Source organism: Halomonas sp. V046 (genome assembly GCF_052645355.1).
Genome location: NZ_JBQXYF010000002.1, coordinates 1 through 115,343 on the forward strand (window position 1 = coordinate 1; position 115,343 = coordinate 115,343).

Sequence of the window (115,343 nt, forward strand, 5' to 3'; positions counted from 1 at the left end):
TGTCGCCGGCCATGGGCAACCTGCTCAAGCGCTACGCCGGCACCCACTACCACTACGACGCCTTCGGCAACCTGACCCGGCGCATCGCGCCCAACGGCCACACCTGGCACTACCAGTACAACGCCGAGCACCGGCTGACCGAGGCCAGCCTCTACCACCAGGCCCCCGCCGCCGGCGACGATGCCGTGCCCGTGACCCAGGCCCAGTACGCCTACGATGGCCTCGGCCGGCGCATCTACAAGCGGGTCAAAGCGCCAGGCGCCGCCGACAGGCTGACCGTCTTCACCTGGGACGGCGACCTGCTGCAGAGCGAAGAGAGCTTTCTCGGAACGCTGCCACCCACGCCCTACTTTTATTCGCCGTCAGAGCACTCAGAGCTCACCCGCGAGAACCCCGGGCGAAAGCACTCGATCCCCATCGCCCAGCGACAGCACAGCCTGGCCACGACCCCCGGCATCACCCCGGAGCGCCGCGTCAGCTACCTGTTCGAGCCCGGCAGCTTTATCCCGGCGGCCAAGCTGGAGGCGCACTACAAGGCCATCGAACAGAAAACCGGCAGCGGCACCGTGCTGTACACCGACCACCAACTGGCCGAACAAACGCTCTATTACTTCCAGACCGACCACCTCGGCACGCCCTTGGAGCTCGCCGGCAGCGACGGCAACCTCGCCTGGATCGGCCAGTACCGCGCCTGGGGAAAACTCACCAAGGCCACCGACGGCAACGGCGACCCAAACACCACCGACAACCCCTTCAGATTCCAGGGCCAGTACCATGATGAAGAGACAGGCCTTCACTACAACCGCTTGCGCTACTATGATCCGGAGATAGGGCGCTTCACCACCCAGGACCCCATCGGGCTCATGGGTGGTGCGAACCTGTACATGTACGCCCCCAATCCGACAGGATGGGTGGATCCGCTGGGGTTGAGCAGTTGTAGTACAACGCCCCCTGCCGATGAAGGCTTTTTTAGTGGCATCTGGCGAAGCTCGACATCCTGGCATTTTGAAAACAGGGCGTGTAACAACTCAAATCTTCCGACATATAGAGAAGCAGTGGGTCGTAATTCCCAGTGGCAAAAATTGCCTGAGAGCCAAGCAATTTTCCACGACAACGGGATTGGAAAACCTGAAGTAAAATTTATCCACCCAGACGGCCGCGAAGTAATTTTCGATGGTGATACACACGAGATCGTCACTAACGATAAGTATATTGGGACATATAATTATGTCAATCCTGCTCCACTGCCAACGAGCATTGGAGAAATTCCAAACTTCATAGAAAAAGGAGGGGCGCACTTGATACTTGATGTTGTCCCATACGCAATTGGCGGCAATGTACGAGGACCAAACTAATGGGTGGAAAAAATGGAACGCACTCGATCATAAAAAAAATTAACAAAGCATTGTTTTTTTTAGAAGGACTAGCATCTATATTGCTTCTATCTGCATGTGGAACCACAGAGATGGTATACTACGAGCACCAACCATCCGAAGCTTTTTACAGTCACCGCGAACTGTCTGCACCAGAATTAAAAAACTTTACTGCCGACGGAATTTTATTTACTGTCGACGTCAACGCAGCAATGCTTAATAAATACTTTTTATGGCTTGGAGTTTATACATTAAAAGAAGGCGCAGACATCACTATAGAGAAGGCTTCTGTATTCAATGGAGAGAATGAGCTAGCAAGAACATTCAATCTAAACCTGCTGCTTGACGAAGACATCACGGGAGATGGTTTTTATCAAAACCAGGATGACACGCTGAAGCTTTTTGAACTGAATAATGATTACCTAGAAAAAAGTCTAGAAAACGAAATCTCGGTGACTCTTAAAGTATTTTACGTGATTGAAGGAAAAAGGGGGGTAATGGAGTTCACATTGGATCGTCGGGTTGAAAAGCAAGTCGTGTACCCAACTTAACTTCTCAGTATCAGCATCATCCCCAATATCAGGATAAGTGTCGTGTCTAAAGTGGATCACCGGTTTTGTGCACTGGTAAAACCACGAACATCGACACAACGGGATTCGCCTGGTGACACAGGCGAACGTATTCAAAACACTGTGTCGGCCTGGAAATCATAAGTCCGTAACCGTCCATCCGCCCGGGGAAATGGATGGCCATCTGAGACAGCGCCAGACTCCAATTCTGTACAGGATGTGTCCAGCGCTCCGATGCTTTGAGAATACCGGCGTAGAGCAGCTTTAGCAGGCTGTTCTCGTCAGCGAAACCGTCCTTGGTCGTGGCCAGTTTGCGGAGGTGCCGATGGACGGCCTCGATAGCATTGGTGGTGTAAACAAGCCTTGCGCACATAATCAGGATACTTAAAATAAGCCGACAGCGTCGGCCATTTTTTGCGCCAGGAGGCGATAACCAGGAGATACTTGTCTCCCCACCTGGTTTCCACCTCGTCCTGTGCCAGCTCGGCCGCATTGAGCGTGGCCACCGTGTAAACGGCTTTCAGGTCGGTCATGAAGGCCTTTTGGTTTTTCAAGGCAACGTACTTCATCAAGTTGCGGATCTGGCGAATGATGCAGTGCTGGATCTCGGTCTTCGGGTAAATGCTCTCGATAGCTTCAGGGAAGCCTTGCAGCCCGTCGACACAGGCGATCAGCACGTCCTGCACACCTCGGTTGTAAAAATCAGTGAGCACGTTCAGTCAGTGATGGGCGCCCTCCTGACCGGACACGATGGCTGGGAATCACCGACGATCCACAGACGGCCGCCGGTTACTCCTCAGACCATTCGCTTTCACCGTCAGGACGCCACCGAGCGTGAAGTTCAAGAATGGCCAGTGCCTTGGCATAGCCTTGAGCCGCGGTGAAAGTAAGCCTTGAGCGCCGATGTCGCCCTTTGCCACGCCCCCGCAGGAACTCACCAACAGAGCTAGGCTTTCACCGCCTTCAGGAACCCGCCTTCCTTCAACACCTGGGCATATCCATCGCGATAGGTCGGGTAGCGGAACCGGTAACCGCTCTCGATCAGCAGGCTGCAATCGCAACGCTTGCTGGCTCGGCGGCGCAACGGTGACTGGATGATCTCGGTGGCCTCGACCTTCAACTGCTGGGCGAGCCAGGTCATGACCTCGTTGAGCGGAGCCGGCTCGGTGTCACTTGCCAGGTACAGTGGTGCTAGCGTCTCCCCCTTCACGGCCAGGCCGATCAGGTGTCCCAGCACACCGGCGCAGTCGTCGCGGTGGATGCGGTTGGAATACATCGGCGGCGACGCCGGGGCGACGCGCCCTTCGCTGACCTGGCGAATCAGGCGATCGCGCCCGGGGCCATAAATGCCCGAAAAGCGCACCACGCTGCCGGGCAGCTCGTGGTCGATCAAGGCCTGCTCGGCCTCACGCATCAGCTGGCCCGAAAAGCCGCTGGGCTCGGTGGCGCTCTGCTCATCCACCGTCTCGCCTTCCTGCTGGGCGTAGACGCTGGTGGAGGAGACGAAGAACACATGGCGCGGCGGCTTGTCACGCTGGGCGAGCGCCTCCAGCACGGTCTTCATGCCATCGGCGTAAGCCGTCCGGTAGGCTTGTTCGTCGAAACGGTCGGCGCTGACCACGTAGACGACGATGTCGGCCGCGGGCAGTTCAGCCACCGCAGCGGCATCGGAAAGGTCCACGGCGAGTCCCTTGATCCCCGTGTCGGCCAGCTTTTCCGGGCGACGGCGTACGCCGATCACCCGGTGCCCCTGCTCGATCAATTCGCGTCCCAGCGTTATGCCAATATCACCGCAGCCAAGAATCAGTGTCGTCGTTGTCTTCACCTTTACCTCGTCCCCCTGATATAAAATCCCTATTACCGTTGTCCTGGATGCTTCCATCTTGCATGGATCACCGCACGGGGCCGACAGCGAGATTCCTTTCACTACCTCGACCGAAGGATGCCGACAGGCGCCACCATGACTCTAACAGAACTCCGCTATATCGTAACCTTGGCCCAGGAGCGCCACTTCGGGCGCGCCGCCGAGCGTTGCTTCGTCTCCCAGCCGACCCTGTCGGTGGCGGTGAAGAAACTGGAAGAAGAGCTCGAGGTCGCCCTGTTCGAACGCTCCAAGTCCACCGTACAGGTGACGCCGCTGGGCGAGAAGATCGTCGAGCAGGCCCAGCGCGTCCTGGAGCAAAGCAGCGCCATCAAGGAACTCGCTACCGCCGGGCGCGACCAGCTGGCAAGCCCGCTGCGCATCGGTGCCATCTACACCATCGGTCCTTACCTGTTCCCCCACCTGATCCCCGAGCTGACCCGTGGCGCCCCCCAGATGCCGCTGTACATCGAGGAAGGCTTCACCGGCAGCCTCCGGCGCAAACTGCGCAACGGCGAGCTCGATGCGATCATCGTTGCGCTGCCGTTCACCGAGACAGATGTCGTGACCAAGGGGCTCTACGACGAAGACTTCGAGGTGCTGCTGCCGGCCGACCATGCCTGGGCAGAGCGTGATCATATCGCCAAGGAATCCCTGCTCGAGGAACGCCTGCTGCTGCTCGGTGAAGGCCACTGCTTTCGCGACCAGATCCTGGAGGCCTGCCCGGCGATCAGCCACAAGCTCAACAGCCCCAACAACACCCTTACCGCCGAAGGCGGTTCGCTGGAGACCATCCGCCACATGGTGGCCTCGAAGCTGGGCATCACGGTGTTGCCGCGCTCGGCCATCGGCACCAATCACTACGAACGTGGCCTGCTGATCAGCCGGCCGTTCGTCGATCCGGCGCCCAAACGCACCGTCGCCATCGCCTGGCGGGCGAGCTTCCCGCGTCCCAAGGCGATCGACGCGGTGACCGAAGCGGTCGCGCGCTGTCGCGAGGCAGAGCCGACGACACCGTGAGCGAGCTGGACAACCCCGTCACGTCGCTCAAGGGGGTCGGCGAAGCCCTGGCCCTCAAGCTCGCCCGGCTCAAGGTGGAACGGGTCTCCGACCTGTTGTTCCACCTGCCGCTGCGCTATCAGGACCGTACCCGTATCACCCCCATCGCGACCTTGCGCGGTGGCCATGAAGCGGTCGTGGAAGGTGAAGTGTCCGCCGCCGACGTGGTTCGTGGGCGGCGGCGCAGCCTGCTGGTACGCCTGCGCGACGGCAGTGGCATCCTCAGCCTGCGCTTCTTTCACTTCTCGCCCGCCCAGCAGCAGCAGTTTCGCCCCGGCGCCCGGGTGCGCGCCTTCGGCGAGGCCAGGGCCGGAGCCACCGGGCTCGAGATCTATCACCCCGAGTACCGCCTGCTGGGGGGCGACGAGGCGCCGGTGGAGGATCACCTGACGCCCATCTACCCCACCACCGAGGGGTTGCATCAGGCCCGTCTCCGGGCCTTGATCGAGCAGGCCATGGCCTGCCTCGAGGCCGAGCCCACGGCGCTGCCTGACGGCATTCCTGAGCGTCTGCGTGAGCGCTTCGCGCTGCCGCCGCTGCACGACTGCCTGAAAACGCTGCACCTGCCGCCTCCCGACAGCGATGCCGACGCCCTCGCCGAGGGGCGCCATCCGGCGTGCCGTCGGTTGGCGATGGAGGAATTGCTGGCCCACCAGCTAAGCCTGCGTGAGGTACGCCTGCGCATTCAGACCGACGGCGCACCGGCGCTGTCCGGCGGCGGCAGCCTCAGAACCCGGTTCGTGACCCAGCTGCCGTTCTCGCTGACCGGCGCTCAGCGCCGTGTTCTCGATGAGATCGGCCTCGATCTGGCCCGCCCTGCGCCGATGCTGCGCCTGGTACAGGGCGATGTCGGTTCGGGCAAGACCGTGGTGGCCGCCATGGCCGCGCTCATCGCCATCGCCGGCGACTGCCAGGCCGCCATCATGGCGCCGACGGAGCTGCTGGCCGAGCAGCACTATCGCGCTTTTCGCGACTGGTTCGCCCCGCTTGGCATCGATGTCGCCTGGTTGTCGGGTCGGCTCAAGGGCAAGGCACGCCTGGACACCAAGGCCGCCATCGCCGACGGCCGCGCGCGCATGATCGTCGGCACCCACGCCATCTTCCAGGACGACGTCCAGTTCCAGCGCCTGGGCCTGGCGATCATCGACGAACAGCACCGCTTCGGCGTTCATCAACGTCTGGCGTTGCGCGAGAAGGGCGAAGCCGGCGGCCTGACGCCCCATCAACTGGTGATGACGGCGACGCCGATTCCGCGCACCCTGGCCATGAGCGCCTACGCCGATCTGGATGTCTCGGTGATCGACGAACTGCCCCCCGGGCGCACCCCGGTGACCACCGCCGTGGTGCCGGACGAACGTCGACCGGAGGTGATGACACGCATCCGCGGTGCCTGCGCCGACGGCCGCCAGGCCTATTGGGTCTGCACCCTGATCGAAGAATCCGAGGCGCTGACCTGTCAGGCCGCCGAAGTCACCCGAGATGAACTCGTCGAGGCGCTGCCGGAACTCACCATTGGCCTGGTGCATGGGCGCATGAAGGCCAACGACAAGGCCGAGATCATGGATGCCTTCAAGGCCGGCGAGCTGGACCTGCTGGTGGCTACCACGGTGATCGAGGTTGGCGTCGACGTGCCGAACGCGAGCCTGATGATCATCGAGAATCCCGAGCGCCTGGGGCTGTCGCAGCTGCATCAGCTGCGCGGGCGTGTCGGTCGCGGCAGCACCGCGAGTTTCTGCGTGCTGCTCTATCATCCCCCGCTGTCGCAGACCTCGAAGAAACGCCTGGCGGTGATGCGCGAGACCACCGATGGCTTTCGCATCGCCGAGAAGGACCTGGAGATACGGGGCCCAGGCGAGGTCCTGGGCACGCGCCAAACGGGCCTGGCACAGATGAAGATTGCCGATCTCGAGCGCGACGCCGACCTGCTGCCACGCATCACGCCATTGGCCGATGCCCTGCTCGAGCTGGACCCGGAGGCCAGTCGCCGGCTGATCCGACGCTGGCTCGGCGAGGAGGCCGGCCGCTATGGCCAGGTGTGAAGACAGCGAGTGACGATCGCGGCCAGCGACTCAGGCGCTAGCCGGCAAGCGCCCATCAACGACGGCGGTGGAGGGCCCATGGTGGCCACGGCTTGCCCGGGGCTTGCGTTGAATGCGCCGAGCAGAAGACGGCCTGCGTAAAAAAACAGTGGGCGACGGGCACGGTGGGGACAGTCATCAGACCAGGGCGATGCCTGGCCGGATCACAGATGCTTGAGCAGGCGCTGGAGCTGGTCGAGGTCCTTGGCATCGCCGACCAGACGTAATCGCCCGTCGACCATACCGTCGAGAAAGGCGCGCTGGGTCGGTTTCCTGAGGACCTTGATCGCCGCTTGTTCGTCCTGAAAGCGCAGTTCCAGGTCGAGATCCACCGGCAGGCCCGACTTCGACACGATGTCACGTCCGCTCATGCGATAGTGCCTGGCGATCCGCAGATCGTCGGTGGCTATGCCCCAATCCAGTCCTCCTAGCTCCTCGAGACGCTCACGAAAGCGCGGCTTGCGCCGACGCGCCCGCTTGAGCATCACACCGAGTAGCCAGAGCATCAATCGCAGCGTCATGGAGCCTCGTTGAATGGCCGAAAAACGTGGATGAGAGCGCGGTCCGGAGTCACCGCCGGACCGCGGCGGGGGCGGCCTGGTGGCGCCCTCTTGGCTTGGATCTGCTAGCCTCGCCTAGCGAGCGACGGCGTCCTTGAGCCCCTTGCCGGGCTTGAAGGCAACGGTCTTGCTGGCCGGAATGGTCAGCGGCTGTCCGGTCTGCGGGTTCTTACCGGTACGGGCAGCACGCTCGCGCACGGTGAAGGTGCCGAAACCGATCAACGATACGTCCTGGCCCTGGGACACACTGCCGGTGATCTCATCGAGAATCACGTTGAGTACCTGGCTGGCCTTGTCCTTGGATAGATCGGCACGCTCGGCGATTGCCGCGGCGAGTTCTGGCTTGCGCATACAGCCCTCCTGAATTTTGGCATGCGACCGGTGTTGTCTCACCGGTGTGGTTGTTATTCCACGTAGATTCGGATCCATCGCCTGCGTCTCTCGAAGCCGAAGCTTCACCCCACCGGGACGCCGTGTAACCGATTTCTCGGTACGCTGCGTGTCGGCCCGTGCAGGACCAACCACGGGAAAAGCGCAGGCAGATGACACCTCCAACAACGGGACGCTCGGGGCGCCAGACCGCGTCGTTGACGACCCTAGCCTAGCAACGGCGGCGCCGCTCGCGCCAGTTCGACTTTCCGACGAACGCAGCGTCCGGTCAACGCAAAGCCTTTGAGCTGCCCTGTGTCATCTTCGGCGAGGGCGCTCATGTCCTCGCCGTCGGCCTCGATGCGCCACCTCACCGCGCCCATCGGCGGCAGCGAGACCACCGGCAGCAGCGGCGTCTTGACCAGCACCGGCCAAGGCCCATAGCGGACCTCGCAGGGGTCTCCGGTCAGGGTCCGGGCCAAGGCCTTGGCCGAGGCCTGCAATGGCTGGACGTACATGGCGTTGATCCCATCCACCGATGCCACGTCACCGAGGGCGTAGACATGTGGCCTGCCGGTCGACAGCCAGCGATCGACGCGAATGCCGTCGGCGCCCACCGCAAGGCCCGCTGCCGCGGCAAGCTCGATGCGCGGCCTGAGCCCGGTGGCGACCAGCACCAGATCGGCTTCGACGTGGTGGCCGTCGTCCAGGCGCAAGGCCACATCGGCGCCGGCATCGCTGACGCCTTCCACCAGACGCCCGTAGCGACAATGAATCCCGGCCTGGGTAAAGGCTTCGCCCAGGGCCCGTCCCAGCGGCGCAGGCAACAGACGCGGCAGAAGACTGGTCTCGGGGCCGATCTGGGTGACGTGGTGGCCGCCGGCCTGCAGATCGTTGGCAAACTCGCAGCCGACCAGGCCGAGGCCGACGATGGCCACCCGTGCCGGACGCCCCAGGGCCGCCAGGGTGGCATGGAAGGCGCGATAATCGTCAAGATCGTTGATGGTGAAGACCCGCTCGCCCAGCGCCAGCGGCACGTCGAACGGCGGCACCGGTGCGGCACCGGTCGCGATCACCAGGTCCGAGTAGGGCAAGCATTCCTCGCCCAGGTGCAATACCGCCTGATCACAATCGATGGCGTCGACGCGCGTGTACGGGCGCACCACGACGCCCAATTGATCGGCGACTTCGAGGGCCGAGCGGGCCGCCAAGCGCTCCGGGGGCAGGCGCTTGGCGAAGCCGGTGGACAGCAACGGCTTGGCGTAGTCGTCGGCGCCATCGGCGCTGATCAGGGTGATCGCTCGCTCGCCGTCGAGGGCGCGAACCTGGCGCGCCAGGCCGAGTCCCGCCATGCCGGTGCCAATAATCGTCAGGGGGTGCATCGCGACTCCTTCACCAGGTGAGCTCTTGGGACAGACGGCCAGGCCGCCGATGCCGTTCATGTGGGCCCGCTACTCGGGCATCCGGACGCCGGGGCGTGCCGTCTCGCCTGACCGCCATGGTACACTATTGCCCTCATTTTCAGTGACCTGGAGGCGTCGTCGACCCGGCCATGACACAGGATCCCCGCTGGCAGCCCCTGGCCGCCGCCCGAGCACAGATGAGCGCGGCCTGGTGGCGCTGGGTCGCCTCCCGAGATTCGCTCACCGAGCGCCTGGTACAGGCCGCCAACGGTCGCGACTTCCAGGTCCGGCTGATCACCCAGCACCTCGGCCAGGCCCACCGCGACGAGGCCAGTGCTCTGGGCTTGAATCCGGATCGACGCGTATGGCTGCGCGAAGTGGCGCTGTGTGTCGATGATGTCCCCTGGGTGATGGCGCGCTCGGTCACCGCCGATGTTCCACGCCGCGCGACGCCGTTCGATGGCCTCGGCGAGCGGTCCCTCGGTAGCTGGCTGTTCCGCCAACCAGACCTGCAGCGCGGCCCCATCGAGGTGTGTCGTGCCCCACGGCCAATCGACCACACGACGGGGCCGTGGCAGCGGCGATCGGTCTTCCGCCATGCCGACATCGAAGTCCTGGTGCAGGAAACCTTCCTCGACCAAATGGCCGACGCGCTACGCCTGTCCGTACCGCGCTAGGCGCTCGGCGCTCGGCGACGCCGCCGGCACTTGCCGTGCACTAACACCACGTCGAACGGCGACCGCCGGTAGTCTTTCGACCGGCGCCGCGCTAGGCTTGGCAAGCTGAAGATCCCCGCCAGCGCCTTGCACGTCCATGGCACGCACGCCTGGCGCTGCCCCGGCAGCCAGCGCCTCGGACGTCGAGCGCGGGACGGCCTGCAACCGACGAGAGAGTCCGATGGAACGATCCCTGCTGCGCCCCAAGGGGCTGACCCGCCTCCCCGACTTCCTGGCGCTCACGCGCCTGGATCGCCCCATCGGCACCTGGCTGCTGATGTGGCCGACCCTGTGGGCACTGTGGATCGCCTCCGAGGGCGTGCCCGAGCGCGCCACGCTGCTGATCTTCGTCGTCGGGGTCTACCTGATGCGGGCCGCCGGCTGCGTGGTCAATGACTACGCCGATCGCCACTTCGACGGTCACGTCAAACGCACCAAGGCGCGTCCCCTCGCCACCGGACGCATCAGCGAACGAGAGGCCAAGGTGCTGTTCGTCGGCCTGATCGCCGCGGCCTTCGTGCTGGTCTGGTTCACCAACGGCTTCACCGTCTGGTTGTCGCTGATCGGCGCGCTACTGGCGGCGATCTATCCGTTCATGAAGCGCTATACCCACTTCCCACAGGTGGTGCTCGGCGCCGCCTTTTCCTGGGCCATCCCCATGGCCTTCGGTGCGGTACTCGGTGAAGTGCCCACGGTGGGCTGGCTGCTGTTTGTTGCCAACGTGCTGTGGACGGTGGCCTACGACACCGAATACGCCATGGTCGACCGTGACGACGACTTAAAGATCGGCATCAAGTCCACCGCCGTGCTGTTCGGGCGCTTCGACAAGCGCATCATCGGTCTGCTGCAACTGGCGACCCTGGCCCTGTTGGGCTGGGTCGGCGGAGTGCTCGACCTTGGCGGCTTCTACTGGCTGGGTCTTGCGGCCATGGCGGCGACCTTCGTCCATCAACAGCGCTTGATCGGGGATCGCGACCGCGATCGCTGCTTCCAGGCGTTTCTGAACAATCACTGGTCCGGTCTGGTGCTGTTCGCCGGTTTGGCATTAAGCCTCTACCCTGCCCTGTAACCCCCGTACAGCGGGGTTATCGCGGCGCGGAAGGGCTGTCTTTCCGCGACCATCCGGGCGACACTGTCATGTGATTGTCATATTGACGTGCTGTCATCGTCATCGTCCTGTCAACGACCCTGACCATGAGGCCCTGGGATGACCGCCAAGACTGTACTGATCGTCGACGATGAAGCGCCGATCCGCGAAATGATCGCCGTGGCGCTGGAAATGGCCGACTATCGCGTGCTCGAGGCCGACAACGCCCAGGCCGCCCACGCCATCATCGTCGACCACCTGCCCGACCTGGTGCTGCTCGACTGGATGATGCCCGGCACCAGCGGCATCGAGCTGGCACGCCGGCTCAAGCGTGAGGAGGCTACCGCGGAATTGCCGATCATCATGCTCACCGCCAAGGGCGAAGAGGACAACAAGATCCAAGGCCTGGAATCCGGCGCCGATGACTACATCACCAAGCCGTTTTCACCGCGTGAGCTGGTGGCCAGGCTCAAGGCCGTGCTGCGCCGGGCGACCCCGCGCGGCATCGAGGACCCGGTCGAGGTCGAGGGCCTGATGCTCGACCCCGTCAGCCATCGCGTCAGCGTCGAGGGCAAATCGCTGGAAATGGGGCCGACCGAGTATCGGCTGCTGCAATTCTTCATGACCCACCAGGAACGCGCCTACACCCGCGGCCAGCTGCTGGACCAGGTGTGGGGCGGCAATGTCTATGTCGAGGAACGCACCGTGGACGTCCATATCCGTCGCCTGCGCAAGGCCCTCGGAGAACCTCATCAGCAACTGATCCAGACGGTGCGCGGCACCGGCTATCGGTTCTCCGCCAAGGCCTGAAGTGGGACGCCTCTGGAAACGAGAGCTATGGCGCCTGGTGGCGCTGGTGGCGATCGGTGGCCTGCTCGGCTGGCCGTTTGCGCTGACAAGCTACGGCGTGATTGTCGGCCTGGCCCTGTGCCTGGCCCACCACATGCGCCAGCTCCATGCACTCTACGACTGGCTGGCCCATCGCCCCCAGCAAGAGCCGCCAGCCTCCAGCGGCCTGTGGGGCGAATTGTTCGACCGCCTGTATCGCTACCAGAAAGGCCAGCGCACTACCCAGCGGCGTCTGCGGGCCACCCTGCAGCGCATCCAGGAATCGTCCGAGGCCATGCGCGACAGCGTGGTGATGCTCGACCGTCACGGCGACCTGGAATGGTGGAACAGTGCCGCCGAGCGCATGCTCGGGCTCAAGCCCGCCCTCGATCGCGGCCAGCACATCACCAATCTGCTGCGCGACCCACGCTTCGTCAGCTACTTCGCCTCACGCGACTATCGCGATCCCCTGACGCTGACATCGCCGATCGATGAGCAGATGGTGTTGCAGTTCCAGATCACCCTGTACGGCGACGATGAACGCCTGCTGATGGCCCGCGACATCACGCGACTGCACCGTCTGGAGCAGATGCGTCGGGACTTCGTCGCCAACGTCTCCCACGAGCTCAGAACGCCCCTGACGGTGCTCACCGGCTACCTGGAGACGTACGCCGACATGGCCAGCCTGCTGCCCGAGCGACTCGGCCGCGGCATCGACCAGATGCAGACGCAGACACTGCGGATGCAGAACCTGGTCAATGACCTGCTGCTGCTCTCCCGGCTGGAAACGGACCAGGGTGGCGAGGATGACGTTCGCATCGAGCCGGCCACGCTGCTCGCCGGGGTACAGCGCGATGCCGAGGCCCTGTCGGCGGGCGACCACCAGATCGAGATCGAGATCGACGACAGCCGCGCCGTACTGGGCAACGAGAAGGAGCTTCACAGCGCGATCTCCAACCTGGCCTTCAATGCGGTGCGCTACGCCGGCCCCGGCTCGCATATTCGATTGCGCTGGCGCGCCTGCCAGGGGGGCGCCTGCCTGGAAGTCGAAGACGACGGCGAAGGCATCGACGCGCGTCATCTCCCGCGCCTGACCGAGCGCTTCTACCGTGTCGACAAGGGTCGCAGTACCGCCACCGGGGGCACCGGACTGGGACTGGCCATCGTCAAGCACGTGCTATTGCGCCACAACGCCCAGCTCGACATCAGCTCTCAACTGGGCCAGGGGGCGACGTTCCGCTGCGTGTTCCCGCACGACCGCTTGATCGCCGCCGCCGACGATTCTCGTCGGCGTCAGGCCTGAGATCGACTCCACCCGGCCCCGCGGTGTCGGCAAGCTCAGCGAATCTGCTCTTTCAAGCCGTAATAATCATCTGATTTAAATATCTCGATCTCGGCGGCGAGTGACGTGCCTTCCTGCTTGGAAAGCAGAACGCTGGCCACCGCGCTCAGCGAACACAGCACCTCCTTGCACTCGATGCGCGCCTTCATCACCGAACGGCTGACCAGCACCAGGCACAGGCTCTGCAACTGCGACAGGTTCTCGGCGAGCTGTCGGTGCAGGTTACCGGCGACCTGGGCACACAGCTCGGCATCCTGGATGTCGCTGCTGCCGTACTCACGACGAAAATCGTCCTCCCTGCCGTCGGGAATCAAGAACTCGACGAACTCGACGTAGTCCTCGTCGAACAGGATGCTCTGGATCGACTGAAGCATCTTCTTGCGTGCCGCCTCGCGCTGATCCTCATCGTCGAAAACGCCATACTCCGCTTCCTGGGCCAAGCGCCCCGCCTGTTCGATTTCCTTGAATAGCGACGAATATCCGGATGACAGTTCGTTGTAGCAGTCGCCGATATCCGTGAAATCCTTGCTCACGCTGGCCACCAGGCTCTCGCCCTCGGGGAGGGACTTGAGCACCGGAAAGAGCACGTACTTGTGGGTGTGGCAGGCCTCATAAAACAACGACAGCTCTTCCTTGAGGGCATGGAGATGGAAGTTGATGTCCTGCAGGTAGGCGTCGTCCGCCTCGATGCGCCGGGCAACGCCGTCTCGGCCATCGCGTGCGTAGGGCCGGTCGATACGCGTCTCGATCTTGGTGGCATGCTCGACCAGAGCAATGAAGCGCTTGGACAGGTCCCAGGTGGTGTCCTGCACCTTGTTGGCGGCGATGGCCCGGGCCTGATCGTTGATGCCGATCTCCCGTGCCAGGCGGCGCTGGCGGTGGTTATCGATGCTCCATGAGAAGAAGGCGCCAATGATGGCAAGGCTGGTGGCGATATCGACGCCGAACTGCAGTTGTTCCATGGAAAAGCGCTTTTGTAGGTAAATTGGACTTACTCATATACCTCAAAAGAGTGACACCCTCCAGCGTTACCCGGCGTCAGGCCCGCGGGGCCAGCAGAATGATCGCCGCCCCCGCCAGGCACAGGCCCCCGCCGAGCAGATCCCAACGATCGGGCAGGCGCTGCTCCACCGCCCACAGCCAGACCAGCGACGCGACGATGTAGACCCCGCCATAGGCCGCGAAGGCCCGCCCGGCGAATTCGCTGTCGCTGAGGCTGAGCAGCCAGGCAAACGCCGCCAGGCTGACGAGTCCTGGCAGCAGCCACCAGGCCGAGGCATCCGCTCGCCACCAGCGCCATACCGCGAAGCACCCGGCGATTTCCGCCACTGCGGCGAGTGCATAGATCGCGAACGTCATTACCACAGACATCGTCTCGGACTCCTCGCGTAGGGGCCGCCGGCACCGCACTCGACACGCGGCGTCCGCGGCTTGCCTCAGCGCCGCTGTGTCAGCGCCGGCAGATCGCGATAGTGGCGGTCCCACATCAATACCGCTCCGGCCACGGCACCAGGGATCAAGAACAGGTTGGCCAGCGGAATCCAGGTCACCAGCGTCACCAGGCCGCCGAAGGTGAAGCTTGGCCACTTGCGGGTCGCCAGGCGCTTGCGCATGTCGGTGAAGCTGACCTTGTTGTTATCCATCGGATAGTCGAGATAGGTGATGGCCATCGTCCAGGCAGTGAAAGCCGCCCACAGCAAGGGCGCGATCAGGTTCAGCACCGGGATCCAGCTGATGATGAACAGGCCGATCATGCGCGGCAGGATGTAGCCCAGCTTGACCAGTTCGCGTCCTAGCGCATCGACGCCGGTCTTCAGCCAACCGCGGTCATCGATGGGCTCGCGCCCGGTCAGTTCGACCTCGGCGCGGGCCGCGAGAAAGCCGTAGAAGGGCGCCGCGATCAAATGGGTAATCAAGGTGAAGGAAAAGAACACGATGACCAGCAGGCTGACCACGAATAGCGGCCAGATCAGCCAATCGAGCCAGTTGAGCCAGGTCGGCACCATGGCCATCCAGCTATCCACCCAACCGCCGAACTCGCCGAACACGTAGCTGAGCATGGCGGCGTAGACCAGCAAGTTGACCAGTATCGGCAGAAACACATAGCGACGCAGGCCGCGGCTGTAGACCAGGCGGGTTCCACGGCTCAGCGCCTCGAAGGCAGTCAGCATGTCGTACGTCCTTGGCAGTGGCTGAAAAAAGCGCCCCAACGACAACGGGCCGTCACATAAGACGGCCCGTTCGGGCTGTGCAGACCGCTCGACCCGTCGGGGCGGGCCTATTGACGCCGCTTACGCGGCCAAGGTCAAGAGCCCTTGCTCCGCCGGGTCAATCCGCGACCGAGGCAGATCAGGGCTTGGTCAGCATGTCCTGATCCAGGTCCTCGGGATCGGTGTGGCGAATATCGAGGCCCTTGACCAGGTAAATGACGTACTCGGCCAGGTTATTGGCGTGGTCACCGATGCGCTCCAGGGCGCGCAGAATCCACATGATCCCGAGCACCGGCGAAATGGCCCGGGCATCTTCCATCATGAAGGTCATCAGCGCGCGCATCGCGCTCTTGTATTCGCTATCGACGCGCTCGTCTTCCTGCACCACTTCCAGGGCAAGCTCGGTGTCGAAGCGAGCAAAGGAGGTCAGCGCATCGCGCACCATGCGGCGCACGTGTTCGGAGATGTTGCGCACCTCGACGAAGCCGCGAGTACCATTGTTGCTGTCGACCAGCTCGATGGCGTTGCGCGCGATCTTGCTGGCTTCATCGCCGATACGCTCAAGATCCGAGGCGGCACGAATCACCGCCAGCACCAGGCGCAGGTCGGACGCCGCCGGTTGACGACGGGCCAACACCCGGGTGCACTCGTCGTCGATCTTGATCTGCATGTCGTTGACCGCACGGTCATTGGCGACGACCCGCTCGGCGAGCTTGGAATCGCCATCGAGCAATGCGCTGACGGCGTCCTGGACTTGTTTCTCGACCAGCCCCCCCATGGCCATCAGGTGGGTCTTGAGCTCCTCGAGCTCGTGGTTGAACTGCCGCGAAATATGCTGGCTATGACTATCGCTGGTGATATCCATCTGACTCTCCTGACCGGGACAGGGTCAGCCAACCATGCGCCCGGTAATGTAGTTCTCGGTGCGCCTCAGGCGCGGATGGGTAAACAGGGTGTCGGTGGGGCCGTACTCCACCAGCTCTCCGTTGTGCAGAAAGGCGGTGTAATCCGAGACCCGCGCGGCCTGTTGCATGTTGTGAGTGACCAGCACCAGTGTCAGATGCGACTTCAGGTTGCGAATCAGCTCCTCGATCTTGAGCGTCGAAATCGGATCGAGGGCCGACGCCGGTTCATCGAGCAACAGCACCTCGGGCTCCACGGCGAGGGTTCGGGCGATGACCAGGCGCTGCTGCTGGCCACCCGACAAGGCCCATGCAGAGGCCCGCAAGCGTCCCTTGACCTCATCCCACAACGCCGCCGAGCGCAGCGCCCATTCGACCACGTCGTCGATGCGACGCTTGCTCAACCCCCCTTGCAGGCGCAAGCCGAAGGCGACGTTGTCGTAGATCGACATGGGAAACGGGTTGGGTGCCTGGAACACCATCCCCACCCGTCGCCGCAACTCCGCCACCGACACCCTCGGGTCGTGAATATCGTGGCCCTCGAGAAAGATGCTGCCACTGCGCGTCACGTTCTCGTTGAGGTCGTGCAGACGGTTGAGCGATCTGAGCAGCGTCGACTTGCCGCACCCAGACGGCCCGATAAAGGCCGTGACCCGGTGCCGCGGCACCCTCAGCGTCAGATCCTGAAGCGCCGACTTGTTGCCGTAGGACAGCGCCAACCCTTGGATATCCAGGCTCGATGCCTCCTCGGCGAAGGTCATGATCGCGCCATTGCGCTGCCCCCTTGCCGGGTCGGCGGCAGGGTCCAGCGAAACACGCGGATGACGATCGACTGACTTGGACACTTTCACCTCAGGGACGCGCGTACGCGCCATGACGCGTACGCAGATGATGACGCAGAAATATTGCAGTCAGGTTAAGCACCAGAATGACCAGCACCAAGAGCAGCGCCGTGGCATACACCAGCGGCAAGGCGGCCTGAACATCGCTGGCGTGAAAGGCCGCATCATAGATGTGATACCCCAGATGCATGAACTTGCGCTCCACGTGCAGGTACGGGAACTCACCATCCAATGGCACCTGGGGCGCGAGCTTGGCCACGCCGACGAGCATCAGCGGTGCCACCTCACCGGCGGCCCGGGCCACGGCCAGAATCACCCCGGTCAGCATCGCCGGCGTGGCCATCGGCAAGACCACCCGGGTCAGCGTCTCGAAGCGAGTGGCGCCAAGCGCCAGGGCCCCTTCACGCTGGTGCGCAGGAATTCGCGCCAGTCCTTCTTCGGTGGCGACGATCACCACCGGCAGCGTCAGCAGCGCCAGGGTCAACGAGGCCCACAGCAGGCCACCGGTGCCGAAGGTCGGCGATGGCAGCGTGTCGGCATAGAACAAGCGATCGATACTGCCGCCGATGCCATAGACGAACACGCCAAGACCAAAGACGCCGTAAACGATGGAAGGTACTCCGGCCAGGTTCCTGACCGCGATGCGCACCAGGTGCGTCAGGCGCCCCTGGTGGGCCACCTCATTGAGATAGACCGCCGCCAGAACACCGAAAGGCGTGACCAGCAGCGACATCAGCATCACCATCAGGATGGTGCCGAATATCGCCGGCCAGACTCCCCCGGCGGTGTTGGCGTCGCGTGGCCCCTCGGACAGGAAGTGCCATACCCCGGAGCCCCAGTGGCCAAGCTTGGCGTACCAGGCCATGGCATTGGGGCGCCAGGCCCTGAGCACCTCGTCCAACGGCTGTTCGATACGCCGACCCTGGGCCGATTCCAGGATCAGAGTGGTCCCCGTCATGGCGGCCTGCAACCGGCGAACTTCCGCCTGGGCCTGCGCCAGCGCCGTGTGCTGCGCGGCGTGGTTGGCGGCGGCATCGGACGACGACTCCATCTGGCGCACCAGCGGCAGGATACGCATCTGCGAAATCTCGTCACGCCGCTCACGCAGCCTGTCGATCTCGGCCAGCCTCGTGGTGAGCGTCTGCCAGGCATCGTCACCCACATGGCGCCGGCCATCACCGCGCACGGCGACCAGGCGTCCGAAGAAGCTCCCCCAGCGCCTGCGCTCGAGTGCCACGAGCTCCCCAGGAGTCGCTGTGGCGACGATGGCCGACGACGCTACCCAGGTCCAGACGCCACCGCCGAAGTCGCGGTTGGCGGTGAGAAATCGTGTCTCGTTGGCCGCCTGGTTCTCCAGTGCCCGGGTCTCCACCGCCACGCCTATCACTTCTTGACCATCGTCGAGGGTGACCTGCTCGAGACTCGCCGGCCAGAAGTGGCCGAGTCCGCGGCTGGCCAGCAGTACCAGCAAGGCACCGAGCATCAACAACGACAACGCCACCGCCGCGGCGGATAACCAGGCCCAAGGCCCTTCACCACGACGCCCTTTTCCACGGCGCCCCTTGCCACGGCCCCCTTTGCCGCAGCTAGGCGCCGGGCTTTCGGTATGGCCAGGAATGTTCATGTCTGCGCTCCCAGCCGAGCCAGCCGATTCCCTAGACGCGCGCGCACGGCCTCCGCCAGGGTATTGACCAGAAAGGTAAAGACAAACAGCGCCAGGGCCGCCACCAGCAGCAGTCGATAGTGGTCCCCGCCGGGCCCCGCTTCGGGCAATTCGATGGCGATGCTGGCCGCCAGCGAGCGTAGCCCATCGAGCGGACTCGCCGTCATCAGGGCGGTGTTACCGCTGGCCATCAGCACGATCATGGTTTCCCCCACCGCGCGCCCGGCGCCGATCATCAGCGCCGAGAAGATGCCAGGCAGGGCCACCGGCAGCATCACTCGGGTCAGGGTCTGCCAGCGGGTCGCCCCCATGGCCTGGGCGCCCTCGGCGAGCGTCGTCGGCACTCCGGACAGCGCGTCTTCTGCCAGGGCGTAGATCCCCGGCATTACCGCAAACCCCATCGCCGCCCCCACGACCAGCGCATTGCGCGCCTGCAGGTCGAGGCCATAGCGACTCTCCACGAAGCCTCGCAGATCGCCATCGAACAGCGCCTGTTGCCACAGGGGCGTCACCCACAGGGAGAACGCGGCCAAGGCGATGAGCCAGGGCATCAACCACACGCCGGCCCAGCGCAGCGACAGCCAGCGATGCCAGGCCAGCGGCAGGTAGCCGCGCAGTGCGCCGACAACGAGCACCCCGCAGGGCAACACCACCGCCAGAGACACCACCGATGCCAGGTGTCGCTCTACCCAGGGGCCCAACAGCAAACCGGCAAGAAAGCCCAGTACGACGCTCGGCATGGCTTCCATCAGCTCGAGGGTGGGGCGAACCCGTGCGCGCAGGCGCGGGGACATGAACAGACTCGAGTGAGCCGCCGCCCCCAGCGCCAGAGGGATTGCCACGGCCAGCGCCCAGAAGGCCGCCTCCAGCGTTCCCCAGGCCAGCGGCACCAGGCTGATGTGGGCTTCGCCCCCTGTCTCCAGGCGATGGGGCAGCCAACGATACTCGACCTCGCCACCGGCATACGGTTGCGGCTGCCAGAGCGCGGATAGCTCCAGCCCCGGACCGGCACTGTCCAGCCCTGCGAAAAACAGCGGTACGACCTCGACGACGAGAAAGACGCCGATGGCGACAACCGCCAACAGCACACCGATGCCCCCCGCGGTGATCAGGGCCGTGGCCAGGCGGTCGCGACGCTGGCGGTGCCGATACAGACTTGTCAGGGGAGCGGAGTGAGGCATGAAGGGCGCCGGTGACGTGGAGTTAGCGGAAAATTACGACAACTTCATGACAACTGCATGACAGTCGACCCGACGACGAGGGAACGGTCCGCGCCATTGCCCCCTTACCCGGGTCATCACGGCGACACGTTCTCGCGGTTCTCGACGGGCGACGGGACCGGGGCGATGAAACCCGCGCCGAGCGGGTCAAGGCCGACGGCCCGACGCTGGCGGTTGAGCACCGGTACCGGCAAACCGACGAAGCCTAGCTCGGCCACCACCGCCTGCCCTGTTGGTGACAATACCAGATCGAGAAAGGCCCGTTCAGCCGCGGGGAGCGCCTTGTCCGGGGAGTGGTTGACGTACAGCAACAGATCGCGGGCCATGGGATAACGACCACTGCGCAGCGTCTGGCGACTCGGGCTCACGGCCTGACCGGGATCGCCGATCGCCAGCGTACGGACATCCGACGTCAGGTGATTGAGCCCGGCATAACCGATGCCCCGCGGATCCTCGCCGACCTGGGCCACCACGGCGGCGGAGCCCGGGGAGGCATTGACCGACACGCGAAATTCGCCGTCGCACAGGGCGAGACGACGAAACAGCGCGTGGGTACCCGACACGGCGTTGCGCCCATACAGGTGAATGGGCCCCTCGGGCCACGCGAGGCCCAGCATCTGCCAGCGCGAAATCCCTGCATCGGCACCGCAGCGGCGAGTGTCGGAGAAGATGGCATCGAGCTGGGTGCGACTCAATTCGGTCAAGGGATTGCGCCGATGCACCACCACCGCCAGCGCATCCTGCCCCACCACCAGGGCCGTAGGCTGGTAGCCGTAGCGCCGGCTGAAACCGCGACGCTCGTCATCGAGCATCGGTCGCGACATCGGGCCCAGCAGGGTGGTGCCAGCGATCAGTGCCGGCGGCGCGCTGGCCGACCCACTGGCCTGCAGCTGCAGACGAATGCCCGGCCAGCGTTGCTCGAGATGCTCGCCCCAGCGCAACATCAGTTCGGCCATGGTATCCGACCCGACCGCATTGAGGTTGCCGACGACGCTGTCCGCACTCGCCGGGGCAGCGATCAGCAACAGGCTTGTCAGCAGCATGGTCCGAAGACGATCGAGCAGACCCATGGAACCTCCGAGGGCGGTTGGCGGTCAGCCAAGGTGGTGAAAGAGACGGCGAGATGTATACCATGGGGGCGTGACGAGGCCCATCGCTCCATCGCTCCATTGCCCATGACGCCCGTTACCCCGGCCCACAACAATTAACCACAGGCCAAGCGCCGCCCGACACGAGCATCGCATGAACGCACCCGACGACGTCCCGACCCCGAGCGGCCAGCTGACCCTGAAGCTCGCTGTCACCCGCCAGTACACCAACGCCCACGGCGACATTCCCGCCGGTTGGCTGGTCAGCCAGATGGACCAGGCCGCCGAATGGACCGCCAGCCGCGAGGCCAAGGGCCGCACCGCCACCGTCGCCATCGAGGCGATGGATTTTCTCTGCCCAGTCCGCCAAGGCGCGCTGATCAGCATCTACACCGACGTCCGGGAGATCGGTCATAGCTCGATCAAGATCGACGTCGAAGTGTGGATCCGCACCGCCCAATGCAACGACGATGATGATCCCCACAAGGTCACCGAGGCACGTTTCGTCATGGTTGCCCTCGACGACAACGGTCGCATCCGCGGCGTTCGCCCCTCAGGAAGCGACGGACGCCGCGAGACATGACCCGGTGAGCGGCCCGAGAACGCCTACCGCTCGACCCTGGACCGTCGGTGTCCTCGACGCCAGCGAGACTCGTCGAAGCCCCTCCGGGTGTGGCACCGAAATCGACGGGGCGGGCGGCCAGGGCTGGCCAGAAAGGCCAACCCAGTGGCACCGCCCGGCCCGCTCGCTCAGCGAGCGGGTCCGACGAGATGAGTGGCTTACGAGATGAATGGCTTAGTCGTTGACGAGGCGGTCGCGGGCCTTGAGGTAGGCGAATTCGCCGACATCGGTAAAGGGACGCACCTTGCGCTGGAAGTCGCGATAGGAGGCGTAGATCTTGGCCGAGTCGGGGTCGCTGTCGACCTGGTTTTGCAGCACCTTCAGCGACGACTCATGCAACGCCGCCATGACATCATCGGGGAAGGTCCTGAGCTGAACCCCATGCTCATTGATCAGGGCATCCAGTGCCTCGGCATTGCGCAGGGCAAACTCGCTGATCATGGCCAGGTTGGAGGCACGAGCCGCCTCGGTCACCACCGCCTTGAGATCATCCGGCAGGGCGTTCCAGGCATCCAGATTGACCGTGCCTTCCAGCACAGCACTGGGCTCATTCCAGGCCGAGGTGTAGTAGTAGTCAGCCACCTGATGCAAACCGAAGGCAAGATCGTTGTAGGGACCGACCCAATCGGCCGCATCGAGCACCCCGGTCTGCAGTGAGGTGAATATCTCGCTGCCGGGAATGGTCAAGGTCGTGACACCGATGCCGCTCATCGCCTCACCGGCCAATCCAGGAAGACGAAGCTTGAGCCCCTGCATGTCATCCAGCGACGTGACTTCCTTCTTGAACCAGCCGCCCATCTGGGTGCCGGTGTTGCCCACCGGGAACGGCTTGAGGTTCTGTTTGGCATACAGCTCGTCCCACAATGTCTGGCCATCGCCGTTGTACAGCCAGGCATTGGTCTCGGTGGTGGTCATGCCAAAGGGCACCGCGGTGAAGAACTGCGAAGCCGCGACCTTGCCGCGCCAGTAGTAGGACGCGGAATGCCCCATTTCTGCCGTCCCGGCAGAAACGGCGTCAAACACTTCCATCGCCGGCACCATCTCACCCGCACCGTGAACCCTGATCCGCATGCGACCGCCGGACATCCGTTCGATGCGTTCGGCAAACTCATTGGCGCCGGTGCCGAGTGCGGGAAAGTTCTTCGGCCAGGACGTGACCATGTTCCAGGTGATGGTTTCCTGGGCACTGGCGGTGTTGACGAAGGGGGCGGCGGCTACACCGGCGGCACCGACGCCGGCGGTCTTGAGAAAGGAACGGCGTTCCATGGGGCATGCTCCTGAGGCTTGTTATGTCGTCACCGGGGCGGCCCCGGCGCGTCTTCCATCAGGCAGTATGCGCGAAACAGAAATTAGCCTGCAAGCGGTCCCCCCGTTCCCCTGAACGCCGGCATCGTCGCCAACCTTGCCCGGCTTTCGTCATCGCCCAGGAGCGCATCGGTGGCAGCACCACGGTGCCGTTCGCCGACGCCATTAGAAGACGCGATTCGACAACGCCTGTCGCTGAACGCGAGGAACGGCCCCTGGGCCAGGCTAGTGAGCCACTGGCACCGCCCGGTTTTGGGGCCATGCCTAGGCAGCGGGTGCGTCGAGCCGGTCACCGTCAGGCGAGTCCGGGCCGGCAACGACCCCACCGCCGATGAAACGATAGACAAAAGCCCCCAGGATGGCTCCCAGAATGGGCGCTACCCAGAACAGCCACAGCTGCGATACCGCCCAGCCACCCGCGTACAGCGCCACCGCCGTACTTCGCGCCGGATTCACCGAGGTGTTGGTCACCGGGATGCTGATCAGATGAATAAGGGTCAGACACAGACCAATCGCCACGGGGGCCAGCATCGCTGGAGCACGCGTATCCGTCGCGCCCAGAATGACCACCAGGAACATCGCCGTCATGACCACTTCGGTGACGATCGCTGCGCCCATGGAGTAGCCCCCTGGCGAATGTTCGCCATAGCCGTTGGCGGCGAAGCCGGCCGAGACGTCGAATCCCGCCTGCCCCGATGCAATCACGTACAACACGCCACCTGCCAAGGCGCCACCGCAGACTTGCGCGATGATGTAGCCAGGCAGATGGCGCGCCGGAAAGCGTCCCGCCGCACACAGGCCCAAGGACACCGCGGGATTCAAGTGACAACCGGATATATGGCCGATCGCAAAGGCCATGGTCAGCACAGTGAGGCCAAAGGCCAAGGAAACACCCAGCAACCCTATGCCAACATCGGGAAATGCCGCCGCCAATACCGCACTACCGCAGCCTCCAAGCACCAGCCAGAAGGTGCCTACGAACTCAGCACAATATGTTTTCATCGGACGTTCTCGCTATTCTTCATACCCATAGGGTCCCTTCATTCGCTACAACTGGGCGTCCATCTCGAGTACGGATACATGACACTCTCGACAACCTGATATAACAGCAACCGATCTCGCCTCGAGCGCAAACCGACGAAACCGCTCCACCCCATAAATAGGGGACGATATAAGCCCATGCCGCGGAAAGAAAAGATTCGACATCCCGTCAAAGATAACAATATCGACGAATATTAAAGAATAAGAACGCGCCCCCCTGAATACAACTGTCCCTAGGGGGTACTATCCTCTATCAGCAGAGAAACGTATCGCCTACCCAACTTCATACTTCTAGTATTTATAAATATGCGAAAATGGCAGAATCAGGATCAACAAAAGAACCCAGCGCGTCCATGAAAACGCGTAGCGCCCGGGCCACGGAGGCGAGTTAGCGAAGATGGACGTCTTGTTACGCCGAGAGCCGAGCCCCCTCCTGGCTCACGATCGCTTTGGTCAGCGCGAGCCCGCCCGCGCACCGGGGCACAGACGGTATCCCTTGGCCATCAATAACCGGACGTCGATCAGTTGTCTGTCCGGGGTCCCGGGGAACGGCCGAGCACCATGGACCTGTGGCCTTCGCGTGACGTTGGCGACCAGGAGAAGGCGCGTTTGACGGCCGCAGCGCGGTGCCAAGAGCGCTCGTGCTCAGCGCTCTCGCACGGGCTTTTACAGCGGTGTCAATTTGGCAAAGCCGAGCACCAGCCACTTGTCGCCTTCACCCTCGAAGCTGACGTGGACTCGTGCGCGTTCTCCTTCACCTTCGGCATTGAGAATCACGCCCTCACCGAAGACCGGATGGCTGACCCGCTGACCGAGCGACAGCGCGGGCAGATCGCCACTGGCCGCCACCGAGGTCTGCGCCCAACGCGATGGCGTTGGCCGAGAGGTCACCGGGCGCGAGACCTGGCCGCGCAATCGCACTTCTTCAAGCAGCGACTCGGGCAGCTCACGCAGAAACCGCGAGGGCCGCTGGAAGGTCTCCTTGCCGTGCATGCGGCGGATCTCGGCGTGGGTCAGATAGAGCTTCTGCATGGCGCGGGTGACCCCTACGTAGCAAAGACGACGCTCTTCTTCGAGCCGACCGGGTTCCTCCATCGACATGCGGTGAGGAAACAGGCCTTCTTCGACACCCGCCACGAACACCACCGGAAACTCGAGCCCCTTGGCCGAATGCAGCGTCATCAGCTGGACGCTGTCCTCGAACTCGTCGGCCTCGTGATCGCCGGCGTTGAGCGCCGCCTCGGCCAGAAAGGCCTCGAGCGCCGCCATGCCCTCACCGACTTCCACGTCGTCGATGGTCTCGCCCTGGGCGAAGGCCCGCGCGGCGTTGATCAACTCCTCAAGGTTCTCGACCCGAGCCTGGCCCTTCTCGCCCTTTTCGCTCAGGTGATGGTCGATCAGCCCCGTGCGCTGGTTCACATGAGCGATGATCTCGTGCAGTTCCATGCCTGCCGTATCGTTATCGAGGCCTTCGATCAGATCGGCGAAGGCCGTCACCGCATTGCCCGCTCGGCCCTTCAGGGTGCCATCGGCCAAGGCGTCGTGCAGGGCCTGCCACAGTGACATCTCGGCATGCCGGGCGCGATCGCGCAAAATCTCGACGGTGCGCGTACCGATACCCCGGGCCGGGACATTGACCACTCGCTCGAGCGAGGCATCGTCATCACGGTTAAGCAGCAAGCGCAGGTAGGCCAAGGCATTCTTGATCTCGAGGCGCTCGTAGAACCGTTGGCCGCCGTAGATGCGATAGGGCATGCCCTGGCGGATCAGGGTTTCCTCGATGACGCGCGACTGCGCATTGGAGCGATACAGAATCGCCACATCGCGCCGATTGAAGCCCTCGTCGACCTTGTCCTTGATGGTGTCGACGATGAAGCGAGCCTCGTCCAGGTCGTTGAAGCTGGCATACACCGAAATCGGCTCGCCTCGATCCCCCGCGGTCCACAGTTCCTTGCCCATGCGATCGCTGTTCTGACGGATGAGGGCGTTGGCGGCATCGAGAATGGCACTGGTGGAACGATAATTCTGCTCCAGCCGCACCGTCCGGGTAGCGCTGAACTCGTCTTCGAAGCGACGAATGTTCTCGATCTTCGCCCCGCGCCAGCCATAGATCGACTGATCGTCATCGCCGACCACGGTCATCGGCGTCTTCTGGCCGGTCAGCAACTTCAACCAGGCATACTGCAGCGTATTGGTGTCCTGAAACTCATCGACCAAGACGTGGCCGAACCGCTCCTGGTAATGGGCCAGTAGCGCCGGATTGTCGCGCAACAGCTCCAGGCTCCTGAGCAACAATTCGCCGAAATCGACCAGGCCGCCACGCTCGCAGGTCAGCTGGTAGGCCCCATAGAGCGCCACCATCTGCTCGACATAGTCCTGACTGTCACTGTCATGGCGTTTGACGTCCACCTGGTGCGGCCTGAGCCCTTCTTCCTTGCAGCCGGCAATGAACGACTGCACCTGGCGTGGCGGAAAGTGCTCGTCATCGACACGACTTTCCTTCAGCAGGCGTTTGACCAGGCGAAGCTGGTCATCACTGTCGATGATCTGAAAGTGCTGAGGCAGCCGCGCATCTTGCCAGTGGGTACGCAGCAAGCGGTGGGCAATGGAGTGAAAGGTGCCGACCCAGACGTTGCGTAGCGAGATGCCGAGTAACGCTTCCAGGCGGGTACGCATCTCCCGCGCGGCCTTGTTGGTGAAGGTCACCGCCAGCACGGAGTAGGGCGAAAGCCCTTCGGCCTGCATCAGCCAGGCGATACGATGCACCAGCACCCGTGTCTTGCCGGAGCCGGCACCGGCCAGCACCAGCATATTGCCCTGGGGCGCGCTGACCGCCTCGCGCTGGGCAGGATTCAGCTGGTCAATGATCGCCGTGACGTCGTCCATGGGGGCACCGCTGCAGATCGAAAATGGACGCACAGTCTATCATAGCCACCCTGGATGGATGGCCAGTCAACGACGCCGGTTCAGCGGCGGCTCAGGACTCGTCCGGTTCAGGATAGCGCAGCGGGTTGAGACTCTTCTTCACCGCCTTGAGTTGCTCGGCAAGCTTCGGTCCGCGGGTCTTGGCCACGCCCACGGCAAGCACATCGACCAGCACCAGATGGGCCACTCGCGAGCTCATTGGCGTGTAGATCTCGGTGTCCTCATGAACGTCGATATACAGCGGCAAGTTCACTTCATCGGCCAGCGGGGAGCCGCTCGGACACAGGCCAATGACCGTCGCGCCGGCCTCGCGTGCCAGCTTGACGCTCGCCACCAGGGCGCGCGTGCGGCCCGTCTGGGAAATCGCCACCACCACATCACCATCGTTCAGGGTCACCGCGGACATGTTCTGCATATGCGGATCGGCATAAGCTGCGGTGGATATCTGCAGACGGAAGAACTTGTGCTGGGCGTCGAAGGCGACGGCACCCGAGGCGCCGAAACCGTAGAACTCGACGCGATTGGCCATGGCCAGGGCATTGATGGCCTTGTTCACGGCATCGTTGTCGAGACGATCACGAACCGACAGCAGGGTGCCCACGGTGGAGTCGAAGATGCTGGTCGAAAATTCGGCCACCGAGTCGCTGTCGTTCATCGAGAACTGGGCGAACTGGCTACCGGAGGCCAGCATCTGGGCCATCTTCAGCTTGAAGTCCTGAAAACCACTGCAGCCAAGCGCGCGGCAAAAGCGCACCACGGTGGGCTCGCTCACCTTGGCCTCGGTGGCCAGGTCGACGATGCGCATGTGGATAACTTCTTCCGGGTTGCGGAGCACGAAACGTGCCACCTTCTGCTCGGACCGCCGGAAGTGCTCCATGCGACGTCGCATTTCATCGAACAGCGCGCGACTCACCCAAGGCTCCTTGTACTGGCTAACGTGGTGGCGAAAAGTAATGGCCAAAAAAAGACGTGCGGCAACAACGTGAATGACGACACCACGACGAGCTAAACACGATGCGGCTCGGTGCCGTGACACCCACTTGCCCGGCGCCAGACCGGGACGGCATTCCTTGACGGCCTGCCGACACGGCGACATCGACGTCAGGCATAGGACCGAATGCTATGGCCAGTATGCCCCAAGCCGCCGCGGAATGCGCGTTCCTCGGCACAGCTCGGCCGGCATTCGGATCGACTTGCGGATCGGCGTTCGGACCGCTGCACCGCCCCTCGACCGCCGTCTTCCCCCATCCACTCTCGCCTGGTCGACTCCTCGAGCGACACCCGGCCGGTCGAACACAGCGTTGGCACAGCGTTGCAGGAACGGGACCCTGGCCGTCATCTTTTTGTCAAGTGCGGTATAGTACAAAGTGCAGTGTCGCGCAGCGTCCCAGATGGCGGCACATTCACTGCAAAGGAGATTCGATCATGCGTAATGTCGAACGGTTATCCTCCGTCAAGAGTGAACTCCTCGACATCTTCATGAGCATGGAGGTCGCCGAACACGAGCGACGCTCCCGTACCGCGGCCCAGCGCAATCTGCGTGCTCGCCGCGGCATCGAACTTCATCGGGAATTCAAGCGCCTGTCCGAGGACATCGCCGAACTTCCCGAAGACGCCAACGAAGAAGAAATGCACTAGAAGACGCGCGAAAGGCGCGCGACGTACCGCGCTACCCGGCAAGCGTCCGACCCGGTAAGCCACGATCCTTACCGACCGTTTGCCCGACCAGATTCTCGCGAGCCCCGCCGAGGCGAGGCTCGTCACTTGCTGTCCGCCCGCTGTCTTGCGCGCCCGGACAGCAAAGGCCCGGCTTTCGCCGGGCCTTTGCACTTTTCGCTTTCCCCGCCTCGACGAGGGTGTCGATGCGGACGCCGGGCCTCGATCCCGCCAGGCCCGGGCCAGCCACTACAGGCTGGAGATGAAGACCACCAGAACGCCGATGGGGGCAACGAAGCGAGTCACCACCATCCACAGCGTTTCACCGGCACCCGACAGCCCCAGGTCGGCCGCCACTTCCTTGCGATTCAAGAACCAGGCGGCGAAGACGATGGCACCCAGGCCCGTCAGCGGCAGCATGAACTTGCTGGTCAGCTTGTCGAGCAGGTCGAAGACGCCAAGGCCGAACAGCACCGGATCACTCCACACGTTGAACGACAGCAGCGCCGCGATACCCAATGCCCAGGCGCCGATGCCGGCCACGACGGCGGAGCTGGCGCGACCCAGCGGGGTGCGTTCCTCGACGAACTCCACCACCGGCTCCAGCAAAGAGATCGCCGACGTCAGCGCCGCAAAGGTCAGCAGCAGGAAGAACATCAGACCAAGAATCAGACCGCCTCCCATGTTGCCGAAGGCCAGCGGGAGGGTGACGAAGATCAGGCTCGGGCCGGAGGCCAGGTCCAGGTTGTTGGCAAACACGATGGGGAAGATCGCCAGCCCTGCGCCGAGGGCGATGACGGTATCCATGATCACCACCGTACGTGCGGTCTTGATCAGATCGACCTTCTCGCCGAGGTAGGAGCCGTAGGCCACCATGATGCCCATGCCCAGCGACAGGGTGAAGAAGGCATGGCCGAGTGCGGCCAGCACGGTTTCACCGGTGAGCTTGGTCCAGTCGGGGTTGAACAGGTAGTTCAGCGCCTCGCCGAAGTGGCCGGTGGTCATGCCGTAACCGACCAGCACCACCAGCAGCAGCGCCAATGCCGGCATCAGCACGTTGACCGCGCCTTCCAGGCCCTTGGTCACGCCGCGGGCCACGATGACGATCACCAGGGCCATGAAGATCGAGTGCCACAGCAGCAACAGGCCTGGGTTGGCCAGCATGCCGCTGAACAGAGCGCCAATGCCGTCGGCATCCTGGCCGCTGAAGTCGCCGGTCACGCTGCCGAGGGTGTAGTACAGCGACCAGCCGCCGATCACGCTGTAGAACGACAGGATCAGGAAGGCGCCAATCACACCGGCAACCCCCACCAACAACCAGGCCTGAGACTTGCCGGCCTTGCCGGCAACGGTCGCCATGGCATTGACCGGGTTGCTCTGGCCGCGACGGCCGATCATCCATTCGGTAACCAGAATGGGCAGGCCGATAAAGCCGATACACAGCAGATAGACGAGAACGAAGGCCGCGCCACCGCTCTCGCCCACCATGTAGGGAAACTTCCAGATATTGCCAAGGCCCACGGCGGAGCCAGTAGCCGCGAGAATGAACGAGAAGCGCGAGGACCACTGCGCATGGTTCGTTTTGGACATAAATCACCCGTTGGGTACGTGTCGTTATCGATCGATCGGATGCGATAACGGGTTGTGTTTGTAGTCGCCACGTCCTCGGTAGCCCGGATTGCGGGTCTACCGGTCTTGCAAGGGGTCTGACGGATGTCAGCAGGATCACTGCCGGAACACCACTCTCCCCAGCACCAATTCGCATGCCGGTCGAGCCCGGTGGGTCTTGGCGTAGCGCCACGCCGGATAGGCGAAGACGTCGCCATCTCCCATGGCTAGTGACGATTGACCCGACAAACTAGCCGATGAAGTCCGGAAACACCAGCGGACATTGGTCATAACAGTTGATTCCGTCGTTCGCCAGCAAACGGTTCCAGAGGCGGTAGGGCGACTGTCGCCGCCACTCGCTCATACAACCGTCGCGCCAGCTCTGGAGCCTGTCGGTTATCGGGAGTATGCACAAAGAGGAAAGGGGTTTTCCCCTGTTTTATCCACAGGCTGAGACGGTTTACCCAGGCGCCGAAATAATCCCGATTGACCGCGTTGTCAAGATGTCCGATAAACCGGACCAAAGGAAAATCTCCCGTGGAGATCACGTGTAATGGGCGTTTTGGCTTTTCGGCCTGGGCCTGAACCATCCCGGGATGATTCCCGGCCGGCGTCGAAAATAACGGCCTTACATCAAGCATCACACGATTAACACCATGAGTTATCAACAATCGGTTGAGATCGCGCTCGGCGGTCCTCTTGTGGAAAAATTCACTGTGCCGAACCTCTACGGCACAGGGAATTTCTGCCGGCCAGCGTTCCAGCAGCGTCGCCAGCGCAGGCAACTCGTCGCCGCCAAAGCTGCGCGGTAGCTGGATCATGATCGGCCCCAGACGATCAGACAGCGGACTCAGCGCGGCAAAGAAGCCCTCGAGCTCGGCATCGATATCGACCAGGCGTCGCTCGTGGGTCAGGTACTGCGGCAGTTTGAAGCAGAAACGAAAGCCCTCGTGAGCCTGCCTGGCCCAGGTCGCCACCGTTTTCGCCTGAGGCGCGCCGCTATAAAAGGTGGTATTTCCTTCGACCGCGGAAAACACCCGTGCGTAATCGGCGAGCCAGTCGTCGCGCCTCCCATGCGGGGGATAGAGACTGCCGCGCCAAACCGGGTTTGCCCACATGGGCAGCCCAAGATGCAGCGTCGGCGCCGACCTCGGACCACGAGTCAGGGCCGGCGATCGGGCATCTTGTGACGGCATTGTCGAATCGGTCGGCATCACGGTTCACGCATATGGCAAGCGGGCTTACGAGGATAAGAGCGATAGCCAGCAAGATGCCAGCCGAATGCATGGCCTGGCGCAAATACCACCAGCGCTAGGCCACGCCACAGGCATTTTCAGGCGCGTCCGATCCACCGTTATCGGCATCGCTCAACAGGTGATGCGGTGCGCAATCTCGCTAGCGCCATGGCGGGTAACGGCCATCCACAGCCGGGTCGATACGACGGCGGCTGTGGATAGCTCCTGGCCTCGCCTAGAAGTCGTACTTGGCCGCGAATTGCAGGCGATCCAGATCGAAGTTGTCGCCGTCGACTTCGTCGAGATCGAAACGCTGGTACTCCGCCGACAAGGTGGTATTGGCAAACGGCGACCACATCAGGTTGATGAAGGCACTGTCGTAGCTATCGGTCTCGTTGCCTTCGCCATCGCCATCGAGTTCGGTAACGGCATAGGCCACGCTGGAGCGCAGGTTGTCGGTCCAGAAGTGGCGATAGATCGCCGAGGCGCCCCAGGCTTCCACCAGGTCGAGCTGGCCATCATCGACCTTGGCGTTGGGATAGGCGCCGAGCGCCATGTAGCGTCCCAGGTTGCCGTAGTTGGCCTGCAGGCGAATGTCATCCCGGCCGAAGGTCGGAAAGCGGCCCGTCAAGCTGTAGCCTGCGCCCCAGCGGCTGTCGTCATCCTCGGTGTTATCCAGGCTGAAACGACGCACCACCGTCGACGCCGATACGTGCCCCCAGTCCTGATCGACGTTGACCCGGGCCACCATGTCCGGCGTGTCTTGATCATCGTCTCCATCCTCGGGGTTTTCCACCGCGAACTGCAGGTTGCCCCAGTCCAACGGGTAGGTGTAACGAAGCTGCGTTTGACGCACGAAGATCGAGCTCGACTGGGTGCTGAAGGCATCGATCTCACCCAGGCCATTCAAGTCCATGAAGGTCGACCAGGTCTGGCCGGCGAGCCAGTTGCCCCAGCTCATGTAGGCATGACGCAGGCGCGGCGAGTAGGAGTTCGAGACGAATTCATTGGCCTCGTCATCGGCGCCGTAGAAGTCCGCTTCGATGAAGGTCTTCATCGTATCGCCACCCAGCGGCGTACTGGTGCCAATATTGAAGCGTGACTCCCGGGCGCTGAGGCTGACGCGATTGTCGGCGTCGTCATCGGTGCGACGCAACGAGCCTGCACTCACGATTTCGTTGGCCTTGCCATCGCTGAAACCATTGTCGGACAACGCCGCCTGGGCCTTGATGTAGCCACCGATGGAAACGGTGGTTTCGCCAACCAGAAAGTCCCCGTCGTCGGTGCGCTTGACCACGCTGTCATTGACCTCGGCGACGTCCTCCTGAATCGTCGTCTGCTGGCTGATCAGGGTATCGATCTGGGCTTGCTGTCGCTCGACCACCGCCATCGCGGCTTGTTGTTGCTGCTTGAGCAGTTCGATCTGGGCCTTGAGTGCATTGAGTTCTGCCAGCGAGCCGTTGGCTTGGGCCTGGGCCACCATGGGTAGCATCGCACAAAGCCCCGCCCCCAAAAGCAGCGTTTTCGGTGTCGTGATCTTGCTCATCGCCTTCCCCTTGTTGCGCTCACTTCAGCGTCGAGTGTTGTTCTGAATGCGTGGTGGAGATCGCCATCACAAGCGCTTCGATCGTCGGTGAGATGTCATGGGAGCGATGCAACGACATTCGGCATAGCACCCCCTCGAATGCTCGCCAGTCGTTGTCGATATCGACTCCATCACCAAGCGCTTATCCATTCACTATAGGGAGACTCAGGGCGGAAGGCGTCCGACATATGTGCTTGAAAAAGCAGAAGAATAAGCTGTCCATGCCGCACATTATCTGGAAAAACCCAAGCTTTTGCAGTGGGTTGTCGGCATCGACGTAAGGCAACCACAGAGAACTCGGTCTCGCAGGATCATCGAAAATAGCGTTTTGGCATAGGAAGAAGGAGCCGAAGACGGACGCCCAGAACGTTGTCGTCGGCTGCCATATACAAGAAAGCTCATCGAGGCCAGGGCCTCACCGCCACGGGCGTGGCGGCTGAACGGCTGAACGGCATAGGCTCCACAGGACACAAACCTGGACACGCTATCGCCTGGCCACTACCAGGCGGCGCAAGTCGGGTCGCGTGCCAGCCACCGCCTCGACCGAGAAAGCACCGCTAGCAAGCACCGCTGGAAAGCACCGCTGGAAAGCACCGCTGGAAAGCACCGCTGGAAAGCACCGCTGGAAAGCACCGCTGGAAAGCACCGCTGGAAAGCACCGCTGGAAAGCACCGCTGGAAAGCACCGCTAGAAAGCACCGCTAGAAAGCACTGCTGGAAAGCACCGCTAGATGCCGGCCCACCAGCTGTAACCACGATCCTCCCAGTAACCGCCATTGCCGCGGCCGAGATGGCGAAAGTCCTCGACCAGTTCGATGCGCATGATGTACTTGGCCATCTTGTAGCCCAGTTGACGCTCGGCCCGCAGACGCAAGGGCGCACCGTTGGCCACCGGCAACGCCTCGCCATTCAGCTCGTAGGCCAGCAGGGTCTGGGGATGGTTGGCCTCGATCAGGTCCAGGCTTTCGTAGTAACGATCGGGCCCACCGTACACATTGTCGGCGCAGTGAAAGACGACGAAACGGGCGTTGTCGCTAGGTCGGACACGATCGAGCACATCGGCCAGCACGACGCCCTTCCACTGGCCGATGCAGCTCCATCCTTCGACACAGTCCTGACGCGTAATCTGTGTGCGCGAGGGCAACGCCTTGAGCTCATCGAGGGAAAACGACTGAGGCACCTCGACCTGTCCATCGACCTTCAGCGTCCAACCGAGGAAGTCGTAGTCCGCCAATATCCGATAGGCGCTACTGGTCGGATTGGTGGTGCCATTGGCACGGAAGGTCGGCGCGATCTCGCTGGGTGGGTATTCCCGCGCCAGTGACTGCCGCGAGGCAATCAGGCGATGAGCCTTCTGACTCAAGGCCGAGGTCGCATCGAAAATCGTTTCCATGGTGTCGCTTTGTGACAGGCGATCACAGCCCGCCAGCAAGGCCGTCCCCCCCACGGCCAGGGCACGGGTCAGGAAGCGGCGCCGCCCCCCGTCGTGACCGTGATCATCGTGCGATGTCGAATCACTCATGCTGGCTCTCCTTTTCCGGCGGTAGCGTGTAGCGGCCGGTAATCATCGAACGCAGGTTATTGAAGACCCCGGACACCAAGACCAGAACGATATGCACGAAGAAGAAGGCCACGAGCAAGAGCGCACAGATAAAGTGAAGCGTACGCGCCGACTGACGCCCCCCGAACACATCCAGCAGCCACGGCCAGGCGGCGTCCACGCTGGGTGCCATGGTCAGGCCGGTCAGAACCACCACGGGCAGAATGACGCATAGCACCAGCAAGTAGGTCAGTTTCTGCAGAATGTTGTAGTGGCGGGCTTCGTCGCCACGGGGAAAGCGCAGCAACAGGTGCTCTCGCAAACTGTGGCCAATGGCCTTCCATTCACGGCGCCTCGGTACTAGCCGGCGCCAGAACTGCCCGCTGACGATGAGAGTCACCAGATAGACCGTCATCAAAGGAGCGAAGATCCAGGCGTAGAGGAAATGCCAATGGCGGCCCTTGGCCAAGCTGCGTGGGCCAGGCAAGGTCGCCCAGGCGGGAAATCCTCGGGGCTTGAGGTCCCCCGTGGGACCCGAGGCACCGAGAAACCCTGTCGTATCAAAGCGATAGTCACCGACCTGGGTAATGCCACGCAGGCCGCCATCGACGCTACGCGCCGCCGTCATCGATAGCGCCGGCGCGTCGAAGCTGGAGTCCTTGCCCCAGTAGAGCGCGGGATGGGCATTGAAGATCTGCAGGCCGCTCATCAATAGTCCCACCAGGCAGATCACGGTCACCCAATGCCACACCCGCGTGAACAGCGTATGGCGTTTGATAACCGTCTCGCCGCTGTCCTGGGGCCCTTGGCGCTGTTGTTGTGGAGCTACCATGGTTGACCTCCTGCCGCCCCGTCGACTGATTCGGCTGCGAGCCCGCCCGAGCCCTTTCGCTCGAACAAGGCGCGGCACCGAACATGGGTTCACACCCGTCTCCGCAGTCGCTGGCTTGACCGATACCTTACACACCGCCCGTCAGCCACGATCCCACAGCGCCACGGACAGCCTGGCTGGGGCGTTGAAGCGGGGGCGTTCGTGGCTACGCGACTATGCCGCTCGCGAGGGCGACAGAAAGCGGATGATCATCAGCTCCACCATTTTCAGGCTTGCCTCTCGCGGCAGTAAAGGATCTCGCACGTGCATGATTTTGAAACCGTCGATAAGGCCGACGATCGCTCTCGCCGCCTCCTTGGTGTCCAGCGAGGCGTCGACCACTCCGCGATCCTGGCCGCGCCGTCACCCAACGAACGCCATGCCGATAGCAGCCGCTACCTTCCGACTCGCCTTGAGGGCGACAATGTCGTGAAGAACGCCGCAACTTGCGCCTTTCTCGACTTGCACCTTTCTCGACTTGCGCCTTTCTCGGCGAGATGGCCCACGAAAAAGGCGACACGCCGGCGCAGCTGGCCGTCGCCTGGCTACTGTCTCGCGGCGACGACATCGTCCCGCTGGTCGGGGTGAGTCGGCGTGGACGCCTGGCAGAAAATCTCGCTATCCTCGATATCAAGTTCAGTGCATCAGAGTTAGCGACATTGGAGCCTGTGTTCGCGCCCGGTGCCATCGTCGGCGACCGCTATCCCGAGGCCCTCAAAGGACTCGCCGCCGAGCGACGCAGCGCTCGGCCAACTGGCTCTGACAGACAAGGCTCCCTTGCCTGCCGACGTCCGACGTCCGACCGCGCCTCTCCGCGCCTCGCGCCTGCGGATCTTGTTGCCCTATCGACCGGAGCCTGTATGCCCCGACCGCTGCCCAATCTGACCGACGGGTCCACCGTATCGACGCTGCTGCGACTGGCCTGGCCCATCGTGCTGGCCAACCTGCTGCAGACCGCCTATCAACTGATCGATGCCTTCTGGGTCGGACGGCTTGGCGCCGAGGCCGTCGCGGCGGTGTCGCTGAGTTTTCCGCTGATTTTCCTGCTGGTCTCGGTGGGCATCGGTCTCGCCGTGGCGGGAACGGTGATGGTCGCCCAGCACCAGGGGCGCGGCGACGGCGAGGCAGTCAATCGTATTTCGGCCCAGGCACTGCTCGGCATGATCAGCCTATCGCTGGTACTGGCGACTCTGGGCTATTCGGCGAGTGGCGCAGCGGTGGCCTTTCTCGGCGCCGCTGACGAGGTACAGCCGCTGGCGGCGCTGTACCTGAAGGTCTCGTTTCTCGGCCTGCCATTCATGTTCATCTATGCCGTTTTTCAATCACTGCTGCGCGGGGTCGGCGATGCCCGTACACCACTACTGATCGTCCTCGCCACCGTGGTGCTGAACTTCTTTCTCGATCCACTACTGATCTTCGGCTTGGGCCCGGTGCCCGCCCTGGGCGTCAGTGGCGCCGCCGTGGCCACCGTCATCACCCAGGCGCTATCCGCCATCATCGGCCTGCGCATCCTGTTTTCGGGCCGCTACGGCATCCAGTTGAAGTGCCAGCAGATGCGCCCTGACCCCGCACTGCTCTGGCGTCTGTTCGCCCTCGGTGGGCCGACCGCCGTGGAACAGGGCACCCGGGCGCTGGGGATGATGCTGATGACCACGCTGGTCGCCGGTTTCGGCACCGTTACCCTGGCCGCCTACGGCATCGGTACTCGCATGCTGAGTTTCGTGATCATCCCAGCCCTCGGCCTGTCACAGGCCGCGTCGGCACTGGTCGGGCAGAACATTGGCGCCGGCAAGATCGCGCGGGCCGAACAAACGGCCTACGTCAGCGCCGCAATCGCCCTGGTGGTCCTGACCGCGGTCGGCATCGTAAGCGCCATTTTTGCCGAACCCATCATCGCGGTGTTTGTCCCGGACTCACCCGACGTCATCCGCGAAGGCGCCCTGTTCCTGCGCCTGACCGCGCTGACCTTCGGCCTGATGGGCGCGCAGATCGTCATTGCCGGCGCCTTCCGCGGCGCCGGCGATACCGTGGTGGCCATGGCCATCGCCCTGGTCTCGCTATGGGTACTGCAGTTTCCGCTGGCCTGGATACTCGCCGAACGCACCAACCTGAATGAAGTCGGCATCTGGCTCGCCTACCCGATCCAGAATACCGTCACCGCCGTGCTCGCCTGGCTTTGGTTTCGCAGCGGTCGCTGGAAGCGCCACCAATTGATCGCTCCGCCCACCGAGCCCACCGAGTCTGCGGCCCGTCTGCCGTAACAGGATCACTGGCTCGCGACCTCGCCATGCCACCGCCTCCTGTACACCACAACGGCGCCCAGTGGGCGCCTCGGCCGCGTATCAGGAACACGGGAAATCGTGGCCCACCCAAATTTTATCGTGGTCTATCAGGTAACTGACCGCATCGACATCACGTCCATAGTTCACGCCCGCCAAAACTACCCTTGACCCGCCAGGACGAGGCCCTCGCCGGAACACTGACGTGATTCTCGATTGTCGAGCACGGTGTGCCATGTCCAGTCCCAGAGGACGATACCTTGGGCCGTGGCACTCCCATGCGTTCACGATAAATCAATGAGTTATGAGAACAATAGGGACGAATCTCTATGTTCATCTCACCCGCATGAAACGACGAAGCCCCCACTTATTCCACCGTGACCGATTTGGCCAGATTGCGCGGCTGGTCGACGTCGGTGCCCTTGAGCACCGCGACATGATAGGACAGAAGCTGCAGCGGCAAGGTGTACAGTATCGGCGCCAGCGCTTCGTGGATATGCGGCAGATGCAGCACACGAATGCCCTCGGCAGGCTCGAGCCCGACGTTCTCGTCGGCGAAGACGTAGAGCTCACCGCCACGAGCGCGGACCTCTTGCAGGTTCGACTTGAGCTTGTCCAGAAGCTCGTCGTTGGGCGCCACCGAGACCACCGGCATCTCGCTGTCGACCAGCGCCAGGGGGCCGTGCTTGAGCTCGCCGGCCGGATAGGCCTCGGCGTGGATATAGGAGATTTCCTTGAGCTTCAGCGCGCCTTCCAGGGCGATAGGGAAGTGGGCACCACGGCCCAGGAACAGGGCGTGGTGCTTTTCGGCAAACGCGGTGGAGAGATCTTCGATGGCCGCGTCCAAGCCCAGCACCTCGGCGGTCTGAGCGGGCAGCCGACGCAGCGCCTCGACCAGTTCGGCCTGTTCGTCGTCGGCCATGCCCCGCACCCGGCCCAGCGCCAGGGTGAATAGCATCAGCGCGGTCAACTGGGTGGTGAAGGCCTTGGTCGAGGCGACCCCGATCTCGGGACCGGCCTGGGTCATCAGCGTCAGGTTGGACTCACGCACCAGAGAACTGCCGGGCACGTTACAGATCGCCAGGCTTCCCAGGTAGTTGTCCTGCTGCATCGCAAAGCGCAGCGCCGCCAGGGTATCGGCGGTCTCACCGGACTGGGACAGGGTGACGAACAAGGTTCCTTCGGGTGCTACCACGCGACGGTAGCGGTACTCGGACGCCACTTCGACCTGCACCGGCACGCCGGCATAGCGCTCGAGCCAGTACCGCGCGACCATGCCGGCATGGTAGCTGGTACCACAGGCGACGATGTGAATCTGGCGCACACGCCCAAACAGCTCCTCGGCCTCGGGGCCGAAGCTTTCGACCAGGACCGAACGCTCGCCAAGACGCCCTTCCAGGGCCGCGGCGATGACCGCCGGCTGCTCGTGGATTTCCTTGAGCATGTAGTGACGATAATCGCCCTTGCTGGCGGCGCCATCGCCATGCTCGTAGGTCAGCACTTCACGCTCGACCGGCTCACCCGAGGCGGTGAAAATCTCGATCTTTCCCCCGGCCGTCAAACGCACCACATCCCCTTCCATCAGGTAGATGAAGCGATCGGTCACCTGCAGCAAGGCCAGCGGATCCGAGGCCAGGAAGGCTTCGTCGATACCGACACCGACCACCAGCGGGCTGCCCTTGCGCGCACCGACCACCACATCCGGCTCATCGACGGACATGACCGCCAGCGCGTAGGCGCCATCGAGTCCAGCGACGATCTGGCGAAAGGCGGTCAGCAGATCACCCTGGGCAGCGGATTCACGCTCCAGCAGGTGGGCGATGACCTCGGTGTCGGTCTCCGACTCGAACCCGTAGCCTTGGCCGGAGAGCTCACGACGCAGCGCCTCGTGGTTCTCGATGATGCCGTTATGCACCACGGCCAGGCGCTCGCGTGACTGATGTGGGTGGGCATTGGCCTCGCTCGGCCGTCCGTGGGTCGCCCAGCGGGTGTGGGCGATGCCGCTGGTGCCGGCAAGCGGTTGGCTTTCCAGCCGCTCGCCGAGGGCGGCGACCTTGCCCAGCGCCCGCTGACGCTGAAGACGCCCCGAGGCATCGCGCACCGCCATGCCGGCGGAGTCGTAGCCGCGGTACTCGAGACGCTTCAAGCCCTCGAGCAGGATGTTCTGAACGTTACGCTGGGCCACCGCGGCGACGATGCCACACATAGGGGTCACTCCTTGGAAAGCAATCTTGTTGTCCGCCCCGGCGTTTGCGGGGCGTATCCAGGCCTGGTTCGAGGCGAACGAGGGTGGCCAACCCGAGGGTCAGGCGTCCTTGGTCGGACGCGGCCAATCGGCCTTGGTCACCTGGCGCGCCCGCGTGACCGCCAGGCTATGATCGGCCACGTCGCGACCGATGGTGGAGCCTGCCCCCACTGTCGCACCCTTGCCCACCGTCACCGGCGCGACCAGGGCGCTGTTGGAACCGATGAAGGCGCCGTCGCCGATCTCGGTGCGGTGCTTGTTGGCACCGTCGTAGTTGCAGGTGATGGTGCCCGCGCCGACGTTGACATCACGCCCGAGACGAGCGTCACCGACATAACTCAAGTGATTGATCTTGCTGCCTTCGCCGACCTCGGCGTTCTTGGTTTCAACGAAGTTGCCGACCCGGGCACGAATCGCCAGGCGTGAGCCGGGACGCAGGCGGGCGAAAGGCCCGACGTTGTTATGTCCCGCCAGCACGGCGCCATCGATGACGCTGTGGGAATCGATGACGCTCTCGGCGCCGATGCGACTATTGCGCACCACGCAGTAGGGGCCAATATGCACGCCTTCACCGAGCTCGACGTCGCCTTCAAACACGCAGCCCACGTCGATGGTGACATCATGCCCGCAGGTCAGGCTGCCGCGCACATCCAGGCGCGCCGGGTCCGCCAGCGCCACGCCTTTTTCCATCAGCGCCTCGGCGATATGACTCTGCAAGACGCGCTCGAGCCGCGCCAACTGGGCACGGTTATTGACGCCTTCCACCTCGCTGGCAGTCGCCGGCTGGGCGGTGGCGATGGTGATGCCTTCCGCCGCGGCCATGGCGATCACATCGGTGAGGTAGTACTCGCCCTGAGCATTCTCGGCGGACAACTGCGGCAGCCAGCGTTTGAGCTGGGTGGCCGTCATCGCCATGATCCCGGTGTTGCACTCGGTGACCTCGAGTTCCTCGGCACTGGCATCCTTCTGCTCGACGATGGCGGTCGCTCGCCCTTCGTCGTCACGCAGAATGCGCCCGTAACCACTGGGGTCATCGAGGGTCACGGTGAGCAGGCCCATATGGGCCTCATCGACCTGGGCCAGCAGGTTCGCCAGGGTCTCGCGGCGGATCAAGGGCACGTCACCGTAAAGCACCAGCACCTTGCCCGAGCCAAGGCCATCGAGGGCCTGGGCCACGGCGTGACCGGTGCCCTTCTGCTCGGCCTGGACGGCGAAACGCACGCCGCAGTCGGCGAGGACTTCGCGCACCCGTTCACCACCATGCCCGATCACCACATGGGTGCGCTCGGCATCGAGTCCGCGGGCGGTATCGATCACGTGGCGCACCATGGGCTTGCCGGCCAACCCATGGAGGACCTTGGGCAGGCTGGAGCGCATGCGTGTGCCTTGTCCGGCAGCGAGTATCACCACATCGAGACTCATCGGAATTCCTTGTCGGTGGTCAAATGGATCGAGCTAAACGGTACCCGTGACGAGGGCTGGGCTCTATTCTAGCGAGCCGGAGGCCTCGCTCACCACCGTCAAGCCCAAGGCATCGACTACATCTTCGCCGAAACGTTCGACAAAAGCAGGACTGACCCTGCTATCCCAGCCTTGTCCCTGACTCACCAGCATCAGCACAGGGAGATGTTCGGTGTTCGCCACCTGCATTCCCTCATCCTCCCCCATCACGCTCAAGGCCGTGGCCCAGGCATCGGCCCAGGCATTAGACGGATGCACCACGGTGACCGACGCTAGTCGATGGGTGATCGGGCGCCCCGTACGCGGATCAATGGTGTGCGAGTAGCGCTTGCCGTCTTGCTCGAAATAGTGGCGGTAATCGCCGGAGGTGGCTACCGAGATATCATCCAGACCGACAATGTGTTCGGCGGCCGGGGTGTCGTTGCGCGGCACCTCGACGCCGATTCGCCACAGGCCTGACTCGCCATCGCGGCGCCCCTTGACCTTGACCTCGCCGCCGAGATTGACCAGATAGTTGTCGATCCCCTGACGATCAAGATAGGCCGCCACCTCATCGGTGGCGAACCCCTTGGCGACGCCGGACAGGTCCACGTAAACGTCGCGAGTACGGCGGGCCTGGAGCTTGTCGGTATCGAGCTCCACCGCGTCCATGCCGACCTCGGCCAAGCGTTGCTCCAGCACCGCTTCGTCAGGAATCTCCTGGGGGCGCGCTTCAGGGCCGAAACTCCACAGATTGACCAGGCTGCCGATGGTGACATCGAAGGCGCCTTGGCTAAGCTCATTGACCGACTGGCTGATCGCCAATACTTCCATCAACTCATCGGACAGCGGCTGCCACTCGCCGAGGGGCGCCTGATTGAACGCCGACAGCTCAGAGTCCTCGCGCCAGGTCGACATGGAGGCATCCACCGAGTGCATCTCATCGAGCACCCCTTGTTCGATTTCCTCCAGTTCCCCTGGCGTCACCGGGTCGGCGATGGTGATCTGATAGAAGGTGCCGAAGATGTCACCTTCCAGGGTGACGGGTCCCGTCGAAGGCGCCGGCTCCTCGGTGCAGCCGGTAAGGGTCAGCGCCGAGAACAGCGCCAGGCCAAGCAACGGAACCCGCAAGCGTCGCGAGACGCTCCAGCGACGGGCATGGCGGCGTTCAAGGCGACACTCAGGAAAAAGGGCAAGCATGAACTAGGAGCCTCCGAAAGGACGACGGGTCAGGCGAACAGCCACACCAGGCCAATGCCGAGCAGCACGCGATAGATCACGAAGGGCTGCATGCCGACACGCTTGATGAACGCCAGGAAGAAGTGAATGCAGAGGTAGGCACTGATGCCGGAGAGCAAGGTGCCAAGCGCCAGATCGCCCCAGTGGACATCGACGCCCTGCTGGACGAGGTTGATGGCCTCCAGCCCACCTGCCAGCACGATGACCGGAATCGACAGAAGAAACGAGAAACGCGCCGAACCTTCTCGGCTTAGCCCCAGCATCAACGCCGCCGTCATGGTGATACCGGAGCGCGACGTCCCGGGAATCAGCGCCAGGGCCTGCGACAACCCGATCCACAAGGCATCACGCCAGGTCATGTGGTACTCGGTGCGCGAGCCACGGCAACGCCAGTCGACGACGCCCAGCAGAAGACCGAAGGCAATCAGCCCGAAGGCCAGAATCAGCGGGGAGCGGGCATATTGCTCGATGACATCCTGGAACAAGAGCCCGGCGATCCCCACGGGAACGGTGGCGAGAATCACCCACCAGGCAAGCTTGGCATCTTCATCGCTGCCCTTGCCCGCCACACTCCTGGCCCAGCTCGCCGTCATCCGCGACAGCTCTGCGCGAAAATAGATGACGACGGCGCCCAGGCTACCGATATGCAGGGCCACGTCGAACGCCAGGCCCTGGTCGGGCCAATCGCTGAAGATCGGCACCAGAATCAGGTGAGCCGAGCTCGATACCGGCAAGAATTCTGTGAGCCCCTGTATCAGGGAGAGAACGACAATCTGTAGCCAATCCATGGAACGACCCGTGAGACCTAGGGAGAACGAGGGTAAAAATGCCCGCAAAAGCATACACCCCGAGGGCCCACTTGTCCGCTCTCCCCGCCGGCTTACACACCTCGCCCCCGGTCGCTGCCGAGCCGACCGCGTAGTGCAAGCACGGCGCTAGGCCCCTAGCAGCACCGCGCTGGCGATAGAAAAATAGATGATCACCCCGGAGGCATCGATCAGCGTGGTGACCAGCGGTGCCGAGGCCGTGGCCGGGTCCCAGCCCAGCCGGTCCAGCACGAAGGGCAGGCACATGCCGAGCAGGCTGCCGAACAGCACGATGGCGATCATGCTGACCGCGACCACGGCGGCGACCGCCTCGCCCCCGCGCATGACCCCGATCGGTGCCACCGCCAGTGCCATGGTCAGCCCCAGGGCACCGGCAACCAGCAGCTCGCGACCGAGCAACTTGCTCCAGTCCTTGACGCCCACGTCGCCGGTGGCCATGCCGCGCACCATCAGGGTGGCGGCCTGGGCGCCGGCGTTGCCCCCACTGCCGATCAACAACGGCAGGAAGAACACCAGGGTCACCTGGGCGGCGATGGTGTCCTCGAAATAGGCAATACCGGCCCCGGAGAACAGGTTGCCAAACACCAGCAGCACCAGCCACGTCACCCGCTTGCGATAGAGACTCCACAGCGGGACCCGCGATACGCCGCCTTCGAGCTGCCCGATCGACATCCCCTTGTGGATATCTTCGGTGGCCTCGGACTCGACCACGTCCATAGCGTCATCGTGGGTGACGATACCCACCAGCTTGTCGTCGCCATCGACCACCGGCACGGCCAGCATGTCATAGCGGGCCACCAGCTTGGCCACCTCCTCCTGGGGCGCGTCGACACCGATATCGATCACGTCCTTGATCATCAACTCATCGATCAGGGCCCGGGGCCGCGCCACCATCAATTGACGCAGCGACATGGTGCCCGCCAGGCGCCCCTGGTCGTCGATGACATAGAGCTGGTAGACGGTCTCGGCATCCGGCGCCGTCTGGCGTACCCGCATCATTGCCTTGGCCACGCTCAGCCCCGAGGGGATGGCCACGTAGTCGGTGGTCATCAAGGCTCCGGCGGTGCCCTCTTCATAGCTCGCCAGGCGCCTGAGTTCTTCGCGCTCGCGCCGCGCCATGCGCCTGAGCAACGCCTCCTTGCGGTCATCGCCGAGAGCCTTGAACAGATCGGTCCGTTCATCCGATCCCATCTCTTCGAGAATCCGTACCAGCTGACGGTCGTCCAGCGCCCCGGCGGCCAGGGCCTGAACATCGACCGGCAGGTGGCCGAAGACACTGGCCTGACGCACCACCGGCAGGCAGCCGAGCAGCGCAAGGGCGGTATCGACCTCGTCGTCATCCTCGATCAGCTGTTCGAGGATCTCGGCCAGATCCGCCGAGCGTAGCTCCGGCAGACGCTCGTCGAGCGCGACACGATCGTCCAGCGACCGGATCAAGGCGTGCTTGTGCAGCTCGAGGGTGGGGGACAGGCTCATGAGCGTCTCCTGGCGATACCGTCATCCCGGCGGCGAGCAGGGGCGGTGACACAACAACAAGGGCAGAGGCCGCCATGATGCCACGCTGGACTTGCCGAGAGGAGCTTAATGACCAGAGCTTAATATGAGGGGGCGGCGATGAGAGCCTGACACTCGTCCCTGACAATCAAGGCCTGCGCGACGCTCGCGTGCGTCTGTCCTTCGAGGCCCTCGGTCCCCCGCCGGACCGAGCCTTCGCCCTCGCATATCGACCTCGCCCCAGCCGCGAACTCGAATACCAGCCGCGACCCCGAGCATCCACAACAACGACAACGCCCCCGAATGCGGACATTCGGGGGCGCCTTTTTGCTCGAGCCACTAAGGACTTAGCTCTTGCCGGCCTTCTTGCGCAGCTGATTGATCGTGCGCAGTTGGGCCATGGCCTCGGAAAGCTCGGCCGCGGCACGGGTGTAATCCATCTCCGCGGTCTTGTCTTCCATGGCCTTCAGGGCATGCTTTCGGGCGTCTTCGGCGGCCGCCTCATCCAGATCCGCGGCGCGAACCGCGGTGTCGGCCAGCACGATCACCTTCTCCGGCTGGACTTCGATGAAGCCGCCAGACACGTAGAAGTGATCTTCCTGACCGCCTTCGTGCAGCACGCGAACCGGCCCCGGGGCCAGTTCGGTGAGCAGCGGCGTGTGACCGGCCAGGATGCCGAGATCCCCCATGATGCCAGCCGCCACCACCTGCTCGGCACTACCGGAGTAGACCGAGGTTTCGGCGCTGACGATCTCGCATTGAATGGTTTTCGCCATAATGACGTCTCCCAGGTAGAGGGATTACTTCATCTGGTTAGCTTTCTCGACGGCCTCGTCGATGCTGCCGACCATGTAGAAGGCCTGCTCGGGCAGCTCGTCGTACTCGCCGCCGAGAATGCCCTGGAAGCCACGGATGGTTTCCTTCAGCGACACGTACTTGCCCGGAGAGCCGGTGAAGACCTCGGCGACGAAGAACGGCTGCGACAGGAAGCGCTGGATCTTACGCGCGCGGTACACGGTCTGCTTGTCTTCGTCAGACAGCTCGTCCATGCCCAGGATCGCGATGATGTCCTTGAGCTCCTTGTAGCGCTGCAGAACACCCTGGACACCGCGAGCGGTGTTGTAGTGCTCCTCGCCCACCACCAGCGGATCGAGCTGGCGAGAGGTGGAGTCCAGCGGATCGATGGCCGGGTAGATACCGAGCTCGGCGATCGAACGCGCCAGTACCACGGTGGCGTCCAGGTGCGAGAAGGTGGTCGCCGGCGACGGATCGGTCAAGTCATCCGCGGGCACGTAGACGGCCTGCACAGACGTGATCGAGCCGGTCTTGGTGGAGGTGATACGCTCCTGCAGAACGCCCATCTCCTCGGCCAGGGTCGGCTGATAGCCCACCGCCGACGGCATACGACCCAGCAGCGCGGACACTTCGGTGCCGGCCAGGGTGTAGCGGTAGATGTTGTCGACGAACAGCAGCACGTCACGACCTTCATCGCGGAACTTCTCGGCGATGGTCAGGCCGGTCAGGGCCACGCGCAGACGGTTGCCGGGAGGCTCGTTCATCTGACCGTAGACCAGGGCTACCTTGTCGAGAACATTCGACTCGCTCATCTCGTGATAGAAGTCGTTACCCTCACGGGTACGCTCACCGACACCGGCAAACACCGAGTAACCGCTGTGCTCGGTGGCGATGTTACGGATCAGTTCCATCATGTTGACGGTCTTGCCGACACCGGCGCCGCCGAACAGGCCGACCTTGCCGCCCTTGGCGAACGGGCACACCAGGTCGATGACCTTGATGCCGGTCTCGAGCAGCTCGTTGGTAGCTGCCTGATCGGCATAGCCCGGGGCCTTGCGGTGAATCGGCATGCGCTCGTCTTCACCGATGTCACCGGCTTCGTCGATCGGCTCGCCGAGCACGTTCATGATCCGGCCGAGGGTCGCCTGACCCACGGGCACGGAAATCGCGGCACCGGTATTCTCGGTGACCATGCTGCGCTTGAGACCCTCGGTGGAGCCCATGGCGATGGTCCGCACCACGCCGTCGCCCAGCTGCTGCTGGACTTCGAGGATGGTGTCTTTCTCGGCGACCTTCAGCGCGTCGTAGACCTTGGGCACTTCGTCCCGCGGAAACTCTACGTCAATCACCGCACCGATGATCTGTACGATACGTCCGCTCATCTTGGTTCCTCTCAAATACCTGCAAATGAAACCTGCATGCCGGGAGGGTCGCACCCTCCCCGGCGCTATACGGCGGCGGCGCCACCAACGATTTCGGAGATTTCCTGGGTAATGGCCGCCTGACGGGCCTTGTTGTACACCAGCTCCAGATCGTCGATGAGTTCACCCGCATTGTCGGTCGCGCTTTTCATCGCGATCATGCGTGCCGCCTGCTCGCAAGCCGTGTTCTCTACCACGGACTGATACACCTGCGCTTCGACATAACGCACCAGCAGGCTATCGAGCAGCGCCTTGGCATCCGGCTCATACAGGTAGTCCCAACTGCTGGGACGCGTATTCTCGTCGTCATCCGCCGCATCGTCGGCGTCCACGCTCAGCGGTAACAGCTGACGGACGACCGGCTTCTGCGTCATGGTATTGACGAATTCGTTGTGCACCACGTAAAGACGATCCAGCTCGCCGTTGTCATAGGCGTCGAGCATCACCTTCACGCTACCGATCAGGTCTTCAAGACTCGGTGACTCACCGAGGCCGCTCTTGGCGGCGACCAGGTTGCCACCGTACTTGCGAAAGAAGCTGCCGGCCTTGCTGCCAAGGGCGCAGAAGTCGAGCTCGGCGCCCTTCTCATGCCAAGCCTTGGCATCTTTCACCGCGGCCTTGAACAGATTGACGTTCAGGCCACCGCACAGACCACGGTCGCTGGACACGACGATGAAGCCGACGCGCTTGACGTCACGCTCTTCCAGCCACGGATGCTTGTACTCCGGGGTCGCCTGGGAGAGGTGCCCGACCACGGTACGGATCTGCTTGGCGTAAGGCTGGGTCGCCTTCATCCGTTCCTGGGTCTTGCGCATCTTCGACGCCGCCACCATCTGCATCGCATTGGTGATCTTCTGCGTGTTCTTGATGCTCCCGATCTGGGTGCGAATCTCTTTTCCGACTGCCATGGCGATCTACCTTTGTTCGTGACCCTCAGAGGCTCGTGTCATCCAGACGGCCCGCCGCTGGCGGGCCGCCGGCGATTTACCAGCTCTGAGTGGACTTGAACTTCTCGAGACCCTGCTTCAGACCGCTCTTGATCTCGTCGCTGTAGTCGCCGGACTCGTTGATCTTGTCGATCAGGTCGGCGTGCTCGGCCTTCATGAACTCGTGCAGGGCACGTTCGAAGTCCAGCACCTTCTTGACCTCGACGTCGTCCAGGAAGCCTTCGTTGGCGGCAAACAGCGAAATCGCCATTTCGGCCACCGACATCGGCGAGTACTGGGTCTGCTTCATCAGTTCGGTGACGCGCTGACCGTGCTCGAGCTGCTTGCGGGTGGCTTCGTCCAGATCAGACGCGAACTGGGAGAAGGCCGCCAGCTCACGGTACTGAGCCAGCGCCAGACGCACACTGCCGCCGAGCTTCTTGATGATCTTGGTCTGGGCCGAACCACCGACACGAGACACCGACAGACCGGCGTTGATCGCCGGGCGGATGCCCGAGTTGAACAGGTCGGTCTCGAGGAAGATCTGACCGTCGGTGATCGAGATCACGTTGGTCGGAACGAAGGCAGACACGTCGCCGGCCTGGGTCTCGATGATCGGCAGCGCGGTCAGTGAACCGGTCTTGCCCTTCACTTCACCATTGGTGAACTTCTCGACGTAGTCGGCGTTGACGCGAGCGGCACGCTCGAGCAGACGAGAGTGGAGGTAGAAGACGTCGCCGGGGAAGGCTTCACGACCCGGCGGACGACGCAGCAGCAGCGACACCTGACGGTAGGCTACGGCCTGCTTGGACAGGTCATCATAGACGATCAGGGCGTCTTCACCGCGGTCGCGGAAGTACTCGCCCATGGTGCAGCCGGAGTAGGCCGCGAGGAACTGCATCGGGGCCGGGTCGGCGGCGCCGGCGGCAACCACGATGGTGTGTTCCATGGCGCCGTGCTCTTCGAGCTTGCGCACCACGTTGGCGATGGTCGCCTGCTTCTGACCGATGGCCACGTAGACACAGGTCACGCCGGTGCCTTTCTGGTTGATGATCGCGTCGATGGCGATCGCCGACTTACCGATCTGACGGTCGCCGATGATCAGCTCACGCTGGCCGCGACCGATCGGCACCATGGCGTCGATGGACTTGAAGCCGGTCTGGATCGGCTCGTCGACCGACTGACGGGTGATGACGCCCGGGGCGACCTTTTCCACCGCATCGGTAAGTTCGGTGCCCAGATCGCCCTTGCCATCGATCGGGTTACCGAGGGCGTCGACCACGCGACCGCGCAGTTCGGGGCCCACCGGCACCTCGAGGATGCGGCCGGTGCACTGGGCGGTCATGCCCTCTTCGAGCTGCTGGCAATCCCCCAGTACCACGGCGCCGACGTTGTCGCGCTCGAGGTTCAGGGTCATCCCGAAGATGCCGCCGGGGAACTCGATCATCTCACCGAACATTGCGTCGGCGAGGCCGTGGATCTGCACGATACCGTCGGAGACGCTGACGATCGTGCCCTGATTACGGGCTTCGGATGCGACATCCAGCTTTTCGATACGCTGCTTGATGATGTCGCTGATCTCGGAAGGATTCAGTTGCTGCATGCCATGTCCCTCAGACTCAGGCGGAAAGAGCTTCGTGGAGACGGTTCAATCGACCGCGTACGGAGCCGTCGATGACGGTATCGCCGGTACGCAGGATCACGCCGCCCAGAAGCGAGGAGTCCACCTGAGTGGTAATGGAGATTTCGCGGTTCAGACGCTTGGCCAGTGCACTCGCGAGCGATTGTTCCTGGGCCTCGGCCAGCGGGAAGGCGGACACGATCTCGACGTCCATGCGCTTCTCTTGCTGTGCCTTGAACACCTCGAACTGCTCGGCGATTGCGCCGAACACCGCCAGGCGGCCCTTCTCGCCGACCAGGTGAACGAAGTTCTTGAACTCGTCATTGACCGCGTCACCGCAGACATCAACGACCAGCTGAGACTTCTGCTCGCTGGACAGCTTGGGATTGCCGAGCACACGGGTGCGCATGTCGTCGTTGGCGACCACCTGCGCGACCCGGGAAAACATGCCGGACCAGTCGTCAAGCGCGTCCTTGGCCACGGCGTGCTCGAAGGCCGCCTTAGCGTAAGGACGTGCGATAGTTGACGTTTCCGCCATGGGGCACCTCCTCAGAGCTCTTTGGCGAGTTTGTCGACGATGGCAGCGTGCTGCTTCTCATCGATGGAGGATTCCAGGATTCGCTCGGCTCCGAGCACCGCAAGACGCGATACCTGCGCACGCAGCTCTTCCTTGGCGCGGTTCACTTCCTGCTCGATCTCGGACTTGGCCTTGGCGATCATGCGTTCGCCTTCCAGGCGGGCATCTTCGCGGGCCTGCTCGAGCTTCTGGTTGGCCTGCTTCTGGGCCTGCTCCAGGATCTCGGCTGCCTCTTGCTTGCTCTTGCGCAGGGTCTCGTTGGCCTCTTCTTCGGCCACCTCGAGATCACGCGCCGCACGGCTGGCAGCATCCAAGCCATCGGCGATCTTCTTCTGGCGTTCCTGCAGCGCTTGCATGACCGGCGGCCATATAAACTTCATGCAGAACCAGACGAAGAACGCAAAGGCGATAGCCTGGCCGACTAGTGTTAGGTTCAGGTTCACGCCAGCACCTCTCGCGTTACGGGTTTGGGGTTAACGGGGCGACGGCTCTTGCGAGCGCCGGTCATTAACCGACAAACGGGTTAGCGAAGGTGAAGAACAGCGCGATACCTACACCGATCATGGTCACGGCGTCGAGCAGACCGGCGACGATGAACATCTTGACCTGCAGCATCGGGATCATTTCCGGCTGACGCGCGGCGCCTTCCAGGAACTTGCCGCCGAGGATACCGAAGCCGATGGCGGTGCCGAGGGCACCCAGGCCGATCAGCAGGGACACGGCGATGGCGGTCATACCCAGAACTTGTGCTTCCATGGTGGTCTCTCCAGTTTTCGTTTAATGGTTAAGGGTTAGTGGGTTAAGGGTGTGCTTTTGGGACTTCGGGCGAGCCCGGCGGTCAGTGTTTCTCGACCGCCATGCTCAGATAGACGATGGTCAGCATCATGAAGATGAAGGCCTGCAGGGTGATGACCAGAATGTGGAACACGCCCCAGGCAAAGTGCAGCGGCAGCTGCCACAGACCGATCATGGCGATCAGGATGAAGATCAGCTCACCGGCGTAGAGGTTACCGAACAGTCGCAGCGCCAGAGAGATCGGCTTGGCCAGCAGGGTCACGGTCTCGAGCAGGAAGTTGACCGGGATGAACAGCGCCTGGACCAGCTTGTTGGGCGAATTGAACGGGTGCAGGGTCAGCTCGCCGATGAAGCCGGAGAAGCCCTTCTCGCGAATGGTGTAGAAGATGATCAGGCCGAATACGGACAGCGCCATGCCGATGGTAGCGTTGACGTCGGTGGTGGGCACGACCTTGAAGTAGACGTGAGCCGGGTCAGCGCCGAACATGGCACCGATCTTGGCCGCCAGCAGCGGCAGGAAGTCCACCGGCACCAGGTCCATCAGGTTCATCAGGAAGACCCAGCAGAAGATCGTCAGCGCCAGGGGCGCGATCAGCCGGCTCTTGCCATGAAAGGTGTCCTTGACCGAGTTGTCGACGAACTCGACCATCAGCTCGACGAAGTTCTGCAGCGCACCGGGCACGCCCGTGGTCGCGGTGTTGGCGGCCTTCTTGAACAGCCAGATGAACAGCAGACCGAGGCCAATGGACCAGCCCAGGGTGTCCAGATGCACGGCCCAGAACCCCATGTCGGAGGCTTCCTGCGCGGAATGCGCGATCGACCAGCCGTTATCGGGATGAAGCCCGAAGGTCAGGTTCTGCAGATGGTGCTGGATATACTCCGTCGGAGTCGGGTTATTGCCTGCCATGTCTGCCTCGTTTTTAGGTGTGCGACGGTCGCTTCACAAGCCAGGGACCCAGCCAGTGAGCGAACAGCGTCACCACGTAAGCGCCAAAGAAAAAAGTGGGGTTTGAGGGAGGCACTGCGATGAACACGCAGGTGAACAGTGCCGCCGTCAAACCGAACTTTCCGGCTTCTGCCCGATAAAAACTGTTGACGATGGCCTTGGAGTAACGCGCGCCCTGAAAGCGAAACACGCGCCAGGCGAAGAAGGCATTGGGCAGAAAGGCCACCAAGCCGCCAAGCGCTGCCGAAGAGGCTCCCGCTGCGCCGGAGAAAAGGGCACCGATAACGCTCATCAGCGCTACCACACCCAGTTGCGCCAGCAACAGTCGCTGCACTTGGGGTCGCTCGATCCTGGCCGCCAAGGCTCTCTCCCGCCGCGCTGACTTTGCGCGAACTCACCGATCCATCGTTTGTTGCTCGCCGGCGGCAGACCACCAGCAGACTCCGGCGCGATTATAGGGAAGGCCCGTTGCCGCTTCAACCGAATGTGGGACGATTTGTCGACACTTGGCGCAAGCTTACAACCAAATGCGCAGAACATGCCGCGAAGTTACTTAGCCACCTAAAGGGTTTACTACGCCGCTTCGAGCCTCATCTGTCACGTATCGGCGACACTGAATCGAGTGTTCAGCGAATATGAGTCAAGATCCCGTCCAGTTCATCGAGGCTCGAATACTGGATCGTTACCTTGCCCTTGCCGGCCTTGCCATGCTGAATCTTGACCGGGGCGCCGAGCACATCGGCCAGGCGCGACTCGAGACGGGCCACGTCCTGACTGGGCGCCGCCTTGGCGGCCTTGGGCTTGGTCGACGCTAGCTGCTTCACCAGCGCTTCAGTGGCGCGCACGGTCAGGTCCTTGTTGACCACCTCGTGGGCCGCCTTGCGCTGTTTAGCCGCAGGCAAGGACAGCAAGGCCCGAGCATGGCCCATGTCCAGATCGCCGCGTTCGAGCAGGGTCTGGACCTCGGGGTCCAGCGCCAGCAGACGCAGCAGATTGGTGACCTGGGCCCGCGAGCGGCCCACCGCATCGGCGACCTGCTGCTGGGTCAGCTCGAACTCGTCGAGCAGCCGCTTCAAGGCCATGGCCTCTTCGACCGGATTGAGGTTTTCACGCTGGATGTTCTCGATCAGCGCCAGGGCCAGGGCGACCTCATCGGTGACTTCGCGGATCACCGCTGGGATGACGTCGAGTTCGGCCAGCTGAGAGGCACGCCAGCGCCGTTCGCCGGCGATGATCTCGTAGCGATCGGGGCCGATCGGGCGCACCACGATGGGCTGCATGACGCCCTGAGCACGGATCGAATCGGCCAGCTCCTCCAGCGCCTCGGGCTGGATGTCACGCCGCGGTTGATAGCGACCGCGGCTCAACTGACCAAGCGGCAGGCGCTCGAGGCGTTCCTCGGCGACCGCCGCCGGTGGAGTCTGGGCCTCACCGCCTTCGTCGAGTGACGCCTCATCGAACTGGGCATCGACCCCAGGCAGATCCAGGCTCTCGCGGCGACGGGCGCCGGCACCGATCAAGGCATCCAGGCCACGTCCCAGAGCGCGTTTACGCGTCATCGACAATCCCTCTCACTAAGCGGTGTACCGCGCGACTGTGTAGGCGATAGGCGGGCCCAGCTGTGGCGATGCCGCTCGCACCAGCCATCGGCGGCGCCCTCGCAATGCTATAACGACAACCGGCGAATCAATTCCTTGGCCAGCACGCGGTGGGCCTGGCTGCCGCGGGAGAAGCGGGCATACTTGGTCACCGGCAGACCATGGCTCGGCGCCTCGGCCACCCTCACGTTGCGCGGAATGGTGGTCTTGAGCAAGGCATCACCGAAGTAGTCACGCAACTGCTTGCTGACGTCCCGAGTGAGGCTGTTACGGGCATCGAACATGGTGCGCAGGATGCCATAGATCTCCAGCGTCGGGTTCACGCTGTCCTTGATCTGCTCGACGGTATCGAGCAGTGCCGACAGGCCTTCCAGGGCATAGAACTCGCACTGCAGCGGGATCAGTACGCCGTTGGCGGCGGTCAAGGCATTCACGGTCAGCATGTTGAGCGACGGAGGGCAGTCGATCATCACCACGTCGTATTCCGACGCGACTTCCTCGAGGGCCCGGGCCAGGCTGCGTTCACGCCCCTCGGTGCGGTCGAGCAGCTCGACCTCCGCGGCGGTCAGGTCGCCGTTGCCCGGCAACAGCGAGTAACCGGCCTCGGGGCAGTCGAGGATGACTTCCACCGGGCGCTTGTCACCGAGGATGACGTCCAGGACGCTGCCATCGAGCTCGTGCTTGTCGATGCCGCTGCCCATGGTCGCATGGCCCTGGGGATCCAGGTCGACCAACAGCACGCGACGATCGAGGGCGGCCAGGCTCGCGGCCAGATTGACGGCGGAAGTGGTCTTGCCGACTCCACCCTTCTGGTTGGTCAAGGCGATGATTTTGGTCACGGCGTCATCCTTGCTTGAGAAATCTCGGGTGGCTCCGATGCGTGGAACCAGCCTGCTTGAACCAAGGCCCCTGGACGCGAACCACCCACCGCCTCGCGGTTCACCCTCGCCCCATTCAGTGAGCGCTGGTCTCGGCGCTTCGTTCCAGCATAACCAGTTCTCGTGCGCTTGACTCGAAGGGCACGCTCAACGCATGACGCGCGAGCTGATGCACATCGCCGCCCAGCAGCTTGAGCTCATCATCCACCGCAGGCCCCTTCATCGCCAGCCACTGGCCGTCGTCGGCCACCAGGGGACGAGTCAGGTCGACGAAGTCCTTGAGGCTGGCGAAGGCCCTGGAGATGACCTGATCGAAGCCCCCTGCAGGCGCCTCGAAGGCCTCCACCCGAGCCTGGATCGGCGTCACATTGGCAAGCCCTAACTCCATCACCGCCTGGCGTTGAAAGCGAACCTTCTTGCCGTTGCTGTCGAGCAGGGTGACGTCGAGCTCCGGCGCCAGAATCGCCAGTACCAGGCCGGGTAGCCCCGGCCCCGCGCCCACATCGAGCACTCTCGGCCCGCTCACGAAGGGCAGCACCGAAGCGCTGTCCAAGAGGTGGCGGGAGACCATGTCAATGGGCTCACGTACCGCGGTGAGGTTATAGGCGCGGTTCCACTTGTGCAACAGACCGACCAGGGCCAATAGGCGCTCACGCTGGCTAGGTTCCGGCGTGATGGCGAGTTGCCCAAGGCCCTGGTCGAGACGCTGCGCGACGGCGCTCAGGTTCGGCAGACTCATGCGCTGGCCGCCCGAGAGCTGTCGAGCAAACGGCGTTTTTTTAAATGAATCAACAAGATAGAAACCGCTGCGGGGGTCACCCCGGAGATCCGCCCGGCATGGGCCAGGGTCTCGGGACGGGCCTCACTGAGCTTCTGGCGAATCTCGTTGGAGAGTCCTTCGACCGTCGCGTAGTCGAGATCGGCCGGTAAGGCGGTGCCTTCGTGGCGCTTGAGCTTGTCGATCTCGGCCTGCTGACGATCGATGTAGCCCTGGTACTTGGCCTGGATCTGCACCTGCTCGGCGACGCTGTCATCGTCCACGGCGTCGCCGTTGAGGCTGGCCACGTCGGCATAACCAAGTTCGGGGCGCTTGAGCAGGTCCATCAGATTGTATTCTCGGGCCAGCGGCTGTCCGGTGCTGGCCTCGAGGCGAGTGGCGGCTTCGCTGCCGGGCTGCACCCAGGTGGCCTTGAGGCGGGCACTCTCCTGCTCGACCGCCTCACGCTTGGCGGCAAACCGAGACCAGCGCTGATCGTCGACCAGGCCCAGCTGGCGGCCGTGCTCGGTCAAGCGCATGTCGGCGTTGTCCTCGCGCAGCAGCAGGCGATATTCGGCCCGGGAGGTGAACATGCGATAGGGCTCCTTGGTACCCAGCGTGATCAGGTCATCGACCAGGACACCGAGATACGCCTCGTCGCGACGCGGGCACCAGGCCTCGAGCGCGCGAGCCCGGCGCGCGGCATTGAGACCGGCGAGCAGGCCCTGGGCCCCGGCCTCTTCGTAGCCGGTGGTGCCGTTGATCTGTCCGGCGAAGAACAGGTTGTGGATAAACTTGGTTTCCAGCGAGTGCTTCAGATCGCGAGGATCGAAGAAGTCGTACTCGATGGCATAGCCCGGCCGCGTGATGTGCGCACGCTCGAGGCCCTCGATGGAGCGCACGACCTGAAGCTGCACGTCGAAGGGCAGCGAGGTCGAAATACCATTGGGGTATAGCTCGTGAGTATCGAGGCCTTCTGGCTCGATAAACACCTGGTGGCTGGCCTTGTCGGCAAAGCGATGGACCTTGTCCTCGATGGACGGGCAGTAGCGCGGGCCGACGCCTTCGATGACACCGGAGAACATCGGCGAGCGGTCGAGATTATTGAAGATGATCTCGTGGGTACGCTCGTTGGTGTGGGCGATGTGGCAGCTGACCTGGCGCGGGTGCATGTCCCGGTTGCCGACATACGACATCACCGGTACCGGGGTGTCGCCCGGCTGTTCCTCGAGGCGTGAGAAATCCACGCTCTTGGCATCGATCCGCGGCGGGGTCCCGGTCTTCAGCCGGTCGACCCGGAAGGGCAGTGCCCGCAGACGCTCGGCCAGGGCGTTGGACGGCGGATCGCCGGCGCGCCCCCCGCGGCTCTTGTCGAGACCGATGTGGATCACGCCACCGAGAAAGGTTCCGGTACACAACACCACGCATTCGGCCATGAACCGAATGCCGGTTTCGGTGACCACGCCACGCACGCTGTCGCCATCGACGACGAGATCACCGGCGGCCTGCTGGAAGATTGTCAGGTTGGCCTGATGTTCCAGCATCGAACGGATAGCGGCCTTGTAGCGAACCCGATCCGCTTGGGCTCGGGTCGCCCGTACCGCGGGCCCCTTGCGAGCGTTGAGCACGCGAAACTGAATCCCACCGAGATCCGTGGCCAGGCCCATGGCACCGCCGAGGGCGTCGATTTCCTTGACCAGATGGCTCTTGCCGATCCCACCGATGGCGGGATTGCAGGACATCTGGCCGAGGGTCTCGATGTTGTGGGTCAGCAGCAGGGTCTGGCAACCCATGCGGGCAGAGGCCAGGGCGGCTTCCGTTCCGGCATGGCCACCGCCGATGACGATGACGTCAAAGCGGTCGGGATACTCCAAGGTTCACCTCGTTCGGCGTCTCGGCGCCGGTGCAAATGCAAAAAGGGCTAAAAAGTAGCCGGGCAGTATAAACCCTCCTGTGGGTAAACGTCAGGGTTTTCCACACCCGCAATGCCACTGCCTCGGTTCGTCATAGACCTATAAAAAAATAAGAGAAGTAAGTTAGAAGTTCTGTTGTTGTAGTGACTATTGGTGTGGACAAAAACCGTGGATAAGGCGATTAAACGCATAAAAATCAAAAAACTATATTGTTGACCAGTGCAAGGACAAGAGGCGTACTGGCTGCGGACGAGTTGCCCGGAGCCTGTGGACCAATGGGGCGGTTGTTCACAGCCTCGGGACTCCACCGGTTATCCACCGAGCCTAGGTGCAGTTGTCACCGCGACGGTGAACAAGTCCTCGATCACCGCGATAGGCCCGCCACGACGGCCTTTGCACTGAATCGCGATTTTTTTTGTCCACAGCCCAAAAAAGGCCCTGTCGATAACTTCGACAGGGCCTGGGGGGAACGAATTTGGCGAGATCTCACGATGATTAGGAGCAGTGGAGGCTTGTTGGTCGCGCCCGGACCTCCAACGAAAACCCCCGAGCGATGCGGACATCACTCGGGGGCGTCGGTTCGCGGCCTGCGGCGATGACGCGCTCGAACACGCGACACGCTTGTGTCGGCGCGCCGAGGCGGCATTGACCCGGCGTGCGGGGTCGGGCCGTTAGTGCTTGAGCACCCGCGACAGGAAGCTCTGGGTACGCTCGTTCTGGGGATTGTCGAATACCGCCTCCGGCTTGCCCTCTTCGACGATCTCGCCCTTGTGGATGTAGATCACCCGGTCGGCCACTTCCCGCGCGAAGCCCATCTCGTGGGTGACGATCATCATCGTCATGCCTTCCTTGGCCAGCTCTCGCATGGCGTCGAGTACCTCGCCGATCATTTCCGGGTCGAGGGCCGAGGTGGGCTCATCGAACAGCATCAGCCGCGGTTCCATGGCCAGCGCCCGGGCCAGCGCCACACGCTGCTGCTGGCCGCCGGAGAGCTGTGTGGGCAGCTTGTCGGCCTGATCCTGGATGCCGACGCGATCGAGCAGGCGTTCGGCCGACTCGGTCGCGTCATGGCGGCTGACACCGCGGACCTTCATCGGTGCCAGGGTAACGTTGTCGCGTACGCTCAGGTGCGGGAACAGATTGAACTGCTGAAACACCATGCCGACTTCGGTGCGAATGGTCTGCAGCTCGCGGCTGGCCTTGCCGTAGGGCTTGAGGTCATTGCCATCGACACGCAGCTCGCCCTGCTGGAACTCTTCCAGGCCGTTGACGCAGCGAATCAGGGTCGACTTGCCCGAGCCGCTGGCGCCGATGATGACCACGACTTCGCCGTGGGCGACCTCCAGGTCGATGTTCTTGAGGACGTGCAGAGAGCCGAAGTGCTTGTTGAGGCCGCGCAGCCGAACGATAGGCTCGCCGTCGGTGTTCTCGGGAGTGGGGGTAGCGTTGGTCATGTCACGTCTTCCGCGATGATGTGCCGAGGATGAGGAGAGTGGTGTCGAGGCTATCCACTGGGGTCATTGGCCCACCAGGCCCTTGCGTTCGAGCATGCGCAGGAGGAAGGACAGTGACAGGGTGATCACCAGGTAGAGCACGGCGACCATCAGGTACACCTCCAGGGCATTGAACGTGGTGGCGATGTAGATCTGCCCCTGACGGACCAGCTCGCCGACGCCGATCACCGCGAACAGGGAGGTGTCCTTGATGCTGATGATGGCCTGGTTACCCAGCGATGGGATCATGCGGCGAAGGGCCTGGGGCCAGATCACGTGCTTGAAGGTCTGGTAGCGCGAGAGACCGAGCGACAGGCCGGCTTCACGCTGTCCGCGCTCGATGGACTGCACGCCGCCGCGCACGATTTCCGAGATGTAGGCGCCGGAGTTCACCGCGATGGCGGCGATACCGGCGGTGATGGGATCGATGGAGGTGCCGATGACGCTGGGTAACCCGTAGAAGATGAATAGCACCTGAACCAGGACCGGGGTTCCGCGGAAGATCTCGATGTAGGCCACGGCAGGAACGCGCAACCAGGCGGTGCGGGAAATGCGCAGCAGGCCAAACAGGATGCCGATGAGAAAGCCGATGGCGAGGCCGCCGAAGGAGATCAGCAGAGTGTAGGGAATGCCGGTCAGCAGCTGCGGGATGGAGGACAGCGCCGCCGACCAGTCGAATTGAAAATTGACGTCCACGAAGGGTCTCCGTCGATACGGTTGGGGGAGAAAGGAACAGGGACGCAACGCAACGGGGCCGGATCATTGATCCGACCCCGTATAGGTCAGCGGCCTGCAATCACTCGCTGGCGGCGCCGAACCACTTAGCGTGGATCTCGTCGTAGGTGCCGTCTTCCTTCATCGCGGCCAGGGCTTCGTTGACCGGCTCGACCCACTCGCTGTCCTTGACGAAGACGATGCCGTACTGCTGGCCTTCGTAGAGCGGGCCGACGACCTTGACCTTGCCTTCGCCACGGGTCTGAGAGAAGTAGCCGACGTTGGGGGCGTCATAGAAGGCGGCATCGACGCTACCGCCGAGCAGGGCCATGTACATGTCGCTGGTACCCGGGTACGGAGTGATCTCCGCGTCTTCGCCGAGGTTTTCCTGGAGGTAGTCGTAGCTGGTGGAGCCGATCTTGGTGCCGATGCGCATGCCGGCCAGATCGTCCACGCTCTGAACGCCTTCTTCATCGGCCTTGACCAGGATCTGCAGGCCGCTGTCGTAGTACGGATCGGAGAAGTCGACGATCTCCGCGCGTTCATCGGTAATGGTGATGCCGGCAATGGCGATATCGACGTTGCCGGTCTGCACGGCGGGGATGATGCCGTTGAAGTCCATGGTGCGCAGGTCGTATTCGAAGCCGGCACGCTCGGCCAGCGCGGCAATGATTTCCATGTCGAAACCGACCATCTCGCCGGTTTCCTGGTCCATCATTTCAAACGGCACGAAGCTCGGGTCGGTGGCGACGGTCAGCTTGCCATCCTGGGCCTGGGCGGTACCCACACCGGCGAATGCGATGGCGGTGGCCAGGGCTGCGGAGCAAAAAACGCTTTTCATGATTTTCCCCAGTTAACATTATTGTGAAATCCCCGACTACCATGGCGAGTCGTGCCAAGGCGGTCAAGTTGATGCCTGGCCGCTGCGCCAACGCTGGGCGTCGTCAGACGATGCGGTTTGGCACCTCTGGCAGGGGGTAATCACGCCGACGCCCCACCACAGGAGCAACTGTGTGGGGCGTCGCGGGGGCCGTATTCGGTCGTGATGCCGGCGGCTGGGGATGGCTCGAGGGGAGCGGACAGGGAGGACCAGTCAAGCGTCCTTGGACAGCGTGATTGAGCAAGGCTCATGCCACGCTCAGGCGATCCACCGCAGGCAATCCTTCGTAGCGTTAGACCATGAAGGAGGCGCCGCAGCCACAGGTGGTGGTGGCATTGGGGTTCTGCACCAGAAAGCGAGCGCCGGCCAGGCCTTCTTCGTAGTCGATGGTGGACCCGACCAGGTATTGATAGGACAGCGGATCGATGACCAGGGAAACGTCGCCGAAGGCGATCTCGGTGTCGTCCTCGTCGATGGCTTCGGCCATGTCGAAACCGTACTGGAAGCCGGAACAGCCGCCGCCGGTCACGTAGACACGCAGGGCGATCTGACTCGCGCCCTCGTCTGCCATCAGCGCCGAGAGTCGGCGACGAGCGTTGTCGGACAGCAGCAGTGGAGTGGGAACGAAGGATTCTGCACTGCTCATGAACGTGCTCCCGGGAAATGGTGAATGTGCCGGTAAACGGCGATCGACCCATCATTATCCGCAATCCCGAGCGTAAGGGTCAACTTTTTAGCAACGACGCGTCGAACACGGAGTACGGCGCAGCCCAAGGGGGCTGCGCCGTGGCGGCGCCTGATTCAGGGCATGATCGCGGGGGCATCGAGTCCGGCGGTCTCGGCGAAACCGAACATCAGATTGAGGTTATGCACCGCCTGGCCGGAGGCGCCCTTGACCAGGTTGTCGATGACCGATAGCACGACCACCGTCGCATCGTTGCCGGGGCGATGAATGGCGATACGGCACATATTGGAGCCCTTGACGCTGCGGGTTTCGGGGTGGCTCCCCGTGGGCATGACGTCGACGAAGGGCTCGTCGGCGAAACGCTTCTCGAACAGCGCCTGAAGATCGCCGACGTCGCCTGTCAGCTGGCCATAGAGGCTCGCGTGGATGCCGCGGATCATCGGTGTCAGGTGGGGCACGAAGGTCAGCCCCACCGGGTGGCCGGCCGCGTCGCCGAGGCCTTGGCGAATCTCCGGCAGGTGGCGGTGGCCCGAGGCGCCGTAGGCCTTGAATGACTCGCTCGCTTCGGCCAACAGCGACGCCACCTTGGCGCCGCGTCCGGCGCCGGTGACCCCGGACTTGCAGTCGGCGATCAACCGGGTGTCATCGATCAGGCCGGCTTCCAGCAGGGGCAGGAAGCCGAGTTGAACGGCGGTCGGGTAGCAGCCCGGCACCGCGACAAGGCGCGCATTGCGGATGCGTTCGCGGTTGACTTCGGGCAGGCCATAGACCGCTTCCCCGAGAAGCTCCGGCGCGCCGTGGGGCTGGGCGTACCACTGGGCCCACTCCTCGGCATCGCGCAGGCGGAAGTCCGCCGACAGGTCGATGACCCGAGTGCCACGCTCGAGCAGATCGCCGGCCAAGGCGTGAGCGACCCCGTGGGGGGTGGCGAAGAACACCGCGTCGCAGCGGCCGAGGCGGCCGGCGTCGGGTTCACTGAAGCGCAGTTCGTCATAGTGTCCGCGCAGGTTGGGGTACAGCTCGCTGACCGCGAGGCCGGCCTCGCTTCGCGAGGTGATCGCCTCGACCTCGACGTCGGGGTGCTGTGCCAGCAGCCTGAGCAGCTCGACGCCGGTGTAGCCCGTTCCGCCAACGATTCCAACCTTGATCACGTGACGCTCCTTACAGCAGTGACTGTCGTTCGATGTGAATCTCGCAAGGGATAGTCGACGAGCAATGACTCGTGACATCCGCACGCCCGTTTGCCGCCGTTTGTGTGAGCGGGCAGTGGGTCAGCCGTGCCCAACTATGATACACAAGAGGAAGCCGTCCGGCCTGGCGTCTTCGACGTTGGTGTCGGAGGCAAGGATCCGCTCTTTCAAGGAATGTCGCTCTTGTCGCGCTTCAGCTTACCGGACTTCAGTCTCGACGGGTTTCGTCGTCAGCTGGCCAACGTCGATGCCCTGCCGCAGTTGTGCGTGCTGGGGGTCTTGTCGGGGCTGATCACGGGCACGCTGATGGTGGTCTTCCGCCTGCTGCTGCTGCTCGGTGGACTGGCGTTGATGCCGGACGGTGATCCCGAGGCGTTCGAGCGCCTGGCGACGCCGCTGCGCATGGTTCTGCCGCTGATCGCGGTCAGCGTGATCGGCGTGGTGCTGTGGCGCCAGCCACTGGCCTCGCGCAAGATCGGCGTCAGTCACGTCATCGAACGTCTGACCTATCACCAGGGGCGTTTTCCGCTGCGCAACTGGATCAACCAGTGGTGGGTCGGCGTGGTGTCGGTGGTCGGTGGCCTGTCGGCGGGGCGTGAGGGACCGGCGATTCACCTCGGGGCGGCGGCCTCCAGCGGCCTTGGCGAACTGCTCCGGTTGCCGCATAACAGCCTGCGGGTGCTGGTGGCCTGCGGCACCGCCGCCGGTATCTCGGCGTCGTTCAATACCCCCATTGCCGGGGTCATCTTCGCCATGGAAGTGGTGATGATGGAGTACACCATCGTCGGCTTCATGCCGGTCATCCTGGCCTCGTGCATGGGCGCCCTGATTTCCCAACTGGTGTACGGCGCCGATCCCGCCTTCCCGGTACCCGATCTGGCCATGAGCTCGCTGTTCAACATCTACTGGATCGCGGTGATGGCCTTCGGCATCGGGTTGCTGGCGGGCCTGTTCATCCATATCTCGCGTAGCGAGCGAGTCGCCGATCTGCCCCTGTGGCTGCGCCTTGGCATGGTCGGCATCCTCGCCGCCGGACTAGCCTGGTGCTACCCCCAGGTCCAGGGGATCGGCTACGACAGCCTATCCGATGCCCTGTTCGGCAACCTCACGCTCGACGTGCTCGTCGCACTGATGATTGGCAAGCTGGTGCTCACCGCCTTTACCGTGGCCTGTGGTGTCCCGGTCAGTATCATTGGCCCGGTGCTGGTGGTCGGCTCGGCGGCGGGGGCGTTGGCGGGACTGGCCGGGGGGTGGCTGTGGCCGGACAAGGCCGCCGATCCCGGCCTCTATGCCATGATCGGCATGGCGGCGATGATGGGCGCCGTGTTGCAGGCGCCGCTGGCGGCGTTGATGGCCTTGCTCGAGCTGACCCACCACCCGCATATTCTGTTACCCGGCATGTTGGCGGTGGTGGTGGCGGGGCTCACCTCGCGTCAGCTGTGTCGTTGCGATGGCTTCTTCATCAGCGTCAAGCGTCATGGCCTGCACCCCCTGCAGCAGCCCTTGATGCAGGCGCTATCGCGGGTCTCGGTACCGGCGGTCATGGAGCGCAGCCTGGTGCGGACCAAGCGGCGAGTGACCCATGAACAGGCGCGGGGCCTGCTCGAGGCCAACCCGGTATGGATCGTCATCGAGCGTTCTTCCGATGACAAGCCGACGCTGGCGCTGAAGGCCGCCGATCTGGCGCGCTGGATGCTCGAGCATGATGCCAGTGGCCGGCCGATCGCCCAGCGCGAGGACGAGTCTGACGAGGACCCGGCGGCGGGGGCAGACCGCGAGGGTGAGCCCGGCAGTGGTTTTGAAGATGGCGACGTTGGCGGTGCCGCGGCGACGCCTTCAGCCGCGGCCGTCGTGGAGCCGGCGGATGACGCCAAGGCGGCACCGTTGCTGGATCTGTTGGAGATTCCAGGGCAGCGCATGGACCTGGCGCCGATTCATCTTCAGGCGACCCTGTCCGAGGCATTTACCACGCTCAATGAGAGCAAGGTGGATGGGCTCTATGTGGAGCACGGTTATCGACCGAAGCAGAAGCGAATTTCCGGTATCATCACCCGGGAAGCCATCGAGCGTTACTACCGCTTTTCTGATTCATCCACAGCCTGAGGAGTCGCTATGTATCTGTGGATAAAGGCCTTCCATCTGATCGCCGTGGTCACCTGGTTTGCCGCCATGTTCTATCTGCCGCGTCTGTACGTGTACCACGCCATGGCCCGCGATAAGGGCGAGTATGCCAGCATGGACACCTTCCGGGTGATGGAGCGCAAGCTCTATCGCGGCATCATGACCCCGTCGATGGTGGCGGTGCTGGTGCTGGGGGCGGTGCTGGCGTGGCTCAACCCGGCCTGGATGCAGCAAGGCTGGATGCATGCCAAGCTGACCCTGGTGGTCTTGCTGGTGGCCTACCATCACGTTTGCCTCATCTACTTGAAGCAACTGGCCGAGGATCGTTGCAAGCGTAGCGCCACTTATTTTCGTATCTTCAACGAGTTACCCGTATTGGCGCTGGTGGCGATCGTGGTGCTCGTGGTGGTGAAGCCATTTTGAACCATGACGAGGACAACGAGGTCTCGCGTCATCTGCCGACGGTGCTGGTGCTGGCCGGGCACGACCCGACCGGTGGCGCAGGCCTGATCGCCGATGCCGAGAGCGTGGCGGCCTGTGGTGGCTGGGCATTGACCGTGCCGACGGCATTAACTGTGCAGAACTGTCACGACGTTATCGCTGTCTCATCGGTATCGGGCAGCGCCATTCGGCAGGCTGCCGGGGCGCTGCGTGACATGCCGCTGGAGGCGATAAAGATCGGACTGATCGCGGATCTCGAGGCACTCGATGCGGTGGTCGATGTGGTGCGCCAACGCCCGGGGGTACCGGTGGTCGCCGATCCGGTGCTGCGTGCGGGGGGCGGTTGCGAGTTGGCCACCCAGGAGCTGATCGATGCCTATTGCGAGCGGCTGTTGCCGCTGGTGGATATTCTGACACCCAATCGTCAGGAATTGGCACGCCTTGCCGGCACCGATTACGGTGATGACACCGAGCGCGCGGTCAGCCTGATGCGCCAGGGCTGCCAGGCGCTGCTGGTGACCGGCACCGATACCCCGCTTGAGCGGGTGCCGGCGGATCGCGTCGAGCATATCCTGCATGCCCCGGACGTGGACCGGCAGTGGTCGTGGCCGCGGCTCCCCGGGCAGTTTCATGGCTCCGGCTGTACCCTGGCATCGGCGTTGGCGACGCGACTGGCGGTGGGCGAGTCTCTGGTGGCGGCCTGTGAGCAGGCCCAGGTCTTCACTTGGCAGGCCTTGGCCCATGGCTGGGATTCGGGCGTTGGCCAGCGTTTGCCGCGTCGTTTGTGGCGATTGCCACCCGCGAGCTTCGCGCTGCACGAGGTCAAGGTATGATGGCCGATCGCGCTACTGGTGGCAGGGTCGCCGATGGCGCATCAGAGGATGCTGTGACCACCGGGTTATCCCAGCCCCTCCACAGAGTTATCCACAGTCTTGTGGCCAGATTCACGTCGACGCACGAGGCGTCGACCAAGGACATCACATTTTGGGCAAAGAGGTTGCCATGACCACATCCGCTGAGCTCTTCGAGCAGGCCTGCCGCCATATTCCCGGCGGCGTCAATTCGCCGGTGCGTGCCTTCAAGGGACTGCATCGTCCTCCGGTGTTCATGGAGCGAGCCCAAGGCGCCTATCTGTTCGATGTCGAGGGCAAGCGCTACGTCGACTATGTGGGGTCCTGGGGGCCGATGATCACTGGCCATGCCGATCCCGATGTCCTGGGGGCGGTGCGTGAGCGTCTCGACAAGGGCTTGTCATTTGGGACGCCCACCGCGATCGAGACCACCATGGCAGAGCTGATCTGCGAGATCATGCCGAGCATCGAGATGGTGCGCATGGTCAATTCCGGGACCGAGGCGACCATGTCGGCGATTCGACTGGCGCGGGGCTACACCGGACGCGACAAGATCGTGAAGTTCGAGGGTGATTACCACGGGCATACCGACTCGCTGCTGGTCAAGGCCGGTTCCGGCGCTCTGACCCACGGGGAGCCCAACTCGCCCGGGGTGCCGGCGTCCCTGGCCGAGCACACCATTACCCTGTCTCACAATGATATCGACGCCGTCGAGCAGTGCTTCGATGAGATCGGCAGCCAGATCGCCTGCATCATCGTCGAGCCGGTGGCCGGCAACATGAACTGCATTCCGCCCTCGCCAGGCTTTCTCGAGTCGCTGCGCAAGGTCTGCGACCGCCATCAGAGCCTGCTGGTGTTCGATGAAGTGATGACCGGTTTTCGCGTCGCGCTTGGCGGTGCCCAGGCCCACTACGGCATCACGCCGGACCTGACCTGTCTGGGCAAGATCGTCGGTGGCGGCATGCCGGTCGGCGCTTTCGGTGGCAGCCAGGAGATCATGAGTCAGTTGTCGCCCTTGGGCCCGGTGTATCAGGCCGGCACCCTGTCGGGGAATCCCTTGGCCATGAGTGCCGGGGTGGCCCTGCTTGGCAAATTGCGTCAGCCGGGCTTTCATGATGCGCTGGCCCAGCGTGTCGACACGCTATGCAATGGGTTGGAAGCTCGTGCCCGGGCGGCCGGTATCGATATGATCACCCAGCGCGCCGGCGGCATGTTCGGGGTCTTCTTCACCGGCCAGAGTCGCGTCGACAACTTCGCCCAGGCCACGGCCTGTGACGCCGACGCCTTTAGACGTTTCTTCAGCGCCATGCTCGAGCGCGGCGTGTACCTGGCGCCTTCGGCTTACGAAGCCGGTTTCATGTCCAGCGCCCACACGCCGGAAGACATTCAGTTCACCCTGGACGCCGCGGAGCAGGCCTTCGCCCAGATGAAGCCCCAGGCCTGAAGGAGACAACCATGAACGGCATTGACGCCTCGCCCCAGGATACCAGCGTAGACGCCACGAGCCTCGACGAACTCGTCGATGCGCTGGCGGCCTACCATGCCGAGCCGCTTCCCGGCGGTGAAACGCCGGATGCTCTGGCGGTGCTCAAGCAACGCATCGAGGACGAGGCGGCCACCTGCCGGGGCCTAGTCTCCGGCGAGGAAGACCTCGACCGCCTGGCCAGCCTGACCGAGTGGCTCGGTCAGGAAGTGGAACGGCTGGCGCCGATCATCGAGGTGCGCGGTGATCGTCTGCGGCCGAGCCGCTGGTACATGGATTACGCGGATGTGCGCTTGAGCGATAACGGTCGTCTGGTCATTACCCAGTCCGCCGCCCACGATCCCGTCCCGTTCGATTACCCGGAGCTGGCCGACCCCGGCCATGACCTGGCGAGTCTGCGAGTGGAGCTCGAGCTGCGCGGTGAGATGACGCTGTCGCATCAGGCGCTCGATGGCTATCTCAGACGCAGCGGCGACTATGAGCTGGCCCGAGTGCTGACGCTGCTCCAGGTGGTCGAAGCCATGGCGGGCATGCGTCGCGTGCTGCAGCGGCGCCGGGCCGGCAGTGAAGGGCCGCGGCCGGCGGTGATGGCGGAAACGATGAATGCGTTTCGCCGCTATCTGCAGTTGGCCGAGCGCCACGCCGAGTTCCGCTTTCCGCCGCTGGTGATTGGGGTCGGCGTTTCCGGCAGCGGCAAGAGCCGTTTTACCCGGACTCTGGTCGGTCGACTCGGCGCGGTTCGGCTGAGTTCAGATAACCAGCGCCTGGCGCTGCACGGATTCGATCCACAGGACCTCGATGCGCCGATGCCTGTGGATATCTATACCCGCGAGGCCACGGACAAGACCTATCGTCGCCTCGCGGCCTGTGCCGGCATTCTGCTCGACGCCGGTTTCATGGTCTGTGTCGACGGGACCTTTCTCGAGCGTGAGCAGCGTGAACTGTTGCGCTGGCAGGCCGAGGCACGTGGATTGCCGGTATTGCTGGTCAGCTTCGAGGCCGATGACGAAACGTTGCGCAGGCGGATCAGCAAGCGCGCGCTGCGCAATGACCGTGACGAGTCACTGAGCCTGGCGGTGCTGGCGGCTCAGCAGGATGCCTTCGAAGACTTCAATGACGAAGAACGCCTGCATCTCGTGCGCCTGGACAGCACCGCCGACAACGCGGCAGAGACCTTGGCGAGCCTGATTGAGGAACATATTCGGGTGCTGTAGCGGAAAGCTGGCGCGGCCAGAGGGAAGCGCCAGTAGTATCCATGGCCTCGATGGCCAGTGAACAACACAGGGGCAAGATCACCTGAGCGAGGGCGACAGCGTTGTTCAGGAGGACACCACGGGGAGTGAACCGGGCGCGCTCGATTCACTCCCCGCCGCGTCAGGCCAGCGACGAAACCGTCGTCTTAGCGCGAACTGGCCGGATGGCGTGGGGGCGGAGCACCGAGATTCTGGCGTGCCCAGTTGACCGCCTGCAGGCGGTTGCTGACGCGGATCTTCTTGAACACGTTATACAGGTGCGACTTGACGGTATGCTCACTGACGCACAACCTTTCGGCGATCTCCATGTTCGAGGCCCCTGAGCCGAGCAGGCCGATGATCTCCATTTCGCGCTGAGTCAGGCCGCAGGCCGGGCGATAGGCATTCAGCTGCTGACGGCGGGAGAACTCGATCAATCGGGTCATCAACGAGCGCGACATCCACAGGTCGTCGGTGGCGAAGAGCTTTTCGATGCCTTTGCAGATGCGCTCGAGACTGTCCTGACGATAGAACACGCCGCGCAGGTGCATGAACGACAGCACTTCCAGGGCGTGTTCTTCATCGCGCAGATTAAAGGCGGTCAGCAACAGGGTCGGGTGGCGTGCCCCCATGTCCTGCCAGTGCTGCATGGCGCTGTCATCGACGTGATCGGCGTCCATCAGGATCAGGGTCGCGACCTCGCCGTCGACGTCAATGGTCTCGGTCGGGGCGGCGATGGAGACGGGGCAATGGAATTGCTCCTTGATATAGTTGATGAACAGCAGCGACTGGGGATTGTGGTCAGTCACCAGCACTATATGTCCAGCGGCGTTATTCATCGTGTGCATCTCCATTCATCCACCGGCGCGAGAGCAACGCGGATGGTGTGACCAAGGGCGACTTTTTTGCATGCCTGGTTCTCGCGCCTGGTGCTCCTTGGCGATGTTGAACTGGCACTTTCCAACGGACTTTGGTCCAAGGGAGTAAGGGGCAGTATGGAGCTTTTTGAAGCAGTTTGTAAGCTTCTGTAACTCCTGCACAGTCGCGCTGAGCGAAAAACTAGTCCTTTGAATTAGCTTAATCAGCCGATAGACGCAACACAAATCGACGCTTTGGGGGGAATTATTTTGTTGTTTTGCGCATCCCTGTCGTGCCGCCGATGCCACGGTGGGGGACCCAAGCTGACGACGGCCCGGGCCACTGTGCCGGGGCGGTGTCAGCCGCGGAGCCTGAGCGGCGATAGGTCTCGCTGACTAGCATCGGCCCCCACCCCGTCAGTTGTCGTTTATCCATCACCGTCAGGAGCAAGTCCCCATGGCGCATCTCGAAGAACTCGTTCTGGCTAGTGGAAATGCCGGAAAGCTAAAAGAATTCAATGCTCTGCTATCTCCACTGGGAATGCGAGTCAGTGCACAGTCGGCCCATGGCGTGGGAGAGGTGGAAGAGACGGGGCTGACCTTCGTGGAAAATGCCTTGCTCAAGGCGAGAGAAGCCAGTCGCGTCAGTGGCTTGCCGGCGCTGGCCGATGACTCGGGGCTGGCGGTGGATGTGCTGGGCGGTCAGCCGGGCATCTACTCGGCTCGCTACGCCGGCGAGCCGCGTAGCGATGAGCGCAACAATGCCAAGCTTCTTAAGGCCCTGCGCGAGACGCCCGAGGGCCAGCGCAGGGCACGCTACTGGTGTGTGCTGGTACTGTTGCGTCACGCCGAGGATCCGGTGCCGGTGATCGTTCAAAAGAGCTGGTGCGGAGAGATCCTGGCCCACCCTCGTGGCGAGGGGGGCTTCGGCTATGATCCGCTGTTCTGGGTGCCCGAGCATGGCATGAGCGCGGCACAGATGAGTGGCGACGAGAAGAATCGTCTCAGTCACCGCGGTCGGGCGTTGCAGGCGTTGCTCGAGGAGCTCGATGTGGATGGCGCGGGGGCTAGGGGCGAAGGCATTGGTGCAAGCCCCCGGGGGCACACAGATGCCGTGCGCCTCGGCAACGGCGAGGCATCATGAGCGGAGTCCCCCTGGCGCTCTACGTGCATGTGCCCTGGTGTGTGCGCAAGTGCCCGTATTGCGACTTCAATTCCCATGGCGTGGGGCGTGGCGCGAGCCTGCCCGAAGCGGCCTACCTTGACGCCCTGATCGGCGATCTGGAGGCCGACCTGGGCCATGCCGACGGGCGTGAGCTGATCAGCATCTTCATCGGCGGGGGCACCCCGAGCCTGATGTCCGGCGACTTCTATCGGCGCCTGCTGGCGGCGGTCGCGAGCCGTTTACCCTTTGCCGACGATATCGAGATCACCCTGGAGGCCAACCCGGGGACCCTGGAGCGGGGGCGCTTCGCTGCCTATCGTAGTGCCGGCATCAATCGGCTGTCGCTCGGGGTCCAGAGCTTTCACGCCGAGCAGCTGGCGGCATTGGGGCGCATCCACAGCGGTGATGATGCCCTGGCCGCCTTCCGCGAGGCGCGCGAGGCGGGCTTTGATAATGTCAATCTCGACCTGATGCACGGACTACCGGGACAGACCCCTGAGTTGGCACTCGCCGACCTGGACAGGGCGCTGGAGCTCGCCCCGGAGCACTTGTCCTGGTATCAGCTGACGCTTGAACCCAACACCGAGTTTCACACTCACCCCCCTAGCCTGCCCGCGGAAGAGACGCTGTGGGACATCCAGGACCTGGGCCACGAGAGACTCCAGACCGCCGGCTTCGAGCGCTATGAGATATCCGCCTATGCGCGTCCTCGGCGTCGCGCTCGGCACAACCTGAATTACTGGTCCTTCGGGGATTACCTGGGCATCGGCGCCGGCGCCCATGGCAAGCTGAGCCGGCCCGGTGAGCGAGGACTCACTATCGAGCGACGTTGGAAGACACGTCAACCCGACGCGTATCTGCGGCGAACGAATGACCCGCGCGGCTTCGTGGCGGGTGCTCGCGGCGTCGACGAGGAGGCGCTGGTGCTGGAGTTCGCCATGAACGCCCTGAGGCTGGTCGATGGCGTGCCGATGTCGGTCTGGGAGGCGCATACCGGCCGGCCGTTGTCGCAACTCGGCGACCGGCTGGCTGAGGCCCGGGAAAAAGGACTTGTTGTGCAAGATGGCACAAGGCTTCAAGCTTCCCCCCAAGGTCTATTATTCTTGAACGACCTCTTGGTGCTGCTCGATGACGCTTGAGCAGCCCAACTTGACTTAGCATGGAAGGAGACGTTGATAAATGAGCCGTACCACACGACTGATTGCCCCGCTGGCCGCCGCTGTCATCTTGGCCGGTTGCTCCACGACGGATCCGTATACGGGCCAGACCGACCGCAATAACACCGGTATCGGTGCCGGTATCGGTGCCGCCGTGGGTGCCGCGGCCGGTGCCCTCAGTGGCGACGGTGCCACCAGCCGTCGTGACCGCGCCCTGATCGGCGCCGCCGCTGGCGCCGCCGTTGGGGGTGGCGTGGGGGTCTACATGGACCGTCAGGAAGAGCAACTGCGCGAGAGCATGCAGGGCACCGGCATCGGCGTAGAGCGCCAGGGCGACAACATCGTCCTCAACATGCCGAGCAGCGTGACCTTCGGCTTCGACTCCAGCGAGCTGACCGGATCCGCCACCAGTGCCCTCAACGATGTGGCCAATGTCCTGACCCAGTATCCTGAGACTCGCGTCAACATCGCCGGTCATACCGACTCGACCGGTGAGGCGGGCTACAACCAGCAACTCTCCGAGCGTCGTGCCCAGGCCGTGGGTAGCTTCCTCGGTGGTCGTGGCGTGGCGTCCTCGCGCCTGGTGGTGTCCGGTTATGGCGAAAACCAGCCGATTGCCAGCAACAACACCGAAGCCGGCCGCGCCGAGAACCGTCGCGTAGAGATCACCCTGACCCCCACCGGCCAGGGCTGATCCTTGCCGGGGCGACGGTGTTCGTCGCCCCGGGTTGCACCCTTGACCCGCCACCGCAGAGTGGCGGGTTTTTCGTCTGTGCTGGTTGAATCCTGAGCCATGACGGCTAGGCTTTGGGTGGTCCCAGCCTCTTCTCTTGTGTCCCCGTGGTGGCCCGGTCGACCCGTCGGACCATGACAAGTGACGCCCTCTCGAGTGATCGCTACGCGCCATGCTTTCTTACCAGCACGCCTATCATGCCGGCAATTTCGCCGACGTTCACAAGCATCTCTGTGTCCACGCCGTTATCGACCATCTGTTACGTAAAAAATCAGCCATTACGTTTATCGATACCCATGCCGGGCGCGGCCACTATGCCCTGGACGCCGACGAGACGGCTCGGCTGATGGAGTACCGCGAAGGCGTCGCGCGGCTGTGGGACGCTCGGGAGCGGTTGTCCGCTGAGCCCCTGCTGGCGGATTGGCTTGCGGCGATTGCGTCGCTGCAGCCCGGGCGACGCCTGGAGCGCTACCCGGGTTCCCCCTGGTGGCTCGGCGCTAGGGTGAGGCGCCAGGACCGCCTGAGTCTGTTCGAGTTGCACCCGGGCGAGCATCGCCATCTCGCCGATCAGTCGGTGGTGCCGGCGGGGCTCGAGGGAAATCTGCGACACACCCACGGCGATGGCTTGGCCGGCCTGATGAAGATCCTGCCGGTGGCCACACCTCGGCTATGCGTGCTGATAGACCCGAGTTTCGAGCGCAAGGACGAATATGCCGAGGTGGTCGACACCCTCGTCGAGGCGCTGCACAAGGTCCGTCATGCCGTGGTGATGCTGTGGTACCCGCTGTTGCCGGCCGGGCGTCACCAGGCCATGCTCGATCGGCTTGCCGCCAGCGGCATGCGCAAGATATGGCGCAGTGAAGTGCGGCGCGAATCGCCCGCACAGTCGAGCCATGGCATGTACGGCAGTGGCATGCTGGTGATCAACCCTCCCTGGGGGCTGCAGGAGCGCCTCGACGGAGCCATCACGCACTGGTTGCCGCTGCTCGGCGATAGGGCTCGTCACCACGCGGAGTGGCTGGTAGGGGAGTAGTGCCCCCTGGCAGGACAGCGTCCCGCCAGGTACGAGCGTCTGGCGCTGGCCCAGGACAGCGACGTCGAGTGCCCGCCCCGGGAGCCCGACGGAGGACCCTCTGCCAGACCCACCGCCAGACCTGCCAGGGCGAGGCGCCTATCGCCGGATGCCATGGATCCGTCCTCGCCGCCGGCATATCACTATGCTGACGTCGGGAGCTATGTCGACATCAGGGGCTATGCCGACATCTGGCCCAGCGGGGCGATCATGCCCACTCCTCGGCTGGCGGGCGGGGCTCGTGGCAGCGGCACCAGATGCTCGGCGGGTCAGGGAGCCTGTCGGAACAGCAGACGAAAGCCCACCGGCGACGTGCGCGTAATGGCCTCGAGGCCGGCCAATTCCTGCAGCTTGTCGACGCCGGCCTCGATGCCCAGGGCCTCGGTGGTGATCCAGAGGGGCGCGTCGGCCGACACCAGCCACCGTTCTTCGCTCAGGCGAGCGATGAACAGCTCGGCGGCGTTCTCGACGGAGTTCTGCCCCAGCTGCAAGGTAGTGCCTACCTGGGCCGTCAGGGTGTCTCCGGGGGTCAGCTTCGTGAAGTCATCGGGGGCCACCTGGGCGCGGACGGTGATCGTCGGCGTGGCACCGAAGACATGTTCCAGCATGCGTTCATCGCGTATCTCGATGCCGCTGTCCACCGAGTTCGGGGCGATCTCGATCGTTACCTGACCGTCGTCGTCGATACTCCCGGACAGATTGTTGAAGCGGTGGGTCTCGCCGGCGACATGATTCTTGATCGAGCCAAACCACAGCGTCGAGGCGTCGGTAACCAGTTGCCAGTCGGCGGATGCGGTGAGCGAGTAGCCGCTCACCGCAACGAGTACAGCAGTCAGGAAGGGTTTCATGGTGTTCTCCGCACTCAGAGCAGGGGCCCCAGGGCGAGGGCCGCGACCCTAAGTATAGTTTGGTGTGACGCTGTGCCGGCAACTTCTTGCGTCACATCGGTCGAGAGAGGGCGCGCGGCGACTCGGTGCAGTTGGGGGCGTACCGGTCGCGGTGGCGATCGCCAAGCGCTCGGCAAGATTGGACAAGCGCTCGGCAAGACTGGACAAGCGCTCGGCAAGATTGGCCAAGTGTGGCCAGTTGGCGGGACGGTAACTACGCTTAGGGCTCTCAATATCGAGACAAGCGATGGGCACAGGAGAGGGCCAGATGATTCGACCGCACGTGGCCAGTGTACTGGTGGACGATCAGTCTCGCGCCGAGGCGTTCTATGTCGGAACGCTCGGCCTCGCCAAGGCCGCCGATATTGCCATCGGCGAGGGGCGCTGGCTGACCGTACAGGGGGGCGATGGGCAAGGCGTCGAGCTGCTGCTGGAACCGACGGGCTACGACTTCGCGCGAGACTACCAGCGCGCGCTGTACGTTCATGGCGTCCCGGCCATGTCATTGCGCTGCGATGACCTGAATGCCGAGGTCGAACGCCTGACGGGGCTCGGCGTCTGCTTCCGCGGTGAACCGACGCCGGGGAGCCAGTCCGCTCCGGCGACCGCCATCGTCGAAGACGGCTGCGGCAATCTGATCATGCTCGTCGAGGGCTGACGGCGGTAGATGATGACATGGCGGCAAGGGCCGGTTCCTGGGCTCGCTCGGTCGGCTGTCTGCGGGTGATGCGTCAAGCGTGGCACCCAAGGCCCTTCGCCCGTCATCCCCATGCGCGATGCTCGCCAGACCGCCCCGCTCGGGGCGACCAGGCCCCGGGTGGCTCTATCAGCTGTTCTGTCGGGTGCTCTCACAGGTTCGGTGTCAGGTTTCTCGTGGTCTCGCGACCAAGCCCCATTCCCTTGCCCGCGCTGCTGCGGCGAGGGTGGCTCGGGGATCGGTCCAGCATGGTCGCGGGTAGCGAAACATCCGACATTCTTCAATGGGTAAGCCGGCATGACAGAACTCAAAATCGATATCATCTCCGACGTGGTGTGTCCCTGGTGCATCGTCGGTTTTCGACGCCTCACCGAAGCGCTGGAGCGGCTCGATGGCATCGAGGCCCAGATTCACTGGCATCCGTTTGAGCTCAACCCGGGGATGCCCGAGGGCGGCCAGCACCTCGGCGAGCACATGGTGCAGAAGTACGCCAGCACTCCGGAACAGAGCCGCCAGGCGCGAGACCGGCTGGCCCAGTTCGGCGCGGAGCTCGGGTTCGCGTTCGACTACTTCGACGACATGCGCATCTACAACACCCGGCCGGCCCACACGCTGTTGCATGCGTTGGCCGGCGACGAGCGCCAGACGGCACTCAAGCTTGCGCTATTCGCAGCCTACTTCCAGCGTCGAGCGGACCTCGACGACCCGGAAGTGCTCATCACCGCCGCCCGTGAGGCGGGGATCGAGCGGGGGGAGGCCGAGCGCTTGCTCGCCGACGATGGCCTGAGCGCCGAGGTGGTTAAGGCCGAACAGCGTTGGCTCGATGCGGGGATACGGGGTGTACCGGCCTTTGTCGTCAATGATGCGTATCTGATCAGCGGGGCCCAGGACGTGACCACCTTGGTCAGGACGCTCGGCAGTATCGCCGCAGAGGCCGAGGTGGCAACGGCCGAGTCGAGATAGCGATTCGCCCAGCCGAAGTCGTGAGTCGCGCGCCCTCTGGTCGATGACGGTGGGGCGGGTGCGCCTCTGAGCCCGGCGGCCAGGGACGGACGCTTGCGTGTGGTGGCTGCGCGGTCAGGCCGCCTACCCTTGGTGTCGGATTATTTGCCGATACAGAAGCTACCGAAGATCTCACCGAGCAGGTCATCGGCGCTGAACTCACCGGTGATCTCGCCCAGTGCCTGCTGGGCATCGCGCAGGTCCTCGGCCAGCAGTTCACCGGCGCCGTGGCCCCTGAGTTGGGCCTCGCCGTTATCCAGCGCGACACGCGCTCGATCGAGGGCATCGAGGTGGCGGCGGCGGGCCGAGAAGCGTCCCTCGGTGGTGGACTGAAAGCCCATCACCGCCTTGAGGTGCTCACGCAAGTTATCCACACCGTCTCCGGTGCGAGCCGAAAGCCGCACCGTGGGAGTGGCTGTGGACAAGTCCAGTCCACTGGCCTCCTCGTTCTGGTCGACCTTGTTGCGTACCAGGGACAAGCGAGAGGGATCCGGCAGGCGGGCGACGAATTCCGGCCAGATGGCCATCGGGTCGGTGGCCTCGGTGGTGGTGGCGTCGACCAGTAGCAGCACCCTGTCGGCTCTCTCGATCTCGTTCCAGGCCCGGGCCACACCGATTTTCTCCACCGCGTCCGGGGTATCGCGCAGGCCCGCGGTATCAATGATGTGCAGCGGCATCCCATCGAGATGGATGTGCTCACGCAGCACATCCCGGGTGGTGCCCTCGATCTCTGTGACGATCGCCGTGTCCTGTTCGGTCAAGGCATTGAGCAAGCTCGACTTGCCGGCGTTGGGGCGCCCCGCAATCACCACGCTCATGCCTTCGCGCATCAGGGCGCCCTGGGCCGCGCTGGCGCGCACCTTGGCCAGGTCGTCCATCAATCCGTCCAGCTTGCCAGCGACGTGGCCATCGGCGAGAAAGTCGATCTCTTCCTCGGGGAAGTCGATGGCGGCTTCAACATAGATGCGCAGCTCGATGAGTCCCTGCACCAGAGTCTGGACCCGGGTCGAGAACTCGCCTTGCAGCGAGCGCAAGGCGTTCTCGGCGGCGCCGCGGGAGCTGGCCTCGATCAGGTCGGCGATGGCCTCGGCCTGGGCCAGGTCCAACTTGTCATTCAAGAAGGCGCGCTCGGAAAATTCCCCGGGCTTGGCCAGGCGTGCGCCGAGCGCCACGCAGCGTTCCAGCAGCATGTCCATGATCACTGGTCCGCCATGGCCCTGGAGCTCGAGGACGTCTTCGCCGGTGAAGGAGTGGGGGCCGCGGAAGAAGAGGGCGATGCCCTCATCGATAATATTGCTGACGCCCTTGAAGGGGCCGTAGTGGGCCTGGCGAGGCCCGGGGCATTGGCCCAGCATGGCATCGGCGATAGCGGCACAGGCCGGGCCTGAGACGCGAATGATGCCGACCCCGCCGCGCCCCGGAGGCGTGGCCAGGGCGGCGATGCTGTCCTGGGTGTAGAGTCGCTCTGTCATCGCGGTGTCCTGTGAGGGCGGGCCTGGCCATTGTCTGCAGACGCGCGCCGGGTGACTAGCTCAAAACCACAGAACCCCCGCAAGGGCGGGGGTTCTGGTCGATCAAGGGCGGAGGATTACTTGGTTCGCATGCCCTTGCCGACGTTGGGATCTTCTTCGATCTTGCGGGTGATCAGGTACTGCTGGATGATCGAGATGCAGTTGTTGCACACCCAGTAGATGACCAGACCGGCCGGGAACCACAGGAAGAAGAACGTGAAGACGATGGGCAGGAACTTCATGATCTTCGCCTGCATCGGGTCCGGCGGCGTCGGGTTGAGCGACTGCTGCACGAACATCGATGCGCCCATCAGAATCGGCAGGATGAAGAACGGATCCTTCACCGACAGATCCTGAATCCAGAACATGAAGGGCGCGTGGCGCAGTTCAACCGACTCCAGCAGCATCCAGTACAGGGCGATGAACACCGGCATCTGCACCACGATGGGCAGACAGCCGCCCAGAGGATTGATCTTCTCCTTCTGGTAGAACTTCATCATTTCCTGGGACATCTTCTGGCGATCGTCGCCGAAGCGCTCCTTCAGGCGCTGCATCTCCGGGCCGAGCTTGCGCATCCTGGCCATGGACTTGTAGGCCTTGGCGGACAGCGGCCACAACGCGGTCTTGACCATGATGGTCAGCAGCACGATGGACCAGCCCCAGTTGCCGATCAGGCTGTGGATATGATCCAGCAGCCAGAACAGCGGGTTGGCAATGAACCACAGCCAGCCGAAATCGACCGTCAGTTCCAGGTTGGGGGCGACCGCCTCGAGGCGTTCCTGGATCTTCGGTCCCATGTAAAGCGTCGCACCCACGCTGGCGTCGGCACCCGGGGCCACGGTCTGGCTCTGGCCCGCCACGGCGGCGACATTGCGATCGCTGGAATCGGTGGCCGCGTAGTAGAGGTTCTGCTGCTGTTGCGGCGGCACCCAGGCCGAGGTGAAGTAATGCTGGATCATGGCGACCCAGCCGCCTTCCACTTCACGGTTGGGGAAGTTGCCGGCCTGGATGTCCTCGAAGTCGATCTTCTCGTAGCGACTCTCCGGTGAGGAGTAGGCGGCGCCAAGGAAGGAGCGCATGCCCATCTTCGGTCCGGTGGACGGGTCCGGGTTGTTATCACGCACGAGCTGGCCAATAAAGCGGGCGGAGACCGGCTCCTCCCCCTTGTTGGCCAGGTAGTAGGCGACGTCCACCGCGTAATCATCGCGCTTGAAAGTAAAGCGCTTGATGATGTCGACGCCATTGACCGAGGCCGTCATGTCGACCTGAACGCTGTCCTGACCATCGGCGAGGCGATACTCGGTCTTCTCGGGGGCAAAGCCGATGCGACCCGAGTTGCCGTCAAGCTGCAGGCCGGAGCGGGCGACGTAGCTCAGGGTGCTGTTGTTGGCCAGCAGCACATAGGGACGGTCGCCGTCCTGGCTCATCAGGTGTTGCGGCAGCGCGGCGTAGACGATGTCACCGCCCTGAGGGTCGATGCGCACATCCAGCACGTCGGTGACCACGGCCACCAGGTCACGGCTGTTGGCGGCGGCCGGCTCGGCGGCGGTGTCGCCCGGCATCTCGCTGCCGACAGCGTCGGGGCTGCTGGGCGCGGCAAGGCCCTGGGAGGCATCGTCGCGCTGATCCGACGAGGCGTTGCTGGTGATCGCCGGCGCCTCGGGGGTGCTCGGGGTCTGCCCGTAATCCTGGTTCCACTGCACCATGATCAGGTAGGCGAGCACCGCCAGGGGGATCAGCAGGAGTAGTCGTTTTACGTCCATGAGGGGTCTGCCCGATGGGAAGTGAACAATCCAGTGGCGCCTTGCAGGACGCCTACGTGAGATACACGAAAGCCTGCCAGAGGCAGGCTAGGTTCCGTACGCAGACGTGCTGCGAAAAGAGAGGTGGCGTCGCTGAAATCGATCGATTCGATCATCGTGCCATGCTCCGATAGCGGCGCACTCGGCCCGTCGGGCTTAGCCGCGACGAACGGTCGCACTCGGAGTCCGGGAGGTCTGCACAGAGCGAGAGGGGCGATTCGACTTCTCGGCCTCACGCTCAAGGCGGCGCCACATGCCGAACAATTGACGATGCACGGTATCGTTATCGACCTCGTTAACACCACGTCTGGCCAGCAAGACGATATCCACCGCAGGAAGTCGATGCTGGGAATGGCGTACGGATTCGCGGGCCAGTCGCTTCAGACGGTTGCGATCCACGGCCCGGCGTACGTTTTTCTTGCTGAAGACAAGGCCCAGCCGCGGGTGCCCCACATCGTTCGGGGTCGCCAGCGCCATCAGGCCTTTGCCATGGACCTTGAACACCGCCGAGTCGAACACGCGACGGTAATCCCCGGCGGTCAGCAAGCGGCATTGCCGGGGGAAGCCCAGACAGGTCATGACAGACCTGCGATCAGGCGCTCAGGCGCTTGCGGCCTTTGGCACGGCGACGTGCCAGTACGGCGCGGCCGTTCTTGGTGGCCATGCGAGCACGGAAGCCGTGCACGCGCTTGCGCTTGAGAACGCTCGGTTGGAATGTGCGCTTCATAACTTGTTAATCCCACAGTGGTTTTCGGAACGGATATTGAATCAGATAGACATCCAGAGGCGCCGGGAATCCGCTGGGCCCCCGGGGGTGTTCGGCTCAAGACCGGACATTTTAGTGATTTCAACCCCCGGACGCAATTGCTCTCGATGAATCGATGCAGAATCTTTTCCGTCGCCGGGCCCGCCAACCGCCCCCGACAGTGTCAGGACGCGGTGGACAACTCGGTCGATGACGCTGCCGGGCATGTCTCGCCCTCCGGCCTCGCCTTCAATAACTACTAATTAGTTCTTTTTAAACATGCTGTTATTATTACTGGGGATATCATTTGTGGATAACTGGTCAAGTTACATCCATTTCAGTATGTTGCACTGCAAACAGAGGTGTGGAGAAGTTCTTGGCCGATAGTGTGCAGCCGTGGGATGAGGTGTGTATAACTGGGCATCTTGTCCACCGCGACGAAACGACACCCAGACTGTCCCCACGCTCCGGCCCCTGTGAACAACGGGTTGTCCACAGCGTCTACGGATCCTGGAATCGTGTGGATAACCCTGTGCTTCGACGATACAATGTGCGGTCGTTCTTCCAACCAAGGTAGCTCGTGTGTCGCTCGCTCTCTGGCAACAGTGTCTGGAAACCCTTCAGGACGAGTTGAATTCTCAGCAGTTCAACACCTGGATTCGTCCGCTGCAGGCGGAGGAGGGGGACTCCAACCAGCTTAAACTCCTGGCCCCCAACCGCTTCGTGCGTGACTGGGTCAGTGACAAGTACGCCAAGCGCATCAGTGAACTGATGCGTGAGCTGGCCCCGGCCAAGCCGCCCAAGGTGGTGCTGACCGTGGGCAGTCGTCGTGCCGCCGCCACGGCGGCACCGCAGACTCGTGAACTGGGTGACCCGGTCTCGGCTGCGCCGCGGGCACCGGCGGTGCGCACCCCTCCCCGCGGCGATCTGCCCGATGAGCACGAGATCGATCGGATGCGCGAGGAAGCCAGCGATAACACCAGATCGGCCACCGGTGAACGCCAGGTTCAGGTCGAGGGCAGCCTCAAGCACAAGAGCAACCTGAACCCGACCTTTACGTTTGAAACCTTTGTCGAAGGCAAGTCGAATCAGCTGGCCCGGGCCGCCTCGCGTCAGGTGTCCGAGAATCCTGGTGGCGCCTATAACCCGCTGTTTCTCTATGGTGGTGTCGGCCTGGGCAAGACCCACCTGATGCACGCGGTGGGCAACGCACTCGCCGGTCGTCGCGAGAATGCTCGGGTGGTGTACCTGCACTCCGAGCGTTTCGTTGCCGATATGGTCAAGGCGCTGCAGCTCAACGCGATCAATGACTTCAAGCGCTTCTATCGTAGCGTCGACGCCCTGTTGATCGATGACATCCAGTTCTTCGCCGGCAAGGAGCGCTCCCAGGAAGAGTTCTTTCACACCTTCAATGCGCTGCTCGAGGGTGGCCAGCAGATGATCCTGACCTCGGATCGTTATCCCAAGGAAATCAGCGGCGTTGAAGAGCGCCTCAAGTCGCGTTTCGGCTGGGGGCTGACGGTGGCCATCGAACCACCGGAACTCGAGACCCGGGTCGCGATCCTGATGAAGAAGGCCGACCAGTCGAAGGTCGATCTGCCCCATGACGCGGCTTTCTTTATCGCCCAGAAGATTCGCTCCAACGTCCGCGAGCTGGAGGGCGCGCTGAAGAAGGTCATCGCCGACTCCCACTTCATGGGCAAGCCGATTACCCAGGACTTCATCCGCGAATCGCTCAAGGATCTGCTGGCCCTTCAGGATAAGCAGGTCGGGGTGGATAACATCCAGCGTACCGTGGCGGAGTACTACAAGATCAAACTGGCGGACCTTCTGTCCAAGCGCCGTTCGCGTTCGGTGGCCCGACCGCGCCAGGTCGCCATGGCATTGGCCAAGGAACTGACCAATCACAGTCTTCCGGAGATCGGCGACGCCTTCGGCGGTCGCGATCACACCACCGTGTTGCATGCCTGCCGCAAGGTGCTGGCGCTCCAGGAAGAGAGCGCCGATATTCGTGAAGACTACAAGAACCTGCTACGGCTGTTGACCAGCTAAGCGTCGTGCGTCATCGACCGCTCGGATCAATCGTCTCAATCTCTCCAGGACAAGAAGTGGAGCCGACATGAAATTTTCCATCTCCCGAGAAGCCCTGCTGCGGCCGCTGACGCTGGTTGCAGGCGTCGTGGAGCGCCGCCAGACCCTGCCTGTGCTTTCCAACGTGTTGATTCAGGTCGATCAGGACCAGGTCTCGTTGACCGGCACCGACCTGGAGGTCGAACTGGTCGGGCGCACCGTGGCGAGCCACGTCGAGGAAGCCGGGGCGATCACCGTGCCGGCGCGCAAGCTGATGGACATCTGCAAGTCGCTGCCGGACCAGTCCGAGCTGCACTTGTCCCTCGAGGACGGACGGGCGGTGCTGCGTAGCGCGCGCTCGCGGTTCACCCTGTCGACCCTGCCGGTCGCGGAGTTTCCCAATATCGAGGATGGCCAGAGCAGCGTCGAGCTCGCGATGCCGCGGGGAACCCTGAAGCACTTGATCGACTCCACGTCCTTCGCCATGGCGCAACAGGACGTTCGCTACTACTTAAACGGCCTGCTGCTGGAGTTCGCGCCGAACCTGGTGCGTACCGTGGCGACCGATGGACACCGTCTGGCCGTGTGCTCACGCCCGGTCGAGATTCCTGTCGAGACCAATCAGAAGCTGATCGTGCCGCGCAAGGGCGTGCTCGAACTGGTGCGCCTGCTGGATGACTCCGAGGAGCCCGTCAGCCTGACTCTCGGCACGACCCATGTGCGCGCCCATACCGGTGACTTTACCTTTACCTCGAAGTTGGTCGACGGCAAGTTCCCCGATTACGAGCGAGTGGTGCCCCGGGGCGGCGACAAGGTCTTCATCGCCGAACGGGCCGAGCTGCGCCAGGTGCTGTCGCGTACTGCGATCCTGTCCAACGAGAAGTATCGGGGCGTTCGCCTGCATCTGGAAGAGGGCAACCTCAAGGTCATGGCCAACAACCCCGAGCAGGAAGAGGCCGAAGAGAACATCGCGATCGAGTACAGCGGAGCGGCGATGGAGATCGGCTTCAACGTTGGCTATCTGGTCGACGTACTCAGCGTACTGGACGAAGACCGCGTGCAGATGACCCTCGGCGACCCCAACAGCAGTGCGCTGATGGAAGAACCCGGTGGCGGCGACGCCCTGTATGTCGTCATGCCGATGCGGCTGTGATAGCCGCATTCTTATCGCTCTAAGGGTCGTTCATGGCGCTTGACCGGCTGATGTTTCAGGGTCTGAGAAATCTTCAGGCCCTTGATATTGCTCCCTGTTCTCGCATCAACCTGATCACCGGAGCGAATGGCAGCGGCAAGACCAGCCTGCTCGAGGGCATCCATGTACTGGGCATGGGCCGGTCTTTTCGTGCGCGTCGCCTGAGTCAGGTGATGGCCCATGAGGGCGATGGCCTGACCCTGCACGGTCGGCTCGACGGCGATCCTCCGACCGCCATCGGCCTGCGCCGGCGCCGCGCAGACAGCGAGATGACCCTGCGTATTGGTGGCGAACGTGTCGAGCGGATTTCTCAGCTGGTCGAGACCCTTCCCCTGCAGTTGATCAACCCGGACGCCTTTCGCTTATTGGAGGGCTCCCCGGCGGGACGTCGCGAGTTTCTCGATTGGGGGGTGTTTCACGTGAAACATGGCTTCATCGACGCCTGGCGGCGTTTTCGGCGCGCGCTGAAACATCGGAATGCCCTCCTCAGACATGGTAGAATGCACGATGCTTCGCTGGACGTTTGGGAGCATGAGCTGGTGCAGTGGGGCGAACGACTCGATGTCATGCGTCACGAGTGGGTCGAGGCCTTTCAGCCGGTGTTCGATGACACCCTGGCGGGCTTGATCCGGCTGCCGGGGTTGAGGCTGCGGTATACACGGGGATGGGACCGACAGCGACACCTCGCCGAGGTGCTGCGTCAGGGGCGCGATACCGATCGCCAGATGGGGTTCACTCAACAGGGGCCTCAGCGAGCCGACCTCGGCATTCGCTTTAACAAGCGGCCTGCGATAGACGTGCTTTCACGAGGACAGCAAAAGCTCGTCGTGAGCGCACTGAAGTTGGCCCAGGGACGACTGCTCGAGCAGGTGACGGGGCGGACTTGCCTCTATCTGATCGATGACCTGCCCGCTGAACTCGACCGTGAACATCGCGCGGTCTTTTGCCAGTGGCTGGAACGGATGCAGTGCCAGGCCTTTATCACCAGCGTGGATCACGAGGTGCTGGCCGACCTGTGGCAAGCCGACACCCCCATCGCGATGTTTCATGTGAAACAGGGTAGCGATGGGGAGGGGCAACTGCAGGCAATAGACAGACAGACTTCACGACGGAGTGGTCAATGAGCGAACAGGCTTACGACTCATCGAGCATCAAGGTACTGAAAGGCCTGGATGCCGTACGCAAGCGGCCCGGGATGTACATCGGCGATACCGATGATGGTACCGGCCTACACCATATGGTGTTCGAACTGGTGGACAACTCCATCGATGAAGCCCTCGCTGGCCATTGCAGCGAAATCAAGGTCATCATCCATACGGACGAGTCGATCACCGTCAGCGACAACGGTCGCGGGATTCCTACCGATATCCACGAGGAGGAAGGCGTCTCGGCGGCCGAGGTCATCATGACCGTGCTTCACGCCGGCGGCAAGTTCGATGACAACTCCTACAAGGTGTCCGGCGGTCTTCATGGCGTCGGCGTCTCGGTGGTCAACGCTCTTTCCGAAGAGCTCAAGCTGACCATCTGGCGTGCCGGTCAGGTGCATGAGCAAATCTACCGTCACGGCGTGCCACAGGCGCCCTTGGGCGTGGTCGGCCAGACCGAGAAGTCCGGTTCCCGTGTGCACTTTCGTCCGTCGCCGAACACCTTTGCCAATATCGAGTTCCACTACGATATCCTGGCCAAGCGGCTGCGTGAGCTGTCGTTCCTCAACTCCGGCGTTGCCATTCGCTTGTTCGATGAGCGTAGCGCCAAGGAAGAGCTGTTTCACTACGACGGTGGCCTCAAGGCCTTCGTCGACCACCTGAACACCAACAAGACGGTGCTCAACCCCGTATTCCACTTCAACGCTGAGCGCGAGGATGGGGTGGCGGTGGAAGTGGCGATGCAGTGGAACGACACCTTCTCCGAGAACATCTTCTGCTACACGAACAACATTCCCCAGCGCGATGGTGGTACCCACCTGGCCGGCTTTCGTGCCGCCCTGACGAGGACCCTGAACCACTATATCGAGGCCGAGGGACTGCTCAAGAAGACCAAGGTGAACACCTCCGGCGATGACGCTCGCGAGGGTCTCACCGCGATCATCTCGGTCAAGGTACCGGACCCGAAGTTCTCTTCCCAGACCAAGGACAAGCTGGTCTCGTCCGAGGTAAAAACTGCGGTAGAACAAGAGCTTGGGAGGCTTTTCTCCGAGTATCTCGTCGAGAAGCCGAACGAGGCCAAGGCGATCGTCAACAAGATGCTCGACGCCGCCCGTGCCCGTGAGGCCGCGCGCAAGGCCCGGGACATGACGCGGCGCAAGGGAGCACTCGATATCGCGGGTCTGCCGGGGAAGTTGGCCGACTGCCAGGAAAAGGACCCAAGCCTATCGGAACTGTACCTGGTAGAGGGTGACTCGGCCGGCGGCAGTGCCAAGCAGGGCCGCGATCGCCGCACCCAGGCGATCCTGCCGCTCAAGGGCAAGATTCTCAACGTCGAGAAGGCGCGCTTCGACAAGATGCTGTCGTCTGCCGAGGTCGGCACCCTGATCACTGCGCTGGGCTGTGGCATCGGCCGGGAGGAGTTCAACCCGGACAAGCTGCGCTATCACTCGATCATCATCATGACCGATGCCGACGTCGACGGGTCGCATATCCGCACCTTGCTGCTGACCTTCTTCTTCCGTCAGATGGCGCCGTTGATCGAACGTGGCCACGTGTTTATCGCCCAGCCGCCGCTTTACAAGATCAAGCGTGGCAAGCAGGAGAGCTACCTCAAGGACGAGCAGGCGATGGTCGATTACCTGACCGCGACGGCTCTTGATGGCGGCCGGCTGTGTGTCAACGCCGATGCCCCCGGTATCGCCGGTGCCCAGCTGGAATCGTTGGTCAATCAGTACCGCGACGTAATGAAGCGTATCGATCGCCTGTCCCGCGTCTACCCCAACGAGGTGTTGCGCAAGATCGTCCATGCCGCCCAACTGGACGGTGAGCGGAGTCTACTCGACCGCGGCACCATGCAGAACTGGATCGACCATCTGCAGAAGGAGATGGACGACCTGGTGGCCTACGAAGGTGGTCCGCGTTATACCTTTTCGCTGCATGAAGACCCCGAGCGCGGCTTCTTCCTCCCGGCGGTCACGTTGATCGCCCATGGGGTTACCACCGACTACGTATGGGGTGTGGACTTCTTCACCAGCGCCGACTATCGCGCCATCGCGGGGCTCGGCGAGACCCTGGACGGGTTGCTGGAAGAGGGCGCCTATATCGCTCGTGGCGAGCGCTCAAAACCCGTCAACACCTTCTATGAGGCCCTCGACTGGCTGATGGCGGAGGCCCAGCGAGGCCTGTCCATTCAGCGCTACAAGGGTCTTGGCGAGATGAACCCGGATCAACTGTGGGAAACCACGATGGATCCGAACACCCGCCGCATGCTGCGCGTCACCATCGAGGACGCCGTAGCGGCGGACATGATGTTCAATACCCTGATGGGCGATGAGGTAGAGCCACGTCGCGACTTTATCGAGCGCTACGCTCTGGTCGCCAACCTCGACGTCTAGCGTCATCGTCACACTGTCGCCGAGATGTTTCACGTGAAACATCTCGGCGAAGCGACGATCTGCAGGCCCCGGTCCATGAGCATTGCTCTGGCCGGGGCCTTTTTGTGGTCGCGGAATCAAACCGTCGGGGGATGGGGCGAGAGACGTCGTCGCGTGGAGTGGTTCGTCTCGTCGCTCTCCCTCGGGGCGAGGAAGAGGGTGAGGTCGGTCGATATGGGCTGCCGGTCGGCAATGTTTCACGTGAAACGGCCGACGCCTGCATCGACCAGGCCGTCCCCGACGCAGGACAGACGGTGCCAGAGCGATGCCACACCCCTGGCCGACCGGCCTCTCCTGGCGGCAATCGGGATCTGTGCGGGCGGTAACATCAATCGATGCCGCAGCGCAGTAGGCTCGCCGTTGCAGTACTCGGTGAGGCATGTTTCACGTGAAACATGGGGCCGACGCCCGCCTCAGGATGATCCGGTAAGCGGGCTGCCGGTGGTCCAAAGGCGTCGGGGAAGAATCCGCGAAGCGTCTCCCGAAAGAAAGTGACTGCGCGGATGCTTCGTAGCCGGCGGGCGGAGCGTGGCCACGCGCGCCTCCTGACGTGTCAATAAGGAAAGAACATCGACGTAATGTCGAGTGGATTGGTGTCGCCAGTCTCGTCGGGATGACACGACAGCAGCGTTTCGCCTGCATTGATATCCGTTGTTGAGCGCACATCCGGCGGCGCTCCCTGCATCTGTTGCTGTCGTACTTTGTTGATTTTTATGACTTTAATCAATAATGTCGAAGGGGGTGTGCGAGAGATCAACGATGTTTCACGTGAAACATCGCCTGGCGGCTACGAACCATATTGACGGTTAGATTGCGGCTGGCTGGCTGGCTGGCTGGCTGGCTGGCTGGCTGGACGGACGCGCCGAGAGCGTGCATTTTTGGGACGGCTGGTGGCGCAGGTAGGTGGGTGTTTTCATCGGCCCCGTCTTTAGCAGATAAAGAAGCGCACGACGATTCGCACATCCAGTATTGGTGCGATGGTTATAGGCATCTTCGCAACGGTGTTTGCTTTAGCCCTTGCCGATCTTCCCGTAGAGGGCGGTGTTGGACAGCGGGGCGGGGCTCTTATCCCTAGTGGTGAAGTCCTCTCCCTAGGGGCGGGAGCTCAGTCTGGAACCGATAGGCATGCCGACGGTGCATGATGAAGAGTCTCCATACCCTAATGATTTATCACATATAATATTGAACTAATGGCACGTGCCGCGTGTGCTACGCTGGATGTTTCACGTGAAACATTCGGTCGAGAATGGGCGTCGTACGAGTGGCCGGCGCCTGTCGGCGTCCCCTTTCCACAAGGCAAAGCTGTCTGGCGATTGTTGGTTCACGGTCGCAACACGCGATGCCGTGCAATACCTCGCCATTGATCCTTTCCCGGCCCCTGTTGTGTGTTCGGCTGCGCCGGCGGGCGGCCCCCTCCTTCCCCGCGCCGTAAGCAACGAACGTCAACAGTAACTGGGCCACATCGGCACGTGCCACGGACGACCATTGCGGCAGGCTCGGTATCCACTCGACTGTTATTTCTAGGGTTGAGTAGCCCGCACCGGACGATCTCGCCCGATGCTTGGCGTCTTTCAGGGGGGCGTCGGCGAAGGCGGGGGAGGAGATATCGCGATGTTTCACGTGAAACGTTGTCGCGGGAGCCAGCAGTGGGTGGCGCACACTGCGTTCGGTCCCCAGCGCCACAGCAGCTGGCGGCTGCCTTCGACATCTCTTGGTTGGTATTTCTGGCGTTGGAGAAGGGGCTCTCGCAGCTGACGATCCCGCCCGATGCCATGGCGTCTGTCAGGCGGGCCGTCGGTAAAGGCGGGGGAGTGGGACATCGCGATGTTTCACGTGGAACATTGCCGCGGGAGCCAGCAGTGGGTGGCGCACACTGCGTTCGGTCCCCAGCGCCACAGCAGCTGGCGGCTTCCTTCGTCATCCCGTGGTTGGTATTTCTGGCGTTGGAGAAGGGGGCTCTCGCAGCTGACGATCCCGCCCGATGCCATGGCGTCTGTCAGGCGGGCCGTCGGCAAAGGCGGGCCGTCGGCAAAGGCGGGGGAGAGGGGGCATCGCGATGTTTCACGTGGAACATTGCCGCGAGAGCCAGTTGTGAGCGCCTGCCTTGTTGCCGGGCAGGGCTTGATGGCGGGGGCTTGTGGCCGGTGGTGTCGAGCGACGAGACAAGGGCGTTATGGGCGATGAGGCGTGTCGCTGCGGCCTTCTGGTGCTCCGGCGCTCCGGTGCTCCGGCGCTTAGTGGGCCAGGAGCCAGTCGACGAACTCAGCCAGGTCATCGAAGACCGGCGTCGCGGATCGGGCGTCCAGGAACTCGGGGTACTTGGCGAGGGTGCGCTCGCCCTTGCCGGTTCGTACCAAGGCCGTACGGCAGCCGGCGGCACGACCGGCATCGACGTCCCGCAAGCTGTCGCCGACCATCCAGGTGCCCTCCAGGCTGTCGAGGTGGAGCTCACGGCGCACGTCGATCAGCAGGCCTGGGAGCGGCTTGCGGCAGTCACAGCCGTCCTCGCTGATGTGCGGGCAGTAGGCGATGTGATCGATGCGACCTCCCTCCGTCTCGACCAATGCGCTCATTACTTCATGCATGGCGGCGAGGGTCGTCTCGTCGTAGTAGCCTCGGGCGATGCCGGACTGGTTCGTGGCGACGGCCACGCGCCAGCCGGCACGTGTGAGACGGGCGATGGCGGAAATGGCGGTGGGGTAGGGAATCCACTCGTCGAGGGACTTCACGTAGTCATCGGAGTCGTGATTGATGACACCGTCGCGATCGAGGATGACGAGTTTGTGGGCCATGACGGTACGGTACCTTGGCAGAAAGGAAGGCGGAGTCACCCCAGTGTAGGGGGGTGTTTCACGTGAAACAATCCAGCCGGTCTCCTCCTCGCTGAGGGAAGGCGTGGCGCCGAGCCCTCACGCTGGGGGCTGATGCCTGGCGGATGTTCCCGTGCTGACGGCTCGGTCTGCGGAGGCGGGCGCAGCCGCGCGGGTAGCGATGGCAAGGTCCGCTATGGGCGGGACCCTTAGGCCTGCGGCAGGTGTGAGGCGATATGATCGATCAGAGCGTTCACCCGCCGCGGCGTCGTGGCTCGGGCCGGCGTGATGGCGTAGACCGCGATCTGTGGGAGCCGCCAGTCGCCGAGAACTTCGACGAGACGGCCGCTCTCCAGGGCGTCGAGGACGATGGCTCGAGCACTATGAACGAATCCCAGCCCCGCCTCGGCGGCCAGCGTCAGCGCATGTCCGTAGTTGGCCCTAAGGGGGCCATCGACGGGTACCGAGACCTGCTCGCCATCCTTGGCGAAGACCCAGCGCTGCGCGCCGTGGAATCGGGTGTAGTGCAGGCAGGCATGATCGAGCAGGTCCAGCGGGTGCGTCGGCGTTCCATGGCGTTGCAGGTAGTCGGGCGAAGCGACGACGATTCTCGTGTCGCTGGCGATGCGGCGCGCCACCAAACGAGAGTCATCGAGGCGCCCGATGCGTATCGCCAGGTCGAAGCCGTCGCCGACGATATCGCTGAACCCATCATCGAAGATGGCATTGATGCGGATATTGGGGTGCTGGGAGAGAAAGTCAGCCAAGTGAGGTGCGATATGCAGGCGTGCGTAGTTCACCGGCAGTGAGATTCGAATCTCGCCCCCCAGATCCTGGTGGCGATCGCTAAGGTGATCCCCTGCGCAGGCGATGGCGTCGACGGCGGGCGACACTCGGGATAGGTATTCGCTGCCCTCCGCCGTTAACCTGACGGCCCTCGTGGTGCGGTGCAATAAACGCACGCCGAGACGCCGCTCGAGGGAGTCGAGCCGACGACTGATGGCGCCACTGGTGATGTTGAGACGCTCCGCTGCGAGGCGTAATGATCGATGCCTGGCGACCTCGGCGAAGGCCACTATGTCATCGAGGCTAATGCCGTTGAGATAGGCCAAGGGAGATTCCTCACTGGTGTCGGCTCAGGTGTATCGAGCCAGGTGTATCGAGCCAGGTGTATCGACCCAGGTGTCAGCTGAACGATGCGATGCCCGGGCGCCCGGCCGGGGGCTCGGACGAGGGCGCTCCTCTCCTGGGCCGCTAAGGAGGTGCGCCGCGTCACCGCTGGAAGCCAGTATTGCGCCACGCGCAAGACTGAGTCCAGGCCGCGTCGCTGGCTCGAGAAGACCGATCGCCCCAAGCTTGCCTCTATCAGGGACGTCGACCCTTCTCGTCGACCCTTTACGTAGACCAGAGCCCGCGAAGGCAGCCGCCGACCGGCGGCCCTTCGTTTCGCCACTCGATCACATCGATGGGGACCACCATGAATCATAGCGACAGTGATATCACCGCAAGGCACGTCACCGAGGACACGGCTGCTGCCGGGGATGGCGAGCGCCACGAGCGGCCCCATTGGGCCTACTATTCTGAGGGCTTGGGGCTCGATCAGTTGATTCGCAGGACCCCTGCCCGACGCGCGCTCAGGGCGTCGGAGGTGCGTGTGAAGGTCGCCGCGGCGGCGATCAACTATCGTGACGTGGCGCTGGCCAGGGGCGAATATCTGAGCGCGATGCCTCGGCCCTTCATACCCCTCTCCGAGGGCGCGGGTAGGGTGGAGGAGGTGGCCGCGGATGTGGTCGATCTGGCGCCAGGGGATGCGGTGCTTGGCCACTACACGTCGGCATGGATCGCCGGCGGGTTCAAGACCTCCTTCCATGCCAGCAAGATCGGCGGCCCACTCGACGGATGGCTGGCCGAGGAGATTATCCTCCCTCGTGAAGCCTTGCTCGGCGTGCCCCCAGGGTGGTCGTTGGAAGAGGCCGCGAGTCTGGCGATATCCGGCGTGACGGCCTGGAAGGCGCTGATGGGTGATGCCAGCGACCAGGCACTGCACACTGCGTTGACAGGGCGGTACGTGCTGATCGAGGGAACCGGTAACGTCTCGCTTCAGGCATTGACGTTGGCCGCATCGGCAGACGCCCGTCCGGTGGTGCTTACCTCGCGCCCCCAATTTGGCGACGAGCTAAGGCGGCTAGGGGCCCATGCGGTGATAGGGCCCGGCAGCCTCGATCAGCGGCGCCAGGCTATTCTCGATGCCACGGAGGGGCGGGGTCTTGACCTGGCGGTCGACGTGGTTGGCGGCGACACCCTGATATCGCTGCTGTTGCCCCTGATGGCGGTGAGGGGGCGTGTGGCCGTCGTCGGCTTTCTCGATGGCGGCCATGTTCACGGTGATCTGGTGGGGCCCATGCTCAGGGGGCTGTTGCGACTGGAGGGTGTTAGCGTGGGAAGTCGCAGCGATTTCGAGGCATTGCTGGCTCACATGCAGCGGCATGACCTGCGACCGCGTATCGCCGCACGTTTCGCACCGGAGCGTATCCGTGACGCGCTGACGCACCGCCCCGAGTCCCTCGGCAAGACGGTGGTGGTGATGGATACCGAGCTTGCCTCGAGCCGTGTCTGAGGACTCGCTCCGCGAAATCGGGCTGGGGCTGGGTTCGGGCTTAGGCTGGGATCGGGCTTCGGCTTAAGCGTCGCGCGCCTTGGCCTCCCATGTTTCACGTGAAACACGCACGCGGGCGAGGGGGGGGGCAGCGGCGACGGTATCACGAGCGGAACCCGCATTAACAAAAAAAGAAAGAGGCCGATCCTGAGATCGGCCTCTTTTGCTTTTCTTTCTTTAGCGCTTCGCTTTCTTTAGTGCTTCGCTTTGCCCCCGTGCCCCCGGCATCGTGTCTGGAGGCCTCTTCCCTTGGACCGGTCGTCGGCGGTTCTTGACGATGGCCCAGGGGAGAGGGGAGGGCGGCCGGGCAGCTACTGCTGCAGCTCGGCAATATCGGCGATTTCCAGGAACAGGGCCTGAAGGCTCGCCAGCAGGGCCAGACGGTTGGCGCGCACGGCGCTGTCGTCGGCCATCACCATGACCTGGTCGAAGAAGGCGTCGACCGGCGCTCGGAGGCTAGCCAGAACGTCCAGCGCGTCGCTGTAGGATGCGCTTTGAAACAGCGGCGCCACCTGTTGCTGGCAGCGCGCAACGGCCTCGTGCAGCGTCGCCTCGGCCTGCTCGTTGAGCAGGCCCGCGTCCACGGCGGTACTGCCGTCATGCGCCTGCTTGGCCAGGATGTTGGAGACGCGCTTGTTGGCGGCGGCCAGGGCGGCGGCCTCGTCGCGTCCGGCGAAGTGGCTGACGGCGCGCAGGCGGCGGGCGAAGTCCAGCGGCTGGGTGACCGGGCGCGCGCGAACGGCGAGATACACCTCGGCGCCGATGCCCTCGTCCAGCGCCCAGGCGCGGAAGCGGTCGAGCATATAGCCGAGCACGTCCTCGACCAGACCGTCGACCTTGGGCAGGCCCTTGCCCTTGGTCTGGTGTTGCGCCACGGCAAGCTCGAGCAACTCACGCAGGTCGAGCGCCAGTTCGCCCTTGATCATGATGTTGAGCACGCCGATGGCCGCACGGCGTAGGGCGAAGGGGTCCTTGGTGCCGCTGGGACGCTGGCCGATGCCGAAGATGCCGGTCAGGGTATCGAGGCGGTCGGCGATGGCCAGGGCCTGGCCGGTGCGGGTCGTCGGGATGGCGTCGCTGGCGAAGCGCGGCAGATACTGCTCTTCGATGGCCTGTGCGACCTCGGCATCCTCGCCGTCGTGCTCGGCGTAGTAGCGGCCCATGGTGCCCTGCAGTTCGGGGAATTCGAGCACCATTTCGGTGACCAGATCGCACTTGGCGAGCTCGGCGGCGCGCCGCGCCTTGGCCTCATCGCCATCGGTCTGGGCGACGATGTGCGCGGCCACGGCGGCATTACGTGCGGCCTTGTCGGCCAGGCTGCCAAGCTGCTTCTGGAACACGACACTGCCGAGCTCGGCGATACGCTCGGCCAGCGTGCGACGACGATCGGTCTCGTAGAAGAAGGCGGCGTCGGCCAGGCGTGGGCGGATGACCTTCTCGTTGCCCGAAATGACCTGTTCCGGCTCCTTGCTGTCGATGTTCGAGATGGTGATGAAGGCCGGCTTCAGCTTGCCCTCGCCATCCAGCAGGTGGAAGTACTTCTGGTTGGCCTTCATCGAGGAAATCAGACACTCGGCGGGGACCTCGAGGAAGCGCTCATCGAAACTGCCGGTGAGGGCCACGGGCCATTCGACCAGTCCGCTGACCTCTACCAGCAGGTCTTCGTCGATCACCGCGTCGGCGTCCATCAGTTCGGCCTCGGCGAGGACCTGCTCACGGATGCGTTCACGGCGAACATCACGGTCGGCCAGCACCCAGGCGTTTTCCAGCGCCGCCAGGTAGTCATCGGCATGGCTCAGTTCGATGGCATCGGGGGCGTGGAAGCGGTGGCCACGAGTGGTGCGACCGGCCTCGAGGCCAAGCACACTGGCCGCAATGACCGCGTCGCCGTGAAGCGCGACCAGCCAGTGCACCGGGCGCGAGAACTCGATGCGCGAGGCTCCCCAGCGCATGTTCTTCGGCACCGGCAGCGCCGCAATCGCCTTGTCGATGATGCCCGGCAGCAGCGCAGCGACGCTCTCACCTTGCTGCTGTTCGCGGTAGCCAAGCCAGGTGCCCTTGTCGGTTTCCAGGTGGATCAGGTCGTCGACGGCGACGCCACAGGAGCGGGCGAAGCCTTCGGCGGCCTTGGTCGGGACACCATCCTTGAACGCTGCGGTGAGCGCTGGGCCGCGCTTCTCGACGTCGCGGTCCGGCTGCTTGTCGGCCAGGGCCTCGATACGCACGGCGAGGCGGCGCGGCGTGGCGTAGGCCGTCACGCCCTCGAACGCCACCTCGGCGGTCTCGAGGCCACGACGAATGCCTTGGGCAAGGCTATCGGACAGGGCGTCGATGGCGCTCGGCGGAAGTTCTTCGACGCCGAGTTCGACCAGTAGGGGTTGGGCTGCCATGCTCATGCGTCTCCCTGTTCGGCGAGTGATTCGTTGTCCAGCAGTTCGCGCCGCAGGGCCTCCGGCGCCAGCGGGAAGCCGGCGGCCCTGCGCGATTCGAGATAGGCGTTGGCCACGTCGCGGGCCATGGTGCGCACGCGCAAGATGTAGCGCTGGCGCTCGGTCACCGAGATGGCGTGACGGGCATCCAGCAGGTTGAAGGTGTGCGAGGCCTTGAGCACCTGCTCATAGGCCGGCAGTGGCAGCTTGGCCGCAAGCAGCTTCTGGCACTCGCCTTCTTGATGATCGAAGTTGCCGAACAGGGCATCGACGTCGGCGTGCTCGAAGTTGTAGGTCGACTGTTCGACTTCGTTCTGCAGGAACACGTCGCCGTAGGTGACCCGAGAGCCATCGGGGGCCACGGTCCAGATCAGGTCATAGACGCTATCGACGTCCTGCAGATACATGGCGATGCGCTCGAGACCATAGGTCAGCTCACCGGTGACCGGGAAGCATTCGATGCCGCCGGCCTGTTGGAAGTAGGTGAACTGGGTCACCTCCATGCCGTTGAGCCAGATTTCCCAGCCCAGGCCCCAGGCGCCGAGCGTCGGTGACTCCCAGTTGTCTTCAACGAAGCGGATGTCGTGGACCAGCGGGTCGATGCCCAGGCGCTCCAGTGAGCCGAGGTACAGCTCCTGGAAATCGGCCGGCGACGGCTTCATGACCACCTGGAACTGGTAGTAATGCTGCAGGCGGTTGGGGTTCTCGCCGTAGCGGCCGTCGGTCGGCCGGCGCGACGGTTGCACGTAGGCCGAGTTCCAGGATTCAGGGCCGATGGAGCGCAGGAAGGTGGCCGGGTGGAAGGTGCCCGCGCCGACTTCCATGTCCAGAGGCTGCAGGATCACGCAGCCCTGTTCGGCCCAGTACTGTTGCAGGGCCAGGATCAAACCCTGGAAGGTCGCCACGTCTGGCGTCGACTGTGTCATTGGAGAAGCACCGTTGGCCATGAATTCAAGAGCCGTCAAGTATACAATCACAGGCAATTCGGTTATAGGCGCAACGTAAGCCAGGGGAATTCCATGATCGTAGTGACAGGCGGAGCCGGCTTTATCGGCTCGAATCTGGTCAAGGCGCTGAACGAGCGCGGCCGCACCGACGTGCTGGTGGTCGACGACCTCCGTGACGGCACCAAGTTCGTCAATCTCGCCGATCTGACCCTCGGCGATTATATGGACAAGGATGAGTTTCTGGCCCGGGTGAAGGCGCACATGCGCGGCGAGCTGCACCAGCTGCCGCCCATCGAGGCGATCTTCCACGAGGGCGCCTGCTCGGATACCACCGAGTGGGACGGCAAGTTCATGCTCGAGAACAACTTCACCTACTCCAAGGAACTGCTGCACTTCTGCGAGCGCGAGGGCATTCCGTTCCTGTACGCCTCGTCGGCGGCCACCTATGGCGGTAGCGAGGTGTTTGTCGAATCGCCGGAGCACGAGAAGCCGCTCAACGTCTACGGCTACTCCAAGCTGTTGTTTGACCAGTACGTGCGCTCGCGCCAGGCCAGCCTCAAGACCCAGGTGGCCGGGTTTCGTTACTTCAATGTCTATGGGCCGCGCGAGCAGCACAAGGGCAAGATGGCCAGCGTCGCCTATCACAATCACACCCAGGTCGCCGCGGGCAGCGACCTGCGCCTGTTTGGCGCCTACGATGGCTATGCGGCCGGCATGCAGAGCCGCGACTTCGTCTACGTGGGGGATGTGGTCGCGGTCAACCTGTGGTTTCTGGACCATCCCGAGGCCCGCGGCATCTTCAACCTCGGCACCGGGCGCGCCGAGCCGTTCAAGACCATCGGCGAGACGGTGATCGACTACTACGCCAAGGGCAAGATCGACTACATCGACTTCCCCGAGGAGCTCAAGGGGCGCTACCAGAGCTACACCCGTGCCGATATCTCGCGCCTGCGCGAGGTCGGCTACGACAAGGAGTTCTTGAGCGTGGCCGAGGGCGTGCGCGAGTACCTGGAGTGGCTGAATGGCTGATGCCGCCGCGACCGAGGAGACTCGCCTGGGCGGGCAGCGGTTGCTGGTCGTCGGTCCGTCCTGGGTCGGCGACATGGTCATGGCCCAGAGCCTGTTCAAGACGCTGAAACGGGCCGGTGCGGCGCGTGTCGCCGTCGTGGCGCCGGCCTGGTCGCGGCCGATTCTGGAACGCATGAGCGAAGTCGATGAGGTCGTGGAGCTGGTCGTGGGCCACGGTGAATTCGGCTTCGCCGCACGTCGACGCCTGGCTCGTGGGCTGCGCGGACGTTTCGATCGCGCGATCGTGCTGCCGCGCTCATGGAAATCGGCGCTGGTGCCGTTGTTGGCGTGGGTGCCTCGTCGTGTCGGGTTCACCGGAGAGCAGCGCTATGGGCTGCTCAATCAGCGCCGCAAGCTCGACAAGAGCGTCCTCGACCAGACGGTCAAGCGCTTCGTCGCCCTTGGTCTGCCGGAGGCCGCCACCGAGCGCGGTGATTTTGCCCTGCCGCGCCCCGAGCTCAGGCTCGATCCCGACAATCTCGCCCGCTTGCTCGACCAGCACGGCCTCGGCGTGCGCCCGGCCATCGGCATGATGCCCGGGGCGGAGTACGGCCCGGCCAAGCAGTGGCCGCTGGCCTATTTTCATGAACTGGCGGCACGCTTGATCGAGCAAGGTTTCGAGGTGCGCGTGCTGGGTGGGCCCAAGGATCGTGCCGCGGGCGATGAGATCGTGGCCGGGCTCGAGCATGCCCATAACCTGTGTGGCGAGACGCGTCTCGGGGACGCCGTGGACCTGCTCGGCGACTGCGCCCAGGTGGTGACCAACGATTCGGGCCTGATGCACGTGGCGGCCGCCGTCGGCACGCGTATTCAGGCGATCTACGGCTCCTCGAGCCCCGCCTACACGCCACCCTTGACCGACAACGCCGAGATTCACTATCTGGCGCTTTCCTGTTCCCCGTGCTTCGAGCGCACCTGCCCGCTAGGGCATACCAACTGCCTGAATCATATTGCCCCCGAGCGCCTGCTGCGCTCGATCCTGGCAACGGCGTGATGCTCAGGTCGTGAGGCGCCGAGGTGGCCATGGCGTCGCGCCAACGCGATGATCACCGAGTCTCGGCCGCACCTTCGATGCCCCTGGTCCTTGATCTTTCGGCCCCCGCCGCGCTGGCGCGGGGGTCGGAAAGGAAAGGGCGGGAAAGGAAAGGGCCGGAACGAGAAGGGGTGGGGCTCAAGGCTGTTCCGGGCTCACGGGCACCTTCGGTGGTGTTGTGGGTTGTCCGGTTTCGCCTTGAAGTTGAGGCTCCAGGCCCTGCCACAGGCGCTCCTGCAGGGCGGTTTCCTCGCGCATGCGTTCGTTCAAGGCCTCGAGGCCGTAGCGCTTGATCAATGGGGGTTCCTGGGTCAGCAGGGAGACGCCGAGGCCGGCGCGGTGCCAGTCGATGGTGAAGCCCATGGCCTCCAGCACGGTCGGTAGGGTGTCCATGGTGGTGGCGGGGGTCGACACGACACCCGGCTCGAGTTCATCGCCCATCAGCATCAGGGTGTTGGTGCGCGGGCCCTGAATCAGTTGATCCCAGGCCGAGACGCGCATGGTCAGGTGGTCGCTGGCGATCATCACCACGGTGTTGTCGAGGTGACCCGAGCGCTCCAGGCGCTCGATCAGCCGACGGGTGAGCCAGGTCGAGCACTTCACCGCGTAGAGGATATCGACGCCATCGTAGTCGCCCTGGCGCTGCTGACAGGCCTTGGCGGGATAGCCGGCGGGGGCGTGTGCCGACAGGTTCAGGGCGACCAGTCCCCAGGGGCCGGGTTCGTCGTCCAGGCGAGCGACTTCCTCTTCGACCAGATCGAACAGGCTGTCGTCGTAGAGCCCCCAGCTGTTGAGGTACTCCGGATCCTCGAGCCGCGGGGTCAACTGCTCACGGCCGAGCACGCGATCGAAGCCGTGGTCGCGGTAGAACAGCCCCTTGCCGGCGAATTCGGTGCTGGCCCCGCCCATGAACACGAGCTGATAGCCCTGTTCGGACAGCAGGTCGCCGAGACAACGGACGCCGGGGACGACGTGGTGCAGCGGATCGAACTGGCTGTCGTGGAGCAGGCCGGCGGGCATCAGGGGGGTGCCGCACTGGCTGGCGATCATGCCGGCCATGGTCCAGCCGGTGTTGTTCAGTTGGCGAACGTCTTCGAACACCAGGGCATCCTGGCCGAGTTCGCGGATGTCATCGTAGGCGTCGCCGAAGCGGGCCTGGTCGGCGTAGGTGCGCTCGAGGCTCTCCATGTACACCACCAGCAGGTTGGGCGGGCGGCGCGGCGCGTCCAGAATCACCGGGGTCACGTAGTGGCGTTCCAGCCAGGCGCCGGGGTCGGCCACGACCGCGGCACCTCGCTGCCCGAGGCTATAGAACATCGGGTTGCCAACCAGCAGGACGATCGCGAGCCAATGGTCCTTGCGGTGCCAGCGGTAGTCATGGCGAACCAGCCAGGTGTAGGCCGACAGCACCACCCCCATGCCGAGGGTATAGACCACCGCGGCGATGGTCCGACCGCTGCCTCCATGCTCGGCGATACCGGCCTGCAGATGAAAGTAGACTGCGCTCATGTCGACCTTGCCGAAGCTATTGGCCAGGTAGACGTAGATGCCCCAGAAGACCAGCGGTATCAGCGACCAGGGGATGACGCGGACGTAGAGCCTGGGCGGCGGTGGGGCGCCCCAGCCAAGGCGCCAGGCCAGGCCCAGCCAGGCCAGCGCTATCAGCGGCAGGCTCCAGCCGTGCAGGCGGGTGACCATGACCACGGTGTGACCGATGGACAGCCCCAGGATCAGCAGGACGGTCCAGCGTAGCCAGGCGGGGGGATTCACTCGAGACAGGGGCATGGTCATGGCGCCAGAGTGGCCGGTGCGCGTCGCCTGACGGTGCAGCCCGGCCGGTGTAGGGGGCTCGGCGCGTCGTCAGCGGTTGTCGCCGGCGCGCTCGTTCTCGTAAAGTTCGTTCAGCTTTGCATACTTCATGTAGGCATGAAATGCCGTCGTCATGGCCACGGTCATGCCATCCTGGCCCTGCAGGATCCCGCCCTTGAGAATCAACTTGCGCAGCATCGCGGTCAGGGCGTGGACACTGGGGCGCAGCGCGGAGGGCGTGACGCCTCGCTCCTTCATCGCCCAGGCATCACGACTCGACAGCTGATCGATGCGAGTGATCCAGTGTGATAGGTCGCGGTAGGTGAAGTGGCTCAGGTGGGCATCGACATCCACCACCTGCGGGGCCTGCACGGAGGAGTGCGCCTTCTTCGGCAGATAGCCTGAGGTCGTGCGGTTGTAGAGTCGGGTGACGGGGTCTGGATAAAAGCCGGCGGCCCGGATCCAGTGGCGTCCGGCGAAGTTGCGTCGCTTGAAACGATACGCCGTTTGCGCGTCGTCCAGCGGCAGTGCGCGAATGGCCGCCACGGCGTCTGGATCGAGGCGTTCGTCGGCGTCCAGCGCCAGTATCCAGTCATGGCTTGCCTGGGGCACGGCGAAGGCCTTCTGCGGGCCATCGCCCAGATAAGCCTGGTGAATCACTCTGGCGCCCGCGGCTTCGGCCAGGGCGACGGTAGCATCCTGGCTTTTTGAGTCGACGACGATGATCTCGTCGCATACCGGACGTAGCGAGGCGATGGCGTCCTCGATATTGTCCTGCTCGTTGAGCGTGATGATGATGCCGGTTATCGAGGTCATGGCGTCTCGTGCCTGGTGGCAAAGCGGGGGGCGGTGGTGGTCGCTACGGTCGCGAGTCTCTCGGCGGTCGCCTTGGCCGCGGCGCCAAGATCGATGGCAGACATGTCGATCGTATCGGCCCCTTCGGGAGGGTGGAAGGCCAGGCGACGATCTTCGGCGTTACAGGTCTGCCAGCGCAGCGGCGTGGCCGACCGATGCGACGGATAGAAACCGACGGTGATCAGGTCGAGACAGCCTGCCACGTGCAGCGGGCCGGTGGAACCGGCGATCACGGCATCGGCGGCGGCCAGGCTACGAGCGAAGGCGGCCAGGCCCGCTCGGGCGGGCTGGCGGTGGGCCGTTAACCCTTGGCGTCTGAGCGTTTGCGCCAGTGCGTCGGCGCAGGCTTCTTCGCCGGGCCCCGCGGTGAGCACCCAGGTCGGCGCCGGGTGCCCCGCCGCGATCAGCCGGCGGTCGATATCGGCGGCGAACTCGGCGTAGGCCTCGGGGCTGAGGTTGACCGCAGAGCCGCCGCTGCCCGGATGCAGGAACAGCCACAGGCGGTCACCGTCGAGGGCCAGTTCCTCGCTCAGCCGACGTCTCTCGATGTCGCGCCGCGCCGCACCCTCAGGCCAGAAGGGCGGCATCACGGCCTTTCCGGGGGTCAAGCCGAGGGCATCGATGGTGGCGTCGGCCAGGTCCCGATTGTAGGCATACTCGGGCTTTGCCGAGCGCGACCTGCGCTGGGCGATGCGACGGTTGTAGAATAGCTGGGCCCACTTGGTGGCCGGCGCCACCCGCACGGGGATGCCGGCACGCCAGCCAAGCCAGCCGATGCGCGGCGTCGAGAACAGCGTCAACAAGGCATCGAAGGCGCCTGCGCGCAGGTGCCTGAGCAGCTGGCGCTGTTCATTGCGTGGCGCCGCGTCACCCGGATCGAGCACGACCTCATCGATCCACGGGCACTGGCGTGCCAATGGCGCGGTGTAGGAGGGCACCAGCACACTGATGTGCGGAGCCGGCGAGGCCGCCTTGAGCGTGGCGAGAGCCGGCCACGCCAGCATGAAGTCGCCAAGTTTGTCATTGCGCACCACCAGCAGACGGGGTGGCGTGTCTGAGTCCAACGAATGCGTCATCTGGGCTCCGAAAGCCCCGGGACCGGAAAGGAGACCACCTTGAGTCACGCTGAGATGAGCCACAAGGTCATGCATATCTGCCTGTCGGACGGCTGGGGCGGACTGGAAATGTATCCGTCACGGATTATACCGGAGCTTGGCCGTCAGGGGTGGCAGGCCCATGGTCTCGCCATCGCCGGGTCGCGTGTGGCCCGTAGCATGCAGGAGGCCGGTATCGAGCCGATGACCGTGCCCTCGCGGGGAACGGCGCTGCTACGGATCGGGGCGTTGCTCGGCTATCTCAAACAGCACGATATTCGCGTGCTGCACTGCCACAAGTCCAGCGATCTGCGCCTGGCGGCCCTGATCGCGACGCTGCGACCGCGGCTGAGGGTCATCTTCACCGACCATATGGGCGTCACCCGACCGAAGAAGGACCTTTACCATCGCTGGGCCTATGGCCGAGTCAGCCGGGTGCTGTCGATCAGCGAAGCGACGCGCAAGCGCAATGTGAAGGCCTTCCCGCTGCCGGCCGAGCGCATCCAGTGCCTCCATCTCGGTATCGATCCGGCGTCGCTGGCACCGCGGCTCGATGCCGGCGAACGCCGCGCCCTGCGTGCGAGTCTCGGCATTCCCGCCGGTCGGGTGACGCTGGGCGTCGCCGGCCGCCTGACGCCAGGCAAGGGCCAGCGTGTGTTCATCGAAGCCCTGGCCGAGCTCGCCCGGGAGCGACCGGATCTCGACGTTCATGGGGTGATCGTCGGCGGACTCAAGGCCGACGAGGGCAGCCGCGAGGAGTACGTCGCCGAGCTACAGGCGCTGGCCACCGAGCGGGGCCTTGAGCCGCGGATTACCTTCACCGGCTTCCGACGCGATCTGGCGCGGCTGTTCGAGGTGCTGGACGTGGTCTGCGTGCCGTCACGTAATGAAGCCTTCGGGCTCACGGTGATCGAGGCGATGGCGGCGGGCAAGGCCGTGATCGGATCCGCCAGCGGCGCTATCCCCGAGCTGATCGACGCCCATAGCGGCCGATTGGCAGATCCGGAGTCGGCCAGGGAGTGGGCCGCTGCGCTCGAGGAGCTGGCCAGCGACGAAGGCCTGCGTCGCCGCATGGGGGCCAACGCCCGGGAGCGGGTCAAGAAGCACTTTCAGCTGACGTCCCATGTCGAAGGGCTCACGGAAGTCTATCGCAAGGTGAGCCAGGAACGCCGTCCCTAGCACTTGGAGTCGGGGTGGGGCGTCGCTTCCCGGTGTGCGAGCGCTCACTTCGGCGGTTTGGCCACCCGGTCGAAACGATGGCTTGAGCTGCCTGTTTGAAGCTTCATGCCGCGCCGGTGGCGGGGCGGTGGCGCGAGCCGCCAGGGGCTGGGAACAAGAGCTGGAATCAAGGACTGGGAAGCGGGCTAGTCGGACGCGGTCGCGGCGTAGCCGTGGCGTACCGCCTGCATGGCGTCGTCCGCGGCTTCGCTGCTGGCGCAGAACTTGGCGAAGGAGCGGCCGAGCCGATTGAGGTTGGCCTGGCGCCAGGCGTCTTGGCGATGCGGGCGCCCGCGCTCGTTCAAGCGCCCGGTGCTGCGCTCATCCAAGCGCCCGGTGCCTGGCTCATCCAAGCGCCCGGTGCCGCGCTCATCCAAGCGCCCGGTGCCTGGCTCATTCAAGCGCCCGGTACCGCGCTCATCCAAGCGCCCGGTACCGCGCTCATTCAAGCGCCCGGTGCCGCGCTCATCCAAGCGCCCGCCTTCTCGCAGTCGGCAGCGGTCGAAGTCGATCAGCCAGACGCCGTCGTGGTGGTCGATCAGCAGGTTTCGGGCGTTGAGGTCGACGTGGTCGAGGCCATGATCGTGGAAGCGCCGAATGACGCCGCCGACGGTCTCGAGCAGCGCGTCGCTCGCGGTTCCGGCCGCCAGACGCTCGGCCAGGGCCACGGCGGCGGGCAGGCGCTCGGTGATCAGCGCCGCCTCGTAGGTGAGGCCATGGCGGATCACGCCGGCGAGAATTGGTCGTGGCACCGGCAGGCCGGCATCGAACAGCTCGGCGGTCAGGCGCAGTTCGCGAAAGGCGCGGGTGCCCTCGAGTCCCGTCCACACATAGCGTGATGACGACAGACGCGCGATCAGACCGCCCCGGCGGTAGGGCCGGAGCACCCATTCGCGATGGCCCACAGCGACAAACAGGCTCTGGCCGCGCCCCGGCGCCTGGCCGGTGACCAGGCCCTCGTCCTGCCAGAAATCCGGCGCGAGCAGCTCCGGCCCCACCGGCAACATGGGGGGCGTTGTCCGTGCCGACGGCTCGGCGGTTTGTGACGCCGGCGTTTGTGGCTTTGGGCGCGCGTCACATAAACTGTCGGCATCGTATAAAATGCCCACCTTTCCGGATCGATACGTTGCCAACTGCATGAAGCATCCTCTGCCCGCCCATCCTCAGCACATCGGCGTGTTGCGACTCTCCGCCCTCGGCGACGTCTGCAACCTGGTGCCCACCGTGCGTGCCCTGCAGCGCCAATGGCCCGAGGCGAAGATCACCTGGATCATCGGCAAGGGCGAGCACAGTCTACTGGCCGGCATGTCGGGGGTCGAGTTCATCGTCTACGACAAGAGCACCGGCCTTGCCGGCATGCGGGCGCTGTGGCGACGGCTCGCCGATACGCGCTTCGACGTGCTGCTGCACATGCAGCAGGCGCTCAGGGCCAGCGTGCTGTCGCTGGGCCTCAAGGCCGATGTACGGGTCGGTTTCGACCGCGCCCGAGCCAAGGACCGCCAGTACTGGTTCACCCACCGCCAGCTGGTGCCCCGCGAACGGGCCCATGTGCTCGAGTCGTTCATGGATTTTGCCGCCTTGATGGGGGTGGAGGACACCGAACTCGCCTGGGACCTTCCGATTCCCGCGGCCGCGGTGGACGAAGCCCGGCATCTCACCGGCGACGCGGAGTACCTGCTGATCAGCCCCTGCGCCAACCCGCGCCTGCGCAACTTTCGCAACTGGTCCGCCGAAGGCTATGCTGCGCTGGTCGAGCACGCCTACACCCAGTACGGCCTGAAGACGGTGATGACGGGCGGGGGCAGCACCCAGGAGCGCGAGATGGGCCATCGCATTCAAGCGCTGTGTCAGGCTGACGCGGTGATCGACGCCATCGGCGCTACCTCGCTCAAGGGCTTGCTGGCGCTGATCGATCGCGCCCGGGTCGTGATCGCACCGGACTCGGGGCCGGTGCACATGGCCAATGCCATGGGCACGCCGGTGGTGGGGCTCTTCGCCACCACCAACCCCGATCGCGCCGCGCCCTATCGCTGGCGCGATTATGTCGTCAATCGCTACCCCGATGCCGTGCGTGAGTTCCTCCACGAGGATCCGGCGACCGTTACCTGGGGCCGGCGCGTACGTCACCCCGATGCGATGTCGCTGATTCGCTCCGACGACGTAATCGACAAGTTCGACGCACTGCTGGCGGCCACCGCGTCTCCCCATGCCCCTTCCACCGGCCCAACACTCGACAGGGAGTCCCCCGATGAAGCTTGATCTGACCGCGCTGGAGCGCTCCTGCGTGCTGATAGTCGGCGACGTCATGCTCGATCGCTACTGGCACGGCGGCACCTCGCGCATCTCACCGGAGGCCCCGGTCCCGGTCGTGCGCGTCGAGGAGTGCGAAGACCGGCCCGGCGGCGCGGCCAACGTGGCGCTCAACATCGCCTCCCTCGGGGCCCACGCCGCACTCGCCGGCCTGGTCGGTGACGATGACAATGCCGACCGCCTGACCGAGCGCCTCGAGGAAGTGGGGGTGAACACCTACTTCCATCGCACGCCGGGCATCCCCACGATCACCAAGCTACGGGTGATGAGCCGTAACCAGCAGCTTATTCGCCTGGACTTCGAGGACGGCCTGGACAAGGTCGATACCATCGGTCTGGCGCCGAAGCTGTCGGAGGCGCTGGCGCAGTCCGACCTGGTCATCCTGTCCGACTACGGCAAGGGCACCCTGGCTAACGTCGAGATGGTGATCCAGTTGATCCGCGACGCCGGCAAGCGCGTGCTGATCGATCCCAAAGGCACGGACTTCAGTCGCTATCGCGGGGCGAGTGTGATCACCCCGAACCTGGCCGAGTTCGAGGCGGTGGTCGGCCACTGTGCCACCGATGACGAGCTGTCGGCCAAGGCCGAGGCGCTGCGCGCCGAGCTCGAGCTCGAAGCCCTGCTGATCACGCGCAGCGAAAAGGGCATGACCCTGGTGCGCGAAGGCGCCGAACCGCTGCACCTGCCGACCCGGGCACGCGAGGTCTATGACGTCACCGGCGCCGGCGACACCGTGATCGCGGTGCTGGGCTTGGCGCTGGCTGCCGGGCACGGCTTCGCCGAGGCCATGACGCTGTCCAATCTCGCCGCCGGTCTGGTGGTGGCCAAGCCTGGCACAGCGACCCTGTCCATCGCCGAGCTGTACACCGCCCTGCACGGCGACAAGCTGGCGGAATTTGGCGCCATCGACGAGTCGCCGCTGGTGCTGGCGGTGCGCGCGGCGCAGGCTCGCGGCGAGCGCGTGGTCATGACCAACGGTTGCTTCGACATCCTTCACGCCGGCCACGTGGCCTATCTGGAGCACGCCAGGCAACTCGGCGACCGCCTGATCGTGGCGGTCAACGACGATGCTTCCATCGGCCGCCTGAAGGGGCCAAAGCGGCCGATCAACCCGCTCAACCGACGCATGCAGGTACTCGCGGGACTGGCGGCAGTGGACTGGGTCGTGCCCTTTGCCGAGGACACCCCGGCCCGGCTGATCGAGGCGGTTCTGCCCGATATCCTGGTCAAGGGTGGCGACTATCGCCCCGAAGATATCGCCGGCGGCGAAGCGGTGATCGCCGCCGGGGGGGAAGTGAAGGTGCTCGGGTTTGAAGACGGCGTGTCCACCACGGCGATGATCTCGACCATTCTCGATCGCGAGGGCTGATGAGCCGGCATCCCTGGGCCCGCCGGGCCTATTCCACGGCGCTGTGCGCCCTGTCACCGTTGATCTGGCGTCGCGTCTGGCGCGAACAATTGCCTGGGCGCTCGCGAGCGGAGCGCCTCGGCTGCCTGCCGGCGCGGCTCGATGAGCGGCCGCGCCTGTGGCTACATTGCGCCTCGGTGGGGGAGGTGATGGCGGCGCGCGCGCTGATTCGTGAGCTGCGCCTGGCCTATCCCGGGCACTGCCTGGTGGTCAGCACCATGACCGCCACCGGGGCCGAGCGTGTCGCGGCGCTGGTCGATGACGTGCCCGAGGCCGGAGCCGCCGCGCCCCTGGCCCACCTGTTCGTGGCGCTGGACTTCCCCGGCGCCGCCCGGCGCTTCGTCGAGGGGCTCGACCCCTGCATTGCGATCTTCTTCGAGACCGAGCTGTGGCCCAACCTGCTGAGTGCCTGCGCCGAGCGGGCGGTGCCGATCGCCGTGGTCAACGGCCGCCTCTCCGAGCGAGCCTTCGGCGGCTACCGCCGACTCAAGTGGCTAATGGAAGACGCCTTGACCCGGGTCGACTGGCTGGCGGCCAAGTCGCAGGCCGATGCCGAACGCTACATGGCACTCGGCATGAATCCGGACGCTATCCAGGTCGTCGGATCGATGAAATTCGACATGAGCGCCGATGACGCCTCGCTTGAGGTGAGCAAGGGCTTACTCGCGGCCATCGGTCATCGCCCGGTCTGGGTCGCTGGGTCGACCCACGCCGGTGAAGATGAGCAGGTGTTGGCGGCCCACGCCAAGGTGGTGGCGCGGCTGCCCGAGGCGCTGCTGATTCTGGTGCCGCGCCATCCTCAGCGCTTCGAGGCGGTGGCCGCGCTGTGCCGTGACTCGGGCATGCCGACGGTACGGCGCTCCGAAGGGCGCACTCCCAGCGCCCGGGCCGCGATCTACCTGGGCGATTCCATGGGCGAGTTGCAGGCGCTCTATGGCACCGCGGATGTGGCCTTCGTCGGTGGCAGCCTGGTCCCGATCGGCGGTCATAATCTGTTGGAGCCGGCGCTGCTCGGCGTGCCGGTGGTGGCGGGGCCGTACCTGGCGAACTTCGAGGACGTGGCCGCGGTGCTGCGCGAGACCGCCGCCCTGGTCGAGGTCGCCGACGGTGACGAGCTCGCCGAGCGCGTGATTGCCCTGCTCGAGGATCCCGGCCAGCGCGAACGCCTGAGCGACGCCGGACTCGGGGTCATCGAGACGCACCGCGGCGCCCTCGCCGCAACGCTCGCTGGCCTCGCGGCGATGCTCGTCGAGCCTGGCTGAGCAGGCGGTCTCGGGTCACTACCGCCGTTGCGGCGCTCCCTGCCCGCAATGGAACCGCCCCCTTCCCGCGTAGAAACCGCCCCCTGACGCCGCTGCCGATGGAGGGGCGATGTTCTCGCGTCGGGTCTGGTGCTGTGTGTGAGTGCTTACTTCGTCTTGATGGCCTGATATCGCGCATTTATTAGCGTTTGCGTATAAAAATATGGTGCGACAGGCGCGAAAACTCGATAGCCAGACGCACCAGGCCGATCATGCTGACCACCCGCAATGACACCGCGAAACCGTCACCGTCGTAGGCCGGGCCCTGGCGGTCCAGATAGAACAGCACGTTGAGTGAGCCGGGCCATGAACAGCACTTGAATGGCCACCGCCACCAGGAAGACATTGAACGGCGGCAGGGTGAAGCGCCATGGCGCAGGCAGAAGGGGCGGTCGAGTCAGCGCGAGGGCCAGGCCCCGCGCTGGTGATGTCGCGTTCGTCGACGGACCGAGAGTAGAAGCGCCGCGACGTCAGTCGTGCTGCTGGCGCACGCCCTCAGGCGCTGACGTGGCGGCTGACGCCTGAGCTTTCACCCAGCAACAGGATATCGGCGGGGCGCGCGGCGAACAGGCCGTTGGTGACAACGCCGACGATGGCGTTGAGGCGGGCCTCCATGGCGACGGGATCGTCGATCATGAACTCGTAGCAGTCGAGGATCTGATTGCCGTTGTCGGTCACCACGCCCTGGCGGTAGACCGGGTCGGCGCCGAGCTTGACCAACTCGCGGGCGACGTAGGAACGGGCCATGGGGATCACTTCGACCGGCAGCGGGAAGTTGCCCAATCGCTCGACGTGCTTGGAGGCGTCGGCGATGCAGATGAAACGGCTGGCGCAGGCGGCCACGATCTTTTCGCGAGTGAGGGCCGCTCCACCGCCCTTGATCATTTGTAAGTGAGCGTTCACTTCGTCTGCGCCGTCGATATAGACGGGAAGTGTGCCGGTCTCGTTGAGTTCGAAGACATCGATACCGTGGCCCTTTAGACGTTTGGCACTGGCTTCACTGCTGGCCACGGCGCCGCGGAAATCGCCGCGTAACTCGGCTAGCCGGTCGATGAAGCAGTTGGCGGTGGAGCCGGTGCCGATACCGATGACAATGTTGTTGCCGAGCATGGGGCGGACTTCGTCGATGGCGGCGGCTGCGACGGCGTCTTTGAGTTCGTCCTGGGTCATGGGAAGCTCACGCTGAGTATGGGTTCAGGGGGTCGCGCAGGCGGCCATTATAGGCGATAGGGACAAGCGCTGCTGGACGATGGTGGTGACGCAATGCTACCAATAGAGGCTTTTCCCCGCCTTTTACCTCGCTGGACACTAGGATGCTCGAAGCTACCGTCAAGAAGATTCTCCAGGCCCGGGTCTATGAAGCCGCCCGGGAAACGCCCATTTCTGCAGCCCCCATGCTGTCACGGCGTTTCCATAATCAGATTCTGATCAAGCGAGAGGACCTTCAGCCGGTTCATTCCTTCAAGATTCGCGGCGCCTACAACAAGATGGCGCAGTTGACCGAGGAGCAGAAGGCCAAGGGCGTGATCGCCGCTTCGGCGGGTAACCATGCCCAGGGGTTGGCCATGGCGGCCAGGCAGATGGGCGTCAAGGCGACCATCGTGATGCCGCGCATCACGCCGGAGATCAAGGTCTCGGCGGTGCGCGCCCGGGGCGCCAAGGTGATTCTCAAGGGTGACGCCTTTGCCGCCGCTGCCGAGCACGCCCAGGAATTGGTCGAGGCCCACGGCTACACCTATATTCCACCGTTTGACGATATCGACGTGGTCGCCGGTCAAGGCACCGTGGCGATGGAGATTCTGCGTCAGCAGGCCGGACCGATCGACGCGATTTTTGTGCCGGTGGGCGGTGGCGGCCTGATTGCCGGCATGGCCGCCTACATCAAGTACCTGCGACCGGAAATCAAGGTCATCGGTGTCGAGTCCGAAGATAGCGCCTGCCTCAAGGCGGCGCTTGAGGCGGGTGAACGGGTGGTACTCGATCAGGTCGGTGTCTTTGCCGAAGGTGTCGCGGTTGCCCAGATTGGCGAAGTGCCGTTTTCGCTGATGCGTGACCTGGTCGACGAGGTCATCACCGTCAACACCGATGAGATGTGTGCCGCGGTCAAGGACATCTTCGAGGACACCCGGGCGGTGGCCGAGACCTCCGGCGCCCTGTCCCTGGCCGGGTTGAAGAAGTACATCCAGCGCACCGGCGTCGAAGGCCAGACGCTGATTTGCATCAACTCCGGTGCCAACACCAATTTCGACCGCCTGCAGCATATCGCTGAGCGCACCGAGCTCGGCGAGCAGCGTGAAGCGATCCTGGCGGTGACGATTCCCGAACGGCCCGGTAGCTTCAAGAAGTTCTGCCGCACCATCGGCAAGCGCATGGTGACCGAGTTCAACTATCGTTACGCCGACGCGGAGCAGGCCCACATCTTCGTCGGCGTGCAGGTCAAGCCCGGGGGCGAAGACCGCCAGGCGGTGATCGGTAAGCTGATCGAGGCCGGCTACCCGGTGGAGGATCTTACCGACAATGAGCTGGCCAAACTGCACATTCGTCACCTGGGCGGCGGGCGGCCGCAGTCGCATTTTGACGAGCAGGTCTATCGCTTCGAGTTCCCCGAGCGTCCGGGGGCGTTGATGAACTTTTTGACCCACCTGCCCCAGGACTGGAATATCTCGCTGTTTCATTACCGCAACCATGGCGCGGCCTATGGTCGCGTGCTGGTCGGCATGCAGGTGCCGGGGGGCGATCGCACCCATGTCGAGGAGTATTTCGACGAAATTGGCTACCGCTATTGGAAGGAAAGCGACAACCCCGCCTACCAACTGTTCATGGCTTGAGTCGCGCCAGGCGCCTTGATCGGCGTCTCGCCCTGGGGCGTTGTGCGGTCTCAATCACCGCTACCGACATCGGCGGCTTTGCGTGCGTTGGCGATGTGGCATCACGCTGACAAGGCGCGTATCCTCCGCGTGCGAGTACTGACTAACGTGGAGGCGTTGCTTCGGCGGCGTGCTCGAGTCTAATAGTGGCGGAATGATAATTGTCATTCTTGCCTACTGAACCTATAGTCTGTTGCAGCCGTCGCGGCACAACGACAACGCTAAGGAAGCGGCCGGTTCCAGGCCGATTGCAGGGAGTTCTAGATGAAACGTAAGCCCGATCTGGTCATGGCGCTGGTACTGGTGTTTGGTATCGGCGTCGTCGCTACCGGTTATGCCCAGGCGCTAGTGGGAGGCTAGTCTTCCCGCCAAGGGTTTTCTGCCCCAGTGCGCAAGGAGTAGTGAGCAAGGGGTTGTGAGCAAAGCGCTGTGAGCAAAGCGCTCTGCGCCCGGAGCGACCAAGATCACTCGGTATGCACCGAGCCATCACTGGCCGGCCCTCAGGGGCCGGCCAGTGGCGTTTTCAGGGTGGCAAATCCGAACGCCGCGCGCTGCGAAGGAAAGGGGGCGCTAGGGTGAATTCGAGGCTGACACCGAGAGGAGAGATCGAGCGCCGAAACGGGCGGCTGAGTCGCGTCATGCCGCTGGGCTGAGCCCAAGGGCCCTGTCGCCGGCCCTGTTGCTCAGCTGTCACTCGGCTGTCACTCAGGTCGGGCGCACCACGCGCTTGTCGCTGACGATGGCGTCCAGGGGGACGTCCCAGTGAGCCGTCGGCAACCGGGGCACGCCCTGGGCGTCGTGGGCCAGGCCGAACAGGCGCGGACGCGGGCCAGGATTGCCTTGCCTCGGGTGAGCGAAGGCCAGGGTGCGGTCGTAGAAGCCGCCGCCCATGCCGATGCGCTGCCCTTGCTCGTCGAAGCCGACCAGCGGCAGCAGGATCAGGTCCAGCGCCCAGGCCGGCAGGCGTCGGGCGCGATGCGCGCCATGCCGGGTGTCGGGTTCGGCGATGCCGAACCGGTTGGTCACCATGGGGGTGCCGGCGTCATAGCGCACAAACCACAAGGCATTGTTGGTCAATGGCCGTAGCACGGGCAGGTAGGTATCGGCGCCGCGACGCTTGAGCCAGCGAATCAGCGGCGTGGCGTCAATTTCGCCGTCGTTGGGCAGGTAGAGCGCCACGCGACGGGATCGCAGGACTTCCGGGAGGCCCTTCAGGCGACGGCACAGGGCTTGGCTGGCCGCGTGCTGCTGGGGGACAGTGAGCGCTCTCCTGCGGTCTCGCAGCAGCCTTCTCAGCTCGGTGCGAGACAACTGCTCCAGGGCAGGTCGAGGCGTGGAGGGGGGGGGCGACGATGGATCGGCCGTCGGTGAGGCGGTCTTGCGTCCCTCTCGCCCCTCACGTCCCTCTCGTCCGATACAGGACGTGAGTGGCCCGAGCGCTTGCGGTTCGGTCAAGTGCGTCTTGTCCGCTGCGGTGCCCGACTCTTGTTGCGTCGATGCCAGGCGTGAGTGTCTGGAATCGGTCATGTGTAGAGGTTCCCCAGAATGCCGCTGTCGTTCTGGCCCTGAACCCATTGGTTCAAGGTGGGTGGCCGCAGCCGAGCCGTCAGGCTTTCCGTCGCACGGACATGCACACGGGCCCGGCTAGCATTTGGCCCCCTGGGTACTGCGCATAGGCTCGAGGGACTATAACGACTGGCGCACACCCCAGGGAACGCTACACATCCTACCAGAGCGACGGGCCTGCCCAAAGCAGGAAGGCCGCTCGCGCGCGATAGCGGCGTCGCGATGGGCGTGAAAAAGCGCAAGAGGGAGGCCTCGTCCCGGCCGGCGTCGCCTGCCGCAGAGTGCGGCAGGCGGGCATCTGGGGTCACCGAGCCAGGGTCGGCCCAGGCGGGCTGGCGGTGGTAGTGAGCGTGAGTAACGAAGCGGCCATGGCCGCGGGGGGCGGCGGTGCGTGAGTCAGCTCCGCGCTGGCGCATCCGCGAGGGCCTGGCTGAGGCGGTCGTTGAGCGCGCTGATGCTGTCGTCGCTGGCGCGTTTCTCATCACGCAGCTCCAGCAGTTCATTGGCGAGGTTCAGGGCCGCCATGATCGCGACTTTCTCGCGATCGACCACCTTGCCCTGGGCATGGATGCCTTGCAGCGCGCGGTCGAGATAGCGCGCCGCACGCTCAAGGTGGGCCTGCTGGTCCGGCGGGCAGGCGATCGTGTACGAACGCTCGAGCAGGGTAATGTCGGTGGTGTGCCGGGTGGACTCGGTCATGGCTGGCTCCGGGGCGGGCCTCGGGAGGGCGGGCAGACGCAGCGCCCAAGGGCTACGATGCGTTACCATCGGGGGTGTCGAATGCCAGTCACTATAAGAGAGCCCTTATCGGGCGGTCAACGCCGCAGCGCGGTGACACCCGAGGGCCTGAGTCGGATATCACCATGTCGCTGATCAATGAACGTCAGGATTTTTCCACCATCGCCGATACCTTCCTGCTGCATGGCAGCATGCAGTCACCGGCCTTTCTCGATGGGCGCCTGTGCGCCTCGTTGGCGCTGAATGACCTCAGCGCCGAGGCCTGGCTGGAAGACGTCTGTATCACCCTCGGCGTCGAGCAGCCTAAAGATGAGGACAGCGCCGCTCGCCTGCTGGGATGGCGCCGCCAGACTCTGGACGCGCTATCCGCCAGCGAGCTCAACTTCGAGCCGCTCTTGCCTGACGACATGTTCTCGCTGAGCGAGCGTGCCCAGGGCCTGAAGGAATGGACGCTGGGTTTTCTCGAAGTGGTCGGGGATGCCGGGGACGAGCCGCGCAAGGCCTGGTCGGCCGCGCTCAAGGAGGCGATCGATGATCTTGCCGGCCTGGCCCAGATCGATGCCGATATCGACGACAGCGCCGAGAATGAGAACGACCTGTTCGCGCTGACCGAGCATGCCCGCATGGCGGCCATGTTGCTCTACACCGAGCAGCACCCCGGCCAGCCGCAAGTCGAGAAGGTGGATGAGGATCCGCAGCCCACCCACTGAGGCGATCCGGGGCGCCCTGCCCCGGGCCCGCGCACGAAAGCCCAGGCCAGTCATGTCCCGCCTGGGCCCGTTCCAGACAGAGCCCGTTCCAGACAGAGCCCGTTACAGACAGAGCCGGCGACCTTGGCCTACGGTTTTCCAACGGGCTGGCACCGCCCCATCTTCGCTTCTTTCCATCTTCGCCCCTTTCCATCCTGCCATTGTCGCACCGCCCCATCTTCCCATCCTGCCATCGTCGCACCAGAGTGTTGGCTCGGCTCGGCTCGGCTCGGCTTGGCTTGGCTTGGTCGAGCCACCGCGGCAGGCCCCTTGTGTGTGGTACACGCCAACACAGGCATGGCTGCGAGGCCGCTTGTGCGCGCTAGCAAGCCGATTCGTTGCCGAGGCATGGTTGTGAGGCATGGTTGCGAGGCGTTAGCCACTGGCGGGGCCGAGGCCCATGTGCTGGACTATATTGATCACGAAAATGCCCGGCATGACGCCGGCCCGGCCCCGATCGAGGCTAGTGGGGGACACTCCCGCTAGGCCGGTGACACGCCCGGTGTGTTCCGCGTGTCGGGCGCGTCAGTCAAGCCCTGTGGGTACTCTGCCGGCATGCGCGCGCTTAGCGCGACGAAACGCGACCTTTTCTGCTTTTGTGTGGTCTTTCGCCGGGGGCAGGATCACCGATCCCTGTACCTGGATGATCCCCGAGGGCGAGCCTGGCTTCGGCGTTGTCCTTGGCAGCGCCTCGAGCATCGCCGCAACGGGCTGGAACGAATCGATGGCTCAGGGAACGGCAATGGGTCATGGCGTTCAAACTTGCAGGCTTAAAACGAAGCCGGGGTGGCGACGGCGTAACCAGTTTGCCGCCTAAAGGAATAGATATTACGTAATGTATGTTACAGGATACGATATGCAGCAAGAGCAGTCCGATGAAGCGGTGTCGAAAGCGCCCGCGCCCCTTGATGGCGGGGCCCAAACGCCGCTCGAAGGCGGCGAAATGAGGGCTTCGGCAGCGTCTGCCGCAGCGACGGCGACAGCGCGGCGGGTCGATGTGGCTATCGTCGGCGGTGGCCTGGTCGGTGCCAGCCTCGGCGCGGCCTTGGCGCCGGTGATGGCGCGAGAGGGGCTGGAGGTCGCGGTCATCGAGGCTGCTGCGCTGCCGCCGGCAGACGACGCCAGCACCTGGCAGCCGAGCTTCGACGCGCGAGCGAGCGCCATCGCCGCGGGGTCGGCGGCGCATTTCGAGAGCCTCGGGGTGTGGCAGGCGATGGCCGAACAGGCGAGCCCGATCTCGCTGATTCATGTCAGCGAGCGGGGACGCCTGGGAACGACCCGGCTGCGCGCCGATGAACTCGGTGTCGAGGCGCTGGGCTATGTGATTCCCAATGCCTGGATGGGCCGGGTGCTGCATCGCCGACTCGGTCAGCTGGCGCTGGACTGGCACTGTCCGGCGCGGGTGGAAGCCATCGCGCCAATCGCCGGTGGACACCGCCTGAAGCTTTCCGATGGAGAGGTGATCGAGGCCGGGTTGACGGTGCTGGCGGATGGCGGTCGTTCGGGGCTGAAGGAGGCGCTGGGAATCGACAGCCGGGAGGCCCCCTACGACCAGGTGGCACTCATCTGCAATGTCGCGGTCAGCCAGCCTCACCGCGGTGTGGCCTATGAGCGCTT

99 protein-coding genes, 1 other RNA gene and 2 pseudogenes (1 of these 102 running past the window's edge) are annotated in these 115,343 nt (G+C 63.8%); 37 read left to right on the plus strand and 65 right to left on the minus strand.

Annotation, left to right across the window (positions count from 1 at the left end):
• The coding region (locus tag ACUN9Y_RS02430; RefSeq protein ID WP_445459090.1) for an RHS repeat-associated core domain-containing protein at nt 1-1,355 on the plus strand (1,355 nt) is incomplete at its 5' end.
• Nucleotides 1,355-1,924 (plus strand): hypothetical protein, encoded by a 570-nt coding sequence (locus ACUN9Y_RS02435; RefSeq protein ID WP_445459091.1) that lies wholly within the window; start codon nt 1,355-1,357, stop codon nt 1,922-1,924. The genes ACUN9Y_RS02430 and ACUN9Y_RS02435, both read left to right, overlap by 1 nt.
• 172 nt (nt 1,925-2,096) lie before the next feature.
• On the opposite strand, the pseudogene ACUN9Y_RS02440 reads toward ACUN9Y_RS02435, so the two are convergent.
• A pseudogene (locus ACUN9Y_RS02440) lies at nt 2,097-2,691 on the minus strand (IS256 family transposase); the annotation flags it as partial.
• A gap of 197 nt (nt 2,692-2,888) precedes the next feature.
• Nucleotides 2,889-3,767, minus strand: coding sequence for an SDR family oxidoreductase (locus tag ACUN9Y_RS02445; protein ID WP_445459092.1), 879 nt, complete (start codon nt 3,765-3,767; stop codon nt 2,889-2,891).
• Nucleotides 3,768-3,902: 135 nt separating this feature from the next.
• Here ACUN9Y_RS02445 and ACUN9Y_RS02450 point away from each other — a divergent pair, with 135 nt between their 5' ends.
• Both ACUN9Y_RS02450 and recG read left to right on the plus strand, forming a co-directional pair.
• Nucleotides 3,903-4,823 (plus strand): LysR substrate-binding domain-containing protein, encoded by a 921-nt coding sequence (locus tag ACUN9Y_RS02450; RefSeq protein ID WP_445459093.1) that lies wholly within the window; start codon nt 3,903-3,905, stop codon nt 4,821-4,823.
• On the plus strand, nt 4,820-6,901 hold the full coding sequence (gene recG / locus ACUN9Y_RS02455; RefSeq protein ID WP_445459094.1) for an ATP-dependent DNA helicase RecG: 2,082 nt from the start codon (nt 4,820-4,822) through the stop codon (nt 6,899-6,901). The genes ACUN9Y_RS02450 and recG overlap by 4 nt, the downstream gene beginning before the upstream one ends.
• Nucleotides 6,902-7,104: 203 nt before the next feature.
• Here recG and ACUN9Y_RS02460 read toward each other — a convergent pair whose 3' ends face one another.
• From ACUN9Y_RS02460 to ACUN9Y_RS02470, 3 genes are all read right to left on the minus strand, one after another.
• Nucleotides 7,105-7,461 carry a hypothetical protein gene (locus ACUN9Y_RS02460; RefSeq protein WP_445459095.1) on the minus strand — a complete coding sequence of 119 codons (357 nt, stop codon included), beginning with the start codon at nt 7,459-7,461 and terminating at the stop codon, nt 7,105-7,107.
• Between the two features lie 114 nt (nt 7,462-7,575).
• Nucleotides 7,576-7,851 (minus strand): HU family DNA-binding protein, encoded by a 276-nt coding sequence (locus ACUN9Y_RS02465; RefSeq protein ID WP_445459096.1) that lies wholly within the window; start codon nt 7,849-7,851, stop codon nt 7,576-7,578.
• Between the two features lie 245 nt (nt 7,852-8,096).
• Complete coding sequence (locus ACUN9Y_RS02470) at nt 8,097-9,251, minus strand: FAD-dependent oxidoreductase (protein WP_445459097.1); 1,155 nt, start codon at nt 9,249-9,251, stop codon at nt 8,097-8,099.
• A gap of 170 nt (nt 9,252-9,421) precedes the next feature.
• Here ACUN9Y_RS02470 and ACUN9Y_RS02475 point away from each other — a divergent pair, with 170 nt between their 5' ends.
• The 4 genes from ACUN9Y_RS02475 (at nt 9,422) to phoR (ending at nt 13,206) form a co-directional block, all read left to right on the plus strand.
• Complete coding sequence (locus ACUN9Y_RS02475; RefSeq protein ID WP_445459098.1) at nt 9,422-9,949, plus strand: chorismate--pyruvate lyase family protein; 528 nt, start codon at nt 9,422-9,424, stop codon at nt 9,947-9,949.
• A gap of 220 nt (nt 9,950-10,169) precedes the next feature.
• On the plus strand, nt 10,170-11,057 hold the full coding sequence (gene ubiA, locus ACUN9Y_RS02480; RefSeq protein ID WP_445459099.1) for a 4-hydroxybenzoate octaprenyltransferase: 888 nt from the start codon (nt 10,170-10,172) through the stop codon (nt 11,055-11,057).
• 138 nt (nt 11,058-11,195) lie between these two features.
• A complete protein-coding gene (gene phoB, locus ACUN9Y_RS02485; RefSeq protein ID WP_445459100.1) occupies nt 11,196-11,885 on the plus strand; it encodes a phosphate regulon transcriptional regulator PhoB in 690 nt (229 codons plus the stop codon).
• Nucleotide 11,886: 1 nt separating this feature from the next.
• Nucleotides 11,887-13,206 (plus strand): phosphate regulon sensor histidine kinase PhoR, encoded by a 1,320-nt coding sequence (gene phoR, locus ACUN9Y_RS02490; protein ID WP_445459101.1) that lies wholly within the window; start codon nt 11,887-11,889, stop codon nt 13,204-13,206.
• A gap of 35 nt (nt 13,207-13,241) precedes the next feature.
• Here the strand turns inward: phoR and ACUN9Y_RS02495 are convergent, their stop codons facing one another.
• The 8 genes from ACUN9Y_RS02495 to ACUN9Y_RS02530 all read right to left on the minus strand — a co-directional run bounded on the left by ACUN9Y_RS02495 (nt 13,242) and on the right by ACUN9Y_RS02530 (nt 21,152).
• A complete protein-coding gene (locus ACUN9Y_RS02495) occupies nt 13,242-14,207 on the minus strand; it encodes a hypothetical protein (RefSeq protein WP_445459102.1) in 966 nt (321 codons plus the stop codon).
• A gap of 76 nt (nt 14,208-14,283) precedes the next feature.
• The gene (locus ACUN9Y_RS02500; protein WP_445459103.1) at nt 14,284-14,616 is read right to left on the minus strand and encodes a YnfA family protein; all 333 of its coding nucleotides are present in this window, start codon (nt 14,614-14,616) and stop codon (nt 14,284-14,286) included.
• A gap of 65 nt (nt 14,617-14,681) precedes the next feature.
• On the minus strand, nt 14,682-15,416 hold the full coding sequence (cysZ, locus tag ACUN9Y_RS02505; RefSeq protein WP_445459104.1) for a sulfate transporter CysZ: 735 nt from the start codon (nt 15,414-15,416) through the stop codon (nt 14,682-14,684).
• A 178-nt stretch (nt 15,417-15,594) separates the two neighbouring features.
• Nucleotides 15,595-16,320, minus strand: a complete 726-nt coding sequence (gene phoU, locus ACUN9Y_RS02510) for a phosphate signaling complex protein PhoU (RefSeq protein WP_445459105.1) — start codon at nt 16,318-16,320, stop codon at nt 15,595-15,597.
• Nucleotides 16,321-16,344: 24 nt separating this feature from the next.
• Entirely contained in the window at nt 16,345-17,118 is a 774-nt protein-coding gene (gene pstB, locus ACUN9Y_RS02515; RefSeq protein ID WP_445459476.1) for a phosphate ABC transporter ATP-binding protein PstB, read from the minus strand.
• 91 nt (nt 17,119-17,209) lie between these two features.
• The gene (gene pstA / locus ACUN9Y_RS02520; protein WP_445459106.1) at nt 17,210-18,823 is read right to left on the minus strand and encodes a phosphate ABC transporter permease PstA; all 1,614 of its coding nucleotides are present in this window, start codon (nt 18,821-18,823) and stop codon (nt 17,210-17,212) included.
• Nucleotides 18,820-20,043 (minus strand): ABC transporter permease subunit, encoded by a 1,224-nt coding sequence (locus ACUN9Y_RS02525; protein ID WP_445459107.1) that lies wholly within the window; start codon nt 20,041-20,043, stop codon nt 18,820-18,822. The genes pstA and ACUN9Y_RS02525 overlap by 4 nt, the downstream gene beginning before the upstream one ends.
• Before the next feature lie 116 nt (nt 20,044-20,159).
• Nucleotides 20,160-21,152: a PstS family phosphate ABC transporter substrate-binding protein gene (locus ACUN9Y_RS02530; RefSeq protein ID WP_445459108.1), complete on the minus strand. Its 993-nt coding sequence runs from the start codon at nt 21,150-21,152 to the stop codon at nt 20,160-20,162.
• A 172-nt stretch (nt 21,153-21,324) separates the two neighbouring features.
• On the opposite strand from ACUN9Y_RS02530, the gene ACUN9Y_RS02535 reads away from it, so the two are divergent.
• Complete coding sequence (locus ACUN9Y_RS02535; RefSeq protein ID WP_445459109.1) at nt 21,325-21,753, plus strand: acyl-CoA thioesterase; 429 nt, start codon at nt 21,325-21,327, stop codon at nt 21,751-21,753.
• 213 nt (nt 21,754-21,966) lie between these two features.
• Here ACUN9Y_RS02535 and ACUN9Y_RS02540 read toward each other — a convergent pair whose 3' ends face one another.
• The 4 genes from ACUN9Y_RS02540 to hexR form a co-directional block, all read right to left on the minus strand.
• Nucleotides 21,967-23,058, minus strand: coding sequence for a TRAP transporter substrate-binding protein (locus ACUN9Y_RS02540; RefSeq protein WP_445459110.1), 1,092 nt, complete (start codon nt 23,056-23,058; stop codon nt 21,967-21,969).
• 303 nt (nt 23,059-23,361) lie between these two features.
• Entirely contained in the window at nt 23,362-24,099 is a 738-nt protein-coding gene (aqpZ, locus tag ACUN9Y_RS02545; protein WP_445459111.1) for an aquaporin Z, read from the minus strand.
• A 705-nt stretch (nt 24,100-24,804) separates the two neighbouring features.
• A complete protein-coding gene (gene uvrD, locus ACUN9Y_RS02550) occupies nt 24,805-27,024 on the minus strand; it encodes a DNA helicase II (protein WP_445459112.1) in 2,220 nt (739 codons plus the stop codon).
• A 91-nt stretch (nt 27,025-27,115) separates the two neighbouring features.
• Entirely contained in the window at nt 27,116-27,976 is an 861-nt protein-coding gene (gene hexR / locus ACUN9Y_RS02555; RefSeq protein WP_445459113.1) for a transcriptional regulator HexR, read from the minus strand.
• A 512-nt stretch (nt 27,977-28,488) separates the two neighbouring features.
• On the opposite strand from hexR, the gene ACUN9Y_RS02560 reads away from it, so the two are divergent.
• Nucleotides 28,489-28,701, plus strand: a complete 213-nt coding sequence (locus tag ACUN9Y_RS02560) for a PA3496 family putative envelope integrity protein (RefSeq protein WP_445459114.1) — start codon at nt 28,489-28,491, stop codon at nt 28,699-28,701.
• 267 nt (nt 28,702-28,968) lie between these two features.
• Here ACUN9Y_RS02560 and ACUN9Y_RS02565 read toward each other — a convergent pair whose 3' ends face one another.
• The 6 genes from ACUN9Y_RS02565 to ACUN9Y_RS02590 all read right to left on the minus strand — a co-directional run bounded on the left by ACUN9Y_RS02565 (nt 28,969) and on the right by ACUN9Y_RS02590 (nt 35,899).
• A complete protein-coding gene (locus ACUN9Y_RS02565; protein ID WP_445459115.1) occupies nt 28,969-30,309 on the minus strand; it encodes a sodium-dependent transporter in 1,341 nt (446 codons plus the stop codon).
• 305 nt (nt 30,310-30,614) lie between these two features.
• Entirely contained in the window at nt 30,615-31,445 is an 831-nt protein-coding gene (locus ACUN9Y_RS02570) for a DUF72 domain-containing protein (RefSeq protein WP_445459116.1), read from the minus strand.
• Between the two features lie 352 nt (nt 31,446-31,797).
• Complete coding sequence (locus ACUN9Y_RS02575) at nt 31,798-33,108, minus strand: DcaP family trimeric outer membrane transporter (RefSeq protein ID WP_445459117.1); 1,311 nt, start codon at nt 33,106-33,108, stop codon at nt 31,798-31,800.
• Nucleotides 33,109-33,873: 765 nt separating this feature from the next.
• Nucleotides 33,874-34,668, minus strand: coding sequence for a molybdopterin-binding protein (locus ACUN9Y_RS02580; protein WP_445459118.1), 795 nt, complete (start codon nt 34,666-34,668; stop codon nt 33,874-33,876).
• On the minus strand, nt 34,661-35,518 hold the full coding sequence (locus tag ACUN9Y_RS02585) for a cytochrome b/b6 domain-containing protein (RefSeq protein ID WP_445459119.1): 858 nt from the start codon (nt 35,516-35,518) through the stop codon (nt 34,661-34,663). The genes ACUN9Y_RS02580 and ACUN9Y_RS02585 overlap by 8 nt, the downstream gene beginning before the upstream one ends.
• A 213-nt stretch (nt 35,519-35,731) precedes the next feature.
• Nucleotides 35,732-35,899, minus strand: coding sequence for a hypothetical protein (locus tag ACUN9Y_RS02590; protein WP_445459120.1), 168 nt, complete (start codon nt 35,897-35,899; stop codon nt 35,732-35,734).
• A gap of 104 nt (nt 35,900-36,003) precedes the next feature.
• On the opposite strand from ACUN9Y_RS02590, the pseudogene ACUN9Y_RS02595 reads away from it, so the two are divergent.
• Together ACUN9Y_RS02595 and ACUN9Y_RS02600 are read left to right on the plus strand one after the other, a co-directional pair.
• Nucleotides 36,004-36,210: pseudogene (locus ACUN9Y_RS02595) on the plus strand (aldo/keto reductase); the annotation flags it as partial.
• A gap of 207 nt (nt 36,211-36,417) precedes the next feature.
• Nucleotides 36,418-37,818, plus strand: coding sequence for an MATE family efflux transporter (locus ACUN9Y_RS02600; RefSeq protein WP_445459477.1), 1,401 nt, complete (start codon nt 36,418-36,420; stop codon nt 37,816-37,818).
• A gap of 385 nt (nt 37,819-38,203) precedes the next feature.
• Here ACUN9Y_RS02600 and glmS read toward each other — a convergent pair whose 3' ends face one another.
• The 23 genes from glmS to argC all read right to left on the minus strand — a co-directional run bounded on the left by glmS (nt 38,204) and on the right by argC (nt 62,231).
• Complete coding sequence (glmS, locus tag ACUN9Y_RS02605) at nt 38,204-40,042, minus strand: glutamine--fructose-6-phosphate transaminase (isomerizing) (RefSeq protein ID WP_445459121.1); 1,839 nt, start codon at nt 40,040-40,042, stop codon at nt 38,204-38,206.
• A gap of 99 nt (nt 40,043-40,141) precedes the next feature.
• Nucleotides 40,142-41,503: a bifunctional UDP-N-acetylglucosamine diphosphorylase/glucosamine-1-phosphate N-acetyltransferase GlmU gene (glmU, locus tag ACUN9Y_RS02610; protein WP_445459122.1), complete on the minus strand. Its 1,362-nt coding sequence runs from the start codon at nt 41,501-41,503 to the stop codon at nt 40,142-40,144.
• Between the two features lie 63 nt (nt 41,504-41,566).
• Nucleotides 41,567-42,721: an FAD:protein FMN transferase gene (locus ACUN9Y_RS02615; RefSeq protein WP_445459123.1), complete on the minus strand. Its 1,155-nt coding sequence runs from the start codon at nt 42,719-42,721 to the stop codon at nt 41,567-41,569.
• Nucleotides 42,722-42,750: 29 nt separating this feature from the next.
• Nucleotides 42,751-43,548, minus strand: coding sequence for an undecaprenyl-diphosphate phosphatase (locus tag ACUN9Y_RS02620; RefSeq protein ID WP_445459124.1), 798 nt, complete (start codon nt 43,546-43,548; stop codon nt 42,751-42,753).
• Nucleotides 43,549-43,695: 147 nt separating this feature from the next.
• Entirely contained in the window at nt 43,696-45,063 is a 1,368-nt protein-coding gene (gene mgtE / locus ACUN9Y_RS02625; protein WP_445459125.1) for a magnesium transporter, read from the minus strand.
• A gap of 365 nt (nt 45,064-45,428) precedes the next feature.
• Nucleotides 45,429-45,857, minus strand: coding sequence for a F0F1 ATP synthase subunit epsilon (locus ACUN9Y_RS02630; RefSeq protein WP_445459126.1), 429 nt, complete (start codon nt 45,855-45,857; stop codon nt 45,429-45,431).
• 24 nt (nt 45,858-45,881) lie between these two features.
• Nucleotides 45,882-47,258 carry a F0F1 ATP synthase subunit beta gene (atpD, locus tag ACUN9Y_RS02635; RefSeq protein ID WP_445459127.1) on the minus strand — a complete coding sequence of 459 codons (1,377 nt, stop codon included), beginning with the start codon at nt 47,256-47,258 and terminating at the stop codon, nt 45,882-45,884.
• A 65-nt stretch (nt 47,259-47,323) separates the two neighbouring features.
• Nucleotides 47,324-48,205 (minus strand): F0F1 ATP synthase subunit gamma, encoded by an 882-nt coding sequence (gene atpG, locus ACUN9Y_RS02640; protein WP_445459128.1) that lies wholly within the window; start codon nt 48,203-48,205, stop codon nt 47,324-47,326.
• Between the two features lie 76 nt (nt 48,206-48,281).
• A complete protein-coding gene (gene atpA, locus ACUN9Y_RS02645) occupies nt 48,282-49,826 on the minus strand; it encodes a F0F1 ATP synthase subunit alpha (protein WP_445459129.1) in 1,545 nt (514 codons plus the stop codon).
• Between the two features lie 16 nt (nt 49,827-49,842).
• Nucleotides 49,843-50,382 (minus strand): F0F1 ATP synthase subunit delta, encoded by a 540-nt coding sequence (locus ACUN9Y_RS02650; RefSeq protein WP_445459130.1) that lies wholly within the window; start codon nt 50,380-50,382, stop codon nt 49,843-49,845.
• An 11-nt stretch (nt 50,383-50,393) separates the two neighbouring features.
• Complete coding sequence (locus tag ACUN9Y_RS02655) at nt 50,394-50,864, minus strand: F0F1 ATP synthase subunit B (RefSeq protein ID WP_445459131.1); 471 nt, start codon at nt 50,862-50,864, stop codon at nt 50,394-50,396.
• A gap of 64 nt (nt 50,865-50,928) precedes the next feature.
• The gene (atpE, locus tag ACUN9Y_RS02660; protein ID WP_013334203.1) at nt 50,929-51,177 is read right to left on the minus strand and encodes a F0F1 ATP synthase subunit C; all 249 of its coding nucleotides are present in this window, start codon (nt 51,175-51,177) and stop codon (nt 50,929-50,931) included.
• 82 nt (nt 51,178-51,259) lie between these two features.
• The gene (gene atpB, locus ACUN9Y_RS02665) at nt 51,260-52,123 is read right to left on the minus strand and encodes a F0F1 ATP synthase subunit A (protein ID WP_445459132.1); all 864 of its coding nucleotides are present in this window, start codon (nt 52,121-52,123) and stop codon (nt 51,260-51,262) included.
• A 13-nt stretch (nt 52,124-52,136) separates the two neighbouring features.
• Complete coding sequence (locus ACUN9Y_RS02670) at nt 52,137-52,523, minus strand: ATP synthase subunit I (protein ID WP_445459133.1); 387 nt, start codon at nt 52,521-52,523, stop codon at nt 52,137-52,139.
• A gap of 265 nt (nt 52,524-52,788) precedes the next feature.
• Complete coding sequence (locus ACUN9Y_RS02675; protein WP_445459134.1) at nt 52,789-53,721, minus strand: ParB/RepB/Spo0J family partition protein; 933 nt, start codon at nt 53,719-53,721, stop codon at nt 52,789-52,791.
• A gap of 107 nt (nt 53,722-53,828) precedes the next feature.
• Nucleotides 53,829-54,599: a ParA family protein gene (locus ACUN9Y_RS02680; RefSeq protein ID WP_445459135.1), complete on the minus strand. Its 771-nt coding sequence runs from the start codon at nt 54,597-54,599 to the stop codon at nt 53,829-53,831.
• 115 nt (nt 54,600-54,714) lie between these two features.
• Nucleotides 54,715-55,377, minus strand: a complete 663-nt coding sequence (gene rsmG / locus ACUN9Y_RS02685; protein WP_445459136.1) for a 16S rRNA (guanine(527)-N(7))-methyltransferase RsmG — start codon at nt 55,375-55,377, stop codon at nt 54,715-54,717.
• Complete coding sequence (mnmG, locus tag ACUN9Y_RS02690) at nt 55,374-57,269, minus strand: tRNA uridine-5-carboxymethylaminomethyl(34) synthesis enzyme MnmG (RefSeq protein WP_445459137.1); 1,896 nt, start codon at nt 57,267-57,269, stop codon at nt 55,374-55,376. Before mnmG ends, rsmG begins: the two co-directional genes overlap by 4 nt.
• Nucleotides 57,270-57,979: 710 nt before the next feature.
• Entirely contained in the window at nt 57,980-58,762 is a 783-nt protein-coding gene (locus ACUN9Y_RS02695) for an amino acid ABC transporter ATP-binding protein (protein ID WP_445459138.1), read from the minus strand.
• A 63-nt stretch (nt 58,763-58,825) separates the two neighbouring features.
• The gene (locus ACUN9Y_RS02700; RefSeq protein ID WP_445459139.1) at nt 58,826-59,497 is read right to left on the minus strand and encodes an amino acid ABC transporter permease; all 672 of its coding nucleotides are present in this window, start codon (nt 59,495-59,497) and stop codon (nt 58,826-58,828) included.
• A gap of 100 nt (nt 59,498-59,597) precedes the next feature.
• Nucleotides 59,598-60,356: a transporter substrate-binding domain-containing protein gene (locus tag ACUN9Y_RS02705; protein ID WP_445459140.1), complete on the minus strand. Its 759-nt coding sequence runs from the start codon at nt 60,354-60,356 to the stop codon at nt 59,598-59,600.
• A gap of 331 nt (nt 60,357-60,687) precedes the next feature.
• Nucleotides 60,688-61,041 (minus strand): iron-sulfur cluster insertion protein ErpA, encoded by a 354-nt coding sequence (gene erpA / locus ACUN9Y_RS02710; protein ID WP_445459141.1) that lies wholly within the window; start codon nt 61,039-61,041, stop codon nt 60,688-60,690.
• 155 nt (nt 61,042-61,196) lie between these two features.
• Nucleotides 61,197-62,231, minus strand: a complete 1,035-nt coding sequence (argC, locus tag ACUN9Y_RS02715) for an N-acetyl-gamma-glutamyl-phosphate reductase (protein WP_445459142.1) — start codon at nt 62,229-62,231, stop codon at nt 61,197-61,199.
• A gap of 222 nt (nt 62,232-62,453) precedes the next feature.
• Here argC and ACUN9Y_RS02720 point away from each other — a divergent pair, with 222 nt between their 5' ends.
• From ACUN9Y_RS02720 to ACUN9Y_RS02740, 5 genes are all read left to right on the plus strand, one after another.
• Nucleotides 62,454-64,373 (plus strand): chloride channel protein, encoded by a 1,920-nt coding sequence (locus ACUN9Y_RS02720; protein ID WP_445459143.1) that lies wholly within the window; start codon nt 62,454-62,456, stop codon nt 64,371-64,373.
• A 9-nt stretch (nt 64,374-64,382) separates the two neighbouring features.
• Nucleotides 64,383-64,814 carry a protoporphyrinogen oxidase HemJ gene (hemJ, locus tag ACUN9Y_RS02725; protein ID WP_445459144.1) on the plus strand — a complete coding sequence of 144 codons (432 nt, stop codon included), beginning with the start codon at nt 64,383-64,385 and terminating at the stop codon, nt 64,812-64,814.
• Complete coding sequence (gene thiD / locus ACUN9Y_RS02730; RefSeq protein WP_445459145.1) at nt 64,811-65,665, plus strand: bifunctional hydroxymethylpyrimidine kinase/phosphomethylpyrimidine kinase; 855 nt, start codon at nt 64,811-64,813, stop codon at nt 65,663-65,665. Before hemJ ends, thiD begins: the two co-directional genes overlap by 4 nt.
• Nucleotides 65,666-65,834: 169 nt before the next feature.
• The gene (gene hemL / locus ACUN9Y_RS02735) at nt 65,835-67,127 is read left to right on the plus strand and encodes a glutamate-1-semialdehyde 2,1-aminomutase (RefSeq protein ID WP_445459146.1); all 1,293 of its coding nucleotides are present in this window, start codon (nt 65,835-65,837) and stop codon (nt 67,125-67,127) included.
• Nucleotides 67,128-67,138: 11 nt separating this feature from the next.
• Nucleotides 67,139-68,380, plus strand: coding sequence for an AAA family ATPase (locus ACUN9Y_RS02740; protein ID WP_445459147.1), 1,242 nt, complete (start codon nt 67,139-67,141; stop codon nt 68,378-68,380).
• A 185-nt stretch (nt 68,381-68,565) separates the two neighbouring features.
• Here ACUN9Y_RS02740 and ACUN9Y_RS02745 read toward each other — a convergent pair whose 3' ends face one another.
• Nucleotides 68,566-69,237, minus strand: a complete 672-nt coding sequence (locus tag ACUN9Y_RS02745; RefSeq protein WP_445459148.1) for a LuxR C-terminal-related transcriptional regulator — start codon at nt 69,235-69,237, stop codon at nt 68,566-68,568.
• Between the two features lie 475 nt (nt 69,238-69,712).
• Here ACUN9Y_RS02745 and rdgB point away from each other — a divergent pair, with 475 nt between their 5' ends.
• The 4 genes from rdgB (at nt 69,713) to ACUN9Y_RS02765 (ending at nt 73,343) form a co-directional block, all read left to right on the plus strand.
• Entirely contained in the window at nt 69,713-70,399 is a 687-nt protein-coding gene (gene rdgB, locus ACUN9Y_RS02750; protein WP_445459149.1) for an RdgB/HAM1 family non-canonical purine NTP pyrophosphatase, read from the plus strand.
• The gene (hemW, locus tag ACUN9Y_RS02755) at nt 70,396-71,559 is read left to right on the plus strand and encodes a radical SAM family heme chaperone HemW (RefSeq protein ID WP_445459150.1); all 1,164 of its coding nucleotides are present in this window, start codon (nt 70,396-70,398) and stop codon (nt 71,557-71,559) included. The genes rdgB and hemW overlap by 4 nt, the downstream gene beginning before the upstream one ends.
• Before the next feature lie 40 nt (nt 71,560-71,599).
• Complete coding sequence (locus tag ACUN9Y_RS02760) at nt 71,600-72,271, plus strand: OmpA family protein (protein WP_445459151.1); 672 nt, start codon at nt 71,600-71,602, stop codon at nt 72,269-72,271.
• A 211-nt stretch (nt 72,272-72,482) separates the two neighbouring features.
• Nucleotides 72,483-73,343: a 23S rRNA (adenine(2030)-N(6))-methyltransferase RlmJ gene (locus ACUN9Y_RS02765; RefSeq protein WP_445459152.1), complete on the plus strand. Its 861-nt coding sequence runs from the start codon at nt 72,483-72,485 to the stop codon at nt 73,341-73,343.
• 308 nt (nt 73,344-73,651) lie between these two features.
• On the opposite strand, the gene ACUN9Y_RS02770 is transcribed toward ACUN9Y_RS02765, so the two are convergent.
• Nucleotides 73,652-74,230 carry a hypothetical protein gene (locus tag ACUN9Y_RS02770; protein ID WP_445459153.1) on the minus strand — a complete coding sequence of 193 codons (579 nt, stop codon included), beginning with the start codon at nt 74,228-74,230 and terminating at the stop codon, nt 73,652-73,654.
• A gap of 307 nt (nt 74,231-74,537) precedes the next feature.
• Here ACUN9Y_RS02770 and ACUN9Y_RS02775 point away from each other — a divergent pair, with 307 nt between their 5' ends.
• Together ACUN9Y_RS02775 and ACUN9Y_RS02780 are read left to right on the plus strand one after the other, a co-directional pair.
• The gene (locus ACUN9Y_RS02775; RefSeq protein WP_445459154.1) at nt 74,538-74,927 is read left to right on the plus strand and encodes a VOC family protein; all 390 of its coding nucleotides are present in this window, start codon (nt 74,538-74,540) and stop codon (nt 74,925-74,927) included.
• Nucleotides 74,928-75,263: 336 nt separating this feature from the next.
• Nucleotides 75,264-75,929 (plus strand): DsbA family oxidoreductase, encoded by a 666-nt coding sequence (locus tag ACUN9Y_RS02780; protein WP_445459155.1) that lies wholly within the window; start codon nt 75,264-75,266, stop codon nt 75,927-75,929.
• Nucleotides 75,930-76,069: 140 nt separating this feature from the next.
• Here ACUN9Y_RS02780 and mnmE read toward each other — a convergent pair whose 3' ends face one another.
• From mnmE to rpmH, 4 genes are all read right to left on the minus strand, one after another.
• Nucleotides 76,070-77,440, minus strand: a complete 1,371-nt coding sequence (gene mnmE, locus ACUN9Y_RS02785; RefSeq protein WP_445459156.1) for a tRNA uridine-5-carboxymethylaminomethyl(34) synthesis GTPase MnmE — start codon at nt 77,438-77,440, stop codon at nt 76,070-76,072.
• 116 nt (nt 77,441-77,556) lie between these two features.
• A complete protein-coding gene (gene yidC / locus ACUN9Y_RS02790; RefSeq protein WP_445459157.1) occupies nt 77,557-79,242 on the minus strand; it encodes a membrane protein insertase YidC in 1,686 nt (561 codons plus the stop codon).
• Nucleotides 79,243-79,437: 195 nt separating this feature from the next.
• Nucleotides 79,438-79,860 carry a ribonuclease P protein component gene (gene rnpA, locus ACUN9Y_RS02795; RefSeq protein ID WP_445459158.1) on the minus strand — a complete coding sequence of 141 codons (423 nt, stop codon included), beginning with the start codon at nt 79,858-79,860 and terminating at the stop codon, nt 79,438-79,440.
• 13 nt (nt 79,861-79,873) lie between these two features.
• Nucleotides 79,874-80,008 carry a 50S ribosomal protein L34 gene (gene rpmH, locus ACUN9Y_RS02800; protein WP_010626003.1) on the minus strand — a complete coding sequence of 45 codons (135 nt, stop codon included), beginning with the start codon at nt 80,006-80,008 and terminating at the stop codon, nt 79,874-79,876.
• 600 nt (nt 80,009-80,608) lie between these two features.
• Between rpmH and dnaA the strand changes: the two genes are divergently transcribed.
• From dnaA to gyrB, 4 genes are all read left to right on the plus strand, one after another.
• The gene (gene dnaA, locus ACUN9Y_RS02805; protein ID WP_445459159.1) at nt 80,609-82,078 is read left to right on the plus strand and encodes a chromosomal replication initiator protein DnaA; all 1,470 of its coding nucleotides are present in this window, start codon (nt 80,609-80,611) and stop codon (nt 82,076-82,078) included.
• A 67-nt stretch (nt 82,079-82,145) separates the two neighbouring features.
• Nucleotides 82,146-83,249, plus strand: a complete 1,104-nt coding sequence (gene dnaN, locus ACUN9Y_RS02810; RefSeq protein ID WP_445459160.1) for a DNA polymerase III subunit beta — start codon at nt 82,146-82,148, stop codon at nt 83,247-83,249.
• Between the two features lie 32 nt (nt 83,250-83,281).
• Nucleotides 83,282-84,412 carry a DNA replication/repair protein RecF gene (gene recF, locus ACUN9Y_RS02815; RefSeq protein ID WP_445459161.1) on the plus strand — a complete coding sequence of 377 codons (1,131 nt, stop codon included), beginning with the start codon at nt 83,282-83,284 and terminating at the stop codon, nt 84,410-84,412.
• Entirely contained in the window at nt 84,409-86,829 is a 2,421-nt protein-coding gene (gene gyrB, locus ACUN9Y_RS02820; protein WP_445459162.1) for a DNA topoisomerase (ATP-hydrolyzing) subunit B, read from the plus strand. Before recF ends, gyrB begins: the two co-directional genes overlap by 4 nt.
• 2,273 nt (nt 86,830-89,102) lie before the next feature.
• Here gyrB and gmhB read toward each other — a convergent pair.
• Nucleotides 89,103-89,660, minus strand: coding sequence for a D-glycero-beta-D-manno-heptose 1,7-bisphosphate 7-phosphatase (gene gmhB, locus ACUN9Y_RS02825; RefSeq protein ID WP_445459163.1), 558 nt, complete (start codon nt 89,658-89,660; stop codon nt 89,103-89,105).
• Nucleotides 89,661-89,887: 227 nt separating this feature from the next.
• Entirely contained in the window at nt 89,888-90,790 is a 903-nt protein-coding gene (locus tag ACUN9Y_RS02830) for a LysR family transcriptional regulator (protein WP_445459164.1), read from the minus strand.
• A 365-nt stretch (nt 90,791-91,155) separates the two neighbouring features.
• Between ACUN9Y_RS02830 and ACUN9Y_RS02835 the strand changes: the two genes are divergently transcribed.
• On the plus strand, nt 91,156-92,295 hold the full coding sequence (locus ACUN9Y_RS02835) for a zinc-dependent alcohol dehydrogenase family protein (RefSeq protein WP_445459165.1): 1,140 nt from the start codon (nt 91,156-91,158) through the stop codon (nt 92,293-92,295).
• Between the two features lie 350 nt (nt 92,296-92,645).
• Here the strand turns inward: ACUN9Y_RS02835 and glyS are convergent, their stop codons facing one another.
• Nucleotides 92,646-94,724, minus strand: coding sequence for a glycine--tRNA ligase subunit beta (glyS, locus tag ACUN9Y_RS02840; protein ID WP_445459166.1), 2,079 nt, complete (start codon nt 94,722-94,724; stop codon nt 92,646-92,648).
• Nucleotides 94,725-94,726: 2 nt separating this feature from the next.
• Nucleotides 94,727-95,689 (minus strand): glycine--tRNA ligase subunit alpha, encoded by a 963-nt coding sequence (gene glyQ, locus ACUN9Y_RS02845; RefSeq protein ID WP_445459167.1) that lies wholly within the window; start codon nt 95,687-95,689, stop codon nt 94,727-94,729.
• Nucleotides 95,690-95,782: 93 nt separating this feature from the next.
• Here glyQ and rfaD point away from each other — a divergent pair, with 93 nt between their 5' ends.
• Together rfaD and waaF are read left to right on the plus strand one after the other, a co-directional pair.
• Nucleotides 95,783-96,739 carry an ADP-glyceromanno-heptose 6-epimerase gene (gene rfaD, locus ACUN9Y_RS02850; RefSeq protein ID WP_445459168.1) on the plus strand — a complete coding sequence of 319 codons (957 nt, stop codon included), beginning with the start codon at nt 95,783-95,785 and terminating at the stop codon, nt 96,737-96,739.
• Nucleotides 96,732-97,772, plus strand: a complete 1,041-nt coding sequence (gene waaF / locus ACUN9Y_RS02855) for a lipopolysaccharide heptosyltransferase II (protein WP_445459169.1) — start codon at nt 96,732-96,734, stop codon at nt 97,770-97,772. Before rfaD ends, waaF begins: the two co-directional genes overlap by 8 nt.
• 177 nt (nt 97,773-97,949) lie before the next feature.
• On the opposite strand, the gene ACUN9Y_RS02860 is transcribed toward waaF, so the two are convergent.
• The 3 genes from ACUN9Y_RS02860 to ACUN9Y_RS02870 all read right to left on the minus strand — a co-directional run bounded on the left by ACUN9Y_RS02860 (nt 97,950) and on the right by ACUN9Y_RS02870 (nt 101,551).
• Nucleotides 97,950-99,596: a sulfatase-like hydrolase/transferase gene (locus ACUN9Y_RS02860; RefSeq protein ID WP_445459170.1), complete on the minus strand. Its 1,647-nt coding sequence runs from the start codon at nt 99,594-99,596 to the stop codon at nt 97,950-97,952.
• Between the two features lie 75 nt (nt 99,597-99,671).
• Nucleotides 99,672-100,436, minus strand: a complete 765-nt coding sequence (locus ACUN9Y_RS02865; protein WP_445459171.1) for a glycosyltransferase family 2 protein — start codon at nt 100,434-100,436, stop codon at nt 99,672-99,674.
• Nucleotides 100,433-101,551, minus strand: coding sequence for a glycosyltransferase family 9 protein (locus ACUN9Y_RS02870; protein WP_445459172.1), 1,119 nt, complete (start codon nt 101,549-101,551; stop codon nt 100,433-100,435). The genes ACUN9Y_RS02865 and ACUN9Y_RS02870 overlap by 4 nt, the downstream gene beginning before the upstream one ends.
• A 39-nt stretch (nt 101,552-101,590) precedes the next feature.
• On the opposite strand from ACUN9Y_RS02870, the gene ACUN9Y_RS02875 reads away from it, so the two are divergent.
• Nucleotides 101,591-102,748, plus strand: a complete 1,158-nt coding sequence (locus ACUN9Y_RS02875; RefSeq protein ID WP_445459173.1) for a glycosyltransferase family 4 protein — start codon at nt 101,591-101,593, stop codon at nt 102,746-102,748.
• Between the two features lie 185 nt (nt 102,749-102,933).
• Here ACUN9Y_RS02875 and ACUN9Y_RS02880 read toward each other — a convergent pair whose 3' ends face one another.
• Nucleotides 102,934-103,794, minus strand: a complete 861-nt coding sequence (locus ACUN9Y_RS02880) for a 3-deoxy-D-manno-octulosonic acid kinase (RefSeq protein ID WP_445459174.1) — start codon at nt 103,792-103,794, stop codon at nt 102,934-102,936.
• A gap of 130 nt (nt 103,795-103,924) precedes the next feature.
• Between ACUN9Y_RS02880 and ACUN9Y_RS02885 the strand changes: the two genes are divergently transcribed.
• Genes ACUN9Y_RS02885 through waaA form a run of 3 tightly spaced genes read left to right on the plus strand, consistent with a single transcriptional unit; the run spans nt 103,925 to nt 107,767 of the window.
• Complete coding sequence (locus tag ACUN9Y_RS02885; protein ID WP_445459175.1) at nt 103,925-105,046, plus strand: glycosyltransferase family 9 protein; 1,122 nt, start codon at nt 103,925-103,927, stop codon at nt 105,044-105,046.
• Nucleotides 105,036-106,466 carry a bifunctional D-glycero-beta-D-manno-heptose-7-phosphate kinase/D-glycero-beta-D-manno-heptose 1-phosphate adenylyltransferase HldE gene (gene hldE / locus ACUN9Y_RS02890; protein WP_445459176.1) on the plus strand — a complete coding sequence of 477 codons (1,431 nt, stop codon included), beginning with the start codon at nt 105,036-105,038 and terminating at the stop codon, nt 106,464-106,466. The genes ACUN9Y_RS02885 and hldE overlap by 11 nt, the downstream gene beginning before the upstream one ends.
• On the plus strand, nt 106,466-107,767 hold the full coding sequence (gene waaA, locus ACUN9Y_RS02895) for a lipid IV(A) 3-deoxy-D-manno-octulosonic acid transferase (protein ID WP_445459177.1): 1,302 nt from the start codon (nt 106,466-106,468) through the stop codon (nt 107,765-107,767). The genes hldE and waaA overlap by 1 nt, the downstream gene beginning before the upstream one ends.
• 181 nt (nt 107,768-107,948) lie before the next feature.
• On the opposite strand, the gene ACUN9Y_RS02900 is transcribed toward waaA, so the two are convergent.
• The gene (locus tag ACUN9Y_RS02900) at nt 107,949-108,095 is read right to left on the minus strand and encodes a hypothetical protein (RefSeq protein WP_445459178.1); all 147 of its coding nucleotides are present in this window, start codon (nt 108,093-108,095) and stop codon (nt 107,949-107,951) included.
• A 206-nt stretch (nt 108,096-108,301) separates the two neighbouring features.
• A complete protein-coding gene (rpiA, locus tag ACUN9Y_RS02905; protein ID WP_445459179.1) occupies nt 108,302-108,976 on the minus strand; it encodes a ribose-5-phosphate isomerase RpiA in 675 nt (224 codons plus the stop codon).
• 143 nt (nt 108,977-109,119) lie between these two features.
• Between rpiA and ilvA the strand changes: the two genes are divergently transcribed.
• Nucleotides 109,120-110,634 (plus strand): threonine ammonia-lyase, biosynthetic, encoded by a 1,515-nt coding sequence (ilvA, locus tag ACUN9Y_RS02910; RefSeq protein ID WP_445459180.1) that lies wholly within the window; start codon nt 109,120-109,122, stop codon nt 110,632-110,634.
• A 744-nt stretch (nt 110,635-111,378) separates the two neighbouring features.
• Here the strand turns inward: ilvA and ACUN9Y_RS02915 are convergent.
• From ACUN9Y_RS02915 to ACUN9Y_RS02925, 3 genes are all read right to left on the minus strand, one after another.
• A complete protein-coding gene (locus tag ACUN9Y_RS02915; protein WP_445459478.1) occupies nt 111,379-111,993 on the minus strand; it encodes a 5-formyltetrahydrofolate cyclo-ligase in 615 nt (204 codons plus the stop codon).
• A gap of 213 nt (nt 111,994-112,206) precedes the next feature.
• Nucleotides 112,207-112,390: non-coding RNA, 6S RNA (gene ssrS, locus ACUN9Y_RS02920), on the minus strand.
• Nucleotides 112,391-112,635: 245 nt separating this feature from the next.
• A complete protein-coding gene (locus ACUN9Y_RS02925) occupies nt 112,636-112,938 on the minus strand; it encodes a cell division protein ZapA (protein WP_445459181.1) in 303 nt (100 codons plus the stop codon).
• Between the two features lie 164 nt (nt 112,939-113,102).
• Between ACUN9Y_RS02925 and ACUN9Y_RS02930 the strand changes: the two genes are divergently transcribed.
• Entirely contained in the window at nt 113,103-113,687 is a 585-nt protein-coding gene (locus ACUN9Y_RS02930; protein ID WP_445459182.1) for a UPF0149 family protein, read from the plus strand.
• Between the two features lie 982 nt (nt 113,688-114,669).
• A protein-coding gene (gene ubiH, locus ACUN9Y_RS02935) for a 2-octaprenyl-6-methoxyphenyl hydroxylase (protein WP_445459479.1) crosses the window boundary here: on the plus strand, nt 114,670-115,343 show its 5' portion. Its footprint extends 565 nt past the window's final position; only the first 674 of its 1,239 coding nucleotides appear in the window; it begins with the start codon at nt 114,670-114,672; its stop codon lies off the right edge, out of view.

Coding starts and splice junctions, on each gene's coding strand:
- ACUN9Y_RS02435 (WP_445459091.1), top strand. CDS start 1,355: ATGGGTGGAAAAAATGGAACGCACTCGATCATAAAAAAAATTAACAAA.
- ACUN9Y_RS02450 (WP_445459093.1), top strand. CDS start 3,903: ATGACTCTAACAGAACTCCGCTATATCGTAACCTTGGCCCAGGAGCGC.
- ACUN9Y_RS02460 (WP_445459095.1), bottom strand. CDS start 7,461: ATGACGCTGCGATTGATGCTCTGGCTACTCGGTGTGATGCTCAAGCGG.
- ACUN9Y_RS02465 (WP_445459096.1), bottom strand. CDS start 7,851: ATGCGCAAGCCAGAACTCGCCGCGGCAATCGCCGAGCGTGCCGATCTA.
- ACUN9Y_RS02470 (WP_445459097.1), bottom strand. CDS start 9,251: ATGCACCCCCTGACGATTATTGGCACCGGCATGGCGGGACTCGGCCTG.
- ACUN9Y_RS02475 (WP_445459098.1), top strand. CDS start 9,422: ATGACACAGGATCCCCGCTGGCAGCCCCTGGCCGCCGCCCGAGCACAG.
- ubiA (WP_445459099.1), top strand. CDS start 10,170: ATGGAACGATCCCTGCTGCGCCCCAAGGGGCTGACCCGCCTCCCCGAC.
- phoB (WP_445459100.1), top strand. CDS start 11,196: ATGACCGCCAAGACTGTACTGATCGTCGACGATGAAGCGCCGATCCGC.
- ACUN9Y_RS02495 (WP_445459102.1), bottom strand. CDS start 14,207: ATGGAACAACTGCAGTTCGGCGTCGATATCGCCACCAGCCTTGCCATC.
- ACUN9Y_RS02500 (WP_445459103.1), bottom strand. CDS start 14,616: ATGTCTGTGGTAATGACGTTCGCGATCTATGCACTCGCCGCAGTGGCG.
- cysZ (WP_445459104.1), bottom strand. CDS start 15,416: ATGCTGACTGCCTTCGAGGCGCTGAGCCGTGGAACCCGCCTGGTCTAC.
- phoU (WP_445459105.1), bottom strand. CDS start 16,320: ATGGATATCACCAGCGATAGTCATAGCCAGCATATTTCGCGGCAGTTC.
- pstB (WP_445459476.1), bottom strand. CDS start 17,118: ATGACCTTCGCCGAGGAGGCATCGAGCCTGGATATCCAAGGGTTGGCG.
- pstA (WP_445459106.1), bottom strand. CDS start 18,823: ATGAACATTCCTGGCCATACCGAAAGCCCGGCGCCTAGCTGCGGCAAA.
- ACUN9Y_RS02525 (WP_445459107.1), bottom strand. CDS start 20,043: ATGCCTCACTCCGCTCCCCTGACAAGTCTGTATCGGCACCGCCAGCGT.
- ACUN9Y_RS02530 (WP_445459108.1), bottom strand. CDS start 21,152: ATGGGTCTGCTCGATCGTCTTCGGACCATGCTGCTGACAAGCCTGTTG.
- ACUN9Y_RS02535 (WP_445459109.1), top strand. CDS start 21,325: ATGAACGCACCCGACGACGTCCCGACCCCGAGCGGCCAGCTGACCCTG.
- ACUN9Y_RS02540 (WP_445459110.1), bottom strand. CDS start 23,058: ATGGAACGCCGTTCCTTTCTCAAGACCGCCGGCGTCGGTGCCGCCGGT.
- aqpZ (WP_445459111.1), bottom strand. CDS start 24,099: ATGAAAACATATTGTGCTGAGTTCGTAGGCACCTTCTGGCTGGTGCTT.
- uvrD (WP_445459112.1), bottom strand. CDS start 27,024: ATGGACGACGTCACGGCGATCATTGACCAGCTGAATCCTGCCCAGCGC.
- ACUN9Y_RS02560 (WP_445459114.1), top strand. CDS start 28,489: ATGCGTAATGTCGAACGGTTATCCTCCGTCAAGAGTGAACTCCTCGAC.
- ACUN9Y_RS02565 (WP_445459115.1), bottom strand. CDS start 30,309: ATGTCCAAAACGAACCATGCGCAGTGGTCCTCGCGCTTCTCGTTCATT.
- ACUN9Y_RS02570 (WP_445459116.1), bottom strand. CDS start 31,445: ATGTGGGCAAACCCGGTTTGGCGCGGCAGTCTCTATCCCCCGCATGGG.
- ACUN9Y_RS02575 (WP_445459117.1), bottom strand. CDS start 33,108: ATGAGCAAGATCACGACACCGAAAACGCTGCTTTTGGGGGCGGGGCTT.
- ACUN9Y_RS02580 (WP_445459118.1), bottom strand. CDS start 34,668: ATGAGTGATTCGACATCGCACGATGATCACGGTCACGACGGGGGGCGG.
- ACUN9Y_RS02585 (WP_445459119.1), bottom strand. CDS start 35,518: ATGGTAGCTCCACAACAACAGCGCCAAGGGCCCCAGGACAGCGGCGAG.
- ACUN9Y_RS02600 (WP_445459477.1), top strand. CDS start 36,418: ATGCCCCGACCGCTGCCCAATCTGACCGACGGGTCCACCGTATCGACG.
- glmS (WP_445459121.1), bottom strand. CDS start 40,042: ATGTGTGGCATCGTCGCCGCGGTGGCCCAGCGTAACGTTCAGAACATC.
- glmU (WP_445459122.1), bottom strand. CDS start 41,503: ATGAGTCTCGATGTGGTGATACTCGCTGCCGGACAAGGCACACGCATG.
- ACUN9Y_RS02615 (WP_445459123.1), bottom strand. CDS start 42,721: ATGCTTGCCCTTTTTCCTGAGTGTCGCCTTGAACGCCGCCATGCCCGT.
- ACUN9Y_RS02620 (WP_445459124.1), bottom strand. CDS start 43,548: ATGGATTGGCTACAGATTGTCGTTCTCTCCCTGATACAGGGGCTCACA.
- mgtE (WP_445459125.1), bottom strand. CDS start 45,063: ATGAGCCTGTCCCCCACCCTCGAGCTGCACAAGCACGCCTTGATCCGG.
- ACUN9Y_RS02630 (WP_445459126.1), bottom strand. CDS start 45,857: ATGGCGAAAACCATTCAATGCGAGATCGTCAGCGCCGAAACCTCGGTC.
- atpD (WP_445459127.1), bottom strand. CDS start 47,258: ATGAGCGGACGTATCGTACAGATCATCGGTGCGGTGATTGACGTAGAG.
- atpG (WP_445459128.1), bottom strand. CDS start 48,205: ATGGCAGTCGGAAAAGAGATTCGCACCCAGATCGGGAGCATCAAGAAC.
- atpA (WP_445459129.1), bottom strand. CDS start 49,826: ATGCAGCAACTGAATCCTTCCGAGATCAGCGACATCATCAAGCAGCGT.
- ACUN9Y_RS02650 (WP_445459130.1), bottom strand. CDS start 50,382: ATGGCGGAAACGTCAACTATCGCACGTCCTTACGCTAAGGCGGCCTTC.
- atpE (WP_013334203.1), bottom strand. CDS start 51,177: ATGGAAGCACAAGTTCTGGGTATGACCGCCATCGCCGTGTCCCTGCTG.
- atpB (WP_445459132.1), bottom strand. CDS start 52,123: ATGGCAGGCAATAACCCGACTCCGACGGAGTATATCCAGCACCATCTG.
- ACUN9Y_RS02675 (WP_445459134.1), bottom strand. CDS start 53,721: ATGACGCGTAAACGCGCTCTGGGACGTGGCCTGGATGCCTTGATCGGT.
- rsmG (WP_445459136.1), bottom strand. CDS start 55,377: ATGAGTCTGCCGAACCTGAGCGCCGTCGCGCAGCGTCTCGACCAGGGC.
- ACUN9Y_RS02695 (WP_445459138.1), bottom strand. CDS start 58,762: ATGACCAACGCTACCCCCACTCCCGAGAACACCGACGGCGAGCCTATC.
- ACUN9Y_RS02705 (WP_445459140.1), bottom strand. CDS start 60,356: ATGAAAAGCGTTTTTTGCTCCGCAGCCCTGGCCACCGCCATCGCATTC.
- erpA (WP_445459141.1), bottom strand. CDS start 61,041: ATGAGCAGTGCAGAATCCTTCGTTCCCACTCCACTGCTGCTGTCCGAC.
- hemJ (WP_445459144.1), top strand. CDS start 64,383: ATGTATCTGTGGATAAAGGCCTTCCATCTGATCGCCGTGGTCACCTGG.
- hemL (WP_445459146.1), top strand. CDS start 65,835: ATGACCACATCCGCTGAGCTCTTCGAGCAGGCCTGCCGCCATATTCCC.
- ACUN9Y_RS02740 (WP_445459147.1), top strand. CDS start 67,139: ATGAACGGCATTGACGCCTCGCCCCAGGATACCAGCGTAGACGCCACG.
- ACUN9Y_RS02745 (WP_445459148.1), bottom strand. CDS start 69,237: ATGAATAACGCCGCTGGACATATAGTGCTGGTGACTGACCACAATCCC.
- rdgB (WP_445459149.1), top strand. CDS start 69,713: ATGGCGCATCTCGAAGAACTCGTTCTGGCTAGTGGAAATGCCGGAAAG.
- hemW (WP_445459150.1), top strand. CDS start 70,396: ATGAGCGGAGTCCCCCTGGCGCTCTACGTGCATGTGCCCTGGTGTGTG.
- ACUN9Y_RS02760 (WP_445459151.1), top strand. CDS start 71,600: ATGAGCCGTACCACACGACTGATTGCCCCGCTGGCCGCCGCTGTCATC.
- ACUN9Y_RS02765 (WP_445459152.1), top strand. CDS start 72,483: ATGCTTTCTTACCAGCACGCCTATCATGCCGGCAATTTCGCCGACGTT.
- ACUN9Y_RS02770 (WP_445459153.1), bottom strand. CDS start 74,230: ATGAAACCCTTCCTGACTGCTGTACTCGTTGCGGTGAGCGGCTACTCG.
- ACUN9Y_RS02775 (WP_445459154.1), top strand. CDS start 74,538: ATGATTCGACCGCACGTGGCCAGTGTACTGGTGGACGATCAGTCTCGC.
- ACUN9Y_RS02780 (WP_445459155.1), top strand. CDS start 75,264: ATGACAGAACTCAAAATCGATATCATCTCCGACGTGGTGTGTCCCTGG.
- mnmE (WP_445459156.1), bottom strand. CDS start 77,440: ATGACAGAGCGACTCTACACCCAGGACAGCATCGCCGCCCTGGCCACG.
- yidC (WP_445459157.1), bottom strand. CDS start 79,242: ATGGACGTAAAACGACTACTCCTGCTGATCCCCCTGGCGGTGCTCGCC.
- rnpA (WP_445459158.1), bottom strand. CDS start 79,860: ATGACCTGTCTGGGCTTCCCCCGGCAATGCCGCTTGCTGACCGCCGGG.
- rpmH (WP_010626003.1), bottom strand. CDS start 80,008: ATGAAGCGCACATTCCAACCGAGCGTTCTCAAGCGCAAGCGCGTGCAC.
- dnaN (WP_445459160.1), top strand. CDS start 82,146: ATGAAATTTTCCATCTCCCGAGAAGCCCTGCTGCGGCCGCTGACGCTG.
- recF (WP_445459161.1), top strand. CDS start 83,282: ATGGCGCTTGACCGGCTGATGTTTCAGGGTCTGAGAAATCTTCAGGCC.
- gyrB (WP_445459162.1), top strand. CDS start 84,409: ATGAGCGAACAGGCTTACGACTCATCGAGCATCAAGGTACTGAAAGGC.
- gmhB (WP_445459163.1), bottom strand. CDS start 89,660: ATGGCCCACAAACTCGTCATCCTCGATCGCGACGGTGTCATCAATCAC.
- ACUN9Y_RS02835 (WP_445459165.1), top strand. CDS start 91,156: ATGAATCATAGCGACAGTGATATCACCGCAAGGCACGTCACCGAGGAC.
- glyS (WP_445459166.1), bottom strand. CDS start 94,724: ATGGCAGCCCAACCCCTACTGGTCGAACTCGGCGTCGAAGAACTTCCG.
- glyQ (WP_445459167.1), bottom strand. CDS start 95,689: ATGACACAGTCGACGCCAGACGTGGCGACCTTCCAGGGTTTGATCCTG.
- rfaD (WP_445459168.1), top strand. CDS start 95,783: ATGATCGTAGTGACAGGCGGAGCCGGCTTTATCGGCTCGAATCTGGTC.
- waaF (WP_445459169.1), top strand. CDS start 96,732: ATGGCTGATGCCGCCGCGACCGAGGAGACTCGCCTGGGCGGGCAGCGG.
- ACUN9Y_RS02860 (WP_445459170.1), bottom strand. CDS start 99,596: ATGCCCCTGTCTCGAGTGAATCCCCCCGCCTGGCTACGCTGGACCGTC.
- ACUN9Y_RS02865 (WP_445459171.1), bottom strand. CDS start 100,436: ATGACCTCGATAACCGGCATCATCATCACGCTCAACGAGCAGGACAAT.
- ACUN9Y_RS02870 (WP_445459172.1), bottom strand. CDS start 101,551: ATGACGCATTCGTTGGACTCAGACACGCCACCCCGTCTGCTGGTGGTG.
- ACUN9Y_RS02880 (WP_445459174.1), bottom strand. CDS start 103,794: ATGTTGCCGGTGGGGCCGGAGCTGCTCGCGCCGGATTTCTGGCAGGAC.
- ACUN9Y_RS02885 (WP_445459175.1), top strand. CDS start 103,925: ATGAAGCATCCTCTGCCCGCCCATCCTCAGCACATCGGCGTGTTGCGA.
- hldE (WP_445459176.1), top strand. CDS start 105,036: ATGAAGCTTGATCTGACCGCGCTGGAGCGCTCCTGCGTGCTGATAGTC.
- waaA (WP_445459177.1), top strand. CDS start 106,466: ATGAGCCGGCATCCCTGGGCCCGCCGGGCCTATTCCACGGCGCTGTGC.
- rpiA (WP_445459179.1), bottom strand. CDS start 108,976: ATGACCCAGGACGAACTCAAAGACGCCGTCGCAGCCGCCGCCATCGAC.
- ilvA (WP_445459180.1), top strand. CDS start 109,120: ATGCTCGAAGCTACCGTCAAGAAGATTCTCCAGGCCCGGGTCTATGAA.
- ACUN9Y_RS02925 (WP_445459181.1), bottom strand. CDS start 112,938: ATGACCGAGTCCACCCGGCACACCACCGACATTACCCTGCTCGAGCGT.
- ACUN9Y_RS02930 (WP_445459182.1), top strand. CDS start 113,103: ATGTCGCTGATCAATGAACGTCAGGATTTTTCCACCATCGCCGATACC.